Below are 111,930 nucleotides of genomic sequence, written 5' to 3'. Positions count from 1 at the left end.
GACGCCCTCGGCAGCCCGGCCCGGCGCGCCGCCGCCGGCCCCGGACTCCGGGGCCGGCGGCGGCGCGCCGCTCGGGCGCTTCCTCGCCAAGGCCGCCGCCGTCACCGCCGGGCTCACCGCCGCCGGAGCCGTCTTCGGGCTGTTCCGGGACCAGACCATCGCGCACCTCTTCGGCGCCGGGCACGACAGCGACGCCTTCCTGATCGCCTGGACCGTGCCCGAAATGGCCTCGACCCTGCTGATCGAGGACGCCATGGCGCTGCTGATGGTGCCCGCCTTCAGCCACGCGCTGGCCCGGCGCGCGGCCGGGCGCGACGGGCTGACCCGCAAGGAGGCGCGCGCCCAGGACCCCGTACGGCTGCTGGTCGGAGCGACCCTGCCGCGGCTCGCCGTGCTGCTGGCCGCCGTGGCCTGCGTCCTCGTCGTCGCCGCGCCGCTCGTCGTCGCCGTGCTCGCCCCGGGCCTGCCGGATCCCGGACTCGCGGTCCAGTGCACCCGGCTGACCGCGCTCACCGTGCTCGGCTTCGGCATCGCGGGCTACTTCAGCGCCGCCCTGCGCGCCCACCGCTCCTTCGTGCCCCCGGCCGCGATCTACGTCGCGTACAACATCGGGATCATCGGCGGGATGCTGGCCCTGCACGCCCTGTGGGGGGTGCGGGCGGCGGCCTTCGGCGTCGCCGTCGGCGGGCTGCTCATGGTCCTCGTGCAACTGCCCGCCTTCATCCGCCACGTCGGCTTCGGCCCGCCCCGCGCCCGGGGCGCGAGCCGCCGCCGGCAGCGCCGCGACCGGCCCACCCTCATCGCCTTCGGCGTGATCGCCCCCGTCGTCTTCTTCGCGGTCTTCCGCCAGTCCCAGGTGCTGGTCGAGCGGTTCCTCGCCGCCTCCCTGCCGCCCGGCGCGATCTCGCACCTGAACTACGCGCAGAAGGTCGCGCAGATGCCGATGGTGCTCTCCCTGATGATCTGCACGGTCACCTTCCCGGTGGTCGCGCAGGCCATGGCGGACGGTGAACGCGAAAAGGCCCGCCGCCGCGTCGAACAGGACCTCGCGCTCGCCTCGCTCGCCGTCCTCATGGGCACCGCGCTCGTCATCGGGTACGCGCCCCAGATCATCCAGGTCCTCTTCGAACGCGGCGCGTTCACCCACCGGGACACCCTCGCCACCGCCTCCGTGATGCGCGTCTACGGCATCGGACTGCTCGGCCACTGCCTCGTCGGGGCGCTGAGCCGGCCCTTCTTCTCGACCGCCCGGCCCACCTGGTTCCCGGCGCTCGCGATGGGCGCCGGACTGCTCGTCAACATCGTGGCGGGGGCCTTCGCGGTCGGCCCGTGGGGGATCTACGGGATCGCCGCCGCCAACGCCGCCGGCATCACCGCCACCGCGGCCCTGCTGCTCACCGGACTCGGCTCGCGGATCGTCCCGATCCAGCTCCGCCGGGTCGCCACCAGCATCGGACGGCTCTGCGTCGCCGCCGCCGCGGCCTGCGGGACCGGCTGGATCGCCGGGCCGATGATCCCCGACCCCCTGCTCAGCGCAGCGCTCGGCGCGCTGCTGGTCCCGGCCATGTTCGGAGCCTCCGGCATGGCCATACGGGCGGTGGAGATCACCGCCCTGCCCGCTCTGATCAACCAGAGGTTCCGTCATGTCCGCTGACACCGACACGGCGCCCGCCGCCGCGGCGGCTCCCGCCCGCAAGGCCGGCCCCGGCTCCCCGTGGGTCCTCATGTACCACTCGGTGACCGCCTTCACCGATCCCGCCGAGGACCCGTACGGCATCACCGTCACCCCCGACACCCTGGACGCCCAGCTGCGGTGGCTGCGCTCGCGCGGGCTGCGCGGGGTCTCGGTCGGCGAACTGCTGCGGGCCCGCGCGCGCGGCCGCGCCGCCGGACTGGTCGGCCTGACCTTCGACGACGGCTACACCGACTTCCTCACCCACGCGCTGCCGCTGCTGCGGCGGCACGGCTGCACGGCGACCCTCTTCGTGCTGCCCGGGCGCCTCGGCGTGGACAACGTGTGGGACCCGCTGGGCCCGCGCAAGCCGCTGCTGAGCGCCGAGGGGATCCGCGCGGTGGCCGGGGCCGGTCAGGAGATCGGCTCGCACGGGCTGCTCCACCAGCACCTGACCGACGTACCCGACGACGTCCTCCAGCAGGAACTGCGCGGCAGTCGCGAACTGCTGCGGGAGCTGACCGGGACCCTGCCCGAAGGGTTCTGCTACCCGTACGGATCCATCGACCGGCGGGTCGTCGAGGCGACCCGGGCCGCCGGGTACCGGTACGCGTGCGCCATCGCCCCCGGCGCGCTCACGGGCCCCTACGCGCTGCCCCGCACCCACGTCAGCCAGGCGGACGGCGCGGCCCGGCTGCGGATCAAGCGGCTGCGCCACCGGATCGCCGGACTGCGGCGGGCGGTGCGCCCGTGAAGACGCTCAAGGCACTGCACATCATCACCGGACTCGGGGTCGGCGGCGCCGAACAGCAGCTGCGGCTGCTGCTGCGCCACCTGCCGATGCGCTGCGACGTGCTGACCCTGACCAATCCCGGGCCGGTCGCCGAGGGGCTGCGGGCGGACGGGGTCCGCGTGGTCCACCTGGGCATGCGCGGCAACCGGGACCTGGGGGCGCTGCCGCGCCTGGTGAAGTTCATCCGGCGCGGCGAGTACGACCTGGTGCACACCCACCTCTACCGGGCGTGCGTGTACGGGCGGCTCGCGGCCCGCATCGCGGGCGTCGGCGCGACCGTGGCCACCGAACACTCCCTCGGCGCGGCCGAGATGGAGGGCCGTCCGCTGTCGGGCGGGGTACGGGCGCTGTACCTGGCGAGCGAGCGGCTCGGCGCGGCGACGGTCGCGGTGTCGGACACGGTCGCGGCGCGGCTGGAGAGCTGGGGGATCCCCGCGGCCCGCGTGCACGTCGTACCCAACGGGATCGAGGCGGTCCGCTTCCGCTTCGACGCGTCGGTGCGCCGGGCCACCCGCGGCCGCACCGGCCTGCCGGAACGCGCGTTCGTGGTCGGCGGGGTCGGGCGCCTCGTCCCCGGCAAGCGGTTCGACGTCCTGGTGCGCGCGGTCGCCGCGCTGCCCGGCGCCCACCTCCTGCTGGCCGGGGACGGGCCCGAGCGGCCCGCCCTGCGGCGGCTCGCCGCCGAACTGGGCGCGCAGCACCGGATCCACCTGCTGGGCGAACGCGACCCGCTCGGCGACAGCGCCGACGGCCGCACCCCCGGGATCCCGGCGCTGCTCGCCGCCATGGACGTCTTCGTCTCCCCCTCGCGGGAGGAGGCGTTCGGGCTGGCGGTGGTCGAGGCGCTGGCCGCCGGACTGCCGGTGCTGCACGTCACCTGCCCGGCGATCGACGACCTGCCCGCGAACCAGGCCCCCGGAGCCCGCCGGATCGGGCCCGGCCAGGAGGAACTGACCGCCGCCCTGCGCGGCCACATGGAGGCCGGCGCGCGCCGGCTGCCCCCGCCGCCGGTGGTCCGCCGCTACGACATCGCGCGCAGCGCGGAACAGCTCCTGCACGTCTACGCCCAGGCCCTCGGCCCCGCCCGACGCCCGCTCCCCGGCGCCGCCGGGACCGCGACGGCCGCGCCCGCGCGGGCCGCCGACCCCGTCTGACACCCACCACCGGCCCCGCAGACCGCGGGGACCGGGAACCGACCTCCCCTCCACGAGGAAGTGAGCACGCACATGGCCGAGACCCCCGACCACACGACGTCCGACCGCACGCCGGACAAGGACCCGGCGCCCCGCGGGCGCCGGGGGCACCGCGTGCGGGGGCGGCTGCGGCCGCTGCCCGCCTGCGCCCTGCTGGGCCTGGCCGCGGGCGGTGTGTACGGGGTGCTGAAGGCCCCCGAGTACGCCGCGACCAGCTATGTCGTCGCCGTCCCGGACGACACGACCGAACCGGCCACCGCCCTCGGCTTCGCCCAGGCCTACGCCCGCATCGCGACCAGCAACTCGACCCTCGCCTACGCGCAGCCCCGCGCGGGCCTCGGCGTCGAGCAGCTGCGCGCGCAGGTCCGCGCGGAGACCTCGCCCGAGTCCCCGATGATCGCCATCACCGGCACCTCCCGGTCCGCGAGCGGCGCCGCCGACATCGCCAACGCGGTCGCCGACGCGCTGTCCCTGACCAGCAACCAGGCCGCCAAGAACACCGGCGTGCAGCTGCTGCTGTTCAACCAGGCCGTCGCCCCCACCGACCCCGCCTCGCCGTCCGCCCCGCTCAGCGGCGCCGTCGGCCTGTGCGCGGGCGGGCTGATCGGCGGCCTGTGGATGCTGGCCCGGCCCGGTCGCGGGCGCCGTCAGGACGGGGCCGCCGCGGCCGGCGCCGCGCACCCGGAGCCGGGCTACGTGACCTCGCTGCCCGCCCAGGGCGAGGCCGCCGACGCCGCCGCCTCCGCGAAGGAGAAGGAGCCGGTGCGATGAGCGCGGGCTCCACCGGGGCCCTGACGGTGACGCTGTGCCGGGACCCCCGGCAGTTCGCCGCGCTGGAGGAGCCGTGGAACCGGCTCGTGCGCGGCTGCCCCACCGCCACCCCCTTCCAGACCCACGCCTGGCTGCACTCCTGGTGGCTGTCGTACGGCCGGGACGGCCGGCTGCGCGTCGTCCTGGTGCGGCGCGGGGACGAGCTGGTCGGCGCGGCCGCGCTGATGCTCGTCCACCGGCCGCTGCCGCTGCTCGTCCCGCTCGGCGGGGGCATCACCGACTACTTCGACGTGCTGCTCGACGCGCGGTACGCCGACCAGGTCGTCCCCGCGCTCGCGCACGGCCTGCACCGGGCCGCCCGCGGCGCGGTGGTCGACCTGCGCGAGGTACGCCCGGGGGCCGCCGCCGAGCGGCTGTACGAGCAGTGGCCCGGCGCGCGGGCCCGGCTGGCCGACTCCACCTGCATGGAACTGCCCGTGCTGCCCTTCGACGAGCTGGTCAAGCGGATGCCGAAGGCGGGCGCCCAGCGGGTGCGCGCCAAGCTCCGCAAGACCGACGCGGCGGGCATCGAGGAACGCGAGGTCACCGAGCAGGAAGTGCCGCGCGCGGTGCGGACCCTGCTGCGCCTGCACGAGAAGCAGTGGCGCGGCCGCGGGGTCACCCCCGAGCACCTCAAGCCGCGCTTCGCCGAGCACCTGACCCGGGCGACCCGGCGGATGGTGCGGTGCGGGGAGGGACGGCTGACGGAGTTCCGGCTGGAGGGCAAGGTGGTGGCCGCGAACGTCACGCTGCTGTCGGCGGGGCTGAGCGGCGGCTACCTGTACGGGGCCGACCCCGGGCTGCGGGACCGGAAGGTGGACGTGGCGACCCTGCTGCTGCGGCACGAGACGGGGCGGGCGCTCGCGGAGGGCCGCCCGGTGGTCAGCTTCCTGCGCGGGTCCGAACCGTACAAGAACCACTGGCGGCCGGAAGTCGTGGTCAACCAGCGGTTCCTGCTGGCCACCGGCCCGCTCACGCCCCTGCTGCGCCTGCACGAGTCGCAGGTCGCGGGGCGCGAGCGGGCGGTGGAGGTCCTGCGCGAGACCCTGCCCGCCGCCCGGGACTGGCGGGCCCGGCTGAACGACCTGCGCGTCCGGTGACGCCGGTCCCGCCGCCGAGCCCGCTCCCGCGGCCGCCGCTAGAACGGCCACCAGGTGGCGTCGTCACCCAGGTCGATCTTGAAGCAGACCGCCTGCTTGCCGACGAGCTTGGACAGCCACTCGCCGAAGTTGACCGGCAGGCACCACTCGCGCTGCGGCACGGCCGGCGGCTTCGGAGCCGGCGGCTTGACCGGCGTGGGCACCGGTGCGGGCACCGGCCGGGTCGGGGACGCCTCGGGGAGCGGGACGGCCGGGGACGGCGGGACGGGACTGGGTTGGACGGGACCGGGGGACGCGGGCTCCGGCAAGGGGGATTCGACCGGTGCCTCGGGGCTGGGGACCACGGGGCTCGGTGCCACGGGGCTGGGTGCCACGGGGCTCGGTGCCACGGGGCTGGGCACGACCGGCGACGGGACCAGCGGCGACGGCTCCGCGACGGGGCTCGGGACCACGGGCGACGGCACGACGGGGCTCGGGACCGCGGGGCTCGGGACCGCGGGGCTCGGGACCGCGGGGCTCGGGACCTGGGGCGTGGGGACCTGCGGGGTCGGGATCTGCGGGGTCGGGACGGAGGGTGTCGGGACCACCGGGGTCGGCACCACGGGCGTCGGGACGACCGGCGTCGGGACCACGGGCGTCGGCAGCGGGTCCGGCTTGGCGGACAGCGCGTCCCGGAACACCCGGGAGGAGCGCGGGTTCTGCTTGCACTGCCACACGCCGTGCGGGCAGTAGTCGGTGATGGTGTGGTAGACGGGCTTGTGCTGCTCGATCCACCGCAGCATCCGCCGCACGTACTCCGGGTTGTCCCCCTGACGGAACAGCCCCCACTCCGGGTACGAGATCTCCTTGCCGTGTGCTTTCGCGAAGTCGACGTGCTGCTGGAGCCCGTACGGCTGGCTCACCTGCTCGTCGAAGGTGCGGCCGGGAGCCTGGTCGTACGAGTCCATCCCGATGATGTCGACGACGTCGTCACCGGGGTAGCAGGAGGTCCAGCCGATCGCGTCCGCACCCCGGTTCGGCGCGAAGTCGAACCTGAACTTCTGGCCGGGCACCGAGCGCATCGCGGCCACGACGCGCTTCCAGTACGTCTTCCAGCCCTCCGGGTCGGGCCCGCAGCGGTGCGTGTAGGTGGTGCCGTTCATCTCCCAGCCGAGCACGACGACGGTGTCCGGCACCCCGAGGGAGACCAGCCGCTCGGCCAGTTTCCTGAAGTGCTCGTCGTGGTCACCGTTCGCGCCGGCGCGGATCAGCCGGGCCACCTGGTAGTCCGGGATCCGGCCCTCGTTGCGCTCCTGCATGGGCACGTTGAGGACGAACACCCGGTCCTTGTCCGCCCGGCGCCAGTCGGCCCAGTCCGCCAGGAAGTCGGTGCCCTCGATGTTCGACCACCGGTCGCCGGGCAGGTAGGTGTGCCCGACCCGGATCTCCCGGCCGCCGAGCCAGCGGGACAGCAGCGGGATCCGCGCCACGCCCGACGGGCCGTAGTCGAGGTAGGCGCCCATCGCGATGCCGGATCCGCCGGCCTTCTCGTCCTCGGGCGCCGCGAGCGCGGCGCCGGTGGCGAGCAGCCCGGCCGTGACCGTACCGATGCAGGTGCTCACCAATCTGCGGTGTGGTCTGGACATGGCGTCTCCCGAGCTTGCCCGAATCGGTGTTCCTACCAAAGACGTTAGGCATCACATCTGACGAATGGCCTGTCCGGTGGCCGCAGCGTAGGCCATTCGCAGGTGCGCACCCTCTCCGCTTGGTCCGACTAGGTGAAAGACACCGTTTCCATGCACGCGTTCGCCCACCATGTGCCCGCCGTTCTGCTCAGACTCGACCGGAATCCGTTCCACCACGGAACCCTCGGCGCCGTCAGATCCCTTGGGCGCAAGGGCGTGGAGGTCCATGCCGTCGTCGAGACCGGGGGAGGTCCCATGGGCCGGTCGCGCTATCTGCGCGCGGTGCACCCCGGCCCCTCCGGCGGGGTGGACCCGGAGCGCCCCGAGGCGCTGCTGGAGTGCCTGACCCGGGTCGCGGAGCGGATCGGCCGTCCCGCCGTGCTCGTCGCCATGGACGACCTGAGCGCCATCGCGGTCTCACGGCTCGCGCCGGCGCTCCGGGACCGGTTCCGGATCCCCCATCAGCCGGACGGCCTGCCCGCCCGGGTGGCCGACAAGGCCGAGCTGGCGCGGCTCTGCGCGCGCTGGGAGATCCCGCACCCGGAGACGGTGGTCCCGGCCGGCGCGGCCGAGGCTGCGGAGGCCGCCTGGCGGCTCGGCCTGCCGGTGGTCGCCAAGTGGAGCCGCCCCTGGCTGCTGCCCCCGGGCGCCGGGCTGCGCAGCACCACGCTCGTGCACACCGCCGCCGAGGCGCGACGGCTGTACGAGCGGACCGCGGAGGCCGGAAGTCCGCTGCTGCTCCAGCGGTTCCTGCCCGCCGGAGCGGACACGGACTGGTTCTTCCACGGCTGCTTCGCCAGGGGCGGGCACCCGCTGCTCGCCGGTTCCGGGCGCAAGGAACTGTCGTGGCCGGTGCGTACGGGGCTGACGGCGATGGGGCGTTGGCTGCCCGACCCGGCGGTCGAGGAGGCGGGGCTGCGGCTCGCGGAACGGCTCGGCTACCACGGGATCCTGGACCTGGACTTCCGGCGCGACGAGCGGGGCTGCTTCCGGCTGGTGGACTTCAACCCCCGGCCCGGCGCGCAGTTCCGGCTTTTCACCGACGAGGCCGGGCTGGACGTCGTACAGGCGCTCTACCTGGACCTGACGGGGCAACGGGTGCCGGAGCCGGTGGGTGGTCCGGGGCGGGTGTTCCTCGCGGAGAACTACGCGCTGCTGGCGGCCCTGCGGGGTCCGCTGGTGCGGGGGGACGGGGGTGCGGTGACCGGGGCGGCCGGTTCGGCCGGGTCGGACGCCCCGGGGACTTCGGCCGGTGCGCAGAACGCGGCCGGTTCGGCCGGGGCGGTCCCGCCCGGGGAAGCGACCGCGGGAGGCGGAGCCGGTGGTGCGCCCCGGGTCGCCGGGCAGCGGGTGCGGTCCGGCGGTCCGGCGCGGCCGGGGCCCTCGCGCTCGGTGCCGTCGGGCGGGCGGGGGCAGGTCGAGCTGGCCTGGTTCGCCGCCGACGACGTGCTGCCGTTCCTCGCGATGGTCGCCGCGTTCCTGGGGCGCGGCGCAGGCAAGGGGGCGCGCGGGGCGTGGCGCACGCTGAGCGGTGTCCCCGCGCGCGGTCGGCGCACGGCGCGCGCCGCGGCCCGCACTCCCCGCCAGCGCGGCGGACCCGCCCTGCCGTCCCCGCCCGGCGCCCCGGACCCGGCCGGGCCCACGGAACCGGCCGAACCGGACGGGCTGGTGACCCGGTGACGCGGTGACGCGGTGACCCGGTGGGCGGACCGGTGGCCGCAGGACCGGGCCGCCGGGATCCGGCGCACCAGCAGGGCCCCGGACCCCGGGTGCGGCCGTACGCCGCGACACGCAGGAGACCCGTAAGACCGCATGACCGGTACGCCGGTACGAGAGTGGAGCGACAGCCGTGAAGCGCATGGAGGATCTCGTGGTGGTCGGCGCGGGCCCGTACGGGCTGTCGGTCGCCGCGCACGCGGCGGCCGCCGGGCTCGACGTACGGGTGCTCGGGCGCCCGATGGCCTCCTGGCGGGACCACATGCCCGAGGGCATGTACCTGAAGTCGGAGCCGTGGTCCTCGAACCTGTCCGCGCCGGGCGGGCGGTACGCCCTGGCCGACTACTGCGCCACCCTCGGCACGGCGGCGGACCACGGAACTCCGCTGCCGATCGGGACGTTCAGCGCGTACGGGCTCTGGTTCGCCCGGCAGGCCGCACCTCCCGTGGAGGAGGTGACGGTCACCGAGGTCGCCCCGCACGGGAGCGGCTTCCGGATCAGCACGGCGCAGGGCGAGCCGCTGCTGGCCCGGACGGTCGCGCTCGCCGTCGGCGTGATGCCCTTCGTGAACCATCCCGCCGCGCTGCGCGAGCTGCCCCCTACGCACTACTCGCACAGCAGCGACCACCGCGACCTGACCTGGTTCGCGGGCCAGGAGGTCGCGGTGCTCGGCGCGGGCCAGGCCGCGCTGGAGACGGCCGCCCTGCTGGCCGAGGCGGGGGCCCGCCCCTGCCTGGTCGCCCGGCGTCCGCGGCTGAACTGGAACACCCTGCCCCAGCCGCTGGAGCGCCCCCTGTCGCACGCGCTGCGGGACCCGCACAGCGGCCTCGGCACCGGCTGGCGCAGCTGGGCCTGGTCGGAGCTGCCCTGGGCGGTGCGCCGGCTGCCCGCCCGGACCCGGGCGCGGATCGCGGCCACCGAACTGGGCCCGGCGGGGGCCTGGTGGCTGCGGGACCGCTTCGAGGGCCGGGTCCCCGCGCTGCTGGGCCACGCCCTGCACCGGGCGGTGCCGGCCGGTTCCCGGACCCGGCTGGGGCTGACCACCGCCGCCGGCGAGTCGGTGGTGCTGGACGTCGCCCACGTGATCGCGGCGACCGGGTTCCGGCCGGGGCTGGGGCGGCTGGGGCTGCTGGACGCCGGGCTGCGCTCGGCGGTCGCGACGCTCGCCCCCGCGGCGGCGCCGGACGGGGATCCGGCCGACGGGGCGGGTGCGCCCGGGCTGAGCGCGTGCTTCGAGTCCTCCTACCCGGGACTGTTCTTCGCGGGACTGCTCACGGCTCCCTCATTCGGCCCTTCCATGCGATTCGTGCACGGTGCGGGCTTCACGGCGGGGAGACTGGTGGGAGGAGTCCGCAAGCGCCTGCGCGCCCAGGGCCCGCTGCCGGGCTCCGCCGGTACCGGCGCCGCCCTGCGGGGTCCGGGCGCCGGGCGTCAGAAGACCTATCCGCTGTGAGAGGGGTCCGCGATGAGCCCGGAGAGCGCACAGGGCCGGGGCTGGGTACGCATCCCGGCGAGCCGGGCGGAGCAGTCCGCCGGGCCGGGTCACGCCCGTACGGCGAGGACGCCGCAGTCCGCGCACACCGATCAGCCGACGATCTACCTTTCCCTCGTCAAGCGCTGGCAGGAGGCCGGACGCACCCTTCCGGGGCATCCTGACGAGGAGTGGGAGAGGCTGATCTCCCAGCCGTGCTGGCCCGGCCGATAGGGGGTGTGACGCGTGGCAGCGGCGGAGCACGACGCCCCGGAACCGGACGTGATCAGCGCCTCGGACCGGCTGGCCCTGAACGGAATGGGCAGCTTCGAGTGGGACCTGGACACCGGCTCCCTCCTCCTGGACCCGGCCGGCATGGGGGTCTTCGACCTGGAACCGGCCGAGTTCGACGACACCCCCGAGGGCCTGGGGGTGCGGATCCCGGCCGATGACGGCGCCCGCCTGGCGGACGCCGTCCAGGCGGCCCTGGAGAGCGGCGAGGAGACGTACGGCTCCTACTTCACGGTGCAGCGGCGCGACGGCCGCGACCAGTGGACCCACACCCAGGGCCGGGTGCTGCGGCATTCGGACGGGCGCCCCCGGCGGATCGTGGGGATCGTCCGGGACGCGACCGCCGAGCTGGCCCACGCCACGCTGCTGCGCAGGCTGGAGGCGGCGCGCGCCAAGCAGACCACGATCGTCCAGCGCACCACGGAGGCGCTGTCGCGGGCGGTGACGGTGGACGACGTCACGGCCACCCTGACCGGCGCGGGCGCGCTGGAGCGGCTCGGCGCGGAGGGGCTGGCGCTGGGGCTGGTGGAGAACGGCGCCATGAAGATCATCGCGCTGAGCGGGGAGACGCTGGAGATCCTCAGCGAGCGCAAGTTCACCCGGTTGGACGGATCGCTGCCGCTGTCTCAGACGGTCCTGACGCGCAAGGCGCGCTTCGTCACCGACCTCGGCGAGCTGGCGGCCGAGTTCCCGCTCTTCGCGCCCTACCTCGGCCGGATCCGGTTCACCGCCGCGGCCTACCTGCCGCTGATCGCGCAGGCCAAGGCGATCGGCGGGCTCGTGCTCTTCTACCGGCGGCGCAGCGAGTTCAGCCCCGAGGAGCAGAACCTGTGCCTGGGCCTGGCGGGCATCGTCGCCCAGTCGCTCCAGCGGGCACTGCTCTTCGACCAGGAGCGCGAGTTCGCCACCGGCCTCCAGGCCGCCATGCTGCCCCGGCGGATCCCGGAGATCACGGGCGGCGAGATCGCCGTGCGCTACCACTCCGCGTGGAGCGGCCGCGAGGTCGGCGGGGACTGGTACGACGTGATCGCGCTGCCGCGGGACCGGGTCGGGATCGTCGTCGGCGACGTCCAGGGCCACGACACGCACGCGGCGGCGATCATGGGCCAGCTGCGGATCGCCCTGCGGGCGTACGCGGGGGAGGGTCACCCGCCCTCCACCGTCCTCGCGCGGGCCTCGCGCTTCCTGGCCGAGCTGGACACCGAACGCTTCGCCACCTGCACGTACGCCCAGGTCGACCTGGAGACGGGCGGTGTCCGGGCGGTGCGCGCCGGGCACCTGGGCCCGCTGATCCGGCACACCGACGGCCGGACCGGCTGGCCGAACCTGCGCGGCGGCCTCCCGCTGGGCCTGGCCTCGGTCTTCGAGCAGGAGGACTTCCCCGAGACCCGGCTCGACCTGGTCCCCGGCGAGACGCTGGTGCTGTGCACGGACGGCCTGGTGGAGGAGCCCGGCACGGCGATCACCGCCGGCATGGAGGCACTGGCGCACGCGGTGCGCACCGGCCCCCAGGAGTCGGGCGCGCTCGCCGACCACCTGCTGGACCGGCTGTGGGAGCGCTGGGGATCGGGGGACGACGTGGCCCTGCTGGTGCTGCGCCGGGCCCCCGACCCGGGGACGCGCCGCGCGCCGCGGATCCACCAGTACGTCCACCAGGCGGATCCCGAGGGGCTCTCGGAGGCCCGCTACGCGCTGCGTCAGGCGCTGCGCGACTGGGGGGTGCCGGAGCTGGCCGACGACGTGGAGCTGGCCGCGGGGGAGCTGCTGGTCAACGCGCTGCTGCACACCGACGGCGGCGCGGTGCTGACGATGGAGGTGCTGCCGGAACCGGTCCGCCGGATCCGGCTGTGGGTCAAGGACCGCTCCAGCGTGTGGCCGCGGCGGCGGACCCCGGGGGAGGCGGCGACGACGGGGCGCGGGCTGCTGCTCGTGGACGCGCTGGCCACGCACTGGGGCGTGGAGTCCCGGGGTGACGGCAAGGCGGTGTGGTGCGAGTTCGACGCCGCCGTCGACCCGCGGTGACCGGGGCGTCACGCCGAGTTGTGGGCGGGGCCGGTTCGGGTGATGATCCGGGCATGGAACGGATGCGGCGGTGGGGGCTCGTACTGCTGGCGGTGCTGGTGCTCGCCGTGATCGCGGCCGGTGCGCCGGCGGTCGCGGACTGGACGGCGGGCCGCGCGCACGCGGCGCCGGAGTGCCGGTCCGCGGCCTTCATGTCGATGACCGGCGCGGCGCCCGACTGCCGGTAGCGGCGGCTACCGGGCCGTCCGGGCCGTGGGCCGGCCGTGACCGGTCGCCCCGTCAGCGGGCCTGGATCGTGAGGGGCTGCGTGTGCTCGGCGAGGGTGGTCCGCGAGACCGCGGTCGGCAGCAGGTGCGCGCCGTGGACGCGGGCGACGGTCAGCTCGGCGGTGGCCTCGGCCGCCCCGGCGTGGAAGCCCTGGCCCGCGATCCCCATCGTGCCGGTGACGGACCACTCGTGGGCCGCGCCGTCGCAGGTGGCCTCGCCCGCGGTCATGCCGAGCCGGTTGCCGTCCTGGCGGACCCGGGTCTGGATCTGCACTCCCTCGGGTGACCCGGGCTCGCAGCGGTAGACCCCGGAAAGGGTGACCCGGCCGTCTTCGGACAACTGCGCCCGGTCTTTCACGACAATCGCATTGGCGCGGGAATCGGCACTCGCGGGCACGGCGCAGGCGGCGGTGGCGGCCAGCGCGGAGAGCGCCGCGACGGCGATGCGGGAAACGGGCAGGCCCATCGTTCCTCCAGGTGGATGCGGGCGGTGGATTCCGCCGGAACGCATTGTGCAGGTCACCCGGCGCCATCCGCTTCCACCGAATCGTGTCGGTGTGTGCAATTGCCCGTCATGGGGCGTGAGACTGGCCGCAATACATCCCCGGAGGGATCCCGCATGCGCCATTCCGCCCCCGTCCTCGCCCTTCTCCTCCCGTTCCTGCTGTTCGGGTCCACCGCCTGCCAGAGCGCCCCGGAGGGAGCCGCGCTCGCGCCCGCCGCCGCCCCGGCCGTCCCGGTCGACGACGGCGCCCCGGGCGGCGGCGAGGAGGACGCCCCCGCTCCGGGGGCGCCCGCGGGGGGTCCGGCCGTCAAGGACGCCCGGGTGGGTGACCCCGTACGGGTACGGGGCCGTCAGGTCGGCCGCCACCTGCAGGCCGTCCTCAACGCGTTCGTCGATCCGGCGGTCGGCGTCGACGCGGCGTTCGCCCCGGCCGCGGGCAAGCGCTGGGTGGGCGCCGGGATGTCCTTCGTCAACGTGGGGGGCGCGACGTACGGGGCGCTCGGGCGCGTGTGGGCGTACGACAGCGCGGGGCAGCGCTATCCGTCGGTCAGGGCGGGGGAACTGACCACCGGAAAGCCGCTCGTCTTCGATTCCCTTTCCGTCGGTGACCGGGCCGAAGGATGGGTGGTGTTCGAAATTCCGGAAAACGCGCGGATCGTGCGCCTCCAGTACCAGGACGCGAACACGCAGGCGAATTCCGGAGAGGGATTCTGGGCGGTCTGACCCGCCCGGGTGACGGGCCGCGAAAGGGCGCGGCGAAAGACCACTAAAGTGCGGCCCATGACTTCGACTCACACCGAACTCGACCGGTCCCACCTCGGCACCCTTTCGGTGCTCGCGTGGATCGGCGATCCCGAGGACGGGCACAACATCCCGTACCTCATCGCCTACACCCTGGGCGACTGCCCGCACGGCCACGAGGCCGCCGCGGAGTCGGCGCGCGGGCTGCTGGAGCACCTGGGGCTGCGGATCGGCGACGAGGTGCTGGACGGCACCACCCACCCGCACAAGTTCCCGGTGAAGATCCTCGTCGAGGGCGACCAGGTCGCGCTCACCGTGGAGGGCGAGGACCTCGGTCTCAACGCCCGCTGCACCGCGCCGCCGGAGTGGGTGGCCGCGGCCGCCGACAGCGACCAGGTCTACTTCCTGTTCGCCACCCGCCCCTGGCCCGAGGCCGCTCCCGGTGAGCCGGTCGACGCCGACACCCTGAAGGCGTTCGTGGGTGACGAGGCGGTCCTGACCAGCAGCGTGCACGCGGTGCTGCGGGTGCAGCGGCTCAAGAAGTAGCCACCGGGCGCGGCGCCTCGACCGCCGGCCGCCGGGCTCCCAGCCCGCCCGGTGGCCGGCCCGCGCGCGCGGGCGTACGGATTCCGCCCGCTCAGGTGTCGAACGCGAACCGCAGCGCCCGGACCCGGTTGTCGAAGTTCGACCCGGCCAGCTCCGGCAGCCCGACCGCGCGCAGCCCGACCGGGCGGGTCAGCAGCTCGCGGAACAGGGCCTTCATCTCGACCCGGGCCAGGTGCGCGCCCAGGCAGAAGTGCGGGCCGCCGCCCCCGAAGCCCAGGTGCGGATTGGGCGAGCGGGTGATGTCGAAGGCGTCCGGATCGGTGAAGACCGCCTCGTCGCGGTTGGCGGACGCGTAGTAGAGCACCACCTTGTCGCCGGGAACGAACAGGTGACCGCCCAGGCGGTGTTCGGCGACCACCGTGCGGCGGAACTGGATGATCGGCGTCGAGTGCCGGATCATCTCGTCCACCGCGCCGTCGGCGTACTTCTCGAAGTCGCCCAGCAGAAGCTCGCGTTGGTCCGGGTGGTCGGTGAGCAGCGCCAGCCCGTGGGTGATCGCGTTGCGCGTGGTCTCCACGCCCGCCACCATCAGCAGCGAGAAGAACGCGCCGAGTTGGCGCACGCCCAGCGCCTGGCCGTCCACGTTCGCGCGGACCAGCGCCGAGATCAGGTCGTCGGCGGGGTTCTCGCGCCGCTCCTCGGCGATGCCCGCGACCATCCGCTGCATCCGGGCCAGCGCGCGCAGCCCGCGCCCGGGCATCCGCAGCCGCGAGGCCAGGCCGCGCTCCACGCCGATGTTCTCCGACGCGTGGTTGACCCGGTCGGCGATCTCCGCCCGGAACTCCTGCGGGATCCCCATCATGTTGCAGATGACGTCCAGCGGCAGCCGCGAGGAGACCGCCGAGACGAACTCCCCGGGCCGCTCGGCCAGGACGTCGTCCACGATCCGCGCCGCCACCGCGTGGACGTCCGCCTCCGCGGCCGCCAGCAGCCGCGGGGTGAACGCCCGCTGCACGATCTTGCGCAGCTGGGCGTGGTCCGCGCCGTCGAGGTTGACCATCGAGTCCCCGAACAGCGCCCGCACCCAGCGCGCCGGCTCGGGCGTGGTCACCCCCGGCGCGCTCGCGAACACCTTCGGGAGCCTGCTCGCCTCTTGCACGTCCGCGTGCCGTACGAGCGCCCAGTGGGCGCGCTCGGGGCCGCGCCAGGAGGCCGGGCGCTCGGTGAACCGGCGCGGGCCGTCCAGCGCCCGCAGCCGCGCGAAGGCCGCGAGCCGGGCCTCCGGGGGGAGCTGCCAGAACGCCGGATCGGCGAGATCGGTGTCGCTCGGGTGCCGCTGTGCCGGGACCGTCATGGCCCACACCTTCTTCCGGGTGGTCAGGGTGTCCGGGGCGCCCCGGGCCTTGCGGCCCCCGCCGTTCCCGCGGCCCCGGTCCTCACGCATCTGAACGCGCCGGGTGCGCCGAGGACACGCGCGCCCCGCCGACGCGCCACCCAGCCGGGCGCGCGCCCGGTGACGGCACTCCGGGCGGGCGACCAACGCACTGCGCGGCGGGACCTTGTCCTGTCGGCCGGGAGACGTTCTCCTCTGACGCGGGGCGGGTCCGCGGGCGGAGCCTGAAGGAGCCGGGGCCGCCGCGACCGTGCGGCGCCGGCATCCCTTCGCGATTCCCGACCTCCAGGACGTGCCATGAGTTCCGCCACCCAGGAAGCGCCCCCGGCGACCGGCCGGGCGCTCCCGCCTGCTCCCGCGCCCGCTCCCGACCCGGGGCAGTACCGGCCCGGGCGCACCATCACCGACTGGTCTCCGGAGGATCCGTCCTTCTGGCGGTCCACGGGCAGGAAGGTCGCCACCCGCAATCTGTGGATCGCGGTTCCCGCGCTGCTGGTCGCCTTCGTGGTCTGGCAGGTCTGGAGCATCACGGCCACCAGCCTCAAGGACGTCGGCTTCGGCTTCAGCCAGTCGCAGCTGTTCTGGCTGACGGCCGTCCCCGGCGTCACGGGCGGCACCGCGCGGATCCTCTACACCTTCCTCGGCCCGATGATCGGCCAGCGCCGCTTCACGGCGCTCTCCACCCTCGTACTGGTCGCGCCGCTGATCTGGCTGGGCTTCGCGGTCCAGGACCCGGCGACCTCGTACGCCACGATGCTCGCGATCGCCGCCCTGTGCGGCATCGGCGGCGCCAACTTCTCCTCCTCGCTGGCCAACATCGGCTTCTTCTACCCGAAGGGCGAGAAGGGCCAGGCGACCGGCGTCAACGGCGGGCTGGGCAACCTCGGCGTCTCCGTGGTGCAGTTGCTTACCCCGATCCTGATCACCTCCTCGGTGCTGGCGATCGGCGCGGGGCAGCGGAAGGCGGACGGGTCGCAGATCTACCTCCAGAACGCGGCCTTCGTGTGGGTGCCGGTGCTCGTGGTGCTGGCGGTGGTGGCGTGGTGCGGCCAGAACGACCTGAAGGTCGCCGCCACCCCCTTCCGCCGGCAGCGGGTCATCTTCAAGCGCAAGCACACCTGGGTGATGACCTGGCTCTACGTCGGCACCTTCGGCTCCTTCATCGGCTTCGCGGCGGCCCTGCCGCTGCTGATCAAGACCACCTTCCCGGCGTACCCGGTCGCCACCTACGCCTGGATGGGGCCGGCGCTGGGCGCCCTGGCCCGCTGGGCGGGCGGCTGGATCGCCGACAAGCTGGGCGGGGCGCGGGTCACGATCCTCTCGTTCGCGGGCATGGCCGCGTCGATCATCGGCGTGATCACCTTCCTTCCCGCGGGTTCCGACGCCGGTTCCTTCCAGGGCTTCTTCCTCTGCTTCCTGTCGGCGTTCTTCTTCTCCGGCATCGGCAACGGCTCGACCTTCCGCCAGATCCCGGTCATCTTCCGGGGCCGGCACCTGAAGGGCCTGACCGAGGGCACCGCGCCGTACGCGAAGGCCCTGGAGCAGGCCGAGATCGAAGCGGGCGCGGTCACCGGTTTCACCGCTGCGATCGCCGCCTACGGCTTCTTCTTCATCCCGGCGATGTTCGCCAACTTCGCCGTGACGAGCGCGATGTGGGGCTTCGTGGCCTTCTACGCGAGCTGTGTGGTCGTGGCCTGGTACTTCTACGCCCGCAAGGGAGCGGAAGCACCGAGCTAGATCTTTTGCGGAGAATCTTGTGAATGCATTCACAAGCAGAGCCGGGACTTTTGGCCTGCGGGAATGCCAGGTCAGACGAGGTGGGCGGCGTCGAAAGCCGGGAGCGAAGGGACTTTCGGGCTCCGGATCGGGACCAACGCGGCGGCAAATGATCGATCAGAAGGCGTGCAATGGACACGAGCATCGAAGCGACTCGGAAGGTGCGGGCGATGACTGTCACCCCTGTGGACACCACGAAGAACGACGGAGCCTGGAGCGGCTTCAAGGGCGGCCTGTGGCGCGACGCCATCGACGTCCGCGACTTCATCCAGTCGAACTACACGCCGTACGAGGGCGACGCCTCCTTCCTCGCCGGCCCGACCGAGCGCACCACCGCCGTGTGGAAGACGATCACCGACAAGTTCCCCGAGGAGCGCGAGAGGGGCGTCTACGACATCGCCCACGACGTTCCCTCGACGATCACCGCGCACGGCCCCGGTTACATCGACCGCGACAAGGACCTGATCGTCGGCCTCCAGACGGACGCCCCGCTGCGGCGCGCGATCATGCCGTACGGCGGCTGGCGGATGGTCGCCGGTGCCCTGGAGACGTACGGCTACCCGGTCTCCGCCGACCTGGAGAAGGTCTTCACGCAGTACCGCAAGACCCACAACGCCGGTGTCTTCGACGCCTACACCCCCGAGATCCGCGCCGCCCGCAAGGCGGGCGTCATCACCGGCCTGCCCGACGCCTACGGCCGCGGCCGGATCATCGGCGACTACCGCCGCGTGGCCCTCTACGGCGTCGACCGGCTCATCGCGGTGAAGAAGGAGGAGAAGGAGGAGCTGAACTCCCTGCCCGCGGGCGGCCGCTCGCTGGAAGAGACGATCCGCCTGCGCGAGGAACTCGCCGAGCAGATCCGCTCGCTCGCCGAACTGAAGGCGATGGCCGCCTCCTACGGCCACGACATCTCCCGCCCGGCGGCCACCGGCCGCGAGGCCGTCCAGTGGCTGTACTTCGGCTACCTCGCCGCCGTGAAGGAGCAGAACGGCGCGGCCATGTCGCTGGGCCGCACCTCCACCTTCCTCGACGTCTACCTCCAGCGCGACATCGAGGCCGGCCGACTGACGGAGGAGCAGGCGCAGGAGCTGATCGACGATTTCATCATCAAGCTGCGCATCGTGCGGTTCCTGCGCACCCCCGACTACGACGAGCTGTTCTCCGGCGACCCCACCTGGGTCACCGAGTCGATCGCGGGCATGGGCGAGGACGGCCGTCCGCTGGTCACCCGGACCTCCTTCCGCTACCTCCAGACCCTGTACAACCTGGGCCCGGCGCCCGAGCCGAACATGACGGTGTTCTGGTCGCCGAGGCTGCCGCAGGGCTTCAAGGAGTTCTGCGCCCGCGTCTCGATCGACACCTCCTCCGTCCAGTACGAGTCGGACGAACTGATGCGCCCGCGCTTCGGCGACGACACCGCCATCGCGTGCTGCGTCTCGGCCATGCCGGTCGGCAAGCAGATGCAGTTCTTCGGCGCCCGCGTGAACCTGGCCAAGACGCTGCTCTACGCGGTCAACGGCGGCCGCGACGAGAAGTCCGGTGCCCAGGTCGGCCCCGCGACCGGCGCGATCACCTCCGAGGTCCTCGACTACGACGAGGTCATGGCCCGGTTCGACGAGCAGATGGAGTGGCTCGCGGGTACCTACGTCCACGCGCTGAACGTCATCCACTACATGCACGACCGGTACGCCTACGAGCGCCTGGAGATGGCGCTGCACGACCGGGACGTGCGCCGCACCATGGCCTGCGGCATCGCCGGCCTCTCGGTCGCCGCCGACTCGCTCGCCGCCATCAAGTACGCCCGGGTCACGCCGGTGCGCGACGGGACGGGACTGGTCACCGACTACCGCGTCGAGGGCGAGTACCCGGCGTACGGCAACAACGACGACCGCGCCGACGGCATCGCGGTGTGGCTGGTCGAGGAGTTCATGCGGAAGGTGCGCAGGCACCCGGCCTACCGCGACGCCGAGCACACCCAGTCGGTGCTGACCATCACCTCGAACGTCGTCTACGGCGAGAAGACCGGCAACACGCCGGACGGCCGCCGCGCGGGAGAGCCCTTCTCGCCGGGCGCCAACCCGATGAACGGCCGCGACACCCACGGGTACGTCGCCTCCGCGCTGTCGGTCGCGAAGCTGCCGTACGCGGACGCCGAGGACGGCATCTCGCTGACCAGCACCGTCACCCCGGACGGCCTCGGCCGCACCCCCGAGGAGCGGATCAGGAACCTGGCGGGCGTGCTCGACGGCTACACGGCCGTCGACGGCTTCCACATGAACGTGAACGTGCTGAGCCGCGACACGCTCCTGGACGCCATGGAGCACCCGGAGAACTACCCGCAGCTGACCATTCGGGTCAGCGGGTACGCGGTGAACTTCGTCCGGCTGACCCGCGCCCAGCAGACGGACGTGCTGAACCGCACGTTCCACGGTTCGCTCTAGTGCTGTGACCGTCCCTTCCGGGCCCTGCCCGGCCCGCCCACTCATTCCGGAGCACCCGCCATGACCGTCCTGCCCGGCACGACCCTCCCCGTTGGCGCCGCCGACGCCGCGCCCGTGAGCGCGGGCCGGACCCCCGCCGCCGCCGTGACGCGGCGGCCGAGCGAAGGGTCGGTGCACTCCTGGGACCTCTCGACGGGCGTGGACGGTCCCGGCACCCGCTTCGTCACCTTCCTCGCGGGCTGCCCGCTGGCCTGCCTGTACTGCCACAACCCCGACACCCTGCGGATGCGCGGCGGCAAGCGGACCTCGGCCGACGAGGTGGTCGGGGAGGCGCGCAAGTACACCCGCTTCATCGCCGCCGCGGGCGGCGGCGCCACCGTCTCCGGCGGCGAACCGCTGCTCCAGCCGGTCTTCGCCGGCGAGCTGCTGCACCGGATGAAGCACGACCTCGGGCTGCACACCGCCCTGGACACCTCCGGGTTCCTGGGCGCCCGCGCCACCGACGCGCTGCTGCGCGACGTGGACCTGGTCCTGCTGGACCTCAAGTCCTGGGACCGGGGCACGTACGAGAGGGTGACGGGCCGTCCGCTGGAGCCCACCCTCGCCTTCGCCCGGCGCCTGGCAGGCCTGGGCAAGGAGGTGCACCTGCGCTTCGTGCTGGTGCCGGGGCTGACCGACGCCCGCGAGAACGTCGAGGGGGTCGCGGACTTCGCCGCGGGGCTCGGCAACGTCTCGCGGGTCGACGTCCTGCCCTTCCACAAGCTGGGGATGAGCAAATGGGAGGCGCTGGACATGCCCTTCACCCTCCGCGACACGCCGTCTCCGACCGCCGCACAGGTCGCGGACGCCCGGGCGGTCTTCGCCGCGCGGGGGCTGTCGGCGGTGTGAGCCGACCGTTCCCTCCAATCCCTCCAATGGCTCAGCGCCATGCGGCACATAGCATGCTGAATCCGGACATACGGCCTAGCGTGGTCCTGTGCCCGAGCCCTCAGAAGTACTCGCCGCAGCGCCACCCCCCGACGAGGCGGCCCCGCCGCGGCCCCTGCCGGAGCCGCGGCCCGCGGGAGGGCGGTCCGTCACCGCGCGGGCCACCCTGGCGGGCACCGTGGTCTCCCTGCTCCTGATCGCCGCGATCGTCCTCGGCAGCAGGCTGCTGCGCGACTTCGACTCCGCGCTGCTCCCGTACGCCGTGGCCACCGTCTTCCTCGCCTTCGGCGTCGCCTACCGCTACACGGTCTGGATCTCCGCCCCCGGCGCGCGCCGGCTCTTCCGGAAGGGGTTCGGCAGCCTCTTCTCGGCCGCCAACTTCCGCAAGGCCCCCACCGCGCTGCCGAAGATGATCGCCACCTACCTCGGCTTCCAGAAGTTCCTGGGCGCACGCTCACACGCCCGCTGGGCCGCCCACCAGCTGATCTTCTGGGGCTGCATCCTCGCCGCGCTGATCACCTTCCCGCTGACCTGGGGCTGGTTCACCTTCACCTCCGGCAGCGCCACGGGACCCGGCTACGAGATGCGGATCTGGGGCTTCAAGGTGCTCGGCTACGACGCCCTGAGCGTGGCGGGCTGGCTGATGTTCCACGGCCTGGACATCGCCGCCGTCCTGGTCATCCCCGGCGCCTCGTACTTCCTGTGGCGGCGGATGAAGGACCGCGGCGCGATCACCGGGCAGCGCTTCGCCTACGACCTGCTGCCGCTGATCCTGCTGATCGTCATCTCGGTCACCGGGCTGCTGCTCACCTTCTCGTCGATCTTCCTGCACGGCGGGGGCTACGAGTTCCTGGCGCTCCTGCACATGGTCTCGGTGGTCTTCACCCTCATCTACATCCCCTTCGGGAAGTTCTTCCACATCGTGCAGCGGCCCGCGGCCGTCGGCATGCAGCTCTTCAAGTACACCGCCCGCCAGGACGAGCAGGTCTTCGCCTGCAAGCGGTGCGGGGAGCCGGTGGACACCGCCCCCTACGTCGAGAACCTGCGCGGCACGATGCGGGACCTGAAGCTCGACTTCGACGCCTGGGCCGAATACTGCCCCCGCTGCAAGCGGGTGCTGCGCGGCGGTGCCTACCTCGACCACGTGAAGAAGGGCTTCAAGTGAGCACGCAGCGCATCCCGCTCGACCCTTCCCTCGCGCCGCCCGGTACCCGCAACTTCCGGGACGCGGGCGGGATCCCGGCCGACCAGTGGCACGCCGACCAGAACGGCGAGACGCTCGTCCCCACCCACTGCTGCTTCTGCGGCGTGCAGTGCGGGATGTACCTGCGCGTCGACAAGGGCGGCAAGGTCTTCGGCGTGGAACCGCGCAACCACGACATCAACCGGATGCGCCTGTGCCCCAAGGGCATCAACGCCTACCAGCAGGTCAACCACCCCGACCGGCTGACCGCACCGCTGCTGCGCCGCTCCCGGGACGAGCCCTTCCGGGAGGTGTCCTGGGACGAGGCGCTGGACCACACCGTCGCCGAGATCCGGCGCATCCAGGGCGCCCACGGCCACGACGCCTTCGGCCTGCTCGGCGGCGCCAGCCTGTACTCGGAGAAGACCTACCTGGTCGGCAAGTTCGGCCGGGTCGCGCTGAAGACCCGGCACGTCGACTACAACGGACGGCTGTGCATGGTCAGCGCGGCCGGGGCCAACAAGCTCGCCTTCGGCATCGACCGGGCGGGCAACCCCTTCTCCGACATCCTCCTCACCGACTGCCTGCTGATCGCCGGGTCGAACGTGGGGGAGTGCTTCCCCGTGATGACCCAGTACGTGTGGGGCGCGCGCGACCGCGGGGCCACCCTGATCGTGGTCGACCCGCGCGAGACGGCGATCGCGCGCACCGCCGACGTCCACGTCGCCCTCAAGCCCGGCACCGACGCGGCGTTCTTCAACTCCGTCCTCGGCGTGGTGATCGAGGAGGGGCTGACCGACGAGGCATTCCTCGCCGAGCACACCACCGGGTGGGCCGAGGTCAAGGCGGGCGCGGCCCAGTACCCGCCCGCCCTCGCCGCCGAGATCTGCGGGATCCCGGCCTCCCAGATCGTCCAGGTCGCCCGCATGTTCGCGGGCGCCGGGAAGGCGATGGCCATGCACGCCCGCGGGGTGGAGCACCACTCCCAGGGCGTCGAGAACTGCCTGTCGATCATCAACCTCTGCACGGCCACCGGGAACCTCGGCAAGCCGGGCGCCGGATACGGCACGATCACCGGGCAGGGCAACGGTCAGGGCGGCCGCGAACACGGCCAGAAGTCCGACCTCCTCCCCGGCGGCCGTTCCATCACGAACCCGGAGCACCGCCGCCAGATCTGCGCGATCTGGGGCATCGAGGAAGCCGAACTCCCGCAGGCCGGCACTTCCATGATGGAGATGGTCTGGCAGATGCAGCGGCGCGAGATCCGCGGTCTGATCGGCATCTGCAACAACCCCTTCGTCTCGCTCCCGAACTACGGGACGGTCAAGGAGGGCTACGACGCCCTCGAATTCCACGCGCAGTTCGACTTCTTCCTGTCGGAGACCGCCGCCAACGCGCACGTGGTCCTCCCGGTCACGGTCTGGGCCGAGGACGAGGGCGTCATGGCCAACACCGAGGCCCGCGTCGTCAAGCACAACAAGGCACAGGAGCCGCCCGCCGGGGTCCGCACCGACACCTGGGTGATGTGCGAGCTGGCCCGCCGCCTCGGCGTCGGCGACAAGTTCGACTTTCCCGGCTCGCGCGAGGTGTTCGAGGAGCTGCGCGTCGCCTCCGCGGGCACGGTCAACGACTACTACGGGATCACCTACGAGCGGCTGGAGGAGACCGGGGGCATCGCCTGGCCCTGCCCCACCACCGACCACCCGGGCACGCCCCGGCTGTTCGAGGGCGGCGCGACCTACCACCCGGACCGGAAGGTCCACATGCAGGTCGTGGCGTGGCATCCGCCGATGGACGCCTACACCGAGGAGTACCCCCTCTCCCTCACCACCGGCCGCACCGTCGCGCACTTCCTCTCCGGCAACCAGACCCGGCGGCTCGGCGCCCTCGTCGAGCAGACCCCGCGCCCGTGGGTGGAGGTCCACCCCTCGCACGGCTTCCGCAACGGCGATCCGGTCCGGGTGGTCACCCGCCGGGGCAGCGAGGTCTTCCCCGCGCTGGTCACCGAGGCCATCCGGCCGGACACCGTCTTCATCCCCTACCACTGGCCCGTCCCGACGGCCGCGAACGCCCTGACCATCGACGCCCTCGACCCCCGCTCCAAGATCCCGGAGTACAAGGTCTGCGCGGCCAGGATCGAGGCCGCCGAGCGGGTCGACGAGGTCCCCGCCCCGCCCATGGCGCCGGGTCACCAGGCGTACCCGGAGACCCAGGTGTCCCGCACCGACCCCCTGCCCCCCACGTCCCCGCAGGGGCGCGGCACGGCGGAGAGGAGCTGATCGCGCCATGATGGGCAGAACGATCTTCATCGACCCGGGGCGCTGCATCGGGTGCCAGGCCTGCGTCTCCGCCTGCCGCGAATGCGACTCCCACCGCGGCAAATCGATGATCCACCTGGACTACACCGAACCCGGCGTGTCCGTCGCCTCCCTTCCCACGGTGTGCATGCACTGCGAGGACCCGGTCGCGCCCTGCGCCGAGGTCTGTCCCGCCGACGCGATCCTGGTGACCGCCGACGGCGTGGTGCAGCAGGCCGACACCACCCGCTGCATCGGCTGCGGCAACTGTGTGAGCGCCTGCCCCTTCGGCGTGCCGAAGATCGACCTCCAGGCGAAGCTCCAGATGAAGTGCAACCTCTGCTACGACCGCACCGCCTACGGGCTGGCTCCCATGTGCGCCACGGTCTGCCCCACCGGCGCCCTGTTCTACGGGACGCTCGAAGAACTCCAGGCCGAGCGCCCCGGCGTCCAGGTCGCCGACTCCTTCGTCTTCGGCGACGTCGTCGTCCAGACCGGCGTGGCGATGGTCGTCCCCGCCGACAAGGTGCAGTGGCCCGTCCCGGGCGGGCTCCCCGTCGTCGAGATCAACGGAGTGGATGTCCGATGAGCGTCACCGAACAGCCCGCTCCCGGCGGCGACCACGGCCCCGGCCCCGGGTCCCCCTCCGGGACGGCCACCGATCCCGGCTCCCCCGGCCCCGGCGCCGACACGGACGTGGACGCCGCCGCCGAGCGGCTGCGCGACCGGATCAGCGCCGACTCCCTGACCACCCGGCGCGACTACCTGCGGATCGTCGCCACCGTCTCCGGCGGCCTGGCCATCGGCGGAGTGGGCGTGGCCGCGGGCATCCTGCACCGGCACGGCGACAGCGAGAAGCTGCCCAAGGCCAAGAAGATCGCCGACCTGCTCCCGCCGGGGCAGTCCGTGGCCTTCCGGTTCCCCGGCGACGAGGACCGGGCCCTGGCGGTACGCCTCCAGGACGGCAGCCTCGTCGGCTACTCCGCCGTCTGCACCCACCTGGCCTGCGCGGTGCTCTGGCGGGAGGACCGCGGCCCCGACGGGGAGCTGTACTGCCCCTGCCACGAGGGCGTCTTCGACGCCCGCACCGGCGAGGTCACCGCGGGCCCGCCGCCCCGCCCGCTCCCGAAGGTCTTCCTGACCGAGGAGGTGGACGGAAGCGTCTGGGCCGTGGCCACCGCCCGGTCCGGAGAGCCCGGCAAGGACGCCCTGTGCCGGCAGTTCGGCGACGCCCGCCCGGAGATGGCCGCCCGGCTGGGCTGCCCGGCCGCGGCCCGCGCCACCGAGCGGGGCCGGACATGAGCGACCTCCACGGCGCCCCGCACGGCGGCCCCCTGAGCGACCCGCCCCCGCCGTCCCAGCCCCCGGCCTACCGGCCGGGCAGCGCCCAGCCCCGGCTGAACCGGCCGGTCCGGGAGCGCTACCCCCAGATCCGCGCCACCAGCGGTTACGGCGACCCCCGGATCCGGCACACGGGCCCCGGCCCGGGGGCCGGTACCGAGCAGGAACCCGAGCGCTCCTCGAAGCTCAACGCCCGTCTCGCCCTGGCCCTCACCGTCGTGATCGGCCAGCTCTGGGCACTGACGGTGACCGTCAACGAATGGATGAAGGGAAACACCCACACGGCCTGGTGGGGAGCGGGATTCCTGTTCCTGTCCTTCCTGGTCGTGCTGGGTCTGTGGATCCTCGACCCGAAGGACCGATGACCATGTCGATACCCACCCCCGTTACCCCGGCGCCGACCTCGCACCGGGCGGAGACCTACAAGCCGGGCTCCGTGATCGGGGACTGGCGCCCCGAGGACGACGCGTTCTGGCGGGCCACCGGCCGCCGGGTGGCGCAGCGCAACCTCTGGATCTCGATCCCCGCGCTGATGCTCGGCTTCGTGGTCTGGCAGGTCTGGTCGGTCACCGTCGTGAAGCTCAACGACGTCGGCTTCGGCTTCTCCAAGTCGCAGCTGTTCTGGCTGACCGCCATCCCCGGCCTCACCGGCGGCACCTTCCGGATCCTGTACACCTTCATCGGGCCGATCTTCGGCGAGCGGAAGTTCACCGCCCTGAGCACGCTGGTGCTGGTGGCCCCGATGCTCTGGCTCGGCTTCGCGCTCCAGGACACGGGCACGCCGTACTGGGAGCTGGCCCTGATCGCGGCCGTCTGCGGCATCGGCGGCGCCAACTTCGCGTCCTCGATGGCCAACATCGGCTTCTTCTTCCCCAAACGGGAGAAGGGCAGTGCCAACGGCCTCAACGGCGGTCTGGGCAACCTCGGCGTCAGCGTGGTCCAGCTGGTCGCCCCGCTGGTGGTCACCGCGGCCGTCCTCGGCGCGCCGGCGGGCGGGCCGCAGCACGACGCCAAGGAGAACGCCGACATCTGGCTCCAGAACGGCGCGTTCCTCTGGGTGCCGCTGCTGGTCGTCATGGCGCTGCTCGCGTGGTTCCTGATGAACGACCTGAAGGTGGCCGCGGCCCCCTTCAGCCAGCAGAAGATCATCTTCAAGCGCAAGCACAACTGGCTGATGACCTGGCTCTACGTCGGCACCTTCGGGTCCTTCATCGGCTTCGCCGCGGGTCTGCCGCTGCTGATCAAGAACAACTTCGAGACCCAGGGCTACCAGGCCACCACCTATGCCTGGATCGGCCCCTTCATCGGCGCGCTCATGCGGTGGGCCGGCGGCTGGCTCTCGGACAAGATCGGCGGGGCCAGGGTCACCATGCTCTCCTTCGTCGGCATGGCGGCCGCGCTCGTCGTGGTGATCTTCGCGCTGCCGTCCGGCGGCGACCAGGGAAGCTTCTGGACCTTCTTCGCCGGCTTCCTGGTGGCCTTCTTCTTCTCGGGGCTGGGCAACGGCTCGACCTTCCGGCAGATCCCGGTGATCTTCCGCGACCAGCACGCGAAGCGGGCCGAAGGGCAGGGTCCCGAGGCACGGGCCGCCGCCCTCAAGCAGTCCGAGATGGAGGCGGGCGCCGTCACCGGCTTCTCCTCCGCGATCGCCGCCTACGGCTTCTTCTTCATCCCGGCGATGTTCGCGAACCTTCAGGTGACGACCGCCCTGTGGATGTTCATCGGGTTCTACGCCACCTGCCTGGCCGTCTGCTGGTGGTTCTACGCCCGCAAGGGCGCCGAAGCCCCCAGCTGAGCCGGGGCGGGGGCCGGTGCGGGGGCCGGTGCGGGGGCGGCCGTACCCTGGAGGCATGAGCACCGCCCCCGCCTCCGGCCCGCAGTCACCCCAGCCCGCCGGGACCAGGCCGAAGCCGAAGCTGGACTTCGACGATCCGCTGGACCGGCAGTCCCCGGACGACACGGACCGGGGCTGGGGCGACCGGCCGCCCGCCGCGGACAGCGCGGCCGATCTGGCCCGCTTCCTCGACGAGAAGCCGCCGCACCACATCTGATCCCGGCGCGGAGCGGGGACGCGGATCAGGCCGAGGCGTGCCGCCCCGGGCCGCTCTGCCCACCCTGCCCGTCCAGGCCGCCGTGCCCGACCGGGCCGCCGTGCCCGACCGGGCCGCCGTGGCCGGCCGAGCTGCCGTTGCGCTGGGAGACGAGGGCGTCGCGGATCTCCTTGAGCACCACCAGCTCGGTGATCTCCATGGTCTCCTGGACGCCTTCCTTGGCCTTGCGCCGCTGCTCCTGCTTGGCGAGGTACTTCGACATCGGCAGCACCATCAGGAAGTAGACGACCGCTGCGGTGATCACGAAGCTGAGCGTCGCGTTCAGCACCGTGCCCCACATGATCGGGATGCCGGAGACGACGTCGCCGGACGCGTTCGTCGCGCAGGGGCTCTTCAGGCAGGACGAGTACCTGTCCAGGTCCTTCGTGCCGATCGCGCCCACCAGCGGGCTGATGATCCCCTTGACCACCGAGTTCACGATGTTCGTGAACGCCGCGCCGATGACCACGGCCACCGCGAGGTCGACCACGTTGCCGCGCATCAGGAAGGCCTTGAAGCCCGCCAGCACACCGGTCTTCTTCTCGCTCACCACTGCATCTCATTTCGCTCGTAACAAACTCGGAGTCAACGGTTCCGAAAACTACGGCAGTCCGGGCCCGGCGTGTCCAATCGGCGGACACCTCCAGGTGACTTGACCGCGCGTGCGTGCGAGCACGAGTCAGCACAACGTCACCGCCAGCCGCGCCACGGTGCCCGCTCCCACGAGAGCCCGTGCGGTGTCCCGGGGAACGGACAGGACCACCAGTGCCCCGCCGTCCCCGACACCCTTGTCCGGAGTCGGCACTTCGGCAACCCGGGCCGCCTCCGCCAGCACCCGCGGCGGGCCGTCCCGCTCCGCCGCCACCACGTCCACCCGGTCCCCGGGCCGCAGCAGCCGGACGGTCGCGCCGTCCGCGATCCGCACCGGCGCCGACACCAGCGCGACGGGCGGCGCCTTCCGGACGGCCGCCGTCACCGGTGGCGGCTGCGGTGGCGGCGCGCCCCGCGAAGCCTGCGCCTCGCTGCCCGCGGTGGCCGCCAGCGCGGCCGCCGCGACCGCCAGCCCCGCGCCCACCACCCGGCGCCTGCGCCGCACGGCCCGGCGGAGCCGGTCCCCGCTCCGGCCCACGCGCAGCGGCGCGAAGTCCGGCACCGCGTGCACGGGCCCGCAGGGGACGGGGGAGGGGCGAGCGGAGGCGGAGCGCTCGCAAGCGGCCTGCGACGCGGCGGCCGAGGCGGAGCGCTCGCAAGCGGCCTGCGACGCGGCGGCCGAGGCGGCGCGCACCGGGTCCCACGTGGCGCGCACCGGGTCGGAAGAGGCGCGCACGGAAGTGGCGCGCGCGGAGGAAGCGGAGGAAGCGGAGGAAGCGGAGGAAGAGGGACGGGACATGTCGACCACGGCCTTCGGTCAGTGAACCCCGGGCGCCCTGCCCGGACTTCCCTCACGATGCCGCGCCCCGCCGGATCCCGCTCCGGCCTGTGGGCGGTCCCCAGGTTGTGGACAACCCCGTCACCCACACGAGCGAGACGGCGCCGGACCCCGGCCTCGGAACCCCGATCGCCCCCGCCCGACCGATGAGTTCCGCGGCCGCCCGCGGTCCTACCAGTGACCGCTCGCCCCGCCCCGCCCGCAGCCGCGCCTCGCGGCCGCCGACCCCAGCGAAGGACCCCGCCATGACCAGCACCCGCACCGACCACGGCCCCCGGTCCCACACCCTCCGGGTGGCGGACGCCCGCCTGCACTACGAAGTGCGCGGCGCCGGGCCGCTGCTCCTGCTCCTGGGGGCTCCCATGGACGCCGCGGCCTTCGCCGCGCCCGCCGACGTACTCGCCGCCGACCACACCGTCGTCACCCTCGACCCCCGCGGCATCTCCGACAGCGTCCTCGACGACCCCCGCCAGGACTCCACCCCGGAGCTGCGGGCCGACGACGTGGCCGCCGTCCTGGACGCGCTGGGCGCCGACAGCGCCGACGTGTTCGGCAGCAGCGGCGGCGCCGTCACCGGCCTCGCGCTCCTCGCCCGCCACCCCGGGCGGGTACGGACCCTGGTCGCGCACGAGCCGCCCCTGCTGGAGCTGCTCCCGGACGCCGCCGAACGCCGTGCCGAGGCCGAGGAGGTCATCGAGGTCTTCCACCGCGAGGGCGTGGGCGCGGCCTTCGGCCGGTTCCTCGCCATGGCGGGCATCGCCACCCCGGCGGCCCCCGGCGCCGGGCAGCCGCCGCAGAGCCCCGCGGCCCCGGACGCGGACCAGTTGCCGCGGACCGCGGCCCCGGACGCGGAGGAGCCGCCCCGGACCGCGGCCCCCGACGACCAGCCGCCCCGGGCGCACGCCCCCGCCGACCCCTCGGCGCCGTCCTTCGCGCCCTCGGCCCGGGACCTGGCCAACAGCGCCCGCTTCTTCGACCACGAGCTGCGTGCCACCATCGCCCACCGGCCCGACGTCGCCGCCCTGGCCGCGGGCCCCGGCCGCCTCGTCGTCGGCGTCGGCGCGGACTCGCGGGGCCAGCTGGCGCACCGTACGGCCGTCGCCCTGGCCGACCGCCTCGGCGCGGCCCCGGTCGAGTTCCCGGGGGACCACGGCGGGTTCCTCTCCCACCCGCAGGAGTTCGCGGTCCGGCTGCGCGAGGCGCTCCGGCAGGGATGACCGCCGACCCCGCGCCCGCACCAACGACCGGGGCCGGCGGGCGGCAGCGCTACGGGAGCTCGATCCCCAGGTCCCAGCCGTCGTGGGCGTGGGTGCACAGGCAGTCGCGGGACGAAGTCCCGGGGAGGGCGGCGACCGCGTCGAAGAGGACCTCGCGCAGGCGGCCGACGTTCTCCCCGAACACCCGCAGGACCTCCGTGTGGGAGACCCCCTCGCCCGTCTCGGCCCCCGCGTCCAGGTCCGTGACCAGGGCGATCGAGGCGTAGCAGAGGCCCAGCTCGCGGGCGAGGACGGCCTCGGGGTGGCCCGTCATGCCGACCACGGACCAGCCCGCCGCCGCGTGCCAGCGGGATTCGGCGCGGGTCGAGAAGCGGGGGCCCTCTATGACGACCATGGTGCCGCCGTCCACCGGCTCCCAGTCGCGGCCGCGCGCCGCGGCCAGGGCGGCGGCGCGGCCCACCGGGCAGTAGGGGTCGGCGAAGGTGGTGTGCACGACGTTCGGGACAGCCCCTCCTGGCAGAGGCTCGCCGTCGAAGTAGGTCTGGGCGCGGGACTTCGTACGGTCGACCAGCTGGTCCGGGACGAGCAGGGTGCCCGGGCCGTACTCGGGGCGCAGGCCGCCCACCGCGCAGGGGCCGAGGATCTGGCGGACGCCGACCGAGCGCAGGGCCCACAGGTTGGCCCGGTAATTGATCTTGTGCGGCGGGACCTTGTGGCCGCGGCCGTGCCGGGGCAAGAACGCGACCTGGCGGCCGGCCAGCTCACCGAGGAAGAGGGAGTCGCTGGGCTTGCCGTACGGGGTGTCCACCTCGACCTCGGACACGTCCTCCAGGAAGGAGTAGAAGCCCGAGCCGCCGATGACACCGATCTCTGCGTTCGCCATGCGGACCACCCTAATGGGGGCCCGCCGGGAGCCCGCCGAGCGGGCGCGCGAAAGACCCCGCTGCCGGTGGGGACCGGTGCGGGGTCTGCGCGAGGAACGCGGAGCGTCAGGCGGCCGAGGTGGCGCCGCTGCTCGAGGAACCGCTCGACGACGAGGACGACGACGAAGTGGACGACGAGGACGACGTCGACGCGGCGGCCGCCGGGGCGGACGCGGTCGTCGTCGACGCGGGCTTGGTGGCCGGCGTGCTGCTCGACGAGGAGCCGCGGCTGTCGTTCCGGTAGAAACCGGAGCCCTTGAAGACGATGCCGACCGCGGAGAACACCTTCTTCAGGCGTCCGTCACAGCTCGGGCACACGGTCAGTGCGTCATCGGTGAACTTCTGCACGGCCTCAAGGCCCTCACCGCACTCGGTGCACTGGTACTGGTAGGTCGGCACGAATTTCCTCCTGGCACTCTCACTCAATGAGTGCTAACGACGTTCCATGGTGACGTATTCCGGCGGATCAGTCCACCGTCACCGGCACGCGGTGACCCACGACACGCTCATTCACCCGCACGGTAGTCGTCGGCGCGGATCCGTTCGACCGGGTCCCGGACCCGTTCGACGAGCGCTGGGCGGGCCGGGGGGACGTCTCGGCGGCCACGTCGGCCGGCTCCTCGGAGGAACCGTTCGACGAGCCGACGACCCGGCTCGCGGCCTTCGGCGCGAGCTTGGAGCGCAGCGCCAGCAGGGTGAGCAGCGCCAGCGCGGTGGCCGCCGCCGGGACCAGGAAGCCGTACGAGGACCCGTGGGCGTCGGTCAGCCGGCCCGCGATGGTGACCGCGGCGGCCTGCCCGAAGGCGACCGCGCCGGTCAGGGCGGTGAAGGCCTCGGTCCGCGAGGCGGCCGGGACCAGCTGTTCGATCATCGTGTAGCCGGTGATCAGGGCCGGGGCGATGCACAGGCCGACGACCAGGCCGAGCGCGCCGAGCAGGAACACGGAGTTCACGGTCCACAGCACCGACGCGGCGGCGGTGAGGCCGACGTAGCCGAGGATCAGGCGGCGGCGCGGGCCGATCTTCCAGGCGATGGTGCCGCAGGCGATGCCCGCGATCATGTTGCCGCCCGCGAAGATGCCGTAGAGCAGGCCGTTCGCACCCGGGTTGCCGATCTCCTCGGAGAAGGCGGCCAGCGAGATCAGCATGCCGCCGAAGACGGCGCCGATGCCGACGAACGCGACGATCAGGACCCGCAGGCCGGGGAAGGACAGGGCCGAGACGTGCTTGGCGTCGCCCGCGAGGCGGGGGACGGGCCGCGGCTGGGTGCCGCGCTGCGCGGCGAACAGCAGGCCGCCGATGAGGGTGAGGCCCGCCTCGGTGAGCAGACCGGCCGAGGGGTGGACGGTGGTGCACAGGAACGTCGCGAGCACCGGGCCGACGACGAAGGTCAGCTCGTCGGTGACGGATTCCCACGCGGCGGCCGTCGACAGCAGCGGCGAGCCTTCGAGCTTGGCGGCCCAGCGGGCCCGGACCATCGGGCCGACCTGCGGCACCGAGGCGCCGGCCGGGACCGCCGCGAGCGCGAGGGCCCACAGCGGGGCGCCCGCCAGCGCGAGCAGGGTGAGGCCGACGACGGACGCGGCGTGCACGATGACGGTGGGGATCAGGACGGCGCTCTGGCCGCGGCGGTCGGCGAGCTTGCCGATCTGCGGGGCGAACAGGGCCATCGAGATGCCGGTGACGGTGGCGACGACGCCCGCGTCACCGAAGGATCCGGTGGTGTGCTGGACGAGCAGGACGATGCCGATGGTCAGCATCGCGAAGGGCTGCCGGGCGGCGAAGCCGGGGATCAGGAAGCTGAGGGCACCGGGGGTGCGCAGGAGCTGACCGTAGCCGGGGCGGGACTTCTTCTCGGTCGTGACCGCGGATGTCACGGCCTTGCCTTTCCGCTGCCTGGTAGAACTCCCCGACTGCGGACGGTGCACCGCCTTGTGAGCGAGTCGCACCCGTACATGTGGGAGCCCCGAGAGCTGTCCTCTTGCGCCGAACCGAGTGATACCTGGGCGCCCACTGCGGAGGGGTGCCACGGCCGCCGAGCGGTCGCGCCAGCTCTGCGTCAGACAGAGTTGGTTCGATATGGTGTGCCTTCATGGTACAGGCTGCACGCCAGCCCCGCCCTGTGATTGCGGCGACATGGCATGTCTTCACCTGCGATTAACGGGAATGTCCCGTTCCGGTACTCCGGTCGCGGCCCGGCAGGCCCGCCCCGGGCCGCCCCGCTACTTCTGCCGCGGCCCCCGCCGCGTGACGGCGGTCGACCCGCCGCCCGTCCCGAGCCAGCCCGCCAGCTTGCCGCCCCGGGCCACCGCCCGCAGCCGGGCCTCGGTGGCGTCCCGCACCGGGTCCGTCGCCACCACCAGCAGCTCGTCCGCGCGCCGCAGCACGGTCGCCGGGAGCGGTACGAAGCTCTTCCCGTCCCGCACCACGAGCGTGACCGCGGCCCCGGCCGGCAGCCGCAGCTCGCTGACCTCGACCCCGGCCATCCGCGAGCCCTCGGGGATCCCGAACGACAGCAGGTGGCCGCGCAGCCGCTCCAGCGGCGCCGATTCGATCCCGAGGTCCGCCGCCCCCGGCGACTGGTCGCCGATCTTGAGGGTGCGCGCCAGCCACGGCAGCGTCGGCCCCTGGACCAGGGTGTAGACGACGACCAGCACGAAGACGATGTTGAAGACCCGGTCGCTGCCCTCGATCCCGGACACCATCGGGATGGTCGCCAGGATGATGGGGACGGCGCCGCGCAGGCCCGCCCAGGACATCAGCGCCTGCTCCTGCCACGGCAGCCGGAAGGGCAGCAGGCTCAGGAAGACCTCCAGGGGCCGCGCCACCATCGTCAGCACCAGGCCGATGATCACGGCGGGCCAGAAGTCGTGCACCAGCTCGTGCGGGGTGACCAGCAGGCCGAGCAGGACGAACATGCCGATCTGGGCGATCCAGCCGAGTCCGTCCGCGAACCCCCGGGTCGCGGGCCAGTGCGGGAGCTTCGCGTTCCCGAGCACCATCGCCGCGAGGTAGACGGCCAGGAAGCCGGACCCGTGGGCCATCGCGCCGGCCGCGTACGCCGTCACGGCGATCGCCATCACGGCGATCGGGTACAGGCCCGAGGCGGGCAGGGCCACGTGCCGCAGGCCGTACGCTCCCAGGAACCCCACGGTCAGGCCGATCGCGACGCCGATGGCGAGTTCCAGCGCGATCTTCCCGAGCAGGACGTACCAGTCGTCCACCGGACCGACCGTCGCGAAGGCCACCACGAGGATCACGACGGGGGCGTCGTTGAAGCCGGACTCCGCTTCCAGTACGCCGGTGATCCGCGCGGGCAGCGGCACCTTGCGCAGGACCGAGAAGACGGCGGCGGCGTCCGTCGAGGAGACGACGGCTCCGATCAGCAGCGCCTGGCGCCACTCCAGCCCCACCAGGTAGTGCGCTCCGGCGGCGGTGACGCCCACGCTGACCGCGACGCCCAGCAGCGACAGCACGATCGCGGCGGGCAGGGCGGGCCGGATCTCTTTCCACTTCGTGCCCAGACCACCCTCGGCAAGGATGACCACGAGGGCCGCGTAGCCGATGACCTGGGTCAGTTCGGCGTTGTCGAAGACGACGTTGCCTATGCCGTCCTGGCCTATCGCTATGCCTATGCCGAGGTAGATGAGCAGACTGGGGAGGCCGCTGCGCGAGGAGAGGCGCACCGCCGCGACGGCGACGAGCAGCACGAGCGAGCAGACCAGCAGGAGCTCATTGAGCTGGTGGACAGTCAGCGGGCGATCCTTCCCTCGGAGCGCCTGCCGGATCGTTGCTCCGGCGGCAAGTACTTCGTTACCTTACCTAATATTTGACGATTTCTTGACGGTCTCCTCCCATTGTGAAGGGGTGATCGTCCCTGCTGCCAGCCGCCGGGACCCCTCGCGGATCACTCCCGGGCGCCCTGCGCCTATGGTTGCTCCAGCACTCCAGGACCACCCTGCCCCGCGAAGGACAGCGATGCCCGCCAACGAACCCGCCCCTTCCGTCAAGAAGAAGGGACGACGCGCCCGTCTGATCGTGCTCGTGCTGGTGCTGGCGCTCGTCGCGGGCCTCGGCTACGGGGCGTACTGGAGCGCGGACACCCTGCGCGGCTCCTACCCGCAGACGACCGGGACCCTCAAGCTCGCCGGCCTCACCGCGCCCGTCGAGGTCAAGCGCGACGCCAAGGGCATCCCCCAGCTGTACGCCGACACCGACCAGGACCTCTTCCGGGCGCAGGGCTTCGTGCACGCGCAGGACCGGTTCTGGGAGATGGACGTGCGCCGCCACATGACCTCCGGCCGCCTCTCCGAGATGTTCGGATCCGGTCAGGTCGAGACCGACGCCTTCCTGCGCACCCTGGGCTGGCGCCAGGTCGCCCAGACCGAGTACGACACCAAGCTCTCACCCGAGACGAAGAAGTACCTCCAGGCCTACGCCGACGGGGTCAACGAGTACCTCAAGGGCAAGTCGGGCAAGGACCTGTCGGTCGAGCACGCGGCTCTGAAGCTCAGCGCCGACTACAAGCCCGAGCAGTGGAGCCCGGTCGACTCCGTGGCCTGGCTCAAGGCGATGGCCTGGGACCTGCGCGGCAACATGCAGGACGAGATCGACCGTTCGCTGATGACCGGCAAGCTCACGCAGGCCCAGATCGACGAGCTGTACCCGCCGTACCCCTTCGACCGGAACAAGCCGGTGATCGAGGGCGGCAAGATCGAGGGCGGCAAGTACGTCGCCCAGGGCGCCGCGGGCTCCCCCTCCGGCAAGGGCGCCGACTCCGGCTCCGCAGCCACCGGATCGAACGCCATCGGATCGAACGCCTCCACCAACACCAGCGCCGTGGACAACACCACCGTCCAGGGCGCCAGCGCGGGCCTGCGCACCCAGCTCACCTCGCTGGCCTCGACCCTGGACCGGATCCCCGCCCTGCTCGGTCCCAACGGCAGCGGCATCGGGTCCAACTCCTGGGTGGTGGCGGGCAAGTACACGACCACCGGCAAGCCGCTGCTCGCCAACGACCCGCACCTTGCCCCGCAGCTGCCCTCGGTCTGGTACCAGATCGGCCTGCACTGCCGGACCGCCTCGGCGTCCTGCCAGTACGACGTCGCCGGGTTCTCCTTCTCCGGCATGCCGGGCGTGGTCATCGGCCACAACGCCGACATCGCCTGGGGCATGACCAACCTCGGCGCCGACGTGAGCGACCTCTACCTGGAGCAGATCAAGCCCGAGGGGTACGTCTACGACGGCAAGGTGCTCCCCTTCACCACCCGTGAAGAGGTCATCAAGGTCGCGGGCGGCACCGCGAAGAAGATCACCGTGCGGACCACGAACAACGGTCCGCTGATCTCCGACCGCAGCGACGAGCTGGGTACGGTCGGCGCCCGCGCCCCGGTCGGCGGCACCGCCCCCGACCGCGGCAACGGCTACGCCGTCGCCCTGCGCTGGACCGCCCTGGACCCGGGCAAGTCGATGGACGCCGTCTTCAAGATGAACCGCGCGAAGGACTGGACGTCCTTCCGCGCCGCGGCCGCCGAGTTCGAGGTCCCCTCGCAGAACCTGATCTACGCCGACAACAAGGGCGCGGCCGGCAACATCGGCTACCAGGCCCCGGGCCGGATCCCGCTGCGCACCACGGGCGACGGCCGGATGCCCGCGCCCGGCTGGGACTCGAAGTACGCCTGGAAGGGCTTCATCGCCCAGGCCGAGCTGCCCTCGGAGTTCAACCCGCAGCGCGGCTACGTCGTCACCGCCAACCAGGCGGTCGTGGAGAGCGGCACCGGCAAGTACCCCTACACGCTGACCACCGACTGGGGCTACGGCGCCCGCAGCCAGCGGATCAACGACCTCATCGAGGCGAAGATCAAGGACAGCGGCAAGATCTCCACCGACGACATGCGCACCCTGCAGATGGACAACAGCAGCGAGATCGCCGCGCTGCTGGCGCCGATGCTCACCAAGATCCGCGTCTCCGACCCGGACGTGCGCTCCGCGCAGAAGCTGCTGGAGGGCTGGAACTACACGCAGGAGCCCGACTCGGCGGCGGCCGCCTACTTCAACGCGGTCTGGCGCAACATCCTGAAGCTGTCCTTCGGCGACAAGATGCCGAAGGAGCTGCGGGTCAAGGACAGCTGCATGAACGTCAAGGGCAACGGCATCGGCCCGGCCGACGACCTCGCCGAGGTGGTCCGCGAATGCGGCGAGCGCGGCCCGGACTCGGCGCAGCCCGACGGCGGGGACCGCTGGTTCGAGGTGGTCCGCAAGCTGGTCAAGGACGAGAAGTCGGCCTGGTGGCAGTCGCCCGCCCTGTACTCGGACAAGGCGACCACCACCCGCGACGAGCTGTTCGCCCGGGCCATGAAGGACGCCCGCTGGGAGCTGACCGCCAAGCTCGGCAAGGACCAGTCCAGCTGGAGCTGGGGCCGGCTGCACCAGCTGACGCTGAAGAACCAGACGATCGGCACCGAGGGCCCCGGCATCATGAAGTGGATCCTCAACCGCGGCCCCTGGAACCTGGGCGGCGGCGAGGCCACGGTCAACGCCACCGGCTGGAACGCCTCCAGCGGCTACGACGTCACCTGGGTCCCCTCGATGCGCATGGTCGTGAACCTCAACGACCTCGACAAGTCCCGGTGGGTCAACCTGACCGGCGCCTCGGGCCACGCCTACGCCGACCACTACACCGACCAGACGGACCTGTGGGCCAAGGGCGAACTGCTGGACTGGGCGTTCGGCAAGGAGGCGGTCGCCAAGGCGACCGTCGAGACCCTGACCCTCAAGCCTTAGCGGTCCTCAAGCCTTAGCGGTCCTCAAGCCCTAGCGGCCCTCACGCCGGGGGCCCGAAGCGGCGCACCCCCGACGGGGTGACGACGGCGTGCACGGGATGGTCGTGCGGTTCCTCCGGGACCCGCGCGACCACCTCTTCGTCGTAGAGGAGGACCACCAGCGCCGGATGGGCGTCCGCGCGCTCCAGCCGGGCGAGCACCCGGTCGTACGAGCCCCCGCCGCGCCCGAGCCGCATCCCGCGCCCGTCCACCGCGAGCCCGGGCAGCAGCACCGCGTCCGCGCCGGTGACCGCCTCCGGGCCCAGCCGCGGACCGGCCGGTTCCAGCAGGGTCAGCTTCCCGGCGCGCTCGCTCCCGGCCAGGCTCCCGGGGCCCTCGTAGGCCGCCCAGTCGAGGTCGTTGTCCGGGAGCAGGACCGGAAGCAGCACGCGGACGCCGCGCTCGCGCAGCGCGTCGAGCAGGTCCCGGGTGCCGGGTTCGGTGCCGACGGAGACGTACGCGGCGACCGTGCCCGCGTCGGCCAGTTCGGGCAGGGCGAGGGCCCGGCGGGCGAGCGCGCGGGCCGACGTACCGACGGAAGCGGCCGGAAGAGCGCGGCGGGCGGCGAGAAGTGAGCGCCGCAACTCCGCTTTGTTGGAACGGTTCTGTACCACAGCTGGCTCGAAAACCCTTCTATTCAGTCATAAAACAGCACAATTTAACCCGGGTTCTCGCAAGGCGGTCCGGGCCAGCGACTATCGTTCTGCCCATGACTCAGTTGCACCCGGTGATCACGAAGGCCGTCATTCCGGCCGCGGGCCTCGGTACTCGCTTCCTCCCGGCGACGAAGGCCACCCCGAAGGAAATGCTCCCGGTAGTGGACAAGCCGGCCATCCAATACGTCGTCGAGGAGGCCGTCGCGGCCGGACTCGACGACGTCCTCATGATCACTGGGCGTAACAAGCGGCCTCTTGAGGACCACTTCGACCGCAACTACGAGCTGGAGTCGGCCCTCATCGCCAAGGGCGACGACGACCGGCTGAAGAAGGTCCAGGAGTCCAGCGACCTGGCCACCATGCACTACGTCCGCCAGGGCGACCCGCGCGGCCTCGGCCACGCCGTGCTCTGCGCCGCCCCGCACGTGGGCGACGAGCCCTTCGCCGTCCTCCTCGGCGACGACCTGATCGACCCGCGCGACCCGCTCCTGCAGACGATGGTCGAACTCCAGCAGCGCACCGGCGGCACCGTCATCGCGCTGATGGAGGTCGACCCCCGGTCCATCCACCTCTACGGCTGCGCCGCCGTGGAGAAGACCGGCGACGACGACGTCGTCCGCATCACCGGCCTGGTCGAGAAGCCGGACGCGGACGAGGCGCCCAGCAACTACGCGATCATCGGACGCTACGTCCTCAGTCCGGCGATCTTCGACATACTGCGGGAGACCGAGCCGGGCCGCGGTGGGGAGATCCAGCTCACCGACGCCCTGCAGAAGCTGGCCGCTGACGAGACCATCGGCGGCCCGGTGCACGGCGTGGTCTTCCGGGGCCGCCGCTACGACACCGGGGACCGCGGGGACTACCTGCGGGCCATCGTCCGCCTCGCCTGCGAGCGCGAGGACCTCGGCCCCGAGTTCCGCACCTGGCTTCACCGTTACGTCACGGAGGAGATGTAGCACCTTGACCAGTCCCGCACCGCAGCATCCTCGGCCCGCGGACGCCCACCAGCGTCTGTGGTCGGTCGACGAGCACCTCGCGGACGTCCTCGCCGCGATCCGGCCGCTGGAGCCGATCGAACTCCAGCTGATGGACGCCCAGGGTTGTGTCCTGGTCGAAGACGTCACGGTGCCCGTCGCCCTCCCGCCCTTCGACAACAGCTCCATGGACGGGTACGCCGTCCGGGTCGCCGACGTCCAGGGCGCGAGCGAGGAGTTCCCCGCGGTGCTGACGGTCATCGGGGACGTCGCGGCGGGCAGCGTGGAGCTGCCCGCCGTCGGCCCCGGCGAGGCCGCCCGGATCATGACCGGCGCCCCGCTGCCTCCGGGCGCGGAGGCCGTCGTACCGGTCGAATGGACCGACGGCGGTACGGGCGGCGGCGCGGCCGCGGGCATGAGCCCGGCCAGCGAGGCCCCCGAGGGCGCCCGCGGCGAGGTCCGGGTGCACCGGGCCGCCGAGGCGCGCGCCCACGTCCGCGCCCGCGGCAGCGACGTCCGGGCGGGCGACCTCGCGCTGCGCGCGGGGACGGTGCTCGGCCCGCCGCAGATCGCCCTGCTCGCCGCCATCGGGCGCGGCACCGTCCGGGTGCGCCCGCGCGCCCGCGTGGTCGTCATGTCCACCGGAAGCGAGCTGGTCCAGCCCGGCGAACCGCTGACCGAGGGCCGGATCTACGACTCCAACAGCTTCTCGCTGGCCGCCGCCGCCCGCGACGCCGGAGCCATCGCCTACCGGGTCGGCGCGGTCGCCGACGACGCCGACACGCTGCGCTCCACCATCGAGGACCAGCTCATCCGGGCCGACCTCCTCGTCACCACGGGCGGCGTCAGCGTCGGCGCGTACGACGTGGTCAAGGAAGCCCTGACGTCCGTGTCGACGGGCTCCGCCGGCGAGGACGGCATCGAGGGCTCCGGCGTCGACGGCTCCGGGGTCGACTTCCGCAAGCTGGCCATGCAGCCCGGCAAGCCGCAGGGCTTCGGCACGATCGGCCCCGACGCGACCCCGCTGCTCGCCCTGCCCGGCAATCCGGTGTCCTCGTACGTCTCCTTCGAACTCTTCGTCCGCCCCGCGATCCGGGCCCTGATGGGCCTGCCCGCGGCGGACCCGCACCGCCCGGTGGTCCGCGCGGTGCTGGAGGCCGGCGAAGCGCTGCGCTCGCCCGCCGGGCGCCGCCAGTTCCTGCGCGGCAAGTACGATCCGGCGAACGGGACGGTCAGCCCGGTCGGCGGATCCGGCTCGCACCTGATCGCGGCGCTCGCGCACGCGGACTCGCTGATGGTGGTGCCGGAGGACGTCACTTCGGTCGAGCCCGGCACCGAGCTGGAAGTGGTCCTGCTCGGCTGAACCCCGCCCGGTGCGGGTAGCGTGTTGCACCACACAGGCCCTTGCGGGGCCCGGACGGGAGCGGCACGCACTTATGAGCACGCAGAGCAGGCTGACGCACATCGACGAGGCCGGCGCGGCCCGCATGGTCGACGTGTCCGAGAAGGACGTCACGACGCGGACGGCGCGCGCGAGCGGCCGGGTGCTCGTCTCGCCCCGGGTGATCGAACTGCTGCGGGGCGAGGGCGTGCCCAAGGGCGACGCCCTCGCCACCGCGCGCATCGCCGGGATCATGGGCGCCAAGCGGACGCCCGACCTGATCCCGCTGTGCCACCCGCTCGCCGTCTCCGGCGTCGAGGTCGACCTGTCGGTGACGGACGACGCCGTGGAGATCCTCGCCACCGTCAGGACGACCGACCGCACGGGCGTCGAGATGGAGGCGCTGACCGCCGTCGCGGTCGCCGGGCTCACCGTGATCGACATGGTCAAGGCCGTCGACAAGGGCGCGGTCATCACCGACGTCCGGGTGGAGGAGAAGACCGGCGGCAAGTCCGGCGACTGGAACCGCGCGTGAACGCCCCGCGCGGCGGCGAGGTCCACAGCCACAGTCACGGGTCCGGGTCGGGTGCCGAGGCCGGTGCCGTTCCCGGCAGCGACGTCCCCGCCGCCGCGGAGGCCTCCGCTCCGCTGCGGGCCCTGGTCGTCACCGCCTCCAACCGCGCCTCCCGGGGCGTGTACGCCGACAAGGGCGGCCCACTGCTCGCCCGGGCCCTCGCCGGTCTCGGCTTCACGGTGGACGGTCCGCGCGTGGTGCCCGACGGCGACCCCGTCGAAGCGGCCCTGCGCGAGGGGGTCGCCGCCGGGTACGACGTCGTCCTCACCACCGGCGGGACCGGGATCTCGCCCACCGACCGGACCCCGGACGCCACCGCGCGGGTCCTGGACTACGAGATCCCCGGCATCCCGCAGGCGATCCGCGCCGAGGGCCTCGCGAAGGTGCCGACCGCGGCGCTGTCCCGCGGGCTGGCGGGGGTCGCCGGGCACACGCTGATCGTCAACCTGCCGGGTTCGACCGGCGGCGTACGGGACGGCCTGGCCGTCCTGGACCGCATCCTGCTCCACGCCGTCGACCAGATCCGGGGCGGCGACCATCCCAGACCCGGGAGCCCGAGCTGAACGGACCCACGTGGCCGGTGGTCCTGTCGGACGGCGACGTCACGCTCCGGCCGATAAGAGTCCGTGACCAGCGTGCCTGGCGCGAGGTCAACCGGCGCAACCGCGACTGGCTGCGGCCGTGGGAGGCGACCATTCCGCCGGCCGCGCCCTGGGGCCCGGTCGTGCACCGGCCGACCTACCGCCAGATGGTCCGCCACCTGCGGGCCGAGGCGAACGCCGGCCGGATGCTGCCCTTCGTCATCGAGTACCAGGGCCGGCTCGTCGGCCAGCTGACGGTCGCCGGGATCACCTGGGGCTCCATGTGCGCCGGTCACGTCGGCTACTGGGTGGACCGGGACGTGGCCGGGCGGGGCGTGATGCCGACGGCGGTCGCGCTGGCGGTGGACCACTGCTTCCGGCAGGTCGGGCTGCACCGCGTCGAGGTCTGCATCCGGCCGGAGAACGGGCCGAGCCGGCGCGTCGTGGAGAAGCTGGGCTTCCGCGAGGAGGGCATGCGGCCGCGCTACCTGCACATCGACGGCGCCTGGCGGGACCACCTCGTCTACGCGCTGACGGCCGAGGAAGTGCGCGAGGGGCTGCTGAGCCGCTGGCGGCGCGAACGGCACGGGCACGCCCCGCCGCAGAAATAAGAGGGACGGGCCGACCGTGCTTTTCGAATAAAAGTTCGAATATCGGCTCCGGGCGAGCCCGCTATCCATAATCTGATCCGGAGAATCACAAAAAAAGTCCGTGATATCAGCCGGATCGTGCGACACACCGGCTCAATTGGCGGATGCCTCCGCCCGTACCCCTCTACGGTGTGGGGTGTGAGCAGCAGCGGCCTCATCTACGCAGTCATCGTCGGGGCCTGGGCCGCCTACTTGGTGCCCATGTGGCTCCGGAGGCAGGACGAGCTGAACGAAGCCCGTCCGACGGAACGCTTCTCCACCGCCATCCGGCTGCTTTCCGGCCGGGCGGGAATGGAGCGCCGTTACGCCAGGGAACTGCGTGAGCGCGGTGACGAGGAGGCGGAACCCAAGCCCCACGCGGACCCGGACGCCGCGACGGAGAAAGTGAATTCCGTCGACGCCGACGCCCGGGTCAATGCCGTGCCCAGAACCAGGGCGGAACCGCGGGGCGCGAGCGCCGAGCGGGCGGACCGCGCCGAGCGCGCCCGGCGCGAACAGCGCCTCCAGGTCCTCGCCCGGCGCCGTCGCACCACCGCGATGCTCTTCCTCGTCTTCACCCTCGGCGCGGTCGTCGCCGCCGTCGGCGGGCTGCGCTACCTCTGGGCCCCGGCCGTCCCCGCCCTCCTGCTGAGCGCGTACATCGTGCACCTGCGCGTGCAGGAGCGGCGGCGGTTCATCTTCACCATGGACCGGCGGCGCGCCGAGATCGCCGCCCGGCGGCTGCGCGAGAACCGCCCGCGGCGCCGCGAGTCCGAGCCCGCCGAGGGCGCCGAGCCCGACCCCGCGCCGCCGGTCTCCCCGCAGGAGGCCGGCCGGCGCGCGCTGGTCGAGCAGACCGACCACGCGGAGTGGGTGGACCAGCAGCGCGAGCGCGAGCGGGGTCCGGCGCGCGGTGACAGCTGGGAGCCGGTGCCGGTCCCGCTGCCGACGTACGTGACGGCTCCCGTCGCCCCCCGGGCCACCGGCCCGGCGGCCCCCGACGCCTGGAGCTCGTCCCGCTCCAGCGCGGCGGAACCGACGGAACCCCGGCTGCGCGCCCAGCAGCCGCACCCGCACTCCGCCGCCGCGCAGGGCCACCACACGGCCGCCCACGCGTCGGTCCCCGACCCGCGCGCGGATCAGAAGCCGTCGCCCCCGACCCCCCGCCGCAGTCGCGACCGCGGCCGCACCCCGCTCTTCGACCAGTACGAGGGCGACGACCGCCCCCGCGCCGCGAACGAGTGACGTGACCTGCGGGACAACGGATTTCCGTGCACCCCGGATGGGATGCTAATGTTTCACACGTCGCAAGGGCCTGTGGCGCAGTCTGGTAGCGCACCTCGTTCGCATCGAGGGGGTCTGGGGTTCAAATCCCCACAGGTCCACAGACGACAGTTCGCGGGTTGCTCCCGGGAACGTCACGAGATCCCGTTCAGCCGGAAGGCTGGGCGGGATCTCGGCGTTTGAGGGGGCGTCAGCCGGGCTGCGGGAGGAACGGCCCCGCGGGGCCCGGGGCTTCGGCCGCCCCGGACCCGGCGCGGGGTCAGGCGTTCAGGGGCTTTGCCATGCAGCGGCTGGATTCGTGGGTGCGGTACAGGCCGAACTTGGTGGGGGCCGGGGTGTAGGACTCCGAGAGGTACAGGGCGATCGCCTCCGGCTGCTGGTCGCCGGTTTCCAGGACCATGCGGGTGCGGCCCGCGGTGCGGGCGTCCGCTTCGAGTTCGGCCAGGATGCGGCGGGCCAGGCCGAGGCCGCGGGCCTCGGGTATGACGTACATCCGCTTCAGCTCGGCGTCGCCGTCCGCGTAGCCCTCGTCGTTCGCGTCCTGGGCGCGCCAGCCGCCGCTCGCGACGGGGGCGCCGTGGGCGTCGTAGGCGAGGAGGTAGCGGCCGTTCGGCGGGGCGAACATGGCCGGGTCGAGGGGCGTGGCGTCGCCGTCGCCCTCGTAGCGCGCCTGGTACTCGAGCTGGACCTGGTCGTTGAGCTTGACCGCGTCCGGGTGGTCGTACGGCACGTCGCGGAGCTGGATCCCGTAAGGCATTCGAACATCGTACGGGCGGCGGCGGGGCCGGTACGCTGGTGGCCGTTTTGTGTGTCGTGGGGGCGCGATGTTTGGAGTCAGGCCTTGATCACTGTGACGTCCGTGAACGTGAACGGCATCCGCGCCGCCGCCAAGAAGGGTTTCGGTGCCTGGCTCGCCGGGTCCGACGCCGACGTGGTCTGCCTCCAGGAGGTCCGGGCCGAGGAGGGGCAGATCCCGGAGGAGGTCCGCCGGCCCGAGGGCTGGCACACGGTCTTCGCGCCGGCCGCGGCCAAGGGGCGGGCCGGGGTCGCGGTGTACACGCGGCGCGCGCCCGAGCGCGTACAGGTCGGTTTCGGGAGCGCGGAGTTCGACGCGGCCGGGCGGTACCTGGAGGTCGACCTGCCCGGGGTGACCGTGGCCAGCCTCTACCTGCCCTCCGGTGAGGCCGGGACCGGGAAGCAGGACGAGAAGTACCGCTTCATGGCGGAGTTCCACACCTACCTCGGCGCGCTCAAGGCGCGCGCCGCCGCCGACGGGCGCGAGGTGCTGGTCTGCGGGGACTGGAACATCTGCCACCGCGAGGAAGACCTGAAGAACTGGAAGACGAACCGGAAGAACGCGGGCTTCCTCCCCGAGGAGCGCGAGTGGCTCGGCACGGTCTACGACGGCGCCGGGTACGTCGACGTGGTGCGCGCGCTCCAGCCCGAGGGCGAGGGGCCGTACTCCTGGTGGTCCTACCGCGGGCGCGCCTTCGACAACGACGCGGGCTGGCGGATCGACCTGCACGTGGCCACGCCCGGACTGGCCGAGCGGGCCGTGAAGGCCTTCGTCGAGCGCGCCGAGACCCACCCCGAGCGGTGGTCCGACCACGCGCCGGTGACCGTCGTCTACGGGGCCGGAGGGCTCTGAGGACTCCGGGGGCCCTGAGGGTCCTGTGAGTCCTGCGGCTGCGCGGCGGGCCGGCCCGGCCGGTCCCGCGCGGCCAGGAGGCGGTCCATGGCCATCGTCAGTTCCGCCTCCACCACGCTCTTGGCCAGCGGGCGCAGCCGCGGCGCCGCCCCCTCGGGCAGGTGGGCCTCCATCAGCTCGGTGAACAGCGCGGCCAGCGCGTCCGCGTGGGCGCGCACCCGGCGGCCCGTCTCCAGGACGGCGGCCAGCGGGATCCCCTCGCGGACCAGGGCCGAGGAGACGTCGAGGAGGTTGCGGCTGACGTGGACGATCTCGTCCCCGTCGGTGGCGAGGTAGCCGAGGTCCAGGGAGGCCGCCAGGTTCTCCGGGGTGACCTCGCCCTCGAAGTAGTCGGCCAGTGCCTGCGGGGTGAGCCGGACCGGGGTCTCCTGCGACCAGCCGATCCCGAGCAGTTCGCCGAGCTGGCCGACGTCGCGGCCGTTCTCGAAGGCGGCCGTCAGCTCCGCGATGCCGCCCAGGGTGTGGCCGCGCTCCAGCAGTGCGGCGATGGTGCGCAGCCGGGCCAGGTGGTGGTCGTCGTACCAGGCGATGCGGCCCTCGCGGCGCGGGGGCGGGAGCAGTTTGCGCTCGCGGTAGAAGCGCAGGGTGCGCACGGTGATGCCGGCCGCCTCGGCCAGCTCCTCCGTGCGGTACTCGCGCACCGGCTCGCTGCGGTCCGCCGGCTCGGCCGGACCTGCCGGGTGTGCCTCTCGCGCCTCTTCGTCCACCACAGCCGCACCCTATGGCGTACCGCCGGTAACTTTCCCTTCGCGCCCCCTACCCATGAGTACGGAGCTGCTCTACGCTCCAACCGTGCCAGTGATTGCTGGCGCGATTGCGGGGTGCAGGCTGTGAGTGAAGCGGAAGCGGAAGCGGAGGCGGCGGGCATGGGCGACGGACACGCGGATGAGCGTGAGCGCGAGCACGTACGGGTGGCGGTGATCGGGTCCGGATTCGGCGGGCTCGGGGCGGCCGTCCGGCTGCGGCGCGAGGGGGTCACGGACTTCGTGGTCCTGGAGCGCGCGGACTCGGTGGGCGGGACCTGGCGCGACAACGACTACCCGGGGTGCGCGTGCGACGTGCCGTCGCACCTCTACTCCTTCTCCTTCGCCCCCAACCCCGACTGGCCGCGCACCTTCTCCGGACAGCGGCACATCCGCGCCTACCTGGAGCACGTCGCCGACACCTTCGGCCTGCGCCCCCACCTGCGGCTGAACACCGAGGTCGAGATGGCGCGCTGGGACGCCGACGAGCTGCGGTGGGACATCGAGACCTCCCGGGGCTCCTTCACCGCCGACGTGGTGGTCTCCGCGACCGGGCCGCTCTCCGACCCCAAGATGCCGGAGATCCCGGGGCTCTCCTCCTTCCCCGGCAAGGTCTTCCACTCCGCGCGCTGGGACCACGAATACGACCTGCGCGGCAAGCGCGTCGCGATGATCGGGACCGGCGCCTCCGCCATCCAGATCGTGCCCGCCATCGCGCCCGACGTGGAGCGGCTCACCCTCTTCCAGCGCACCCCGCCGTGGGTGATGCCGCGCACCGACCGCGCCATCAGCGCCGGGGAGCGCTGGCTGCACCGCCAACTGCCCTTCACCCGGGCCGCGCGCCGCGGACTGCTCTGGGGCATCCGCGAACTGCAGGTCGGCGCCTTCACCAAGCACCCGAACCGCCTCGGCCTGGTCGAGTCCCTGGCCAAGGCGAACATGGCCCGCTCCATCAAGGACCCGGCGCTGCGGGCCAAGCTGACGCCGTCGTACCGCATCGGCTGCAAGCGGATCCTGCTCTCCAGCACGTACTACCCGGCGCTCGCCCGGCCCAACGTGGACCTCGTGGCCTCCGGGCTGAAGGAGGTCCGCGGCTCGGTGCTGGTCGCCGCGGACGGCACCGAGACCGCGGCCGACGCGATCGTCTTCGGTACGGGCTTCCACGTCACGGACATGCCGATCGCCGACCGGGTGGTGGGCGCCGAGGGCCGGACCCTCGCCGAGGAGTGGAAGGACGGGATGCAGTCGCTGCGCGGGGCGACCGCGGCGGGCTTCCCGAACTGGATGACGATCATCGGGCCGAACACCGGGCTCGGGAACAGCTCGATGATCCTGATGATCGAGTCCCAGCTGAACTACATGGCGGACTACGTCCGTCAGCTCGGCCTCCTCACGCCGGGCGGCCGCGGCGGGAGTGCGGGCCGCGAGGGGCGCACCGCGCTCGCCGCGCGCCCCTCGGCCGTGCACGCCTGGAACCGGCGCGTGCAGGACCGGATGAAGCGGACCGTGTGGAACACCGGCGGCTGCACCAGCTGGTACCTCGACGCGAACGGGCGCAACACCACCGTGTGGCCGGGGACGACGGCGGAGTTCCGGCGCGAGACCCGGGGCGTGGACCTCGCCGAGTACGAGGTGCTGCGCGGCCGGGCGGAGGCGCGGGAGCGCACCTCGGCGACCACGGCGACCACGGCGACCACGGCGACGGCGGCGACTGCGGAGACCGCGGCGGCCACGGTGTCGGGGGGCGCCGCGTGAGCGCCCGGCGTCCGCACCACGTCACCACCGGGCCCTACGCGCCCCCGCCCGCGCGCCGCACCCTGGAGGCGGTCTCCGCCGACGGCTCCTTGCTGCACGTCGAGGTGCACGGCGAGGAGGGCGCCCCGGCGGTGGTCCTGGCCCACGGCTGGACCTGCTCCACCGCGTTCTGGGCCGCGCAGATCCGCGCCCTGGCCGCCACCCACCGGGTGATCGCCTACGACCAGCGGGGCCACGGCCGCAGCCCGGCCGCCTCCGCCTACGCCGTCGACTCCCTCGCCGACGACCTGATCGCGGTCCTGGAGGCCACCTTGGCCCCCGGGGAGCGGGCGGTGGTCGCCGGGCACTCCATGGGCGGGATGACCGTCATGTCCGCCGCCGGGCGGCCCGGGTTCGACGAGCGGGCCGCCGCCGTCCTGCTGTGCAGCACGGGCAGTTCCCGGCTGGTCGCGGAGGCGCTCGTGCTGCCGCTGCGCGCCGGGCGCATCCGGACCCGGATGACCAGCGCGGTTCTCGGCTCGCGCGCCCCCCTGGGGCCGGTCACGCCGGTGGCCCGGAAGGTGCTGAAGTACGCCACGATGGGCCCGGGTTCGGCTCCCGACCGGGTCGAGGCCTGTGCCCGTATCGTGCACGGCTGCCCCACCGGGGCCCGGCACGGGTGGTCCCGGGTGCTGGCCGGGCTGGACCTGGACGACCGGCTCGCCCGCCTCACCGCGCCCACCGCCGTCATCGCGGGCACGGCCGACCGGCTCACCCCCGTGGTGCACGCCCGGGCGCTCGCCGCCTCGCTCCCGCACTGCGTCGGGCTCACGGAGCTGGCCGGCATGGGCCACATGACCCCGATCGAGGCCCCCGAGGCCGTCACCCGGGTCATCCGGGAACTGGCCGGGCAGCACCTCCCGCCGGTCGGCGCGACCGGCACCGGCACCGGGGCCGCGACCACCGCCCCTCCCACCCCCACCACGAAGGAGACGACCCCGTGAGCGAGCGCAGGAGTCTGGAAGGCCAGGTCGCCGTCGTCACCGGCGCCGCCCGCGGCGTCGGCGAGCTGCTCGCCCGCAAGCTGTCCGCGCGCGGGGCGCGCGTCGCGCTGGTGGGCCTGGAGCCGGAGGCCCTCAAGGAGGTCTCCGAGCGGCTGCACACCGACAGCGACCACTGGTACGCAGACGTCACCGACCACGAGGCGATGGCCCGGGTGGCCCAGGAGGTCAAGCAGCGCTTCGGCAAGGTCGACATCGTCGTCGCCAACGCCGGGGTCGCGGCGGGCGGACCGTTCGCCGACTCCGACCCGGACGCCTGGCGCCGGGTGATCGAGGTCAACCTGATCGGCGGGGCCGTCACGGCCCGCGCCTTCCTGCCGGTGCTGACGGAGAGCCGGGGGTACTTCCTCCAGATCGCCTCGCTCGCCGCGATCACCCCGGCGCCGATGATGACGGCGTACTGCGCGTCCAAGTCCGGCGTCGAGGCCTTCGCGCACTGCCTGCGCGCCGAGGTCGGCTACAAGGGCGTCAAGGTGGGCGTCGGCTACCTCTCCTGGACCGACACCGACATGGTGCGGGGCGCCGACCGGGACGAGGTCATGCGGGAACTGCGCCAGCGGCTGCCGTGGCCGTCGAACCGCACGTACCCGCTGGGGCCCGCGGTCGACCGGATCGTCGCCGGGATCGAGCGGCGCTCGGCGCACGTGTACGCGCAGTGGTGGCTGCGCGGGATGCAGGGCGTGCGCGGCTACCTGCCGGGGGTGATCGCCGCCGTCGGGCAGCGCGAGATGAAGCGGTTCGAGCCGCGGCTGGCCGGTGTCTCCAGGGGGCTCGTGGGCGCGGGCGGAGCCGCGGACGAGCGCGAACGCGACGCCAAGCGCGCGTAGCCGTAGTCGCAGGGCGACAGGAGGGGCGCGACCCGCGGACGGACGGGTCGCGCCTGCCTCAGCCGGTGGGGGCCGCGGTCATCTCCCGGAGGGCTCGTCGTAGGGCTGGTCGAACGAGGTGCGCGCCCGCTCCCTCGCCCGTTCCCGTGCCTGGTCCGAGGCCTCGCGCGCCCGCTCCGAGGCCTCGTCGCGCTGCCCCTGGGCGGCCGCCGCGGCCTTCTCGGCCAGCTCCTTCGCCTTGTCCTGGAACTGCTCTCTGATTCCCATGCGCACAGACTTCCACGTGCGGATATTCCTCGCATTTCGATCAGTTGCGGTCAGTCGTCGGACCTCGGCGGCAGCTTCGGGCGGCGCCGGTCGGGGACGTCCGCGTAGCCGGGCGGCACGGCCGCCGGGTCCTGTTCCAGCAGCTCCAGCGCCAGGTGCACCGCGTCGTCGAGCTGCACGTGCCGCCCCTCCGCCCAGTCGAGCGGGGTGCGCAGCATCGCCAGGTCCGGCTCCACGCCGTGGTTCTCGACCGACCAGCCGTACTCGGGGAACCAGGCGGCGTTCATCGGCACCGTGATCACCGTGCCGTCGCCCAGGGTGTGACGGCCGGTCATGCCGACGACCCCGCCCCAGGTGCGCTGGCCCACCACCGGTCCCAGGCCCAGGAGTTTGAAGGCCGCGGTGATCATGTCGCCGTCCGAGGAGGTGGCCTCGTCGGCCAGGGCGACGATCGGGCCGCGCGGCGCGTTCGAGGCGTACGAGACGGGCTGGGCGTTGCGGGTCAGGTCCCAGCCCAGGATCGAGCGGGTGAGCTTCTCCACGACCAGTTCGCTGATGTGCCCGCCCGCGTTGCCGCGCACGTCGACGAGCAGGGCGGGCCGCGAGACCTCCAGGCGCAGGTCCCGGTTGAACTGGGCCCAGCCGGAGCCGCCCATGTCCGGGATGTGCAGGTAGCCGCACTGGCCGCCGCTCATTTCGCGGACCACCTCCCGGCGCTTGGCCACCCAGTCCTGGTAGCGCAGCGGCCGTTCGTCGACGAGGGGGACGATCGCCACGCGGCGCGCGCCGCCCTCGCCCTCGGCGGGCCGGAAGGTCAGCTCGACCGTGGTCCCGCCCGCCGCCGACAGCAGCGGGTAGGGGCCGGCCACCGGGTCCACCGGCCGCCCGTCCACATGGGTGAGCACCGCGCCCTCGCGGATCCCGGTGCCCGCCAGGGGGGAGCGGGCCTTGGAGTCGGAGGAGTCGCCGGGCAGGATCCGGGCGACCACCCAGGCGCCGTCGCGGGGCACCAGGTTGGCGCCCAGCAGCCCGATGGCGCGCTGGTAGTGCGGGGGGCCCTCGTTGCGGCGCGCGGGGGAGACGTAGGCGTGCGAGGTGCCCAGCTCGCCGAGGACCTCGCGCAGCAGGTCGGCGAACTCGTCGGGGGAGGCGACCCGTTCGACCAGCGGGCGGTACTGGCGCAGGACGCCGTCCCAGTCGATCCCGCACATCCCCGGTTCCCAGAAGTAGGCGCGGATGATCCGCCCGGCCTCCTCGAAGGCCTGGCGCCACTCGGCGGCCGGGTCCACCTCGTGCAGGATCCGCCGCAGGTCGAGGTAGACCGTCGAGTCGCTGTCCCCGGACTCGGTCGCCGGTACGGCGCGCAGGTCCCCGTCGTCGTTGACGACGAGCCGGGACCCGTCGCCGCTGACCGCGAACCAGTCGAGCCCGGCGGCCAGTTCGGTCTTGCGGGCCTTGGTGATGTCGAAGTGCTCCAGCGTCGGTTTGCCGCTGGTGTCGGCGGGGTTGGCGAAGGTTTCGCCGAGCGCGCCGGAGATGGGCCAGCGCAGCCACACCAGGCCGCCCCCGCTCACCGGGTACAGCGCGGAGTACTTGGAGGCGGTCACCGGGAAGGGTGTCACCCGGCTCTCCAGGCCCTCCACCTCGACCGTCACCGCACCGTCCCCCGTGTCGGCGTCCCCCTCCACCGGATCCAGGCCGCCCGCCGCCGGGCGCCCGTCCGCGGACAGGGCGAAGGGCGAGGGGGTCGCCGAGGACAGCGGCACCAGGTAGGGGCGGCAGCCCAGCGGGAAGGACAGGTCCCCGGTGTGCACGTCGTAGACCGGGTCGAAACCGCGCCACGACAGGAACGCCAGATAGCGGCCGTCCCGGGTGAAGACCGGGTTCTCGTCCTCGAAGCGGCCGTTGGTGACGTCGACGACCGTCGGCCCGCCGGGCCCGGAGATCCGCGCCATCTTGATCTGCCGCAGCGAACGCCCGATCCCCGGGTGCGACCAGGTCAGCCAGCATCCGTCGGGGGAGAAGGCCAGGTCGGTCACCGGCCCGTTGGTGGAGCGGATCAGCTCGGTGACCTCCCCGTCGGACTCGTCCGTCGCGTCGATCAGCAGGAGCCGGCCGTCGTGGGAGGCGATCGCGAGCCGCTCCCCGTCCGGGTCCGCGACCAGCTCCAGTACGCGCCCCAGCGCGCCCGAGGCCAGCCGCCGCGGCTCGCGCTCCCCGCTGGCCCGGGGCAGGTAGGCGATCTCGACCGCGTCCTCGCCCTCCGCGTCCGTGACGTAGGCGACCTGCCCGCCGCTGCCCAGCATCTCCGGCATCCGCACCCGCACGCCCGGGGTGTCGGCGATGGTCCGCGCGGGCCCGTCGCGGTGGGTCAGCCAGTACAGGCTGCCGCGCACCACGACGGCGCTGGCCCGCCCGGTGGAGTCCACCGACAGGGAGTCCACGTGACTGGCCGCCGCGACCTGGTACGTACGCCGCCCCGCACGCGGTCCGCCCAGGCGCACCTCCAGCTTGCGCGGTACGGCGCCGGGCGCGAGGGAGTCGACGAGCCACAGGTCGCCCGCGCACTGGTAGACGACGCGGGTGCCGTCGCTGGAGGCGTGCCGTGCGTAGAACTCGGCGTGGTCGGTGTGCCGGCGCAGGCCGCTGCCGTCGGGCAGGCAGGAGTACAGGTTGCCGACGCCCTCGTGGTCGGAGAGGAAGGCGATCCGGCCGCCCACGAACATCGGGGCGTCGAGGTGGCCCTCGATGCCCTCCAGCAGCCGCTCGCCGTGCAGCCACAGCCGCCCGGTGGCGCCGCCGCGGTAGCGCTTCCAGGCGGCGGGCTCGTGCGGGGGCTTGCCGGTCAGCAGCAGGGTCCGGCGCTCGCCGTCCTCCGCTTCCTGGACGGCGATGTCGGAGACCGGGCCCCAGGGCAGCCGGCCGCCGGGGCTGCCGTCGGTGGGCAGGCGGTAGGCCCATGAGAAGTAGGAGAAGGGCTGGCCGTGAGAGGAGACCGCCAGGATGTCGCTGCGGCCGTCCTTGTCGGGCGGGGTCCAGCCGCACACCCGGGTGTCGGTGGAGCCCCAGTGGCTCAGCCGGCGGGCGGGGCCGCCGTCGACCGGCGCGAGGTGGATCTCCGGGTCGAGGCTGCGCCAGGTGGTGAAGGCGATGTGGCGGCCGTCGGGGGAGAAGCGGGGGTGCCCGACCCGGGTCCGGTCGACGGTGAGCCGCCAGGCGCGGCCGACCGGTTCTCCAGGAGGAACCAAGGGCGCCACCCAAAGATCGTCCTCAGTGGCGAAACACAGCATGTCGTCGTGCAGGTGCGGGAACCGGAGGTACGCGACGTCGTGACTCACCCCCCAATGCTTTCCGCGCCGGGGGGTGCGGGCAACTCGGACCGCGCATCTCGTACAGGTGAACCGGCGTGACACATGACACGCCCCGAACGAAACGGAACGGTTTCGTTTCGTTAGCCGCGCCGGTATCGTCGGGGGAGTACGCACCGCATCCGTTCGGGAAGCGACCGGTGGAAGGGACGTGGAAATGACCGAAGAGGTCTTGTCACGGCGCAGCCGGATCACCCCCGAGCGGGAGGCCGAGCTGCACGGGGCGGTCCTGGACCTGCTCCGCGAGGTCGGCTACGAAGCACTGACGATGGACGCGGTCGCGGCCCGCACCAAGTCCAGCAAGGCCACCCTCTACCGCCAGTGGGGGAGCAAGCCGGAGCTGGTCGCCAAGGCCCTGCGATGTACCCAGCCGGTCTCGCTGCGGGACATCGACACGGGCAGCCTGCGCGGCGATTTCGCCCTGATGGTCGAGCACTCCGACGACGACCAGATGGCGAAGGACACCGCGCTGATGCGCGGCCTCGCGCACGCCGTCCACGAAAGCCCCGAACTCCACAAGGCACTGCGCGACCTGCTGGTCGACCCGGAGCTCAACGGGCTCCAGGTGATGCTGCGGCGCTCGGTGGACCGGGGCGAGATCGCCGCCGACTGTCCCGCGCTCGACTTCGTACCCCACATGCTCATCGGGGCGTTCATCGCGCTCCCGCTGATCGAGGACCGGTCGGTGGACCGGGCCTTCCTCGGCCAGTTCATCGATGCCGTGGTCTTCCCCGCCCTCGGCGTCTGAGTTCCGCTTCTCGGCCCTTTCGACCCTTTTTTGCTGCTCCTGACACGCCGCTCTCGTCGTCGGGCCGGCTCCTCACGCCCTGATCCATCCCGGATCCATCCCACGACCCGAACGGGAGAACCGCCGACGTGGCCACCTTCCTCTACCGGCTCGGCCGGGGCGCCTTCCGGCGCCGCCGCTTCGTCGCCCTCGCCTGGGTGGCGCTGCTCTTCGTCGCCATATTCGGCGCGGCGTCCGCCTCCGCGCCCACCTCCGGATCGTTCTCGATACCCGGAACGGAGGCCCAGAAGGCCTTCGACCTGCTCGATCAGCGCTTCCCGGGCATGGCCGCCGACGGCGCCACCGCCCGCGTCGTGATCAAGGCCCCGGCGGGCCGGAAGGTCACCGACCCCGGCGTCAAGACCGAGGTCGAGAAGATCGTCTCCGGTCTGAAGTCCGGCGCCGGCGCCGACCAGATCGCCTCGGTCGCGGACCCGTACCAGACCCAGGCCACCAGCCAGGACGGCTCCACCGCCTACATCAGCGCGAAGTACAAGGTCAGCGGCATGGAGCTGACCGACAAGACCCGCGACGCGCTGAAGGAGTCCGGCAAGGACGCCCAGGCGCACGGGCTGACCGTCGAGATCGGCGGCGACGCGCTCATGGCGGCGCCCGAGACCGGCTCCGGCGAGATCATCGGCATCGTCATCGCCGCGATCGTCCTGGTCATCACCTTCGGCTCGCTGATCGCGGCCGGACTGCCGCTGCTGACCGCGCTGATCGGCGTCGGGATCGGCGTCTCCTCCATCACCGCGCTCGCCAACGTGCTCGACCTCGGCTCCACCACCTCCACGCTCGCGATGATGATCGGCCTCGCGGTCGGCATCGACTACGCGCTCTTCATCGTCTCCCGCTACCGCGCGGAGCTGGCCGAGGGCCACGCCCGGGACGAGGCCGCCGGACGGGCCGCCGGAACCGCTGGTTCCGCTGTCGTCTTCGCCGGTCTGACCGTGGTCATCGCCCTCGTGGGGCTGGCCGTCGTCAACATCCCGATGCTGAGCAAGATGGGCTTCGCGGCCGCCGGCACCGTCGTCATCGCGGTCCTCGTGGCGCTGACCCTGGTCCCCGCCATCCTCGGCTTCGCGGGCCGCAAGGTGCTGCCCGCCGGTACGAAGAGCAAGCTCTTCGGCAAGGGCCGCGCGCCCCGCACGGGCAAGGACGGCAACCCCGAGGAGCGGCCGAACGGCGGCACCCGCTGGGCCCGCTTCGTCCTGCGCCGCCCGGTCATGGTGCTGCTGGTCGGCGTGATCGGCCTCGGCACGATCGCGATCCCGGCGAGCAGCCTGGAGATGGGCCTCCCGGACGACGGCGCCCAGCCCGTCTCCACCACCCAGCGCAAGGCGTACGACCTGCTCTCCGACGGCTTCGGGCCGGGCTTCAACGGCCCGCTGATGGTCGTGGTCAACGGCGGGCAGAGCCTCGCCGACAGCACCGCCGACCGGATCAAGAAGCTCGACGGCGTCGTCGCGGTCACCAAGCCCGCACTCAACGAGGCCGCCGACGCCGCGGTGATCACGGTGATCCCGGAGGACCGCCCGTCCTCCAAGAAGACCGAGGACCTCGTCCACGAGATCCGCGGGGGCAACGGCGAGAACGTCTACGTCACCGGCGCGACCGCGATGAACATCGACTTCTCGCAGAAGATGAACGACGCGCTGCTGCCGTACCTGGCGCTCGTCGTCGGCCTCGCGTTCCTGCTGCTGATGCTGGTCTTCCGCTCGGTGCTGGTCCCGCTCAAGGCGGCCCTCGGCTTCCTGCTGTCGGTCGTCGCGGCCCTCGGCGCGGTCGTCGCGGTCTTCCAGTGGGGCTGGCTCGGCTCGCTCTTCGGCGTGGAGCAGACCGGTCCGATCATGTCGATGATGCCGATCTTCATGGTGGGCGTCGTCTTCGGTCTGGCCATGGACTACGAGGTCTTCCTGGTCACCCGGATGCGCGAGGCGTACGTCCACGGCGAGCGCCCGGGCCAGGCCGTCGTGACCGGCTTCCAGTACAGCGCGCGGGTCGTCGTGGCCGCCGCCGTCATCATGATCGCGGTGTTCTCCGGCTTCATCGGGGCCAGCGAGCAGATGGTCAAGATGATCGGCTTCGGCCTCGCGGTCGCGGTGTTCTTCGACGCCTTCGTGGTCCGCATGGCCATCGTCCCGGCGGTCCTGGCCCTGCTCGGCCACAAGGCCTGGTGGCTGCCCCGCTGGCTGGACCGGATCCTGCCCGACGTGGACGTGGAGGGCGAGAGCCTGCGCAAGCACCTCGCCGCCAGGAGCGCCGCCGAGGGCCCGGACGCCGACCGCGAGCTGGTCAAGGTCTGAGCTGCGCGCTGCTGCTGTACGGGCCCGGCCCCGCACCCCCCGTCCAGGGGGTGCGGGGCCGGGCCCGTTTCCGTGCGGCCGTTCGGGGCCCGATTCCGTGGGGGGCCGGTACGGCTACCGGGTGAGGGTCCCGTACGTACGGCGCAGGAAGCGGCGCAGCCCCGCGATGTCGAACTGGATCACCGCGACCCCCTCGGGAGAGTGGAACTCGACGATCGCCTGCACCCGGCCGCACGGCCAGACGCGGATGTCGCCGGTGCCGGTCGGGGCCTGGAGGCCGGCCTCCAGCAGGGCCCGGGGGAAGACCCACTCGTTCTCCGTGCCCTCGGGAGAGAGGTCCGGGGGGAAGACGATCCGCACGGCCAGGGGCTCGTCGGGGCTGAAGCGCAGGGCGACCGGAATCTTCCGGTAGAGGGGATCGTCGCTGATGACACGGGCGGTGGCGCGCACCTCGACGGCGCGGGCGACGGTGGCCGTGGGGGGATTGTCGGCGGTGGCAGACATCGACCGGTCTCCTCTAAAGCTGGACAAATGCGTCCTTATTCACCCCAGAGTCGCATATTCCGACGAACGCGCGAGGCGCTTTTTGTGACGGGAGCGCTCTTGCCAACGATTTGCAAGTGGGCACTATTCTTGAACGGTTAAAGACCTCGACCCTTCACCGCAGGAAGCGGAGCAGCCCCCATGCATGTGCCCGACGGCTTCATCAACGCCCCCGTCTCGATAGCAGCCGGAGTCGTCGCCGCGGGCGCCGTCGCCGTGAGCCTGCGGGGCGCCCGCAAGGAACTGGACGAGCGCACCGCGCCGCTCGCCGGTCTCGTTGCCGCCTTCATCTTCTCCGTCCAGATGCTCAACTTCCCGGTCGCGGCCGGCACCAGCGGCCACCTCCTGGGCGGGGCGCTCGCCGCGGTCCTCGTCGGGCCCTACACGGGGGTGCTCTGCGTCTCGGTGGTCCTGCTCATGCAGGGCCTCCTCTTCGCCGACGGCGGCCTGACCGCCCTCGGCGTCAACGTCGTGAACATGGCCGTGGTGACCGTGATCGTCGCCTACGCCGTCTTCCGCGCCCTGCTCAAGGTCCTCCCGGACACCCGGCGCTCCGTGACCGCCGCCGCCTTCACCGGCGCGCTCCTCTCGGTGCCCGCCGCCGCCGGCATGTTCACGCTCCTCTACGCCCTCGGCGGCACCACCGACGTGTCCACCGGCAAGGTCTTCACCGCCATGGTCGGCGTCCACGTCCTCATCGGCATCGGCGAGGCCGCCATCACCGCCCTCACCGTGGGCGCCGTACTCGCCGTCCGCCCCGACCTCGTCCACGGCGCGCACGGCCTGGCCACCCCGCTCAAGCTCCGCGTGGACGGCCGCCTGGTCGACGCGCCCGCCGCCCCGGCCCGGGTCCCGGCCGCCGCGCGCGCCACCCGCCCGGCCCGCGCGGTGTGGGCGACCGGCCTGGTCACCGCCCTGCTGCTGGCCGGGTTCGCCTCCTACTACGCCTCCGCCAGCCCCGACGGCCTGGAGAAGGTCGCCGCCGACCAGGGCATCGACCGGAAGGTCACCGAGCACGCCGCCGCCGACTCCCCGCTCGCCGACTACGGCGTCAAGGACGTCGACGACGCCCGCCTCTCCGGCGGCCTGGCCGGGGTCATCGGCGTCGGCGCGACCATCGCGGTCGGCTCCGGCGTCTTCTGGGCCGTCCGCCGCCGCCGCGCGGACGACCGTACGGACGCACCCGCCGTCGCGGCGCACTGACATGGGCGCCGGCCACGCCCACACGCTCTACCGGCAGGGGCGCACCGCGGTCCACGCGCTGCCGCCGCACTGCAAGCTCGCCGCCGCCTTCTGCTTCGTCCTGGTCGTCGTGTCCACCCCCCGCGAGGCGGTGTGGGCCTTCGCCATGTACGCCCTCCTGCTCGCCGGGGTCGCCGCGGCGGCCCGGATCCCCGCCGGGTTCCTCCTCAAGCGGATGCTGATCGAGGTGCCGTTCGTCGCCTTCGCCGTCCTGATGCCCTTCGTGGCCGAAGGCGAGCGGGTCGACGTCCTCGGCATGTCGCTCAGCGTCTCGGGCCTGTGGGGCGCCTGGAACGTCCTGGCCAAGGGCACCCTCGGCGTCGCCGCGTCCGTCCTGCTCGCCTCCACCACCGAACTGCGCGCCCTGCTGCTCGGCCTCCAGCAGCTCAGGCTGCCGCCCCTGCTCGTCCAGATCGCCTCGTTCATGATCCGCTACGGCGACGTGATCAGCGACGAGCTGCGCCGGATGTCGATCGCCCGCCGCTCCCGCGGCTTCGAGGCGCGCGGCGTGCGCCACTGGGGCGTCCTCGCCAAGACCGCGGGAGCCCTCTTCATCCGCTCCTACGAACGCGGCGAGCGCGTCTACCTGGCGATGGTCAGCCGCGGCTACGCCGGCTCCATGCCGGTGATCGACGAGGTCACCGCCACCCGCGCCCAATGGGCCCGCGCCGCCGCACTGCCGGTGGCGGCCCTGGCCGTCTGCCTGCTGGGATGGACCCTGTGACCTCTCCGATGGGATGGACCCCGTGACCACACCCCCGACCGCCCCGTCCCTGGACGTGTCCGGGCTCGCCTACGCCTACCCCGACGGGCACCAGGCCCTCTTCGGCGTCGACCTGACCGTCGCGCGGGGAGAGCGCGTCGCGCTGCTCGGACCCAACGGCGCGGGCAAGACCACCCTCGTCCTGCACCTCAACGGGATCCTGACCGGCGGCGTCGGCACCGTCACCGTCGCCGGGCTGCCCGTGGAGAAGCGGAACTTCGCCGAGATCCGGCGCCGGGTCGGGATCGTCTTCCAGGACCCCGACGACCAGCTCTTCATGCCGACCGTCCGCGAGGACGTCGCCTTCGGGCCGGCCGCCGCAGGCCTGCGCGGGGACGTGCTGGAGGCCCGGGTGCGCGGCGCCCTGGAACGGGTCGGCATGGCCGACTTCGCCGACCGTCCCCCGCACCACCTCTCCTTCGGGCAGCGCCGCCGGGTCGCCGTCGCGACCGTCCTCGCCATGGAACCGGAGATCCTGGTCCTCGACGAGCCGTCCTCGAACCTCGACCCGGCCTCGCGGCGCGAACTGGCCGACATCCTGCGCTCCCTGGACGTCACCGTCCTGATGGTCACCCACGACCTGCCCTACGCCCTCGAACTGTGCTCCCGCGCCGTGATCCTCAGCGAAGGGGTCATCGCCGCCGACGGACGCACCCAGGACCTGCTGTGCGACGAGACGCTGATGCGGGCGCACCGGCTGGAGCTGCCGTTCGGCTTCGACCCCCGGTCCGTGTCCGTGGCATAAGCACCGATCCCCGGGTGTTGCACCGCTCGTGAACATTCAGGGTGAGGTGGCGGACGGCTACGAGCCGGTCCGGGAGGCCTTCGTACGCAACTTCGAGGCGCTCGGGGACCGGGGCGCGGCCGTCGCCGTCTACCGCGACGGCCGCAAGGTCGTCGACCTGTGGGGCGGGGTGCGGGACGCGGACGCGAAGGGCCCGGACGCGGCGCCCTGGGAACGGGACACCGCGCAGATCGTCCGCTCCGCCACCAAGGGCTTCGCCGCCGCCGTCCCGCTGCTGCTGCACCAGCGGGGGCTGCTCGACCTCGACGCGCCCGTCGCGGCGTACTGGCCCGAGTTCAAGACGGGCGGCAAGGAGCGGGCCCTGGTCCGCGACGTGCTCGCGCACCGCGCCGGGATACCGGCCCTGGACCGGCCGCTGAGCCCCGCGCAGGCCGCCGACGGGATCTCCGGGCCGCGCGCGGTCGCCGCACAGCCGGCCTCCTGGGAGCCCGGCACCGCGCACGGCTACCACCCGCACACCTTCGGCTGGCTGCTGGGCGAGCTGGTCCTGCGGGTCACCGGGGCCTCGCTGGGCAACTGGCTGGCCGAGGAGGTCACCGGGCCGCTCGGCCTCGACTTCCGGATCGGGGTGCCGGCGGATGCGGCGGGGCGGGTGGGGCGCGTGGCCGCCGTCGAGGCCCCGCCGGCCACCGGCGCCCTGAAGACCCGGCCCAAGCGGGAGGTCGCCGAGGCCTACGCCGACCCCGGGTCGCTGACCCGGCGCGCGTTCGGCGCGATCGGCCCGGCGCCGGACGAGAACGACCCCGGCTACCGGGCCGCGGAGCTCCCCGGCTCCAACGGGATCGGCACCGCCCGGGCGCTGGCCGGGTTCTACGCCGCCACGCTCGGCGACGTCGAGGGGGCGGGGCGGCGGCTGTTCACGCCGCGGACGCTGGCGCTGGCGGGGCGGGAGCTGTCCGGCGGGGCCGACCGGGTGCTGGTGGTCGGCACGCGCTTCGGGCCCGGGTACATGCTGCACGGGCCGGCGTCGCCGCTGCTGTCCCCGGCCTCCTTCGGCCACCCCGGCCGCGGCGGATCCCTCGGCTTCGCGGACCCCGAGTCCGGCCTCGCCCTCGGCTACGTCACCAACACCCTGACCCCCTCGGTCACCGCCGACCCCCGAGCCCAATCCCTCCTCCGCGCCCTCCGCACCACCCTGTAGGGACCGCGGCCCGCGCCTCAAACGCCGGCGGGGCTGGGCCAGTGACCCCCGGGGCCGGGTCATTCACCGCCTGCCCGCGGGGCTGAGTGGCGTCCCCCGAGGTGGGGCATTCCCAGCCCGCCCGGCGTTTGAGGGCCCGCCGGAGGCGACCGGGGCGCTGCCCGGGCCCGCGCCTCAATCGCCGGCGGGGCTGGGATGGTCCATCGGGGCCGCGTCTGCCCGCCGGGCCGGGTTCGGGGGCGGCCCGCGCCGCGCCTCAAGCGCCGGCGGGGCTGGGTATGGCCGACGTGGGGTGGGGCATTTCCAGCCTGCCCGGCGTTTGAGGGCCCGCCGGAGGCGACCGGGGCGCTGCCCGGGCCCGCGCCTCAATCGCCGACGGGGCTGGGATGGTCCATCGGGGCCGCGTCTGCCCGCCGGGCCGGGGTCGGGGGCGGCCCGCGCCGCGCCTCAAACGCCGGCGGGGCTGGATGTGGTCCGGCGGGACTGATGGGTGTCCCGCCGGGGCTGCGGGCGCCGGCCGAGCCGAGGCCGGCCGGGGTTACGGGACCAGGGAAGGTCCCGCCCCCGGGGTCAGCCCGCCTTCAGGACGCGGGCTACCAAAGGGCCCGCCGCGTCGGAGCCGTGGCCGCCGGACTGGACCATGGCGGCGGCGGCCACGTCATCGCTGAAGCCGGTGAACCAGCTGTCCGGGCTCCCCGCACCGTCGACCTCCGCCGACCCCGTCTTCGCCCCCTTGTCGCCGCCGACCGACGCCATCACCCCGGCCGCCGTGCCCGCCGTCGCGGTCTGGCGCATCATCTGCGTCAGCTGCCGCGAGGTGCCCGGCTTCATCTGCCGCTCGGCCCGCGCCAGCACCCGCTCTCCCACGCCCTCCGCGATGATCACCGGCTGCCGGAAGACCCCCGTCCGCGCCGTCGCCGTGACGGAGGCGACGTTCAGCGGACTCATCCGGATCCGGCCCTGGCCGATGTACTCGGCCGCCGCCTCGGGACCCACCGCATCCGGCACGTCGCCGTCGAAGACCGTGAAGCCCGCCTTCCACTCCAGCCCCAGCCCGAAGACCTGTCGCGCCTCGTCCGCCAGCGCCGACTCGTCGCCCACGGCCTTCATCTGGCCGATGAAGGCCGTGTTGCAGGACTTGGCGAAGCTGGTCGCGAAGCTCGCACCCTTCAGCTCCATGTTCTCCAGGTTGTGGAAGGAACGGCCGCCCCCCGACACCGTCTTCGGACACTCCACCGTCTTGTCCGCGCTCACCACCCCCCGGTTGATCAGCATCGAGGCCGTCACGATCTTCATCGTGGAGCCCGGCGCCCGGGTGCCCTGGACGGCAGCGTCGAAGCCGTCCGCCCGGTGGTTGGCGACCGCCAGGATGTGCCCCGTGCTCGGCTGGAGCGCGACCACCGAGGACTCCGGGTACGCGGCGACCGCCTTCTCGGCGGCCTCCTGCACGCCCGCGTCGAGCACCGTCTTCAGCAGGCCCGGCTTCCCTTCCGCCAGCGTCAGCAGAACCCGCTTCGGGGCGTCCGGCGCGGCCGGCTCGATCCACGTCTCGACGCCCGGGGTGCCGCCCGCCGTCGGACCGTACGTCTTGCGCAGCTGCTCCAGGACCGGCTTCAGCGACGGGTACTTCTGCGCCGTCAGCTCCACGCCGTCGCGGTCGACCGCCTTGACCGGCGGGGCCACGGGCGCGCCCGTCCGCAGCTTCTCGTCCTTCCGCAGCTGCGGGTGCAGGATGCCGGGCTGCCAGTCGACCAGCGCCTTGCCGGTGGTCAGCCCGCGGACCACCGTCAGCCGGGACTCGTAGGCCAGCGGCTTGGTGACCCCGTCGTAGGTCACCTCGGCCGCCACCGTGAACGGCACCGTGGTCCCCGTCGCCGTACCGGGCGTGATGACGGCCTTCGAGACGAACGCCTTCGTCCTGAACTCGCCCACCGCACCCTGCGCGACGGCCGGATTGTTCGTCAGGTCCGCCGCGGCCCGCTCGTCCCCCGCGGCCCAGGCCGCCAGGAACGCCCGGGCCGCCTCGGCCGTCTCCTTGCCGTCGGGCGGCCCCGTCCGCCGCTCCGCCCGGCTCTGCGTCCCGCCCCCGGAACCACCCCCGGACCCCTCGCCGACCAGCGCGTACGCCCCGTACCCCGCCGCGCCGACCATCGTCAGGAACACCCCGCCGACGATGGCACCCTTCGCCGCCCCGTTCATACAGCCCCCTCCCCAGGAGTCACCTCTGTCTGAACATGTTCAGCGCGCTACACCCAGGTGTCCAGCCACATCCGGCCCCGCCAGGAGTCCATGGGGATCGACTGGCCGGTATAGAGGGGCCAGAAGTAGATGAAGTTCCACACGATCAGCAGGACCAGGACGCCCGCCCCGATCGCCCCGAGCGCCCGCCGCCGCTCCGACGATCCGGCCGGGCCCAGCAGCGCGCCGATCATCATGGCCACCGCCAGGCACAGGTACGGCACGAAGACGACCGCGTAGAAGTAGAAGATCGTCCGCTCCTGGTAGTTGAACCAGGGCAGCAGACCCGCGGCCAGCGCGCACACGATCGCGCCCGCCCGCCAGTCGCGGCGCAGCAGCCAGCGCCACAGCACGTACAGCAGCGCGAAGCAGCCCGCCCACCACAGCAGCGGGGTGCCCATCGCCAGCACCTCGCGCGCGCACTTGCCCGCCGCGGTCGCCGGGCAGCCGTCGGTGCCGGGCGCGGGGGACTCGTAGTAGAAGGAGACCGGACGGCCGAGGACCAGCCAGCTCCAGGGGTTGGACTGGTAGGTGTGGCCCGAGGTCAGGCCCACGTGGAAGTTGTAGACCTCCGTCTCGTAGTGCCACAGGCTGCGCAGCCACTCCGGCAGGAACGACAGCGAACTGCCCTGGTCCTGCGTCCGCGCCCAGTCGCGGAAGTAGCCGCCCTTGCCGTTGTCCGGGCTCAGGATCCAGCCCGTCCACGAGGCGACGTACACCGCCACCGCCACCGGCACGGTGGAGAGGAACCCGGGCAGCGCGTCGCGGCGCAGCATCGCCGCGTACGGGGCGCCCGCACCGGCGACGCGGCGCGCGGCGGCGTCCCACAGCACCGTCAGCACCCCGAAGAAGGCCAGCACGATCAGGCCGTTCCACTTGGTGCCGAAGGCCAGGCCGAGACAGACGCCCGCGAGGAGCCGGTACGGGCGCCACCCCAGCCGCAGCGTCTCGGCGATCAGCGGATCCGGCCGGGTGCGTCCCTCGTCGTCCGTCGGCAGCGCCGCCGCGAGTCTGGCCCGGGTCTTGTCCCGGTCGATCAGCAGTGCCCCGAACGCGGCCAGCACGAAGAACATCAGCACCAGGTCGAGGAGCGCGTTGCGGCTCATCACCAGGTGCAGCCCGTCCACCGCCATCAGCGCGCCCGCGAGGCACCCGAGGAAGGTGGAGCGCAGCAGCCGCCGCCCGATCCGGCACAGCATCAGCACGGACAGGGTGCCGAGCAGCGCGGTCATGAACCGCCAGCCGAAGGGGTCGAAGCCGAACATCCACTCGCCGAGCCCGATCACCCACTTGCCGACCGGCGGGTGCACGACGTAACCCGGGTCGGTCGGCAGCACCACCCCGTCGGGGTTCGCCAGGATCGACTTGTCGATTTCCTTGGGCCAGTTCGCCTCGTAGCCCTGCCGGATCGTCGCCCAGGCGTCCTTCGCGTAGTACGTCTCGTCGAATATCACCGCCCTCGGGCTGCCCAGGTGCACGAACCGCAGCACCCCGGCCACCAGCGCCACCAGCAGCGGACCCGCCCACGCCAGCACCCGCAGCACCGTCGCCGTCGCCGAGGCGGGCACCCCGAGCGCCGTCCACAGCGCCACCGACGGCTGCGCGTACGGCGGCACCAGCCGGCTGCGGACATCGGCGCGCGGCCCCGCGCTCCGCGGACTCCACGCGCCCGCCGTCCCCGCGCCGGGCGGCACGTAGCCGAAGCCGCGCAGGCGGCGCAGCCAGGTCGGCGGCTCGTTCTCGCCGTCGCCGGGCGGCGCGGGCGGGGCCCCCGCGGGGCTGGGTTGCGGCGTCGCGGTACTGGTCACCGGGTCATCGTAGGGAACAGCCCTGTGGGAACCCCAGCGCCGGGGCCGTCGGGGCCGGCCGGGGCACCGGGCTGAGAGGATGTGCGGGTGACCACTGCGCAGCCCCGAGGTACCGAAGCCGCCCACCCGACCACCGACCCGGCGGGTGTGCTCGTCCTCGCCGGCACCCCGATCGGGGATCTCGCGGACGCCCCGCCCCGGCTCGCCACCGAACTGGAACGCGCCGACGTGATCGCCGCCGAGGACACCCGGCGGCTGCGCCGGCTGACCCAGGGCCTCGGCGTGCACACCACCGGGCGCGTCCTGTCGTACTTCGAGGGCAACGAATCCGCGCGCACCCCCGAACTGGTCGAGGCCCTGCTCGCCGGGTCCCGGGTGCTGCTCGTCACCGACGCGGGCATGCCCTCGGTGTCCGACCCCGGCTACCGGCTGGTCGCCGCCGCGGTGGAGAAGGACATCAAGGTCACGGCCGTCCCCGGGCCGTCCGCCGTGCTCACCGCCCTGGCCATGTCCGGTCTGCCCGTGGACCGGTTCTGCTTCGAGGGCTTCCTGCCGCGCAAGGCGGGCGAACGCCTGGGCCGCCTGCGCGAGGTCGAGGGGGAGCGCCGCACCCTCGTCTACTTCGAGGCCCCGCACCGCCTCGACGACACCCTCGCCGCGATGGCCGAGGTCTTCGGCCCCGACCGCCGGGCCGCCGTCTGCCGCGAACTGACCAAGACCTACGAAGAGGTCAAGCGCGGCGGCCTCGGTGCGCTCGCCGAATGGGCCGCCGAGGGCGTACGTGGCGAAATCACGGTGGTCGTCGAAGGCGCGCCCGCCGCGGTGCCCGGCGACGTGGACGCCGAGGAGCTGGTGCGCAGGGTGCGGGTGCGCGAGGAGGCGGGGGAGAGGCGCAAGGAGGCCATCGCCGCGGTCGCCGCCGAGGCCGGGCTACCCAAGCGCGAGGTGTTCGACGCGGTCGTCGCGGCAAAGAATGCGGCACAAAAGGTGCCGTAAGTCGGTAAAGAGCTAGGCTGAAAAGCAAAGCTCAGACCGCGCAAAGGGCGCTTTGGGCATGCTTGGCCCAAAGGCCGTCCAACACTGGACAGGGCCTGATGCGCTCCCGCCGGAACAGGCGTCCACTGGTCAAGGAACCACCAGCGGACCAGAGGAGCTGGCATGAGTGAGATCGCAGACACCCCGCTCGCCGCGGCCGCGCCGGTCGCGCCCGCACCGATCGTCGCCGCCGCCGCCAGAACCGCCATCCCCGAACGGACCGCCCACGAGGCCTACTCCTTCGCGTGCATGAAGTGCGGGTACGGCTGGGAGCAGGCGTACGAGATCGAACACCACGTGGACGGCCGCGGCCAGCCGTTCATCGTCTACACGGTCGAGGGCGGCGAACGGGTCCCCTCCCCGCTGTCCAACCCCACCTGCATGAACTGCGGTGGGCACGTGGTGCGGATCATGCGGGAGGGGCAGGTCTCCTCCGTCCTCGGCATGCTCGACCAGCTCTACCACCACCGGGTCGCGCCCGGGATCGCCGGTCCCGTCCCGGCCGGAGCCGACGGCCCGCGCCGCCAGAAGGCACCGCGGATGCCGAAACCGCGCAAGACGTCCCGGCTGCACGACGCGCCCGGGCCGGTGGCGATCGACCCGGACGCGCGGGACGAGAGCGACGGCGGCGGCCTGCTGGGGCGCATGTGGCGGCGGATGCGCGGGGTCTGAGGGAGCGGGGCCGCGCGGGTGCGGGGCCCTGGCGGCTTGGGGCCGTGGGGGCTGCTGGATCGTGCGGCCGTCCGAGGCCCGAGCCGGTCATAAGATCGGTCCCATGAGCGCCAGCCCCGCCAGCCCGTCCAGCCCCCGCCGCAAAGACGACGACCGGGACACCCCGCCGCCGCTCCCGGAACCCCTCCGGGTCGCGGTGGCGGACTCCCACACCCACCTCGACATGCAGAGCGGCACGGTCGAGGAGGCCCTGCGCAAGGCCGCCTCGGTGGGCGTCACCACCGTCGTCCAGGTCGGCTGCGACGTGAAGGGTTCCCGCTGGGCCGCCGAGACCGCCGCCGCGTACGAGAACGTCCACGCAGCCGTCGCCCTTCACCCGAACGAAGCCCCCCGCATCGTCCACGGCGACCCGGACGGCTGGTCCCGCCAGGGGGCCCGGCCCGGCGGCGGCGACTCCGCCCTCGACGACGCCCTCGCCGAGATCGAGGCGCTGGCCGCCCTCCCGCACGTCAAGGCGGTCGGCGAGACCGGCCTCGACCACTTCCGCACGGGCCCCGAGGGCATGGCCGCGCAGGAGCGTTCCTTCCGGGCCCACATCGAGATCGCCAAGCGCCTCGGCAAGGCCCTGGTCATCCACGACCGCGAGGCCCACGCCGACGTGCTGCGCGTGCTCCGCGAGGAGGGCGCCCCCGAGCGCACCGTCTTCCACTGCTACTCCGGCGACGCCGAGATGGCCCGCGAGTGCGCGGCCGCCGGGTACTACATGTCCTTCGCCGGGACCGTCACCTTCAAGAACGCGGCGGCGCTGCGCGAAGCCGTCGCGGTGGCCCCGGCCGAACTGCTGCTCGTCGAGACGGACGCGCCGTACCTGACCCCCGCGCCCTACCGCGGCCGGCCGAACGCGCCGTACCTGATCCCGCTCACCGTCCGGGCGATGGCCGCGGCCCGCGGCACCGACGAGGACTCCATGGCGACGGCGCTGGCGGCGAACACGGCGCGGGCCTTCGCCTACTGACGCCCCCGCCCCGCGTGCGACGGACGCCCTCCGGCGACACGCTGCGTAGTCCTGCGGCTTTGTTGCGTGACGGACGCTCCGCTAGGGTGCCGTGCCCGAACCAACGGGAGCGGTACCGGACCAGTGGAGCGAGCGTCGTGAGCGATACCCAGGGCAGCCACCGCCGTGGCGGCCGGGACCAGCCGGCCGCCCCCGCCGCCGCACCGGAGGCGGGCTCCGCCCCCGACGACCGGGACCCCGCCGTCCCGGGCCCCCGCGCCGGGGACCGCCGCGCCGCGCGCCGCCGCAAGACGGAGGCCGCCACGGGCCGCCGCGCCCGCGGCCGCACCCCGGCCCCGCCCCCCGCGCCCGTCGGCGCCCCCGCCCGCCCCCCGGCACAAGCCGCCGACCCGGCCTGGGGGGAGCCGTACGGGGAGGGCGCGGGGGGTGCGGACACCTACGCGGGACCGGACCCGGCCCCGGGCGCGTACGCCGACCCGGGGGCCTCCTACGCGCCGCCGGCCCCCTTCCCGGGCGCGGACCACGCCTTCGCGTCATCGGACCACGGCTTCGCGTCAGCGGACCATGCCTACGCGCCAGCGGACCACGCCTACCCCGACCCCGGCCCGTACGCCCCGGAGGACCACGGGGCCGGATCCCCGCTCCCCTGGCCCCGCCCGGAGTCCCTGAGCGGCCTGGGCGCCCCCGACCTCGCCGACGCATTGGGTGCCCCTTGGCCGGACGCCGCCCCGGACGCCGCCCCGGACACCGCCCCCGGCGGCGGCCGGGTGGTCCCCTGGCCCGCGTCGTGGCCCGGACCGGACGCGCCGGACCACCCCGCCCCCGGCCCGCCCGAGACGCTCCTGCTCCCGGCCCCCGCCCTCCCGGGTGACGGGGGTCCGGCGCCCGCGCCCCGGCCCGGGCCGGGCGGCGACGGCGGGTCCCGGCGCGGCGGACGCGGCGGGGCCGCCACGGCGACCCGCACGCGCCGGGGCACCAAGGCCGGCCGAGGCGCCGCCGGCTGGCGCCGGATCGTCCCGCAGGCCCTGGTCGTCGCCTTTCTCGCGGGCGGCACCTCCGCCTTCGTCGCCGCCGACAAGGCGGTCCGCCTCACCGTGGACGGCGTACCCCGCACCCTGCACACCTTCGCCGACGACGTCGACGAACTGCTGCGGGCCGAGGGCCTGGGCGTCGGCGCCCACGACCTCGTCGCCCCCGCCCCGGCCACCGCCCTCGACGACGGCGACGAGATCATCGTCCGCTACGGCCGCCCCCTGCGGCTCACCCTCGACGGCCGGTCCCGCCAGGTGTGGACCACCGCCGCCACCGTGGACGGCGCACTGCGCCAGCTCGGCATCCGCGCGGAGGGCGCGTACCTCTCGGCCCCCCGCACCACCCCCGTCCCGCGCGGCGGACTGACCCTGAACGTACGGACCGAACGCAGCGTCACCTTCATGGCCGACGGCCGCGAACGCACCATCCGCACCAACGCCGCCACCGTCCAGGAGGCCCTGGAACAGGCCGGCATCACCCTCCACGCGCAGGACACCACCTCCGTGCCGCCCGCCTCCTTCCCCCGCGACGGCCAGACCGTCACCGTCCTGCGCATCACCGGGACCCGCGAGGTCCGCGAGGAGCGCATCCCGTACGAGGTGGAGCGGGTCAAGGACCCGGACCAGTTCGCCGGCACCGAAGTGGTCGAGCGGGCCGGCCGCCCCGGCGCCCGCCGGGTCACCTACAGCCTGCGCACCGTCAACGGCGTCCGCCAGAAACCCCGCCGGATCGCCGAGGAGGTCCTGCGCGAGCCCGTCTCGCAGGTGGTCAAGGTAGGCACCCGCCCGCTGCCCAGCTCGGTCGCCGGCGCGGACGGCCTGGACTGGGCGGCCCTGGCCCGGTGCGAGTCCGGCGGCCGCCCCGCCGCCACCGACGCCTCCGGCACCTACGGCGGCCTCTACCAGTTCGACGTCCAGACCTGGCAGAGCCTCGGCGGCACCGGCCGCCCGCAGGAAGCGCCGGGCACGGAGCAGACGTACCGGGCCAAGAAGCTCTACGTGCAGCGGGGGGCGAGTCCGTGGCCCCACTGCGGCCGTAGGCTTTACCGGTGAGCACCGCAGAGCACGACACCGCAGAGCACGGCAACGAGCACCAGGACGGCACGACCGGGGACCAGGACGGCAGGGCCGGGGAGCCGGCGGGCGCCCAGGGGCGTGGGGCCGGGCCGCTGCAGGGGGCCGACGCGTTGTTCGGCGCGGCCGACATCCGGGAGCTGGCGGCCGTCCTCGGCGTGCGGCCGACGAAGCAGAAGGGCCAGAACTTCGTCATCGACGCCAACACGGTGCGCCGGATCGTGCGCACCGCCGAGGTGCGGCCCGACGACGTCGTCGTCGAGGTCGGTCCGGGTCTGGGCTCGCTGACGCTCGCCCTGCTGGAGGCCGCCGACCGGGTCACCGCCGTCGAGATCGACGACGTGCTGGCCGCCGCGCTGCCCGCGACGATCGAGGCCCGGATGCCCGCGCGCGCCGACCGGTTCGCGCTGGTGCACTCCGACGCGATGCTCGTGACGGAGCTGCCCGGCCCGGCGCCGACCGCGCTGGTCGCCAACCTGCCGTACAACGTGGCCGTGCCGGTGCTGCTGACCATGCTCGACCGGTTCCCCAGCATCGAGCGGACGCTGGTCATGGTGCAGGCGGAGGTCGCCGACCGGCTCGCCGCCAAGCCCGGCAACAAGGTCTACGGCGTGCCCTCGGTCAAGGCCGCCTGGTACGCCGACGTCAAGCGCGCCGGATCCATCGGCCGCAACGTCTTCTGGCCCGCGCCGAACGTCGACTCCGGGCTGGTGTCCCTGGTCCGGCGCGCCGAGCCGGTCAAGACCACCGCCACCAAGCGGGAGGTCTTCGCCGTTGTCGACGCCGCCTTCGCGCAGCGCCGCAAGACGCTGCGGGCCGCGCTGGCCGGCTGGGCCGGATCCGCCGCGGGCGCCGAGAGCGCGCTGGTCGCGGCCGGGATCTCGCCGCAGGCCCGCGGTGAGGGGCTCACCGTCGAGGAGTTCGCGCGGATCGCGGAGAACAAGCCGGTGGCCGAGCGGGCGGCCCTGTGAGCACCACCGACGGCGCGACGGCCGGCGTCACCGTCCGCGTCCCGGCCAAGGTCAACGTGCAGCTCGCGGTGGGCGCCGCCCGCCCCGACGGCTTCCACGACCTCGCCAACGTCTTCCTGGCCGTCTCCCTCTACGACGAGGTGACGGTCACCCCCGCCGACACCCTCACGGTCACCTGCGCCGGCCCCGACGCCGACCAGGTGCCCCTCGACCGGACGAACCTGGCCGCGCGGGCGGCCGAGCTGCTCGCCGCCCGGCACGGCCTGGACCCGGCCGTCCACATCCACATCGCGAAGAACATCCCCGTCGCGGGCGGCATGGCGGGCGGCAGCGCCGACGGCGCGGGCGCCCTGCTCGCCTGCGACCTGCTGTGGGGCCTGGACAGCCCGCCCGCCGAGCTGCTGGAGATCTGCGCCGAGCTGGGCAGCGACGTGCCGTTCAGCCTGGTCGGCGGGGCCGCGCTCGGCACCGGGCGCGGGGAGCAGCTCGCGCCCCTGGAGTCCGGGATCTTCCACTGGGTGTTCGCCGTCGCCGACGGCGGACTGTCCACCCCGGCGGTCTTCCGCGAGTTCGACCGCCTCGCCGCGCAGGCCGGTACGGGCATCCCGGTGCCGGAGGCCTCGAAGGAGCTGCTGGCCGCGCTGGCCGCAGGGGACCCGGACGCGCTCGCCGCGACCCTGGCCAACGACCTCCAGCCGGCCGCGCTCTCGCTGCGCCCGCAGCTGCGCCGGACCCTGGACGCGGGGCTCCAGGCCGGGGCGCTGGCCGCCCTCGTCTCGGGCTCCGGGCCGACGACCGCCTTCCTGGTCCGGGACCCCGGGTCCGCCGCCGCGGTCGCCGGGGCGCTGGCCGCCTCGGGCACCTGCCGGACCACCCGCGTGGCCACCTCCCCGGCCCCGGGCGCCACCCGCCACTGAGTACGGGACCCCGGCGCGGGGGTCCGTACCGGCCGCCCGGGGGCTCGCGCAGCGTTCGGGCCGGGTGGGGAAGGTTAGGGTAAGGGGCTGATCCACCCCTTTCCCTGGAGCGCGTCTGATGGCCGTCAATCTGGTCAATGTCGAGGCAGTCAGCAAGGTGTACGGCACCCGTACCCTGCTCGACGGCATCTCCCTCGGCGTGTCCGAGGGGGACCGGATCGGCGTCGTCGGGCGCAACGGCGACGGCAAGACCACCCTCATCCGGATGCTGGCGAAACTGGAGGAACCGGACACCGGCCGGGTCACCCAGAACGGCGGGCTGCGGATGGGCGTGCTCACCCAGCACGACTCCCTGGACCCCGCCGCCACCGTCCGCCACGAGATCATCGGCGACATGGCCGACCACGAGTGGGCGGGCAACGCGAAGATCCGCGACGTGCTGACCGGCCTCTTCGGCGGCCTGCACCTGCCCGGCTTCGAACACGGCCTCGACACCGTCATCGGCCCGCTCTCCGGCGGCGAGCGCCGCCGCATCGCGCTCGCGCAGCTGCTGATCGCCGACCAGGACCTGCTCGTCCTCGACGAGCCCACCAACCACCTCGACGTCGAGGGCATCTCCTGGCTGGCCAAGCACCTCCAGGAGCGCCGCTCCGCGCTCGTCTGCGTCACCCACGACCGGTGGTTCCTCGACCAGGTCTGCACCCGCATGTGGGACGTGCAGCGCGGCGACGTCCACGAGTACGAGGGCGGCTACAGCGACTACGTCTTCGCCCGCGCCGAACGCGACCGGATCGCCGCCACGGAGGAGTCCAAGCGGCAGAACCTGATGCGCAAGGAGCTGGCCTGGCTGCGCCGCGGCGCCCCCGCGCGCACCTCCAAGCCGCGCTACCGCATCGAGGCGGCCAACGAGCTGATCGCCGACGTGCCGCCGCCGCGCGACACCAGCGAGCTGATGAAGTTCGCCAACGCGCGCCTGGGCAAGACGGTCTTCGACCTGGAGGACGTCACCGTCCAGGCCGGGCCCAAGACCCTGCTCCAGCACCTGACCTGGCACCTCGGCCCCGGCGACCGCGTCGGTCTGGTCGGCGTCAACGGCGCGGGCAAGACCTCGCTGCTGCGCGCGCTGGCCACGGCCGCGCGCACCCAGGGCGACGTGCAGCCCGCGGCGGGCAAGGTGACCGTCGGCAGGACCGTCCGGCTTGCCTACCTCTCGCAGGAGGTCGGCGAACTCGACCCGTCCCTGCGCGTCCTGGAGGCCGTCCAGCGCGTGCGCGACCGGGTCGACCTCGGCAACGGCCGCGAGATGACGGCGGGCCAGCTGTGCGAGCAGTTCGGCTTCACCAAGGACAAGCAGTGGACGCCGGTCGGCGACCTCTCCGGCGGTGAGCGCCGCCGCCTGCAGATCCTGCGCCTGCTGATGGACGAGCCGAACGTCCTCTTCCTCGACGAGCCGACCAACGACCTCGACATCGAGACCCTGACCCAGCTGGAGGACCTCCTCGACGGCTGGCCCGGGTCGATGATCGTGATCTCCCACGACCGGTTCTTCATCGAGCGCACCACCGACACCGTGATGGCGCTGCTCGGCGACCAGAGCCTGCGGATGCTGCCGCGCGGCCTGGACGAGTACCTGGAGCGCAGGCAGCGGATGATCGCCGAAGCCTCGCCCGCGCCCGCCGCCCCCTCGGGCGGCGCGGCCAAGTCGACCTCCTCCGGTGACGCGCGCGCCGCGAAGAAGGAGCTCCAGAAGATCGAGCGCCAGCTCAACAAGATGTCGGACCGCGAGACGAACCTGCACGCGCGGATCGCCGAGAACGCCACCGACTTCGACAAGGTCGCCAAGCTCGACGCGGAGCTGCGCGAACTCATCTCGGAACGGGACGAGTTGGAGATGCGCTGGCTGGAGCTGGCCGAGGACGCGTAGCGTCCGGCGGCGCCGGTCACCGACTGGCCGGATAACGACGGAGTCACGGGCCGGTCCTCCCTTGGGCACAGGGGCTGGACCGGCCCGTCCGGCGTGCGGCTGCAGTGATACAAAGGTTCATCCCCCGCGCCCGACCGACCCCGAAGGTACAGCTGATGACCGAGCCGCCGACTCCGCCGACGCCGCCGAACCAGCCACCTGTACCCCCCGGTTACGGACACCTGCCCGGGCCCCCGCAGCCCTCCGCGTACGGATTCCCGCCGCAGGGGGCCAATCCGTACGCCCAGCCGCAGCCCGGTCAGGCCCCCCAGGCCCCCCAGGCCCCCCAGGCCCCCCAGGCCCCCCAGGGCCACCAGCCCGGCCAGGCCCCGCAGGGTCCGTACGGACAGCAGCCGCAGCCCGGTTACGGCTACCCGCCGCTCCCGCCCACCGCGCCCGGGATGGCGCCCGTCGCCCCCGGCGCGCCCAAGGCGCCGCGCGGCCGGACCCAGTTGCTCGTCACGGCCTCCCTCGTCGTCGCGCTGGTGCTCGGCACCGGCGCGTACTTCGCCTTCAGGGGCGGCGACGGGGACGGCAAGGAGCCGGCCGCCGCGGGCAGCTCCGCGCCGGTGGCCCAGCCCTCCGGATCGCCGTCGGTCGACAAGGGCGACGGCAAGGGCAACGGCATGGCCGACACCACCGACCTCAACGCCGGCCGCAAGCCCGGCGAGGGCAAGGTCCTGTGGCTGAAGACCAACTCCACCGAACTCCCCGGCGGCGGCGGGGACGCCACGGGCCAGTGGGTCGTGGGCGACACCGTCGTCAAATCCTTCTACAAGTCGCTCATCGGCTTCGGCGTGAGCGACGGCAAAGAGAAGTGGAAGGTCTCCTTCCCCACCGAGGTGTGCAGCACCCCCTACCAGACCAGCACCGACGGCAAGATCGTGGTGGGCTTCAAGAACGGGTCCGACTCCTCGTCCTGCAACCAGATGAAGATGGTCGACCTCAAGACGGGCAAGGAGGGCTGGACGAAGGAGATCCCCAAGGAGGGCATGTTCGACATCCAGGTCACCCCCAGCTTCTCCATCACCGGTGACACCGTCACCGCCAGCCGCCTCGGCGCCGCCAGCGCCTTCAAGGTCAGCACCGGCGACCGGCTCTTCGGCAGCAACGTCCCCGAAGGCTGCCGGCCCGGCTCCTACGCGGCCGGCAGCGGCAAGGTCGTCGCCATCGCCACCTGCGCCGACGGCATCGAGGAACTCCAGGGAACCGACCCGGTCAGCGGCCGCAAGAGCTGGACCTACCGCTTCCCCCAGGGCTGGAAGGTCAGCAAGGTCTACTCCGTGGACCCGCTCGTCGTCGACGTCAAGCAGCGCGACAAGAACCAGCGCTCCATCATGGTCCTCGGCCCCGACGGCAAGCAGCGCTCCCAGCTCAGCGGCGAGGGCCAGTTCACGCCCCGCTGCGACGACCCCGTCTTCGACCGGCCCCTCCAGGACTGCTGGGGCGTCGTCGTCGACGCCGGCTCCGACACCCTCGTCCTGCCGACCGCCGGGCTCGGCAACGAACTCGTCGCCTTCGACCTCGCCACCGGCAAGCCCAAGTGGCGCACCCCCGCGGGCGACAAGCGCGCGCTGGTCCCGCTGAAGGCCGAGGGCGGGCAGCTGTACGCCTACAACCAGGCCGCCGACCGCGCGACCGGCGGCGAGGTCGTCTCCCTCCCGATGGGCGGCGGCAAGCCCACCACGGTGCTGCACAACCCCTCCGGGCCCGCCGCGCCGCTGGAGAACTCCTTCTACAACCCGCAGATCGCCTACGTGGACGGCCGGCTCTTCCTGTCCTCCACGCACATCACCGGCGAGGGCAAGGACGAGAAGTTCGTGATGGTCTTCGGCAAGTGACCGTGTCCGCCGCCCCCACGTCCCCCAGGCCGCCCATGAGAGGCAGAAGCACCCGATGAGTACCCCGCCGCCGCCGAACCAGCCCCCGTCGGGCGGCTTCGGCGCGCCCCAGGACCCGCCGCCGGGCGGTTACGCGCCCCCGCCGGCCGCACCTCCGATGCCCCCGCAGCAGCCGCCCGGCCCCCCGCAGCAGCCGGGCGCGGCCTACGGCTACCCCCAGCAGCAGCCCTCGTACGGCTACCCGCAGGCCGCACCGGCCGCGCCCGCGTACGTACCGCCCGCCAGCGGCGGCAGCGGCGGCGGGAGCAACGCCCTGCGCGACCAGATCCTCATCGTCGCCGCAGCGCTCGTGGCCATCGCCCTGATCGTGGGCGGCGGCTTCTGGTACGTCTCCGGCGACGACGGCGGCAAGCAGGACGTCAGCAAGGGCCCCACCGACGGCAAGAGCCCCGGCGCGACCGGCGGCGGCGACAAGCCCGGCGGCGGCGGCCCCGCCGGCGAGAAGCCCCCGGCGAGCACCAAGGCCAAGACCCTGCTCAACATGGCGCAGCCGCAGGTCGCCGACCTCGCCGACGTCCAGGGCTCCTGGATCACCGACACCGTCTACGCCAAGTCCGACGTGGGCAAGATCGTCGGCTACGACCTGAACACCGCCGCCGTGAAGTGGTCCATCCCGGTCCCGGCCGAGATCTGCGGCGCGAGCAGGCACATCAGCGAGGGCAAGGCCGCCATCCTCTTCGAGGAAGCCCTGCCCAGCGACGCCAACAAGTACCCCCGCTGCAACCAGATCGGCGTCATCGACCTGAACGCGGGCAAGCTGGTGTGGTCGACCACCATCAAGGCCGCCACCAGCGGTGACAGGCCTGTCGAGTTCAAGGAGATCACCCTCAGCGGCCAGACCGTCGCCGCGGGCGGCCTCCAGGGCGGCGCGGGCTGGAACCTCGCCGACGGCAAGAACCTGTGGCCCGCCAAGGTCGACGGCGAAGGCTGCTACGACCTCGGCTACGCGGGCGGCGAAGCCCTCGCCGTCATCCGCAAGTGCGGCCCGTACGGCAGCCAGTACCTGCTCGCGCAGAACCTGGACCCGGCGACCGGCGCGCCCAAGTCCTCGTACAAGCTCTCGCAGGGCATCGACTACGCCCACATCGTCTCCACCAAGCCCCTCATCGTCGGCGCCGACGTCGGCGACGTCGCCAAGGGCGGCAGCGGGGTCAGCGACCTCTTCGTCCTCGACGACGCGGGCGCGCTGAAGGCCCGCATCCCGGTCTCCTCCGGCAACTACGACGTCCGGTGCGGATCCACCGAGGTCGAGAAGTGCCAGAAGATGGTCGTCGGCAACGGCAAGATCTACGTCCCGGCCGCGCAGCACCAGGGCAAGGACGCCTACGGCCGGACCAACGAGCTGCTGTCCTTCGACCTCAGCACCGGCAAGCAGACCACCGACCGCGCCGACGCGGGCGAGCAGTACACGCTGATGCCGCTGCGCATGGACGGGCCGAACGTCATCGCCTACAAGCTGCCCCCCTACAACAAGGGCGGCCAGGTCGTCAGCATCGACGGCACGACGATGAAGGAGACCCTCCTCATGGAGATGCCGGCGGACAAGAACATCCGGCGCCCCGAGACCAGCTTCTCCTCCAACGGAGCCGAGTACCGCTACCACAACGGGCGGTTCTTCATCTCCCAGACGCTGATCAGCAAGCCCTACTCGGCGACGACGGATCCGTCGTACCTGTTCGTCTCCTTCACGACGGGCTGACGACCGGCCGCCCGCAGTGAGCCCGCCCCCCGGAGGACCTCTCCGGGGGGCTTCGGTGTGAACGGGCTCCGGCGCGCCGGACCGCGGGGGGCCCAGGGGCGGCGCTACCGTGGCGCGGGTGACGGGAAGCGACGCCGACCGGCTGTGGTCCGAGTCCATGCCGCAGGCCTACGAGCGGTACCTCGTGCCGGTGCTCTTCCGGCCCTTCGCCGAGGACCTGGCGGCCCGGGCCGCGGCGCTCGGCCCGCGGCGGATCCTCGAACTGGCCGCCGGAACGGGAGCCGTGACCTCGGGCCTGCTCGCCGCTCTCCCCTTGGCCGAGGTGACGGCCACCGACCTGAACGGGGCCATGGTCGCCTTCGGGTCGACCCGCGTCCCCGGCGCGGTGTGGCGCCAGGCCGACGCGCAGCGGCTGCCGTTCCCGGACGGCTGCTTCGACCTGGTGGTCTGCCAGTTCGGCGTGATGTTCTTCCCCGACCGGGTCGCCGCCTTCACCGAGGTCCGCCGGGTGCTCGCGCCGGGCGGCCGGTTCCTCTTCAACACCTGGGGCCCGATCGCCGCGCACGCCTTCGACGCCGCGGTCCAGGCCGGGCTGGAGCGGGCGTTCCCGGCCGACCCGCCCCGCTTCCTGCCCACCGTCCCGCACGGCTACGCCGACCCCGCCGCCGTCGGCGCCGACCTGACGGCCGCCGGATTCACCGTCGAGGAGCAGCGGGAACTGACGCTGGAGGGCCGCGCCGCGTCGGCCGCCGACGTCGCCACCGGCTTCCTCACCGGCACGCCCGTGCGCGCGGCCGTCGAGGAGCGCGGCGGCGGCCCGGCCGCCCGGGCCGTCATCCTCGCCGAGATGACCGAGCGCCTGGGCCCGGGACCGGTCGCCGCCCCCATGACGGCGTACGTCTTCACCGGCGCGGCTTGAGCCGCTGTCAAGGCGCGCCGCACCCGGCACCCCCTGACGGGGGCTTCTGTGCCGTATCCCCCTCGCGGCGTCGAACAAGCGTGTAGCTTGCCGGGGCAGAAGGGTGGGGGGTGAGTGCCGCAATGGGCGTACGGGTCATGGTCGTTGACGATCACCGGCTGCTGGCCGAGGCGCTCGCCTCGGCGTTGAAGCTGCGCGGGCACCGGGTACTGGCCGCGGCGGCGCCGGCCGCCGGGGCGGCCGAGCTGGTGATCAGCCGCGCCCCCGAGGTGTGCCTGCTCGGCACCGCCACCCCCGCCGAGCCGGGGATCTTCGAACCCATCGTGCGGATCCGCCGCGAGCGCCCGCAGATCGCGGTCGTGGTGCTGGGGCCCGTGCCCAGCCCCCGCGGGATCGCCGCCGCCTTCGCCGCGGGCGCCTGCGGGTACGTACGCCAGGACGAGCGGATCGAGGGCGTCGAGCGGGCCCTGGCCAAGGCGCGGGCCGGAGAGGCCGCGGTGTCGCCGCAGCTGCTCCAGGGTGCCTTCGCGGAACTCCTGAACCCCACCGCCCAGCCCGACGACGAGGGCAGCCGACTGCTGCGGCTGCTCACCCCGCGCGAGGTGGAGGTCCTGGTCCGGGTCGCCGAGGGCGAGGACACCCGGCTGATCGCGGCGGGCATGGCCATCGCGCCGAGCACCGCGCGCACCCACGTGCAGCGGGTGCTGATGAAGCTCGGCGTGGGCTCCCGGCTGGAGGCGGCCGCGCTGGCCGCCCGTACCGGCCTGCTGGACCGCGCGGCCCGTCCGTGACCCCTCCGGGGGAAGGGCCGCAGAGGGGTGCGATTTCCCCGTGGGCGCGGAATCGGGTAAGCCAGGGGGGAACGGGCCGCCGAGGCGAGCGGCCGCGGTACGTCGAGAGGTAGTAGGCGAGTGAGCAAGTACCTGGTCACCGGTGGCGCCGGATACGTGGGCAGCGTCGTCGCGGCCCATCTTCTGGAGGCCGGACACGAGGTCACCATCCTCGACGACCTCTCCACCGGCTTCGAGGCGGGCGTCCCGCAGGGCGCCACCCTCGTCCACGGCCGGATCCAGGACGCCGCGCGCCACCTGGACCCCTCCTTCGACGCGGTGCTGCACTTCGCGGCCTTCTCGCAGGTCGGCGAGTCCGTGGTGAACCCGGGCAAGTACTGGGACAACAACGTCGGCGGCACCCTCGCGCTGCTCACCGCGATGCGCGGGGCCGGGGTGAAGAAGCTCGTCTTCTCCTCCACCGCCGCGACCTACGGGGAGCCCACCGAGGGGCTGCTGACGGAGGAGTCGGTGACGAAGCCGACCAACCCCTACGGCGCCTCGAAGCTGGCCGTCGACCACATGATCAGCGGCGAGTGCGCGGCGCACGGGCTGACGGCGGTCTCGCTGCGCTACTTCAACGTGGCGGGCGCGTACAAGGAGTTCGGCGAGCGGCACGACCCCGAGACCCACCTGATCCCGCTGGTGCTCCAGGTCGCGCTCGGGCAGCGCGAGTCGATCTCGGTGTTCGGGGAGGACTACCCGACGCCGGACGGCACCTGCGTGCGCGACTACATCCACGTCGCGGACCTGGCGGAGGCGCACCTGGCCGCCGTGGGCGTCCCGGCCTCCGGCGAGCACCTGATCTGCAACCTGGGCAACGGCAGCGGCTTCTCCGTGCGCGAGGTCATCGAGACCGTCCGCAAGGTCACCGGGCACCCGATCCCGGAGGTCGTGGCCCCGCGCCGGGCCGGCGACCCGGCGGTCCTGGTCGCCTCGGCGGCCACCGCGAAGGAGCGCCTCGGCTGGACGCCCTCCCGCCCGGACCTCGCGGGCATCGTCGCGGACGCCTGGGCCTTCGCCCGGCGCTGACGCCTGACGTACGGGTCCGCGCACGCGAACGCGAGAGCCGCCACCGCACTGCCGGTGGCGGCTCTCGCGCGTGCGCGGGCGCGGGGCGCGGGGGAGGAGCCGCGCGCCGGGGCGGAGCGCTGTGCGCGGGCGCCCGGCGCGCGCACGCTGCGCGTCATGCCCCCCGTGCACCTGCCCCTGGCACAGGCACAAGCGGAAACGGGATTCCGGCCCGGGCGGCCGGTGAGTTCAAGCCACGCACAGACGTTCCACAGCGCGACGCACCGGAAAATGGCTCGGAAAACTTCTGCTATTCGGCCAACCCCGCACCGCCCCCGGGCCTACGCTGATGCGTGACACCGGTGGGGGCCGGTGTTGATTCAGGGGTCGAGACGCGTCGGGTACGACGTCCGCTCCGGGGTAGTGCAGAGGTGTCACGGCGGCGGCCGCGGCGACTGCGGATCACCCGGTCCGGGCGCCGTACCCGCGGTTGTCCGTTCCCCGACCCTTGGGGGTTCTGTGGTTCGCATCCGGGTTCTCGTGGTGGACGATCACCGCATCTTCGCCGAGTCGCTCGCCGCCGCGCTCGCGGCCGAGCCGGACGTGGACGTGTCCGCGGCCGGCAGCGCTCCCGCCGCGCTGCGCTGCCTCGAACGGGGCGTCACCGAAGGCCGCCGCTACGACGTGCTGCTCGTCGACGCCGATCTCAGCGGCGTCACCGGCAGCCCGGGCGGCCCCGCGGCTCCGGGCGTCCAGGGTGGCCAGGGCGGCCGTGTCTCGCATGGCGGCGGGTTCCCCGCGCAGCGCGAGCCGGGCCCCGGCGCGCCGCAGGGCGACGGGATCGCGCTGGTCGCGGCCGTGCGCACCGCCCACCCCGGAGTCCGTACGGTCGTCCTCGCCGAGCGCGACGAACCGCGCCGGGCCGCCCTCGCCCTCCAGGCCGGAGCCTCCGGCTGGGTGGCCAAGGACTGCTCGCTGTCCCGGCTGCTCGCCGTGGTCCGGGGCGTCCTGCGCGAGGAGACCCACCTGCCGCCCGCCCTGCTCACCGGGGTGCTGCGCGAGCTGACCCAGGCCCGCAAGCACCGCACGGACAGCGAACGCCTGGTGGAGTCCCTGACCCCGCGCGAGCACGAGGTCCTGCGCTGCATGGTGGCGGGGCTGGGCCGCAAGGACGTCGCGGCGCGGCTGTTCCTGTCCCCGCACACGGTGCGCACCCACATGCAGAACGTGCTGGGCAAGCTGGGGGTGCACTCCACCCTGGCGGCGGTCGCGCTGGCCCGGCGGGCCGGTGTGCGCCCGGCGGACCTAGCCGGGGATGTTGTCGAACGGAGCGGTCAGCTGGCGTAGCAGCGAGGCCAGGTCGCCGCGCTCGGACCGGGAGAGCTGGGCGAGGATCGCCCGTTCCTGGGCGAGCAGTCCGGCGAGCGCCTGGTCGGCGCGGTCGCGCCCCTCGGGGGTCAGCCGGACCAGCACGCCGCGCCGGTCGTTGGGGTCGGGCAGCCGCTCGACCAGGCCCTTCTTGGCGAGCCGGTCGATCCGGTTGGTCATGGTGCCCGAGGTGACCAGCGTCTGCGTCAGCAGCTGTCCGGGGGAGAGCTGGTAGGGCGCCCCGGCCCGGCGCAGCGACGTCAGGACGTCGAACTCCCAGGGTTCCAGGCTGTGCTCGGCGAAGGCGAGCCGGCGGGCCCGGTCCAGGTGGCGTGCGAGCCGGCTGACGCGGCTGAGCACCTCGAGCGGTTCCACGTCGAGGTCAGGGCGCTCGCGCCGCCATGCCGCGACCAATCGGTCGACCTCGTCCTCCATGCGGATCAGTGTAAGGGGTCTGTCGACATGAAGTCTCTTGACGTCGAGCCTCTCGATAGCGACTCTCTCGCTATCAAGCTTCTTGACGTCAAGATATATTTTCGGCGACCATGGGCAGGCAGGGCCCGGAACCTTCTACCGCTTCGCACGCACCACCCGCAGGGAGGCTCGAACATGCATTCCGACACCACCCCCGCCGTCCGGCCGCCGCACGAGACGGACCGGGGCGAGACGGCGGCCAAGACCGCCGGGGCCCCGCCGACCTGGGACCCGCAGCAGTACCTGCGGCACGCGGACCACCGCGCCCGGCCCTTCCTGGACCTGCTGGCCCGCGTCCCGGCCCTGCCCGCCGAACCCGGCCGCCCCGCCCGGATAGCCGACCTCGGCTGCGGTCCGGGCAACGTCACCGCCCTCCTCACCGACCGCTGGCCCGAGGCCCGCGTCACCGGCTTCGACCTCTCCCCGGAGATGCTCCAGCGCGCCACCGAGGAGTACGCCGGCCCCACCCCCGGCGGCGGCACCCTCGACTTCGCCCGCGCCGACCTCGCCTCGTGGGTCCCCGAGGAGACGTACGACCTGATCGTCTCCAACGCCGCCCTGCAATGGGTCCCCAACCACCCCGGGTCCTTCGCCTCCTGGATCAACGGCCTGCGCCCGGGCGGCACCTTCGCCTTCCAGATCCCGGGCAACTTCACCGCCCCCAGCCACGCCCTGCTGCACCAGCTGTGCGACGCCCCGCGCTGGCGCTCGCGCCTCGCCGGGCACGGCGCCCGCTACATCCACCTCCTCGAACCCGCCGAGTACATGGACCGGTTCACCGGGCTGGGCTGCGCCGTCGACGTCTGGGAGACCACCTACTACCAGCTCCTGACCGGACCCGACCCCGTCCTCGACTGGGTCAAGGGCACCGCCCTGCGCCCCGTCCTCACCGCCCTCGGCGACGACCAGGTGGCGGTCGACGCGTTCCTCGCCGAATACCGCGACCTGCTGCGCGGCGCCTACCCACCCGGCCCGCGCGGCACCGTCTTCCCCTTCCGCCGGATCTTCGCCGTCGCCCGCAAGGAGGCCTGAGCCCGTGCTCACCGCCGTCGACCACGTCCAGCTCGCCGCCCCACCCGGCTCCGAAGACGCGCTGCGCGCCTACTACGGCCGGGTGCTGGGCATGACGGAGATCCCCAAGCCGCCCGCCCTGGCGGCGCGCGGCGGCTGCTGGTTCGCGGCCGGGCCCGTCCAGCTCCACCTGGGCATCGAGGAGGGCTTCCGCCCGGCCCGCAAGGCCCACCCGGGGCTGCGCGTCACCGGCATCGAGGCCTACGCCGAGCGGCTCGCCGCCCGCGGCGCCCCGGTCGTCTGGGACGACGGCCTCCCCGGCCACCGGCGCTTCTTCTCCGAGGACCCCGTCGGAAACCGGCTGGAGTTCCTGGAACCGGCCACCCCGGCCCCGGCCCCCTGACACCCGCCGGCGCCCCGCACGACGGCGCCCCGCCACCGGAGGTCCGGTGGCGGGGCGCCGCGGGGTTCCGCTCGCCGCGCGGGGCGGCGGTGCGGGGATCAGCTGACGTTGCGGTACGTCCAGTTGCTGAACAGCGTGCGCGAGCCGCCGAAGATCGAGCTGCCGTAGCTGTTGCCCGCGTACTTCGCGTACACGCCGCCGTCGGTCTGGACGAAGACCAGGTCCGCCTTGCCGTCCGCGTTCAGGTCGCCCGGCGAGGTCAGCTGCGCGGTCCCGCCGGCGACGGTGACCAGCCAGCGCGTCCCGAACGGCGCGGACGCCTTGCCGGTGCCCGGGTGGTAGTACAGGTTCGCGGCCGCGTCCTTGGTGATGCCGGCCACGTCGGCGTAGCCGTCACCGTTGAAGTCGCCCACGGCGATGGAGCCGTACTGGTCCCAGCCGCCGCCGATGTTGACCGGAGCCGCGAACTTGTTGCCGGTGCCGTCGCCCTGGTGGACGTACAGGTTGCCCCACACGTCGCGGGTCAGCAGGTCGCCCTTGCCGTCACCGGAGACGTCGCCGCCGCCGACGACCAGGTTCGTGACGCCCCACCAGTCACCGGCGATGGTCTGGCCGGTGGTCCGGTTGGTCAGGCCCCACTGGTTGAACTGGAACCCGTGGGCCCAGCTCAGCCTGTCCAGGCCGGAGACCATGACCAACTTCGAACCGTCGTCCGGCCACACGAAGGGGCTGCCGGCCTTGCGCGGCTCGTAGAAACCGCCGTTGGACCGGTTGTCGTACGACCAGACCTGCCCGGCGGTGTCCAGCGCGCCGAGGGCGTGCTTGCCGTAGACCGGCGTGATGCTCGCGCCGAAGAACATCTCCAGGTCGGTCCAGTTCGACCCGCAGTCCGTCTGCCAGGCGAACTTGCCGTTGCCCTGGGAGAAGTGGCAGAACAGGTCGCCGCTCTCGGTGACGCCCATCAGGTCGGCCTTGCCGTCGCCGTTGATGTCGTCGCCGGCGACCAGCTGGGTGTAGAAGGTCCAGCCGGAGGCGATCTGGGTGCGCGCCGCGAAGGGGGCGGCCCCGTTGCCGGTGCCCTTGTGGAAGTACAGGTCGCCGGTGCCCGTGCGGCCGATGACGTCCGCCGCTCCGTCACCGTCGACGTCGTTGACGCCGAGGATCTGGTCGTACTGCTCCCAGCCGCCGCCGACCCTGACGCGGTCGGTGAAGGGCTTGGAGAGGTCGCCGGTGCCCTTGTAGAGGTACAGGTCACCGGCGGGGGTGCGCGCCAGCAGGTCGGGACGGCCGTCCCGGTTCAGGTCGGCCGCCGCGATCACGCGGTTGTAGATCTGCCAGCCGGTGCCGGTCCAGACCGGGGCGCCCACCGAGCTGCCGGAGGTCTCGCGCAGCTGGAGCTTGCCGTCGAAGGTCCAGGTGAGGACCTCCGGGTTCCAGCCGCCGCCCGCGTTGCCGAGGGCGATGATGTCCCTGACCGTCTCGTCGTTCTCGCCCTCGATGTTGACGCGGACGGCCGAGGTGGTGCTGCCGTTGCTCTCGAACGCCCCGGTGTAACCGCGGGTCGTACGGAAGGCCAGCTCGCTGAAGCCGTCACCGTTCAGGTCGAGACGCGGCTGCGGGACGCTGGAGGCGCCGAGCGTCTGCGGCGCAGCGGCGCGCAGGCCCTTGGCGGTGGTCTTCGGGGCGGTCACCACGCCCGCCGCCGGAGCGGCGGGGTGCGGGACGCGGGCCTTCGGCGCGGTGGTGGGCGCCGTGGACGAGCCCGCGGGGCGGGCCGTCGCCTTGTCGGCGGCGGATGCCTGGCCGACCATGAGCAGAGAACTCGCGGAGAGCGCGAGTGCGGTGCAGGCCGCGAGGCGGCCGAGGCGCTGAGTGCGCGACGAGAACAAGAGGGTTCCCCCTGGATGGCAGGTGAAACCGGGCGGACTCCACGACGAACGAGGCGCGCGCGACAGCGGCGCGACGCCTCGACCGTATGTTCCCCCCCCGGGAAGTGCCATCAGGCTACTGGTGGGTTTCCCGAGGTAGAAGTGGTTTTTCGTACAACCTTTCGGCCCGGAGTCCGTCTCCCGTCAGCTCCTGCGGTGGCCCACCAGGCGCGGCTTCGACTCCAGCTTGTCCAGGCCGTGCCAGGCCAGGTTCACCAGGTGCGCGGCGACCTCCGCCTTCTTCGGTTTGCGCACGTCCAGCCACCACTGGCCGGTCAGCGCGACCATCCCGACCAGCGCCTGCGCGTACAGCGGGGCCAGCTTCGGATCGAAGCCGCGCGCCTTGAACTCCAGACCGAGGATGTCCTCCACCTGCGTCGCGATGTCACTGATCAGCGAGGCGAAGGTGCCCGTCGACTGGGCCACCGGCGAATCGCGGACCAGGATCCGGAAGCCGTCGGTGTACGACTCGATGTAGTCGAGCAGGGCGAAGGCGGCCTGCTCCAGCAGCTCGCGCGGGTGCCCGGCGGTCAGCGCGCCCGTCACCCCGTCCAGCAGCTGGCGCATCTCGCGGTCCACGACGACCGCGTACAGGCCCTCCTTGCCGCCGAAGTGCTCGTAGACCACCGGCTTGGACACCCCGGCCTTGGCCGCGATCTCCTCGACCGACGTGCCCTCGAAGCCCTTCTCCGCGAACAGGGCGCGACCGATGTCCAGCAGCTGCTGGCGCCGCTCGGCGCCCGTCATCCGGACCCGGCGGCTGCGCCGGGGCTTCTCGCTGCTGCTGGGGGTACTGCCGTCGGTCGCCACGTCACCCATCATGCCGCGCTCGCGGCCTTCTCCTTGCGCCGGGCATCGATCCGGGAGGCCGAGGGCCAGCGGACGTCGCTCGCCCAGCCCGCCTGCTCGAACCAGCGGATCAGCCGGGCGCTGGAGTCGATCTGGCCGCGCAGCACGCCGTGGCGCGCCGAGGTCGGGTCCGCGTGGTGCAGGTTGTGCCAGGACTCGCCGCAGGAGAGGACCGCCAGCCACCACACGTTGCCCGAGCGGTCGCGCGACTTGAAGGGGCGCTTGCCCACCGCGTGGCAGATCGAGTTGATGGACCACGTCACGTGGTGCAGCAGCGCCACCCGGACCAGCGAGCCCCAGAAGAACGCCGTGAACGCGCCCCACCAGGACATCGTCACCAGGCCGCCCACCAGCGGCGGGATCGCCAGCGACAGCATCGTCCAGTAGATGAAGTCGCGCGAGATCCGCCGGATCGCCGGGTCCTTGATCAGGTCCGGGGCGTACTTCTCCTGGTTGGTCTGCTCCTCGTCGAACAGCCATCCGATGTGGGCCCACCACAGGCCCTTCATCAGCGCCGGGAGCGACTCGCCGAACCGCCACGGCGAATGCGGGTCGCCGTCGTGGTCGGAGTACTTGTGGTGCTTGCGGTGGTCGGCCACCCAGCGCACCAGCGGACCCTCCACCGCCATCGAGCCCATCACGGCCAGCACGATCCGCAGCGGCCGCTTCGCCTTGAAGGAGCCGTGCGTGAAGTAGCGGTGGAAGCCGATGGTGATCCCGTGGCAGGCCAGGAAGTACATGAACACCATCAGGCCCAGATCGAGCCAGCTCACCCCGCCCCAGGCGAAGGCCAGCGGAATCGCGGCCAGCACCGCCAGGAACGGCACGGCGATGAACAGCAGCAGCGCGATCTGCTCGACGGACCTCTTGCTCTCGCCGCCCAATGTCGCGGACGGCTGGGAGGCTGCGGAGGCCGCCGAAGCGTCCTCGCTCAGATCGGGGCTTACGGTCATGGGGTCCCCTGGGGGGTGAGGGAAGTCGGCAGGAGCCCGGCTACGGACCCGTAACCTACGGCAACGTAAGTATGGCAAAGGTGAGGCTCCGGGCAAGGGCGGCACCACAGCCGTCACCCCCGACCGGCCCGCACCGTCACCCCCGACCGGCCCGCATCGCGAGACGGACCCGAGCGCCGCACCGGACACCTGGCCCGGACACCTATCCTGGTGTCGTCGGACAGCGCGGTCCGCACGGGCAGCCGAGCTGCGCGACAGGCAGGGCCGCCCCCGCGGACGACAGTCCCCGGGAGCACCCCGCGCGCACCCCGGAGGCCCCGCCCCAGTAGCGCTCGAAACACTGCAAGGAGCCGCACCTGTGAGCAGTGCTGACCAGGCCCCCGTCACCCCGGCCACGGTTACAACAGCAGACATGGCCAACGCGGAGCTGCGCGCGGACATCCGCCGCCTCGGCGAACTCCTCGGCGAGACCCTCGTACGCCAGGAAGGCCAGGACCTCCTCGACCTGGTCGAACGCGTGCGCGCCCTCACGCGCACCGACGGCGAAGCCGCCGCCGCCCTCCTCGGCGACACCGACCTGGAGACCGCCGCCAAGCTCGTACGCGCCTTCTCCACCTACTTCCACCTCGCCAACGTCACCGAACAGGTGCACCGCGGCAAGGAACTGCGCGCCCACCGCGCCACCGAGGGCAGCCTCCTCGCCCGCACCGCGGACATGCTCAAGGACGCCGACCCCGAACACCTGCGCGAGACGGTCAAGAACCTCAACGTCCGCCCCGTCTTCACGGCCCACCCCACCGAAGCCGCACGCCGCAGCGTCCTCAACAAGCTGCGCCGCATCGCCGCCCTCCTCGAAGAGCCCGTCACCGGCGCCGGCGAACGCCGCCGCCACGACCTGCGCCTCGCCGAGAACATCGACCTCGTCTGGCAGACCGACGAACTGCGCGTCGTGCGCCCCGAACCCGCCGACGAAGCCCGCAACGCCATCTACTACCTCGACGAACTCCACGCCGGAGCCGTCGGCGACGTCCTCGAAGACCTCGCCGCAGAACTCCAGCGCGTCGGCGTCGAGATCCCCCCCGGCACCCGCCCCCTCACCTTCGGCACCTGGATCGGAGGCGACCGCGACGGCAACCCCAACGTCACCCCCGACGTCACCCGCGACGTCCTGATCCTCCAGCACGAACACGGCATCACCGACGCCCTCGAACTCGTCGACTACCTGCGCGGACTCCTCTCCAACTCCATCCGCTACACCGGAGCCACCGAGGAACTCCTGACCTCCCTCCAGGCCGACATCGAACGCCTGCCCGAGATCAGCCCCCGCTACAAGCGCCTCAACGCCGAAGAGCCCTACCGCCTCAAGGCCACCTGCATCCGGCAGAAGCTCGTCAACACCCGCGAACGCCTCGCCAAGGGCACCCCCCACGAGGACGGCCGCGACTACCTCGGCACCGCCGAACTGCTCACCGACCTCACCCTCATCCAGACCTCCCTGCGCGAACACCGCGGCGCCCTCTTCGCCGACGGCCGCATGGACCGCACCATCCGCACCATCGCCGCCTTCGGCCTCCAGCTCGCCACCATGGACGTACGCGAACACGCCGACGCCCACCACCACGCCCTCGGCCAGCTCTTCGACCGCCTCGGTGAAGAATCCTGGCGCTACGCCGACATGCCCCGCGAATACCGCCAGAAGCTCCTCGCCAAGGAACTCCGCTCCCGGCGCCCCCTCGCCCCCACCCCCGCACCGCTCGACGCCGCCGGACGCAAGACCCTCGGCGTCTTCGGCGCCATCAAGGACGCCTTCGAGAAGTTCGGCCCCGAAGTCATCGAGTCCTACATCATCTCGATGTGCCAGGGCGCCGACGACGTCTTCGCCGCCGCCGTCCTCGCCCGCGAAGCCGGACTCGTCGACCTCCACGCCGGCTGGGCCAAGATCGGCATCGTCCCGCTCCTGGAAACCACCGACGAACTGCGCGCCGCCGACGTCATCCTCGACGAGATGCTCGCCGACCCCTCCTACCGCCGCCTCGTCTCCCTGCGCGGCGAGGTCCAGGAGGTCATGCTCGGCTACTCCGACTCCTCCAAGTTCGGCGGCATCACCACCAGCCAGTGGGAGATCCACCGCGCCCAGCGCCGCCTGCGCGACGTCGCCCACCGCTACGGCGTCCGCCTGCGCCTCTTCCACGGCCGCGGCGGCACCGTCGGCCGCGGCGGCGGCCCCTCCCACGACGCGATCCTCGCCCAGCCCTGGGGCACCCTCGAAGGCGAGATCAAGGTCACCGAACAGGGCGAGGTCATCTCCGACAAGTACCTCATCCCCTCCCTCGCCCGCGAGAACCTCGAACTGACCGTCGCCGCGACCCTCCAGGCCTCCGCCCTGCACACCGCGCCCCGCCAGTCCGACGAAGCCCTCGCCCGCTGGGACGCGGCCATGGACACCGTCTCCGACGCCGCCCACGGCGCCTACCGGCGACTCGTCGAAGACCCCGACCTCCCCGCCTACTTCTTCGCCGCCACCCCCGTCGACCAGCTCGCCGACCTCCACCTCGGCTCCCGGCCCTCCCGCCGCCCCGACTCCGGAGCCGGCCTCGACGGCCTGCGCGCCATCCCCTGGGTCTTCGGCTGGACCCAGTCCCGCCAGATCGTCCCCGGCTGGTTCGGCGTCGGCTCCGGCCTCAAGGCCCTGCGCGAAGCCGGCCAGGAAGAGGTCCTCGCGGAAATGGGCCGCGAGTGGCACTTCTTCCGCAACTTCCTCTCCAACGTCGAGATGACGCTGGCCAAGACCGACCTGCGGATCGCCCGCCACTACGTCGACACCCTCGTCCCCGACCACCTCAAGCACGTCTTCGACCAGATCGAAGCCGAACACGAGCTGACCGTCCGCGAGGTCCTGCGCGTCACCGGCGGCGACACCCTCCTCGCCTCCCACCCCGTCCTCCAGCAGACCTTCGCCGTCCGCGACGCCTACCTGGACCCCATCTCCTACCTCCAGGTCTCCCTGCTGGCCCGCCAGCGCGCCGCCGCCGAACGCGGCGAGAGCGCCGACCCCCTGCTCGCCCGCGCCCTGCTGCTCACCGTCAACGGCGTCGCCGCCGGCCTGCGCAACACCGGCTGAGCAACCCCGTACGGCCCCGTACACACGAAAGGGCCCCTGCCGCGTCCGGCAGGGGCCCTTTCACGTGTACGAGCCCGCTAGGAGTTGTACGCCGACTGCGCGCGCTCCAGACCCTCCTGGAGCAGGCACTCCACCGCATCCGCCGACCGGTCCACGAACCAGTCCAGCTCCTTGCGCTCCGTCGAGGAGAAGTCCTTCAGCACGAAGTCCGCCACCTGCATCCGCCCCGGCGGACGGCCGATGCCGCACCGCACCCGGTGGTAGTCCGCACCCATCGACTTCGTCATCGACTTCAGACCGTTGTGCCCGTTGTCCCCGCCGCCCAGCTTCACGCGCAACGTCGGAAAATCGATGTCCAGCTCGTCGTGGACCGCCACGATCCGCTCCAGCGGCACCTTGTAGAAATCGCGCAGCGCCGTCACCGGCCCGCCCGACAGGTTCATGAACGACATCGGCTTCGCCAGCACCACCCGCCGGTTCAACGGCCCCGGCGGCCCGATCCGGCCCTCCACGACCTGCGCCCGCGCCTTGTGCGCCTTGAACTTCCCGCGCATCCGCTCCGCGAGCAGGTCGAGCACCATGAACCCGATGTTGTGCCGGTTGCCCGCGTACTCAGCGCCCGGATTGCCCAGACCCACGATCAGCCAGGGCGCCGTGTCGTCCGACATCAAAAGCTCCTTCAACGAAACGACCGCCGTCCCGCTCCAGTGGAGCCGGACGGCGGTCGGTCAGCAACTGACGAGCGGGGAGGCTCAGGCCTCGGTGCTCTCGGCGGCCGGCTCCTCGGCCTGCGCGCCGATGACCTGCAGGACGGCGATGTCGCCGTCGACGGCCAGGGTGGTGCCCGACGGCAGGACCAGGTCCTTGGCGTGGATGGTCGCACCGGCCTCCAGGCCCGCGATCGAGACGGTGACCTCGGTCGGGATGTGGGTGGCCTCGGCCTCGACGGAGATCGTGTTCTGCAGGGTCTCCAGCATGTTGCCGCCCGGGGCCAGCTCGCCCTCGGTGACGATCGCGACGTCGACGGTGACCTTCTCGCCCTTCTGGACGATCAGGAAGTCGACGTGCGAGATCGAGCGCTTCAGCGGGTGCTTCTGCACGGCCTTCGGGATGACCAGCTCGGTGCCGCCGCCCGCGATGTCCAGGGACAGCAGGACGTTCGGGGTGCGCAGCGCCAGCTGAAGGGCGTGGGCGTCCACGTTCACGTGCTTCGGCTCGGTGCCGTGGCCGTAGATGACCGCGGGGGTCAGCGCGTCACGACGGGCCTGGCGGGCGGAACCCTTGCCGAAGTTTTCGCGGACCTGCGCGGCAAGCTTGATCTCGGACATGCTCACTCCTCGTGGGGTGACGGAAATGGACGGCAGTCACCCGGCCGGAACACGGCCTGCTACGAAGAGCGCGTCGATAACGGAGCACCGGCACCCGCGCGAACACGTCGCGAACAGGTACGGCCTCCCTCGCCGAGCAACTCGCAGAGTCTACCCGGCGGGGAGGCCGTACCTCAAAACGATCTTCTGTGGTCCTCGTTACTGCGTCACTGCTGCTCTTCGAACAGGCTGGTGACCGAGCCGTCCTCGAAGACCTCGCGCACCGCGCGGGCGATCATCGGAGCGATCGACAGCACCGTGATCTTGTCCAGCTCCAGGTCCGACGGGTCCGGCAGCGTGTTCGTGAACACGAACTCGCTCACCTTCGAGTTCTTCAGACGGTCCGCGGCCGGCCCCGACAGGATGCCGTGCGTCGCCGTCACTATGACGTCCTCCGCCCCGTGCGCGAACAGCGCGTCGGCCGCGGCGCAGATGGTGCCACCCGTGTCGATCATGTCGTCCACCAGGACGCAGACGCGGCCCTTGACCTCACCGACGACCTCGTGGACCGTCACCTGGTTGGCGACGTCCTTGTCACGGCGCTTGTGCACGATCGCCAGCGGCGCGTCCAGCCGGTCGCACCAGCGGTCCGCCACGCGCACGCGGCCGGCGTCCGGGGACACGATCGTCAGCTTGGAACGGTCCACCTTCGCGCCGACGTAGTCCGCCAGGACCGACAGTGCCGACAGGTGGTCCACCGGGCCGTCGAAGAAGCCCTGGATCTGGTCCGTGTGCAGGTCGACCGTCAGGATCCGGTCCGCGCCCGCCGTCTTCAGCAGGTCCGCCACCAGACGTGCGGAGATCGGCTCGCGGCCCTTGTGCTTCTTGTCCTGACGGGCATAGCCGTAGGACGGCACGATCACGGTGATGGAGCGCGCCGACGCGCGCTTGAGCGCGTCGATCATGATCAGCTGCTCCATGATCCACTTGTTGATCGGAGCCGTGTGGCTCTGGATCAGGAAGCAGTCCGCGCCACGAGCCGACTCCTGGAAGCGGACGTAGATCTCACCGTTCGCGAAGTCGAAAGCCTTGGTCGGCACGAGGCCGACACCGAGCTGGTGCGCGACCTCCTCGGCCAGCTCGGGGTGGGCGCGGCCGGAGAAGAGCATCAGCTTCTTCTCGCCGGTCGTCTTGATCCCGGTCACAGCACAGTCTCCTCAGACGTGTTGAAAGCTGCTCGCCCCCGTGTGCGTCCGTCCCGCACACGGTCAGCCAGCCGAATTGCGTGCACCTATCACGGTACGCCGTCACGGACGCACCTGTTTCCGGTCAGTTCACCCTCAGGCCTTGTCGAGGCCCTCCGCGGACCCCGACTGAGCCGCCTGAGCCGCGGCGCTTCCCGGACGCTTGCGGGCCACCCAGCCCTCGATATTCCGCTGCTGGCCACGGGCCACGGCCAGCGCACCGGGCGGCACGTCCTTGGTGATCACCGATCCGGCCGCCGTGTAGGCGCCGTCCCCGATGGTGACGGGCGCCACAAACATGTTGTCCGAGCCCGTCTTGCAGTGTGAACCGACCACCGTGTGGTGCTTGTGCTCGCCGTCGTAGTTCACGAAGACGCTCGCCGCACCGATGTTCGTGTACTCGCCGATCGTCGCGTCACCCACGTACGACAGGTGCGGCACCTTGGTGCCCTCGCCGATCGTGGCGTTCTTCATCTCCACGTACGTACCGGCCTTCGACTTCGCCCCCAGGTCCGTCCCCGGACGCAGGTACGCGAACGGACCCACGCTCGCGGAGGGACCGATCACGGCGGTGTCGGCCACGGTGTTGTCCACCCGCGCGCCCGCACCCACCCGGGTGTCCTTCAGCCGGGTGTTCGGACCGACCTCCGCGCGCTCCGCGACGTGCGTGGCGCCGAGGAGCTGCGTCCCCGGGTGCACGACCGCGTCCTGGCCGAAGGTCACGCCCACGTCGACGAAGGTGGACGCCGGGTCGACCACCGTCACGCCCGCCAGCATCGCCCGCTCCAGCAGCCGCGCGTTCAGCAGCGCGCGCGCCTGGGCCAGCTGCACCCGGTTGTTGATCCCCAGGATCTCGCGGTGGTCCCCGCCGACCGCCGCGCCGACGCGGTGCCCGCTCTCGCGCAGGATCTCCAGCACGTCGGTGAGGTACTCCTCGCCCTGGCTGTTGTCGGTACGGACCTTGCCGAGCGCGTCGCTCAGCAGCACGCCGTCGAAGGCGAACACCCCGGAGTTGATCTCCAGGATCGCCCGCTGGGCGTCGGTGGCGTCCTTGTGCTCGACGATCGCGGTCACCGAGCCGGTGGCCGCGTCGCGGATGATCCGCCCGTAGCCGGTGGAGTCGGGCACCTCGGCCGTCAGCACGGTGACGGCGTTGCCGTCGGCCTCGTGCGTCGCGGTGAGCTGGGCCAGCGTGTCGCCGGTCAGCAGGGGGGTGTCGCCGCAGACGACGACCACCGTGCCGGTGATCTCCCCGCCCAGCTCCTCCAGGCCCATCCGGACGGCGTGCCCGGTGCCGTTCTGCTCGGCCTGCACGGCGGTACGGACGCCCGCGTCGATGTCGGCGAGGTGCGCGACGACCTGCTCACGGGCGTGGCCGACGACCACGACGAGGTGCGCGGGGTCCAGCTCGCGCGCGGCGGCGACGACGTGGCCGACGAGCGTGCGCCCGCAGATCTCGTGGAGAACCTTGGGGGTCGCGGACTTCATGCGGGTGCCTTCCCCCGCTGCGAGTACGACGACGGCTGCCGGGCGATTGGCGCTCACGGGTGGGCCCTTCGGCTTCGGGTGCTGGACGCACGAAGGATACCGGGGGGTGGGGGGCCGTAAACGAAGCCGGGTCCCGACCACGGAGGTCGGGACCCGAACGCGAAGAGCTCCCCCGCCAGGACTCGAACCCGGACATAAGGCACCAAAAGCCTCAGTGCTGCCAATTACACCACAGGGGACTAAATCAGCTAAAACCGGACATTACTGTCAGGCCGTTGAATTGACGGCACCCACTATGCCGCACCAGGCGCCTTCGACGCGACGGTATAGATCAGAGCCTCTCAGGACGCGTACGGCGAGGCAGCCCCGGTAGGTGTCGCCGACGTTCTTGCGGTTCGTGCGCGGGTTGTGCCGCTTGAGCGTGGTCTTGCCGAAGTGGGAGGCGTCGAGTCCCACGACCTCGATCCAGTACCGCTCCGCGCCCGCCACGTCGGCGGATTCGTGGATCTGCAGGGTGAACCGGAGGTGGTCCTCCGTGACGCCCACGAGGCGCAGCCACGCGAGGAACGTTCTGACCATGTCCGGGTCGCTGTTCGTGAACGTGAACTGCGGTTGGGGCCGATGCGGTTTGGTCTTGCCGCCCTCGGCCCAGTAGAGGCCGACGCCGAGGATGAACAGCTCGCGGTCGGAGACGGCTCCGATCTGCTCCCGCGCCGCCCGGCGTGTCGCCGCGTACTCGGCCTTGCGGCGTTCGTGGGCCTCTCGCCGCCCTTGCTGCGCCCGCACCATGTCCGTGCCGACCGGCTTCTTGCGCCGCTCCGGTTTCGGGAGGTCGCGGACCCAGAGGGATATGGAGCTCTTCGAGCAGCCCAGTTCCCGCTGGATCCGCTCGTAGGTCATGCCCTCCAGGCGCAGTGCGCGGGCCTTGACGCGGAGGTCGTCCTTGGCGTTGGGGTGGCGCTTGCGCTCCGGTGCGGTGCGCAGGGATTCGAAGTCGGCGTATGTGCTCATGCGGACATGGTTGTCCGGAATGCGGGATTCAGGTCTCGGTCGGCGGACGGTTCAGTCGTACGTGCGATTACCGGGGGTTTGCGGGAATCATCGGCGGGTCTGTGCTGCGGGCCGTGCGTACGCTGGCCGTATGACCTTGACGGGGGAAGAGCGGGGCGGGGCCGGGCGGGACGGGCCGTGGTGGTGGGAGCGGCGGCGGGAGGCCGCCTTCGACGTGGGGCTCGGCGTGGTGTCGGCCGTCGAGTGCGGGTTCGAGGGCGTGCCCTTCGCGCGGGAGGCCGGGGTGCCCCCGGTGCTCGGGGTGCTGCTGGGGGTGGTCGTCGGGGGTGCGCTCGTGGTGCGCCGGCGGTGGCCCGTGCCCGTGGTGCTGCTGGGGATCGCGATCACGCCCGCGGTGATGGGGTTCCTGCTGGGCGTGGTGGGGCTGTACACGCTGGCGGCGTCCGAGGCGCCGAAGCGGGTCACGGCCGTGCTGGGGTCGATGGCGCTCGTGGGGACCTTCGTCGTCACGTACGTGCGCACGCGCGGGGACGTGGAGGGGGAGCCGTTCCTGGTCGTCGTGCTGTCGGTGTTCATGGCGGTGGCGCTGACGGTGCCGCCGGTGCTGTTCGGGCTGTACATCGGGGCGCGGCGGCGGTTGATGGAGAGCCTGCAGGAGCGTGCGGATTCGCTGGAGCGGGAGCTGTCGCTGCTGGCGGACCGGGCGGAGGAGCGGGCGGAGTGGGCCCGTACGGAGGAGCGGACCCGGATCGCGCGGGAGATGCACGACGTGGTGGCGCACCGGGTGTCGTTGATGGTGGTGCACGCGGCGGCGCTGGAGGCGGTGGCGGTGAAGGATCCGGCGAAGGCGGTGCGCAATGCGGCGCTGGTGGGTGACATGGGGCGCCAGGCGCTGACGGAGTTGCGGGAGATGCTCGGGGTGCTGCGGGCGTCGTCGGCCGCGCCGGCTCCGGCTCGGGCGCCGGTGGCTCTGGCCGCGGTGGTGGAGGAGGGGCCGTCGCTGGCGGAGCTGGAGGTGCTGGTCGGGCAGTCGCGGGCGGCGGGGATGGCCGTGGTGTTCGAGGTGCACGGGGGTCCGGCGGGGTACGCGGCGGAGGTGGAGCAGACGGCGTTCCGGGTGGTGCAGGAGGCGTTGACGAACTGCCACAAGCACGCGCCGGGTGCGCGGGTGACCGTGCGGCTCGCGCATCGGGAGGGGGAGGTGGCGATGCAGGTGGAGAACGGTCCGTGTGACGGCGAGGCGGCGGAGCCGGGGCTGCCGAGCGGGGGGAACGGGCTGGTCGGCATGCGGGAGCGGGTGCTCGGACTGGGCGGGGTGTTCGTGTCGGGTCCGACGGACGGCGGGGGGTTCCGGGTGTCGGCGGTGCTGCCGGGGTGCGGGGCCGGGGCCGGTTCCGGGTCCGGTTCCGGGGCGGCTCCGGGGGTGGGCCGGCCGGGGGTCAGGTCTGGGGGGCCGCGGTCCTGAGGCGGGTGGGCTGGAGGCCGGTGAGGAGGGCGGTGAGGGCTTCGTCGATGCTCGCGCCGAGGTACCAGTCGCCGCTGTGGTCGATGGCGTAGACGCGGCCTTCGGCGTCGAGGGCGAGGTGGGAGGTTCCGTCGCCTTCGGTGCCGAGGGGGCAGAGCCGGGTGGAGAGGGCGCGGCCGAGGTCGGCGAAGGTGCGGGCGAGGTGCAGGCCGGTGAGGGGGTCGATGCGGACGGGGGCGGGGGCTATCTGGCGTCCGGGGCCGGGGGCGGTGAGGGTGAGGCCGCCGAATTCGGCCCAGGCCTCGACGGCGGCGGGGAAGACGGTGTGGCGGTGGCCGGCGGGGGTGGTGTGGTCGCGCAGGGAGTCGGCCCAGTACTCGGCCTGTTTGATGTCCCAGCGGCCGGGCTGCCAGCCGGCGGTGCGCAGGGCGGTGTCGACGGCCTGGGGGAAGCGGGTGGCCGAGGAGCGGTCGTAGGAGGCTGAGGCGGTCATCTGGTCAGGCCTTCTCGGGGGCGGTGGCGGGTGCGGTGAGGTCGACGGCGCGGACGCCGAAGTGGGCGAGGAGGGCGTCGCAGGAGCGGCAGGGGGGTGCGTAGCTGCCGTGGAGGGGGTCGCCGGCTTCGCGGATGCGGCTGGCGGTGATCTTGGAGTGTTTGAGGGAGCGGCGTGCTTCGTTGGGGGTGAGGGGTTTGCGGGAGGCGCGTCGGCTGCGGCCTTCCTCGACGGCGGTGAGGTGGCGGGAGAGCAGGATCGCTTCGGGGCAGCGGCCGGTGAAGCGTTCGCGCTGGCCGCTGGTGAGGGTGTCGAGGAAGTCCTGGACGAGGGGGTGCAGGACGGGTGGCTGGTCGGCTTTGCCGGCGGTGCCGGTGAGGGTGCCGCCGCGGACGGAGAGGGCGGCGGCGATGGTGGGGAGGATGCCGTCGCGGCGGAAGCGCAGGACGGGGACGGCGGGACCGTCGGTGCTGCTCCAGCGGAGTCTGGGGTCGCCGGCGGTGCCGGTGGCGTGGGCGGTGGCGCCGTCGGGTGCGCCTCCGCCCGGGCCGATGGGGCCCCTGGGTCCCAGGGGGCCGGTGGGGCTGGTGGGGCTCGTCCGGTCCGTGGGCCCGGTGGGTCCCGTGGGCTGGTCCGGGCGGGCCGGTGTGCTGGCAATCGTGTTCCGCATGTGGCGCTTTCCCTCCCGTGGCCGCGGCGCCGACCGCTGTCGGGCCGCTGTCGCGCACGCCCCCGTGCTGCGGGGACAGCCTGTCAAATGTCCCCTGTGGTGGGGAAGCGGGGTCGAATATTCGTATCAATTCGGATGTTCCCGGCCGGGGGCCGCGGGCGTCCGTCAGGGGCCCGGCCTGGGGAGGGTGCCGGTCTTGCCGCACCGCATAGGCTGTGCGGAACCAGCCAGATCCAGCAGGGGGCTACCGCCATGACGACAGGTCGGCTCGGGCAGCAGGCCGCGCCACCCAACGCCGCGTACTCGGGGCAGGTCGTGCATTTCCCGGACCCCGTCCGGGCCGCGCGCCATCCCCAGGGGGTGCGGATGAGCGGGGACGGGCATCCCGATTTCTCGCGGTACGCGCGGGCGGCGGTGGAGATCGCCGAACCGCCGGAGGGTTTCGGTGTCGACGAGCTGCGGCTGACGGACATCGTGTCCGCGAACGCCGCCATGCGCGCGGCGGGGCACGAGCTGTGGGACACGGTGGGTCCGGTGGCGACCCCGCACGGCTGGACCTGGCACCACGTGGCGGGTTCGCGGCGCCTGGAGCTGGTTCCGGTCGAGGTGAAGGCGCTGCTGAGGCATCACGCGGGGCTGGCGACGGCGCCGGTGGACCACGAGAAGCGCGGGACGCGGGCGTTGCAGGAGGTGCGTCCGGTGCACCTGAGGCTGCCGAAGTCGGTGGTGTCGGTGTCCGAGGCGCAGGTGCTGGGGGTCGAGGAGGATCTCGGCTACCGGCTGCCGGAGGCGTACCGCTCGTTCCTGAAGGCGGCGGGCGGCTGCGCGCCGGCCGGTGCGGGGCTGGACGTGGAGCTGGGTCTGCTGGTGGACCAGCCGTTCTTCACGGTGCGTGAGGAGGCGGCGGTCAACGACCTCGTCTACATCAACAAGTGTCTGCGGGACCACCTGACGAAGGACTACCTGTGCGTGGCCTTCGCGCAGGGCGGGCTGCTCGCGGTGAAGGTCAGGGGCGAGGCGCCCGGTTCGGTGTGGTTCTCTCCGTACGACGACGCGCGCGATCGGGACGGCTGGTCGGTGCGGGAGCGGGTGGAGCGTCTGCTGCTGCCGTGCGGTGCCGATTTCGACGCCTTTCTCGAACGGTTGGCGGGTAATCCGCCGGAGCTGGAGACGGTGGCCGGTCTGATGGTGGACGGCGGATTCGCGCGTTCGGTTCCGGTAGCGGTGGAGGGGTGACGGCGCGGTGGTGACGTTTGCGCAGGCGCAGGAGCGCGCCGAGGAGTGGATCAACGGGGACGTTCCCGGTTATCAGCACCGTGAGGTGCGGGTACGGGAGTTCGGTCTCGGTTTCGTGGTGTGGGCGGAGGACCGCCCGGCCGGTCCGGTGTCGGCGGGCGGCCGTCAGCGGCTGGTGATCGCGCGCGACAGCGGTGAGGCGACGCTGTGGCCGGGGCTGCCGGTGGGCGAGGTCATCCGGCGGTACGAGGAGGAGTACGGGGCGTCGGCGACGGCGCCCGAGCCTTCGGTGCCGTCGCCGCGGATCGACGCGGAGCAGACGTCGTTCATCCTGAGCCCGCCGGAGTGGCTCCAGGAGGCGGCGGACCGGGCGGGCATCGCGCCGAGGGCGGCCGGGCCGGGGGCGGCGCAGCCGTCGTCGGGCGGGGCCCCGGGTGCGCACGCCGGTGCGGATGGGCCCGCGTACGAGCGGACCGCTCCGGAGAGCGCCCCGGCTACCCCGGCCACGCCCGCCGCCGCTGCTCCCGCCGCGTCGGCCGCGCCGGCCGCGCCCGCCGCGGAGCCCGTCGGGGCGACGCCGTGGGCCGGTACGGACGTGAACGCGGGGCCGGACGACGTGTCCGTGCCGCTGCCCGCGACGGTGTTCGCGCCGCCGCTGTCCGGGAGCGACCTGGAGGGTCCGGGGGCGCCCGCGGTCTCGGCGGAGGCCAAGACGCAGCTCATTTCGGGGGGCAGCCAGCTGCCCGCGACCGCGATCGCTCCGGCGCTCGGTGCGGGCCCGCTGCCGCTGCCGGGCGCGGGGGCGGCCGAGCCCGGTGCGCCCGCGGCTCCCGGTGGGCCCGCCGCCGCGCCGCCGGTGCGGGGGAGTGACATTGCCGACGCGCCGACGAGCAAGGCCCGGGTGAACCGGCCGTCGCCGTCGGTGCCGCCGGGTCCGCCCGGTGCGCCCGGTGCGCCCGGTGCGGGGCGTGCGCCCGGCGCGGGTCAGCCGCCCGCGCCTCCCGGTCCGCCGGGTGCGCCGGGTGGGGGCGCGCAGTACGCCGCGACGATGCTGGCCTCGCCCGCCGTGGGCCAGGCGCCCGCGCCTCCCGGTCCGCCGGGTGCGCCGGGTGGCACCGGGGGCGGCGGGGTGCAGCATGCCGCGACGATGCTCGCCGGTCCGGCGGTGGGTCAGCCGCCGGCGCCTCCGGGTCCGCCGGGTGCTCCGGGTGGGCAGGGGCCGGGTCAGCCGCCCGCGCCTCCTGGTCCGCCGGGTGCGCCGGGTGGTGCGGTGCAGCATGCCGCGACGATGCTGGCCGGTCCCGCGGTGGGTCAGCCGCCGGCGCCTCCGGGTCCGCCCGGTGCGCCCGGTGCGGGCGCTCCGCACGCCGCGACGATGCTGGCGGGTCCGGCCGCCGCGGGGCGGCCCCCGGCGCCGCCCGGGCCCGTACCGCCTGCGCCGCAGCAGCCGCACGCCCCCCAGGCGCCGCAGCAGCCCGGAGTGCCGACGGTCGGTCCCGGCTACCAGGCCGTGCTGCGCTACCGCGGCCAGGACGGTTCCGAGCAGCAGCTGATCCGCCGCTCGGCGCCCGGTACCCCGCACCCGGAGTGGCAGATCCTGCACGAGCTGCGCGCGATGGGCGTGCCGCCGCAGCAGGTGCTGGAGCTGCACACGGAGCTGGCGTCCTGCGAGCTGCCCGGCGGTTACTGCGCGCGGATGATCCGGGAGACCTGGCCGCAGGTGCGGATCACGAGCGTGGCGCCGTACGGAACGGATCACGCGGGCCGTCAGCAGGGCATGCGGCACCTCCTCACGCACCAGGGCGAGCTGCACCAGGTGGCGGACGGTCCGGCGCGCCCGGCGCCGGTGCGCGCGCCGCTGCCGCAGGTGCCGCTGGAGCCGGCGATCCCGTTGGAGGCGATCGCGGCGGAGCTGAACCAGGCCTTCGGCCCGCAGGGCGTCTTCCGGTTCGAGCAGCGTGCCGTGTCGCGCCAGGGCGTGCCGGAGATCGTGGCGCAGACGCTGGTGTGGTCGGGTCTGCCGGTGGACTTCGGTCCGTTCTTCTGGGCGCAGGCGGTGCCGGGCCAGCCGGTGCCGACGCTGGCGGAGATGGCGGCGCAGCGGCAGGTGCAGCCCGCGTCGGACGCGGGTTCGTACCTGGTGGTGGGCAGCGACTTCGGCCGGGCGATCTGCGTGCAGTACGGCACGGCGCACATCGTGGCGGTGCCGGTGGAGGCGGGTCCGGGCGGTGCTCCGGTGCCGCCGCAGTTCGTGAATTCGAGCCTGCCCCAGTTCGCGCGCTGCATGGCGATGCTGGGGTACATGTGGCGGTTGCGCCTGCACCTGACGCCCGAACAGGCGGGGCGCTGGACGGCCGACTTCCAGCTGAAGCTGGCGGCGCTGGACAGTGCGGCGCTGGCGTCGCCGGAGAACTGGTGGTCGGTGCTGCTGGAGCAGATGTGGGACGGGCTCCTCTGACCCGAACCCTGCTCCGGCCGCCGCGGGCGGTCTGTCCGGTCCCCGGTTGATCCGGTGACCGTCCGGGCATCTCTGATGAGTGGCCGGGCCGGGACCCCCGAACGGGGTCACGGCCCGGCCATTGCCGCTTCTGTACGTAAATGACGCATCCTTGACAGGAACCACCCCGCATCGGCCACACGCCGCACGCCACGCGAGAGAGGCGTTTTCCAGGATGAGTGCACCCATGTCACCGCGTCACCGGGGTTTCGAGACCGTGCGCGGCCGCGGCTACCGGACCGATCAGGTGGACCGGTACCTCGCCCGGCTCGCCGGCGGCCGGGACGAGGCCTGGGAGCGGGTGGCCCGGCTGACCGTGCTGGAGCGGCAGTTGGAGGCGGAGGCGCAGCGCCTGGCCGCGGTGGTGGCCACGCTCGCGCCCCAGACGTACGACGACCTGAGCGAGCGGGCGCGGCGGATCCTGGCGCTGGTGGAGGAAGAGGCGGAGAGCGTACGGGCGGACGCGCGCGCCGACGTGTCGGCGATCCTGGGCGCCGCCGAGGCGCACGCGGAGCGGGTGGCGGAGCTGGCCCGCCAGGACGCCGGGGCGGTGCGGGACCAGACGGAGGTCCGGGCCCGGCAGGGGCTGGAGCGGGCCCGGCGGGAGGCGGAGGAGATGCGGGCGGCGGCCCGCGAGGAGGCGGCGGACTGGCGGACGCAGGCGCAGGAGGCCCTGGCCGAGACGAGCCGCCGGGCCGAGGCGCTGCTCGCCGAGCGCGACCGGGAGCACGCGGAGCGGTGGGAGGCGGCGGAGCGGGAGCTGGCGGCGCGCGAGGCCGCGGTGGAGGCGCGGCTCGCGGAGCTGGAGCGGCACGGCCAGGGGGAGCTGGAGGCGGCCCGGCGGGCCTTCGCGGAGCAGGAGGAGGCGGCCCGGCACGGCCAGGAGGACGCGGAGGCGCGGGCGGCGGAGCTGCTGGCGCTGGCGCGGGCGCGGGAGGAGCGCACGGTGCGCGAGACGGAGCGGATCCTGCGGGAGCACGAGGCGGCCCAGGAGGAGATGCGGGCGCACATGAACCACGTCCGCTCCAGCCTGGCGGCCCTGACGGGCCGCGCTCCGGCGGAGGGCTGAGGCGCTGCCTCCGGCCGGCCGGTCCCACCGGCCTGGTCCGCCCGGCCGGGGTCCCGGCCGGGGTCAGGCCGTTCGCAGGCCGGTCAGGAAGCGGTCGGCGAGGGCCGCGATGTGCGGCAGGTGGGTCTCCAGGGCGAAGTGGCCCGCGCCCTCGAAGAGGTGGACGTCCGCGTCGGGCAGGTCGCGCGCGTACGCCGTCGCGCCCGCCGGGAGGAAGAAGGGGTCGCCGGTGCCCCACAGGACGAGCGCGGGCGGCCGGTGCGTGCGCAGCCACTCCTGCCAGAGCGGGTACAGCGTGATGTTGCCGCCGTAGTCGAAGGCGAGGTCGGCCTGGGCGTCGGCGCGGCCCGGCAGGTCGAGGAAGTGCTGGTCCAGGGTCCAGCTGTCGGGGGAGAGCAGGGTGGGGTCGGCGACGCCGGTCTCGTACTGGAAGCAGGTGCCGCCGGGGGTGAACAGGCCCCGGACCCGCTCCTCGCTGCCGGGCACCTCGCGGCGCAGTCCCGCGAACTCCCGGGCGGTGTCGGAGAGTCCGTCCTCGTAGGCGTTGCCGTTCTGGACGATGAGGCCGGTGATCCGCTCGGGGGCGCGGGTGGCGAGCCGCAGGCCGACGGGCGCCCCGAAGTCGAAGACGTAGAGGGCGTAGCGGTCGAGGCCGAGGGCTTCGGTGAACCCCTCGACGATGTCGGCGAGCCGGTCGAAGGTGTACGTGAATCCGGCCGGCGCCTCGGTGTGGCCGAAGCCGGGGTAGTCGGGGGCGATGAGGCGGTGCGTGGCGCCGAGGGCGTCCATCAGCCGCCGGAACTGGTGCGAGGCGGTCGGGAAGCCGTGCAGCAGCAGGAGGACGGGGGCGTCGGCGGGGCCGGTCTCGCGGTAGAAGACGCGGACGCCGTCGACGTCGGCGTACCGGTGGTGGACCTGCGGAACCGAAACGGTGAGCGGAGTGCTCATCACATGCCTCCCCTTGGCTTGGAGGCATTAGTCTTGCCCGGTGCGGCCTAATGGGTCAAGGGGTTTCGTTGTCATTAGTCGCGCGCTAGGGTGGAGCCGTGACCGTGACCTTCCCGCTCCTCGGTGAGCCGCTCGCGCTGGACCTCCTCAACACCCGGTCCCCGGCGTTCGGGGACCTGATCGCGACCCCGGAGGGCCTCACCGCCTGGCTGGCGGCGCAGCCGGGACGGCTGACCCCGGCGGCCCGGGTGAGCGGCGCGGACCTGACCCGCGTCCACGCGGTACGGGAGGCGGCGCGGGTCGCGCTCGAAGTGGCGCGGCAGGGCGAGCGCCCGCCCGCCGGGGCGCTGCGGGCCCTGAACGAGGCCATGGCGGCGGCCCCCGCGCACCGCGAACTCGTCTGGACGCAGTCCGGCGGGCTCACGGCGGCCGTGCACCGGCGGGCCGAGGACCCCGGGCGGCGGCTCGCGGCCGAACTGGCCGGGGCGGCGGCGGACCTGCTGACCGACCCCCGCGTGCGGGAGGTCCGCGGCTGCGAGGGCGCGGAGTGCGAGCTGCTCTTCCTGCCCGCGAACGCGCGGCGGCGCTGGTGCGTGGCCGGGATCTGCGGCAACCGGGCCCGGGTGGCGCGGTACTACGCCCGGCACAAGGGCGAGGGGTGAGGCGGCTCGCCTGCCCGGCCCGCCCGCCCTACGGCCGCGCGGGCGGCTCGTCGCAGGGCGCGGGCGCGAGGGCGGGCGCGGCTTCCCGCTCCGGCGCGGGCGCGGCGGGCCGCTGCGGGACGACGGGCACCGCCACCGCGTCCGCCGTGGCGACGAGTTCGGCCTCGACCACCGGTACCGCCACCGGAGCTGGGTCGGCCACCGGCGCCGGGGGCCGGTAGACGTACGGGTCGCTGCGCAGGCCGCGCGAGGTCACGTGCACCGTGAACGGCTGCTCGGGGCCGTCCGCGGGGGGCGGGCGCAGGAGGGTCAGGGTGCCGTCGCTGACGAGGTCCGCCTCCCGCTGCGGCTCGTCGCCGACGGTGACCCGGACCTTGCCGTGCAGGGGGTCGTCGCAGAAGCCGCCGCCCTCGACGTGCAGGAGGTCACCCGTGCGCGTGACGCGGGTGATGACCGGGTTGGGGCGGGTGGCCACCTTGTTGAGCAGGTAGGCCGCGGCGGGGGCGCCGGTGAGCGCCCACATCTCCGTGGGCAGCTTCGGCAGGCCCGCGCCCACGTCGGCCACGAAGAACGCGGCGACGTAGAGCATCGTGACGATGCTGAAGGCGACGTACTGGAGGTCCATCAGGTCGGTCTGGCCGGAGTCGTTGGAGATGAGTTCGCCCATCGGCAGCCGCTCGGCGGGGGCGGTGGGTCCGGTGGGCGCGGCGCCCGGCGCGGACTTCTTCTCCGGCTTGAAGAGGTGGCCGTGCTGCACGCGCAGGCCGACCACGCCCTTGGCGCCGATGAGGGCCAGGTACGGGCCGCCGAGCAGCGGCAGGTAGACGCTCGTCAGGGAGGAGAACGGGTTCTGCGGGCCCTGGAACCAGCCGATGCCCCGGGTCAGTCCGTATGCCAGCAGCACGAGCAGCATCCACACGAGCAGCCCGGTCCAGGCGGCGGCGAGCGTCCTGGACGTGGAGAGCCGGCCGTCGCGGCCGGTCACCAGGCCGGGGTGGGCGCGCAGGGTCCGGTACCCCAGGAGCAGTCCGGCGACGAGCGTGAGCAGTGCGGGCAGCCAGGCCATGTGTCGTTTCCCCCCGTTCGGTCCCCGTCCGTGGTCTACCGCGTGACCGGGTCCATGACAAGTCCGCCACGCCGGTGGGCCGTTCGGGCGTACGGGAGGACCGCGCGCCCGGCGCCCCCGCCCGGCCCCTTGCGCTCAGCCTTCCCGGTCCTCCCGGTCCTCGCGGCCCTCGCGGTCCTCCCGGTCCTGGGCCTCCGTCAGCACCGGGAAGCGGCGGGGCGCCAGCAGGAGCAGCGCCAGTACGGCGGCCACCGCGGCCGCGGTCGCCCCCAGGTAGATGTGGTCCACGGCGGTGGCCACCGAGGCCCGCAGGTAGTCGGCGGCCGCGGCGGGCAGCGCGCCCGGCTCCGCGAGGGCCTGGGAGACGTCGTCCAGGCGGGCCGGCAGCCCGCCCATCGGGGCGTCGGCGAGCCGGGCGGCGATGGTGGCGTTGGCGACGGCCCCCAGCAGCGCGGCGCCGACGCTCTGGCCGACCTGCCGGGAGAAGAGGACGGACGCGGTGGTGGTGCCGCGCTCCGCCCAGCCCACCGTGGCCTGGACGCCGATCATCAGCGGCAGCTGGAACAGGCCGAGGGCGCAGCCGAGCAGGAGCATGACGAGCGCGGGCTGCCAGGGCCGCGCGTGCGCGGGGAGCAGGGTGAAGGAGTAGAGGACGGCGGCGGCCAGGGACATGCCGATCACGGCGCTGTCGCGGAAGCCGATCCGCCGGTAGACGTGCTGGCTGAAGGCGGCGGATATCGGCCAGCTCAGGGTCATGGCGGACATGACGAACCCGGCGCCGATGGGGCCGAGTCCGAGGACGGCCTGGGCGTAGGTCGGCATGAACACCATGGGCGCCACCATCAGCAGGCCCAGCGCGGCCATCGCGAGGTTGACGGCGGCGATGGTGCGCCGGCGCCAGACCCACCCCGGCAGTATCGGTTCCTCGGCCCGGCGTTCCACCCGGACCACCACCGCCGCCAGCACCGCGCTCCCGGCCAGCAGGCCCAGGGACGGCGCGGACAGCCAGGGCCAGGCGACCCCGCCCTGGACCAGCGCGAAGAGCAGCAGCCCGCCGCAGGCGAAGACGGCGAGCGCGCCCGCCCAGTCGATGGGCCCCCGGGTGCCCCGGGCCCGTACCGGCTCGGCCAGGTGCCGGACGATCAGCCACAGCGCCAGCCCGCCCAGCGGCAGGTTGATCAGGAAGATCCAGCGCCAGTCGGCGTAGGCGGCGAGCAGCCCGCCGACCGCGGGACCGGCGACGGAGGAGGTGGCCCACACGGTGGACATCCGGGACTGGATCCGCGGCCGTTCCTTCAGCGGGTACAGGTCGGCGGCCAGCGTCTGCACGGTGCCCTGGAGGGCGCCGCCGCCCAGCCCCTGGACGATGCGGAAGGCGATCAGCGCGGCCATGTTCCAGGCGGCCGCGCACAGCAGCGAGCCGAGGAGGAAGAGGGCGACCCCGAAGAGGAGCACGGGTTTGCGGCCGAAGGTGTCGGAGAGCTTCCCGTACACGGGCAGGGAGACGGTGACGGCGAGCAGGTAGCCGGAGAAGAGCCAGGAGAAGACGGAGAAGCCACCGAGATCGCCGACGATCTGGGGGACGGCGGTGGCCACGATGGTGCTGTCGAGGGCGACCAGGCCCATGGTGAGCATCAGTGCGGCGACCACGGCGGTACGCGGACGGGCGCGCGCCCCGTCGGCTCCGGCGGCCCCCGGCTTCGTCGTACCCGCGTCCGCGTCCGCGTCCGCGTCCGTGTCCGTGTTCGCGTCCGTGTCCGCGGCCGCGCCCGTGTCGGCGTCGGCCCCCGTTCCCGTCTCCCCCGTACCCACCTGGATCCCTTCACTGTGCACGCATGGGCGGAGAACACCATCTCACCGCGGCCGTACCGGCGGTATCCCCCAGGTCTCCTCGCCCGCAGGGGTGACATCCCCTAGGGGTTGCTCCGCAGTAAGGAGCAGGGGCCTTTCGTCCCGACGGAGGAGGCCGAAAGTCCTCACGGCTTCTTAACTGGTTCCTACGGGCCGCTGGGGGGCGGCTCCCACGGGGGTGGGGCCGGCCCCCGGACGGGCCCCGCCCGTCGTACCCGCGACAGTCGCACGCACCAACCGAGGAGAACACCGTGACAACCGCACTGACCGATACCCGGCACGGGGGCGCTGGAGGGCATGTGGCCGTCGCGGCGCGAGCGCGGGAGGTCGTCAAGGCCTACGGCACCGGCGAGACCCGCGTGGTGGCCCTCGACGGCGTCGACGTGGACATCCACCGCGGCCGGTTCACCGCGATCATGGGACCGTCGGGTTCCGGCAAGTCCACACTGATGCACTGCCTCGCGGGCCTCGACACGGTGAGCAGCGGCCGGATCCACCTGGCCGACACCGAGATCACCGGTCTGAAGGACAAGAAGCTCACGCAGCTGCGCCGGGACCGGATCGGCTTCATCTTCCAGGCGTTCAACCTGCTCCCGACGCTGAACGCGCTGGAGAACATCACGCTCCCGATGGACATCGCGGGCCGCAGGCCCGACCAGCAGTGGCTGGACCAGGTCGTGGAGACGGTCGGTCTCGCGGGGCGCCTGAAGCACCGCCCGACCCAGCTGTCCGGCGGCCAGCAGCAGCGCGTGGCGGTGGCCCGGGCCCTGGCGGCCCGCCCCGAGATCATCTTCGGGGACGAGCCGACCGGGAACCTGGACTCGCGGGCCGGGGCAGAGGTGCTGGGCTTCCTGCGCCGCTCGGTCGACGAGCTGGGCCAGACCATCGTCATGGTCACCCACGACCCGGTCGCCGCGTCCTACGCGGACCGGGTGCTCTACCTCGCGGACGGCCGGATCGTAGACGAGATGTTCGACCCGACCGCCGAGCTGGTCCTGGACCGCATGAAGGACTTCGACGCGCGCGGGCGGACGTCATGACCGTCCTGAAGACCTCGCTGCGCAACTTCGCGGCGCACAAGGGGCGGATGGCGCTCTCGGCGATAGCCGTGCTGCTCTCCGTCGCCTTCGTCTGCGGCACCCTCGTGTTCACGGACACGATGAACACGACCTTCGACAAGCTCTTCGGGGTCACCAGCGCCGACGTCACCGTCAGCCCCAAGGAGGCCGGGGACGACGGCGAGAACCAGCAGCGCGGGCGCCCCGAGGCGCTGGCGGGCACGGTCGTCGACCAGATCAGGAAGGTCGAGGGCGTCAAGTCCGCCGAGGGCGGCGTCATCTCGGCCGCCGTGACGGTGGTCGACGCCAAGAACGAGAACATGGGCTCGACGACCGGCGCCCCGACGCTGGCGGGCAACTGGAACGACAACGAGCTCAAGTCCATGAAGATCACCTCCGGGCACGCGCCGCGCGGCCCCACCGAGGTGATGGTCGACGCCGACACGGCGAAGAAGCACCACCTGGCCCTCGGCGACGAGCTGCGCACGATCGCCATCACCGGCGACCTCCGCGCGCGGATCAGCGGCATCGCCGCCTTCACCGTGACCAACCCCGGTGCGGCCGTCGTCTACTTCGACACCGCCACCGCCCAGCAGGGCCTGCTCGGCGCCCGCGGCACCTTCACCCACGTCAACGTCGTCGCCAAGGACGGCGTGAGCGACGACCAGCTGAAGAAGAACATCGCCACCGCCGTCGGCCCGGGCACCTACAAGCTCCAGACCGCCAAGGAGTCCGCGGACGCGGGCCGCAAGAGCGTCGGTTCGTTCCTGAACGTCATGAAGTACGCGATGCTCGCCTTCGCCGGGATCGCGTTCCTCGTCGGCATCTTCCTGATCTTCAACACCTTCTCGATGCTGGTCGCCCAGCGCACCCGCGAGATCGGCCTGATGCGCGCCATCGGCGCCGACCGCAAGCAGGTCAACCGCTCCGTCCTGGTCGAGGCGTTCCTGCTCGGGGTGGTCGGCTCGGTGCTCGGCGTGGCTGCGGGCGTCGGCCTGGCCGTCGGCCTGATGAAGCTCATGGGCCTGGTGGGCATGCACCTGTCCACCGACGACCTGACCGTGCGGTGGAGCACCCCGGTCCTCGGCATCGTGCTCGGGGTCGTCGTCACCGTCGTCTCCGCCTACCTCCCGGCCCGCCGCGCGGGCAAGGTCTCCCCGATGGCCGCCCTGCGCGACGCCGGTACCCCCGGCGACCGCACGGCGGGCGTGGTCCGCGCCGTCCTCGGCCTGGTCCTCACCGCGATCGGCGGCGCCGCCCTGGTCGCCGCCGCGGGCGCCGACAAGGCGGCCACCGGGTCGCTGTGGCTCGGGCTGGGCGTGGTCCTGTCCCTGATCGGCTTCATCGTGATCGGCCCGCTGCTGGCGGGCGTCGTGGTCCGGGTGCTCGCCGGGGCGGTGCTGCGGCCCTTCGGTTCCGTCGGCCGGCTCGCCGAGCGCAACGCGCTGCGCAACCCGCGGCGTACGGGCGCCACGGCCGCCGCGCTGATGATCGGCCTGGCCCTGGTGGCCTGCCTGTCCGTGGTCGGCTCCTCGATGGTGGCCTCCGCCACCGACGAACTCGACCGCTCGGTCGGCGCGGACTTCATCATCCAGTCGCAGAACGGGCAGCCGGTGCTCCCGCAGGCCGAGAAGACGCTGCGCGCGGTCCCCGGCATCGACCACGTCACCGCGTACAAGATCCTCGACGCCAAGCTGACCACTCCGGACGGCAAGAGCGAGGACAAGACGCTCTCCGCCGCGGACCCGACCTACGCCGACGACCTGCGCAAGAAGACCGTCTCCGGCGAGCTGAAGGCCGCGTACGGCAAAAACGCCATGTCGGTCGGCCAGACCTATGCGAGCGCGCACGGCCTGAAACTCGGTGACGAGCTGACGGTCGCCTTCAAGGAGGGGGCGGCGGCCAGGCTGAAGCTCGCGGCGATCACCTCGGACGAGGGCAGCATCGACAAGGGCGCGATGTACACGAGCATCGCGACGGCCGCGCAGTACGTGCCGGCCGACCGGATGCCGCAGAACCTGATCATGTTCGCCAAGGCCGAGGACGGCAAGCAGCAGACCGCCTACGACGCCATGAAGAAGGCGATGGCCGCGTACCCGCAGTACGACGTGCGCAACCAGACCGACTTCAAGAAGACCATCAAGGACCAGGTCGGGCAGCTGCTCAACATGGTCTACGGCCTGCTCGCCCTCGCGATCATCGTGGCGGTGCTGGGCGTCGTGAACACCCTCGCCCTCTCGGTGGTCGAGCGGACCCGCGAGATCGGTCTGATGCGCGCCATCGGCCTCTCCCGCCGCCAGCTGCGCCGCATGATCCGCCTGGAGTCGGTGGTCATCGCCCTCTTCGGCGCCCTGCTCGGGCTCGGGCTGGGCATGGGCTGGGGCGTCGCCGGGCAGCAGCTGCTGGCGCTCCAGGGCCTCAAGGTGCTGGAGATCCCGTGGCCCACCATCCTGGGCGTCTTCGCCGGATCGGCCTTCGTGGGCCTGTTCGCCGCCCTGGTCCCGGCCTTCCGGGCGGGCCGGATGAACATCCTGAACGCGATCGGCACCGAGTGAGCGACTGAGGGCCACTGAGGCTCAGCGCTCCCGTACGACGGCGGGCGGCCCCGGATCCGGGGCTGGTGCGCGCGGCCCGCGTGCACGCCTCCGGCCGGCACATCCCGGAGTTCTTCTC

At 73.2% G+C, this 111,930-nt stretch carries 94 protein-coding genes and 2 tRNA genes; 64 read left to right on the top strand and 32 right to left on the bottom strand.

Features of this window, described 5'->3' with window-relative positions; genetic code table 11:
- The 5 genes from ABZY31_RS14865 to ABZY31_RS14845 form a co-directional block, all read left to right on the top strand.
- A partial coding sequence (locus ABZY31_RS14865; protein ID WP_356409511.1) for a lipid II flippase MurJ occupies positions 1 to 1,654 on the top strand: 1,654 nt, incomplete at its 5' end.
- On the top strand, positions 1,644 to 2,426 hold the full coding sequence (locus tag ABZY31_RS14860) for a polysaccharide deacetylase family protein (protein ID WP_356409508.1): 783 nt from the start codon (positions 1,644 to 1,646) through the stop codon (positions 2,424 to 2,426). The genes ABZY31_RS14865 and ABZY31_RS14860, both read left to right, overlap by 11 nt.
- Entirely contained in the window at positions 2,423 to 3,619 is a 1,197-nt protein-coding gene (locus ABZY31_RS14855) for a glycosyltransferase (protein WP_356409505.1), read from the top strand. The genes ABZY31_RS14860 and ABZY31_RS14855 overlap by 4 nt, the downstream gene beginning before the upstream one ends.
- Positions 3,620 to 3,679: 60 nt before the next feature.
- Positions 3,680 to 4,429 (top strand): lipopolysaccharide biosynthesis protein, encoded by a 750-nt coding sequence (locus ABZY31_RS14850; RefSeq protein WP_356409503.1) that lies wholly within the window; start codon positions 3,680 to 3,682, stop codon positions 4,427 to 4,429.
- Complete coding sequence (locus ABZY31_RS14845) at positions 4,426 to 5,568, top strand: GNAT family N-acetyltransferase (RefSeq protein WP_356409500.1); 1,143 nt, start codon at positions 4,426 to 4,428, stop codon at positions 5,566 to 5,568. The genes ABZY31_RS14850 and ABZY31_RS14845 overlap by 4 nt, the downstream gene beginning before the upstream one ends.
- A gap of 38 nt (positions 5,569 to 5,606) precedes the next feature.
- Here ABZY31_RS14845 and ABZY31_RS14840 read toward each other — a convergent pair whose 3' ends face one another.
- Entirely contained in the window at positions 5,607 to 7,193 is a 1,587-nt protein-coding gene (locus tag ABZY31_RS14840; protein WP_356409497.1) for a glycosyl hydrolase, read from the bottom strand.
- Between the two features lie 150 nt (positions 7,194 to 7,343).
- On the opposite strand from ABZY31_RS14840, the gene ABZY31_RS14835 reads away from it, so the two are divergent.
- The 5 genes from ABZY31_RS14835 to ABZY31_RS14815 all read left to right on the top strand — a co-directional run bounded on the left by ABZY31_RS14835 (position 7,344) and on the right by ABZY31_RS14815 (position 12,959).
- A complete protein-coding gene (locus ABZY31_RS14835; RefSeq protein WP_356409494.1) occupies positions 7,344 to 8,912 on the top strand; it encodes an ATP-grasp domain-containing protein in 1,569 nt (522 codons plus the stop codon).
- 178 nt (positions 8,913 to 9,090) lie between these two features.
- A complete protein-coding gene (locus ABZY31_RS14830) occupies positions 9,091 to 10,401 on the top strand; it encodes an NAD(P)-binding domain-containing protein (RefSeq protein WP_356409549.1) in 1,311 nt (436 codons plus the stop codon).
- A gap of 12 nt (positions 10,402 to 10,413) precedes the next feature.
- Complete coding sequence (locus ABZY31_RS14825; RefSeq protein ID WP_356409491.1) at positions 10,414 to 10,653, top strand: hypothetical protein; 240 nt, start codon at positions 10,414 to 10,416, stop codon at positions 10,651 to 10,653.
- 12 nt (positions 10,654 to 10,665) lie between these two features.
- Entirely contained in the window at positions 10,666 to 12,732 is a 2,067-nt protein-coding gene (locus tag ABZY31_RS14820; protein ID WP_356409488.1) for a SpoIIE family protein phosphatase, read from the top strand.
- Between the two features lie 53 nt (positions 12,733 to 12,785).
- Complete coding sequence (locus tag ABZY31_RS14815) at positions 12,786 to 12,959, top strand: hypothetical protein (protein ID WP_356409485.1); 174 nt, start codon at positions 12,786 to 12,788, stop codon at positions 12,957 to 12,959.
- A gap of 52 nt (positions 12,960 to 13,011) precedes the next feature.
- Here the strand turns inward: ABZY31_RS14815 and ABZY31_RS14810 are convergent, their stop codons facing one another.
- Positions 13,012 to 13,464: a DUF6299 family protein gene (locus ABZY31_RS14810; protein ID WP_356409482.1), complete on the bottom strand. Its 453-nt coding sequence runs from the start codon at positions 13,462 to 13,464 to the stop codon at positions 13,012 to 13,014.
- 153 nt (positions 13,465 to 13,617) lie between these two features.
- On the opposite strand from ABZY31_RS14810, the gene ABZY31_RS14805 reads away from it, so the two are divergent.
- The gene (locus ABZY31_RS14805; RefSeq protein WP_356409480.1) at positions 13,618 to 14,226 is read left to right on the top strand and encodes a hypothetical protein; all 609 of its coding nucleotides are present in this window, start codon (positions 13,618 to 13,620) and stop codon (positions 14,224 to 14,226) included.
- Between the two features lie 57 nt (positions 14,227 to 14,283).
- Positions 14,284 to 14,790, top strand: coding sequence for a DUF5949 family protein (locus ABZY31_RS14800; RefSeq protein WP_356409477.1), 507 nt, complete (start codon positions 14,284 to 14,286; stop codon positions 14,788 to 14,790).
- 91 nt (positions 14,791 to 14,881) lie between these two features.
- Here the strand turns inward: ABZY31_RS14800 and ABZY31_RS14795 are convergent, their stop codons facing one another.
- On the bottom strand, positions 14,882 to 16,144 hold the full coding sequence (locus ABZY31_RS14795; protein WP_356409474.1) for a cytochrome P450: 1,263 nt from the start codon (positions 16,142 to 16,144) through the stop codon (positions 14,882 to 14,884).
- 336 nt (positions 16,145 to 16,480) lie between these two features.
- Here ABZY31_RS14795 and ABZY31_RS14790 point away from each other — a divergent pair, with 336 nt between their 5' ends.
- From ABZY31_RS14790 to ABZY31_RS14745, 10 genes are all read left to right on the top strand, one after another.
- On the top strand, positions 16,481 to 17,920 hold the full coding sequence (locus ABZY31_RS14790) for an MFS transporter (protein ID WP_356409471.1): 1,440 nt from the start codon (positions 16,481 to 16,483) through the stop codon (positions 17,918 to 17,920).
- A 209-nt stretch (positions 17,921 to 18,129) separates the two neighbouring features.
- Entirely contained in the window at positions 18,130 to 20,400 is a 2,271-nt protein-coding gene (gene pflB / locus ABZY31_RS14785) for a formate C-acetyltransferase (protein ID WP_356409468.1), read from the top strand.
- 60 nt (positions 20,401 to 20,460) lie between these two features.
- Positions 20,461 to 21,288, top strand: coding sequence for a pyruvate formate-lyase-activating protein (gene pflA / locus ABZY31_RS14780; RefSeq protein WP_356409465.1), 828 nt, complete (start codon positions 20,461 to 20,463; stop codon positions 21,286 to 21,288).
- Positions 21,289 to 21,376: 88 nt separating this feature from the next.
- A complete protein-coding gene (locus ABZY31_RS14775) occupies positions 21,377 to 22,492 on the top strand; it encodes an MFS transporter (RefSeq protein WP_356409462.1) in 1,116 nt (371 codons plus the stop codon).
- Positions 22,489 to 24,789, top strand: coding sequence for a molybdopterin oxidoreductase family protein (locus ABZY31_RS14770; protein WP_356409460.1), 2,301 nt, complete (start codon positions 22,489 to 22,491; stop codon positions 24,787 to 24,789). The genes ABZY31_RS14775 and ABZY31_RS14770 overlap by 4 nt, the downstream gene beginning before the upstream one ends.
- A 7-nt stretch (positions 24,790 to 24,796) precedes the next feature.
- Positions 24,797 to 25,396: a 4Fe-4S dicluster domain-containing protein gene (locus ABZY31_RS14765; protein ID WP_356409457.1), complete on the top strand. Its 600-nt coding sequence runs from the start codon at positions 24,797 to 24,799 to the stop codon at positions 25,394 to 25,396.
- Complete coding sequence (locus ABZY31_RS14760) at positions 25,393 to 26,109, top strand: Rieske (2Fe-2S) protein (RefSeq protein ID WP_356409455.1); 717 nt, start codon at positions 25,393 to 25,395, stop codon at positions 26,107 to 26,109. The genes ABZY31_RS14765 and ABZY31_RS14760 overlap by 4 nt, the downstream gene beginning before the upstream one ends.
- Entirely contained in the window at positions 26,106 to 26,513 is a 408-nt protein-coding gene (locus ABZY31_RS14755) for a DUF6755 family protein (RefSeq protein WP_356409452.1), read from the top strand. Before ABZY31_RS14760 ends, ABZY31_RS14755 begins: the two co-directional genes overlap by 4 nt.
- 2 nt (positions 26,514 to 26,515) lie before the next feature.
- On the top strand, positions 26,516 to 27,943 hold the full coding sequence (locus ABZY31_RS14750) for a NarK family nitrate/nitrite MFS transporter (RefSeq protein ID WP_356409449.1): 1,428 nt from the start codon (positions 26,516 to 26,518) through the stop codon (positions 27,941 to 27,943).
- A gap of 55 nt (positions 27,944 to 27,998) precedes the next feature.
- Complete coding sequence (locus tag ABZY31_RS14745) at positions 27,999 to 28,199, top strand: hypothetical protein (RefSeq protein ID WP_356409446.1); 201 nt, start codon at positions 27,999 to 28,001, stop codon at positions 28,197 to 28,199.
- 25 nt (positions 28,200 to 28,224) lie between these two features.
- Here ABZY31_RS14745 and mscL read toward each other — a convergent pair whose 3' ends face one another.
- A complete protein-coding gene (mscL, locus tag ABZY31_RS14740; protein WP_356409443.1) occupies positions 28,225 to 28,788 on the bottom strand; it encodes a large conductance mechanosensitive channel protein MscL in 564 nt (187 codons plus the stop codon).
- A 129-nt stretch (positions 28,789 to 28,917) separates the two neighbouring features.
- Entirely contained in the window at positions 28,918 to 29,628 is a 711-nt protein-coding gene (locus ABZY31_RS14735) for a hypothetical protein (protein ID WP_356409441.1), read from the bottom strand.
- A gap of 284 nt (positions 29,629 to 29,912) precedes the next feature.
- Here ABZY31_RS14735 and ABZY31_RS14730 point away from each other — a divergent pair, with 284 nt between their 5' ends.
- A complete protein-coding gene (locus ABZY31_RS14730) occupies positions 29,913 to 30,884 on the top strand; it encodes an alpha/beta fold hydrolase (protein WP_356409438.1) in 972 nt (323 codons plus the stop codon).
- 49 nt (positions 30,885 to 30,933) lie between these two features.
- On the opposite strand, the gene ABZY31_RS14725 is transcribed toward ABZY31_RS14730, so the two are convergent.
- The 4 genes from ABZY31_RS14725 to ABZY31_RS14710 form a co-directional block, all read right to left on the bottom strand.
- Entirely contained in the window at positions 30,934 to 31,767 is an 834-nt protein-coding gene (locus ABZY31_RS14725; protein ID WP_356409436.1) for an S-methyl-5'-thioadenosine phosphorylase, read from the bottom strand.
- Between the two features lie 106 nt (positions 31,768 to 31,873).
- On the bottom strand, positions 31,874 to 32,206 hold the full coding sequence (locus ABZY31_RS14720) for an FmdB family zinc ribbon protein (protein WP_356409433.1): 333 nt from the start codon (positions 32,204 to 32,206) through the stop codon (positions 31,874 to 31,876).
- Between the two features lie 67 nt (positions 32,207 to 32,273).
- Positions 32,274 to 33,683, bottom strand: coding sequence for an MFS transporter (locus ABZY31_RS14715; protein WP_356409430.1), 1,410 nt, complete (start codon positions 33,681 to 33,683; stop codon positions 32,274 to 32,276).
- A gap of 345 nt (positions 33,684 to 34,028) precedes the next feature.
- Entirely contained in the window at positions 34,029 to 35,594 is a 1,566-nt protein-coding gene (locus ABZY31_RS14710; RefSeq protein WP_356409546.1) for a potassium/proton antiporter, read from the bottom strand.
- Between the two features lie 190 nt (positions 35,595 to 35,784).
- Between ABZY31_RS14710 and ABZY31_RS14705 the strand changes: the two genes are divergently transcribed.
- Positions 35,785 to 38,589, top strand: coding sequence for a penicillin acylase family protein (locus ABZY31_RS14705; RefSeq protein ID WP_356409427.1), 2,805 nt, complete (start codon positions 35,785 to 35,787; stop codon positions 38,587 to 38,589).
- A 40-nt stretch (positions 38,590 to 38,629) separates the two neighbouring features.
- Here the strand turns inward: ABZY31_RS14705 and ABZY31_RS14700 are convergent, their stop codons facing one another.
- The gene (locus ABZY31_RS14700; protein WP_356409424.1) at positions 38,630 to 39,211 is read right to left on the bottom strand and encodes a 5-formyltetrahydrofolate cyclo-ligase; all 582 of its coding nucleotides are present in this window, start codon (positions 39,209 to 39,211) and stop codon (positions 38,630 to 38,632) included.
- A gap of 125 nt (positions 39,212 to 39,336) precedes the next feature.
- On the opposite strand from ABZY31_RS14700, the gene galU reads away from it, so the two are divergent.
- The 7 genes from galU to ABZY31_RS14665 all read left to right on the top strand — a co-directional run bounded on the left by galU (position 39,337) and on the right by ABZY31_RS14665 (position 44,807).
- On the top strand, positions 39,337 to 40,239 hold the full coding sequence (gene galU / locus ABZY31_RS14695) for a UTP--glucose-1-phosphate uridylyltransferase GalU (protein WP_356409421.1): 903 nt from the start codon (positions 39,337 to 39,339) through the stop codon (positions 40,237 to 40,239).
- Between the two features lie 4 nt (positions 40,240 to 40,243).
- A complete protein-coding gene (gene glp, locus ABZY31_RS14690) occupies positions 40,244 to 41,620 on the top strand; it encodes a gephyrin-like molybdotransferase Glp (RefSeq protein WP_356409418.1) in 1,377 nt (458 codons plus the stop codon).
- Positions 41,621 to 41,693: 73 nt separating this feature from the next.
- Entirely contained in the window at positions 41,694 to 42,173 is a 480-nt protein-coding gene (gene moaC, locus ABZY31_RS14685; RefSeq protein ID WP_356409416.1) for a cyclic pyranopterin monophosphate synthase MoaC, read from the top strand.
- A gap of 113 nt (positions 42,174 to 42,286) precedes the next feature.
- Positions 42,287 to 42,775: a MogA/MoaB family molybdenum cofactor biosynthesis protein gene (locus ABZY31_RS14680; protein ID WP_356409543.1), complete on the top strand. Its 489-nt coding sequence runs from the start codon at positions 42,287 to 42,289 to the stop codon at positions 42,773 to 42,775.
- Positions 42,776 to 42,792: 17 nt separating this feature from the next.
- Positions 42,793 to 43,404, top strand: a complete 612-nt coding sequence (locus ABZY31_RS14675; protein ID WP_356409414.1) for a GNAT family protein — start codon at positions 42,793 to 42,795, stop codon at positions 43,402 to 43,404.
- Between the two features lie 177 nt (positions 43,405 to 43,581).
- Entirely contained in the window at positions 43,582 to 44,667 is a 1,086-nt protein-coding gene (locus ABZY31_RS14670; RefSeq protein WP_356409411.1) for a hypothetical protein, read from the top strand.
- 66 nt (positions 44,668 to 44,733) lie between these two features.
- Positions 44,734 to 44,807 (top strand) — tRNA-Ala (locus ABZY31_RS14665).
- 158 nt (positions 44,808 to 44,965) lie between these two features.
- Here the strand turns inward: ABZY31_RS14665 and ABZY31_RS14660 are convergent.
- On the bottom strand, positions 44,966 to 45,463 hold the full coding sequence (locus ABZY31_RS14660; RefSeq protein ID WP_356409409.1) for a GNAT family N-acetyltransferase: 498 nt from the start codon (positions 45,461 to 45,463) through the stop codon (positions 44,966 to 44,968).
- An 84-nt stretch (positions 45,464 to 45,547) separates the two neighbouring features.
- Here ABZY31_RS14660 and ABZY31_RS14655 point away from each other — a divergent pair, with 84 nt between their 5' ends.
- Complete coding sequence (locus tag ABZY31_RS14655; protein ID WP_356409406.1) at positions 45,548 to 46,354, top strand: exodeoxyribonuclease III; 807 nt, start codon at positions 45,548 to 45,550, stop codon at positions 46,352 to 46,354.
- Here ABZY31_RS14655 and ABZY31_RS14650 read toward each other — a convergent pair.
- Positions 46,333 to 47,055, bottom strand: coding sequence for a MerR family transcriptional regulator (locus ABZY31_RS14650; protein ID WP_356409540.1), 723 nt, complete (start codon positions 47,053 to 47,055; stop codon positions 46,333 to 46,335). The two genes, ABZY31_RS14655 and ABZY31_RS14650, sit on opposite strands and share 22 nt — an antisense overlap.
- 225 nt (positions 47,056 to 47,280) lie before the next feature.
- Between ABZY31_RS14650 and ABZY31_RS14645 the strand changes: the two genes are divergently transcribed.
- The 3 genes from ABZY31_RS14645 (at position 47,281) to ABZY31_RS14635 (ending at position 50,779) form a co-directional block, all read left to right on the top strand.
- Entirely contained in the window at positions 47,281 to 48,912 is a 1,632-nt protein-coding gene (locus tag ABZY31_RS14645) for an NAD(P)/FAD-dependent oxidoreductase (RefSeq protein WP_356409538.1), read from the top strand.
- A 62-nt stretch (positions 48,913 to 48,974) separates the two neighbouring features.
- Positions 48,975 to 49,895 carry an alpha/beta hydrolase gene (locus ABZY31_RS14640; RefSeq protein ID WP_356409535.1) on the top strand — a complete coding sequence of 307 codons (921 nt, stop codon included), beginning with the start codon at positions 48,975 to 48,977 and terminating at the stop codon, positions 49,893 to 49,895.
- A complete protein-coding gene (locus ABZY31_RS14635; protein WP_356409403.1) occupies positions 49,892 to 50,779 on the top strand; it encodes an SDR family oxidoreductase in 888 nt (295 codons plus the stop codon). The genes ABZY31_RS14640 and ABZY31_RS14635 overlap by 4 nt, the downstream gene beginning before the upstream one ends.
- 78 nt (positions 50,780 to 50,857) lie before the next feature.
- Here the strand turns inward: ABZY31_RS14635 and ABZY31_RS14630 are convergent, their stop codons facing one another.
- Together ABZY31_RS14630 and ABZY31_RS14625 are read right to left on the bottom strand one after the other, a co-directional pair.
- Positions 50,858 to 51,046 (bottom strand): hypothetical protein, encoded by a 189-nt coding sequence (locus tag ABZY31_RS14630; protein ID WP_356409400.1) that lies wholly within the window; start codon positions 51,044 to 51,046, stop codon positions 50,858 to 50,860.
- Between the two features lie 50 nt (positions 51,047 to 51,096).
- Positions 51,097 to 54,384: a S41 family peptidase gene (locus tag ABZY31_RS14625; RefSeq protein ID WP_356409397.1), complete on the bottom strand. Its 3,288-nt coding sequence runs from the start codon at positions 54,382 to 54,384 to the stop codon at positions 51,097 to 51,099.
- A 187-nt stretch (positions 54,385 to 54,571) separates the two neighbouring features.
- Here ABZY31_RS14625 and ABZY31_RS14620 point away from each other — a divergent pair, with 187 nt between their 5' ends.
- Complete coding sequence (locus ABZY31_RS14620) at positions 54,572 to 55,162, top strand: TetR/AcrR family transcriptional regulator (RefSeq protein ID WP_356409394.1); 591 nt, start codon at positions 54,572 to 54,574, stop codon at positions 55,160 to 55,162.
- Positions 55,163 to 55,290: 128 nt separating this feature from the next.
- A complete protein-coding gene (locus ABZY31_RS14615) occupies positions 55,291 to 57,507 on the top strand; it encodes an MMPL family transporter (RefSeq protein WP_356409391.1) in 2,217 nt (738 codons plus the stop codon).
- 114 nt (positions 57,508 to 57,621) lie between these two features.
- Here ABZY31_RS14615 and ABZY31_RS14610 read toward each other — a convergent pair whose 3' ends face one another.
- Positions 57,622 to 58,011, bottom strand: coding sequence for an SsgA family sporulation/cell division regulator (locus tag ABZY31_RS14610; protein WP_356409389.1), 390 nt, complete (start codon positions 58,009 to 58,011; stop codon positions 57,622 to 57,624).
- A 180-nt stretch (positions 58,012 to 58,191) separates the two neighbouring features.
- Between ABZY31_RS14610 and ABZY31_RS14605 the strand changes: the two genes are divergently transcribed.
- The 4 genes from ABZY31_RS14605 to ABZY31_RS14590 are packed head-to-tail and all read left to right on the top strand — an operon-like array spanning position 58,192 to position 62,001.
- The gene (locus ABZY31_RS14605; RefSeq protein WP_356409386.1) at positions 58,192 to 59,253 is read left to right on the top strand and encodes an energy-coupling factor ABC transporter permease; all 1,062 of its coding nucleotides are present in this window, start codon (positions 58,192 to 58,194) and stop codon (positions 59,251 to 59,253) included.
- 1 nt (position 59,254) lies between these two features.
- The gene (cbiQ, locus tag ABZY31_RS14600) at positions 59,255 to 60,016 is read left to right on the top strand and encodes a cobalt ECF transporter T component CbiQ (protein ID WP_356409383.1); all 762 of its coding nucleotides are present in this window, start codon (positions 59,255 to 59,257) and stop codon (positions 60,014 to 60,016) included.
- Between the two features lie 13 nt (positions 60,017 to 60,029).
- Entirely contained in the window at positions 60,030 to 60,800 is a 771-nt protein-coding gene (locus tag ABZY31_RS14595) for an ABC transporter ATP-binding protein (RefSeq protein WP_356409380.1), read from the top strand.
- Positions 60,801 to 60,828: 28 nt separating this feature from the next.
- A complete protein-coding gene (locus ABZY31_RS14590; protein WP_356409378.1) occupies positions 60,829 to 62,001 on the top strand; it encodes a serine hydrolase domain-containing protein in 1,173 nt (390 codons plus the stop codon).
- Positions 62,002 to 62,571: 570 nt separating this feature from the next.
- On the opposite strand, the gene ABZY31_RS14585 is transcribed toward ABZY31_RS14590, so the two are convergent.
- Both ABZY31_RS14585 and ABZY31_RS14580 read right to left on the bottom strand, forming a co-directional pair.
- Positions 62,572 to 64,200 carry a penicillin-binding transpeptidase domain-containing protein gene (locus tag ABZY31_RS14585; protein ID WP_356409375.1) on the bottom strand — a complete coding sequence of 543 codons (1,629 nt, stop codon included), beginning with the start codon at positions 64,198 to 64,200 and terminating at the stop codon, positions 62,572 to 62,574.
- Positions 64,201 to 64,247: 47 nt separating this feature from the next.
- Positions 64,248 to 66,047 carry a phospholipid carrier-dependent glycosyltransferase gene (locus ABZY31_RS14580; RefSeq protein ID WP_356409372.1) on the bottom strand — a complete coding sequence of 600 codons (1,800 nt, stop codon included), beginning with the start codon at positions 66,045 to 66,047 and terminating at the stop codon, positions 64,248 to 64,250.
- A gap of 147 nt (positions 66,048 to 66,194) precedes the next feature.
- On the opposite strand from ABZY31_RS14580, the gene rsmI reads away from it, so the two are divergent.
- From rsmI to ABZY31_RS14515, 13 genes are all read left to right on the top strand, one after another.
- A complete protein-coding gene (gene rsmI / locus ABZY31_RS14575; RefSeq protein ID WP_356409532.1) occupies positions 66,195 to 67,043 on the top strand; it encodes a 16S rRNA (cytidine(1402)-2'-O)-methyltransferase in 849 nt (282 codons plus the stop codon).
- A 288-nt stretch (positions 67,044 to 67,331) separates the two neighbouring features.
- Positions 67,332 to 67,754: a hypothetical protein gene (locus tag ABZY31_RS14570; RefSeq protein WP_356409530.1), complete on the top strand. Its 423-nt coding sequence runs from the start codon at positions 67,332 to 67,334 to the stop codon at positions 67,752 to 67,754.
- A gap of 103 nt (positions 67,755 to 67,857) precedes the next feature.
- Positions 67,858 to 68,769 carry a TatD family hydrolase gene (locus ABZY31_RS14565; protein WP_356409370.1) on the top strand — a complete coding sequence of 304 codons (912 nt, stop codon included), beginning with the start codon at positions 67,858 to 67,860 and terminating at the stop codon, positions 68,767 to 68,769.
- Between the two features lie 842 nt (positions 68,770 to 69,611).
- Positions 69,612 to 70,853: a ubiquitin-like domain-containing protein gene (locus tag ABZY31_RS14560; RefSeq protein WP_356409527.1), complete on the top strand. Its 1,242-nt coding sequence runs from the start codon at positions 69,612 to 69,614 to the stop codon at positions 70,851 to 70,853.
- 116 nt (positions 70,854 to 70,969) lie between these two features.
- A complete protein-coding gene (rsmA, locus tag ABZY31_RS14555; protein WP_356409524.1) occupies positions 70,970 to 71,845 on the top strand; it encodes a 16S rRNA (adenine(1518)-N(6)/adenine(1519)-N(6))-dimethyltransferase RsmA in 876 nt (291 codons plus the stop codon).
- The gene (locus tag ABZY31_RS14550; RefSeq protein ID WP_356409367.1) at positions 71,842 to 72,762 is read left to right on the top strand and encodes a 4-(cytidine 5'-diphospho)-2-C-methyl-D-erythritol kinase; all 921 of its coding nucleotides are present in this window, start codon (positions 71,842 to 71,844) and stop codon (positions 72,760 to 72,762) included. The genes rsmA and ABZY31_RS14550 overlap by 4 nt, the downstream gene beginning before the upstream one ends.
- Positions 72,763 to 72,880: 118 nt before the next feature.
- Positions 72,881 to 74,686 carry an ABC-F family ATP-binding cassette domain-containing protein gene (locus tag ABZY31_RS14545; protein ID WP_356409364.1) on the top strand — a complete coding sequence of 602 codons (1,806 nt, stop codon included), beginning with the start codon at positions 72,881 to 72,883 and terminating at the stop codon, positions 74,684 to 74,686.
- A gap of 155 nt (positions 74,687 to 74,841) precedes the next feature.
- Positions 74,842 to 76,566 carry a PQQ-binding-like beta-propeller repeat protein gene (locus ABZY31_RS14540; RefSeq protein ID WP_356409361.1) on the top strand — a complete coding sequence of 575 codons (1,725 nt, stop codon included), beginning with the start codon at positions 74,842 to 74,844 and terminating at the stop codon, positions 76,564 to 76,566.
- A gap of 55 nt (positions 76,567 to 76,621) precedes the next feature.
- A complete protein-coding gene (locus ABZY31_RS14535; protein WP_356409358.1) occupies positions 76,622 to 78,325 on the top strand; it encodes a PQQ-binding-like beta-propeller repeat protein in 1,704 nt (567 codons plus the stop codon).
- Between the two features lie 157 nt (positions 78,326 to 78,482).
- The gene (locus ABZY31_RS14530) at positions 78,483 to 79,244 is read left to right on the top strand and encodes a class I SAM-dependent methyltransferase (RefSeq protein WP_356409522.1); all 762 of its coding nucleotides are present in this window, start codon (positions 78,483 to 78,485) and stop codon (positions 79,242 to 79,244) included.
- A gap of 122 nt (positions 79,245 to 79,366) precedes the next feature.
- Positions 79,367 to 80,035: a LuxR C-terminal-related transcriptional regulator gene (locus ABZY31_RS14525; protein ID WP_356409520.1), complete on the top strand. Its 669-nt coding sequence runs from the start codon at positions 79,367 to 79,369 to the stop codon at positions 80,033 to 80,035.
- A 120-nt stretch (positions 80,036 to 80,155) separates the two neighbouring features.
- Complete coding sequence (gene galE / locus ABZY31_RS14520) at positions 80,156 to 81,106, top strand: UDP-glucose 4-epimerase GalE (protein ID WP_356409356.1); 951 nt, start codon at positions 80,156 to 80,158, stop codon at positions 81,104 to 81,106.
- Between the two features lie 498 nt (positions 81,107 to 81,604).
- Positions 81,605 to 82,432: a response regulator transcription factor gene (locus ABZY31_RS14515; RefSeq protein WP_356409353.1), complete on the top strand. Its 828-nt coding sequence runs from the start codon at positions 81,605 to 81,607 to the stop codon at positions 82,430 to 82,432.
- Here ABZY31_RS14515 and ABZY31_RS14510 read toward each other — a convergent pair.
- Entirely contained in the window at positions 82,391 to 82,888 is a 498-nt protein-coding gene (locus tag ABZY31_RS14510; RefSeq protein ID WP_330330854.1) for a MarR family transcriptional regulator, read from the bottom strand. The two genes, ABZY31_RS14515 and ABZY31_RS14510, sit on opposite strands and share 42 nt — an antisense overlap.
- 174 nt (positions 82,889 to 83,062) lie before the next feature.
- Between ABZY31_RS14510 and ABZY31_RS14505 the strand changes: the two genes are divergently transcribed.
- Both ABZY31_RS14505 and ABZY31_RS14500 read left to right on the top strand, forming a co-directional pair.
- Positions 83,063 to 83,959, top strand: a complete 897-nt coding sequence (locus tag ABZY31_RS14505; RefSeq protein WP_356409350.1) for a trans-aconitate 2-methyltransferase — start codon at positions 83,063 to 83,065, stop codon at positions 83,957 to 83,959.
- A 4-nt stretch (positions 83,960 to 83,963) separates the two neighbouring features.
- Positions 83,964 to 84,341 (top strand): VOC family protein, encoded by a 378-nt coding sequence (locus tag ABZY31_RS14500; protein ID WP_356409347.1) that lies wholly within the window; start codon positions 83,964 to 83,966, stop codon positions 84,339 to 84,341.
- Positions 84,342 to 84,439: 98 nt separating this feature from the next.
- Here the strand turns inward: ABZY31_RS14500 and ABZY31_RS14495 are convergent, their stop codons facing one another.
- From ABZY31_RS14495 to ABZY31_RS14485, 3 genes are all read right to left on the bottom strand, one after another.
- A complete protein-coding gene (locus ABZY31_RS14495) occupies positions 84,440 to 86,230 on the bottom strand; it encodes an FG-GAP-like repeat-containing protein (RefSeq protein ID WP_356409344.1) in 1,791 nt (596 codons plus the stop codon).
- A gap of 183 nt (positions 86,231 to 86,413) precedes the next feature.
- Complete coding sequence (locus ABZY31_RS14490; RefSeq protein ID WP_356409342.1) at positions 86,414 to 87,091, bottom strand: TetR/AcrR family transcriptional regulator; 678 nt, start codon at positions 87,089 to 87,091, stop codon at positions 86,414 to 86,416.
- Positions 87,088 to 88,071 carry an acyl-CoA desaturase gene (locus tag ABZY31_RS14485; protein WP_356409339.1) on the bottom strand — a complete coding sequence of 328 codons (984 nt, stop codon included), beginning with the start codon at positions 88,069 to 88,071 and terminating at the stop codon, positions 87,088 to 87,090. The genes ABZY31_RS14490 and ABZY31_RS14485 overlap by 4 nt, the downstream gene beginning before the upstream one ends.
- Before the next feature lie 412 nt (positions 88,072 to 88,483).
- Here ABZY31_RS14485 and ppc point away from each other — a divergent pair, with 412 nt between their 5' ends.
- A complete protein-coding gene (gene ppc, locus ABZY31_RS14480) occupies positions 88,484 to 91,192 on the top strand; it encodes a phosphoenolpyruvate carboxylase (RefSeq protein ID WP_356409517.1) in 2,709 nt (902 codons plus the stop codon).
- A gap of 77 nt (positions 91,193 to 91,269) precedes the next feature.
- Here ppc and pth read toward each other — a convergent pair whose 3' ends face one another.
- From pth to ABZY31_RS14450, 6 genes are all read right to left on the bottom strand, one after another.
- A complete protein-coding gene (pth, locus tag ABZY31_RS14475; protein WP_356409336.1) occupies positions 91,270 to 91,860 on the bottom strand; it encodes an aminoacyl-tRNA hydrolase in 591 nt (196 codons plus the stop codon).
- Between the two features lie 84 nt (positions 91,861 to 91,944).
- On the bottom strand, positions 91,945 to 92,520 hold the full coding sequence (locus ABZY31_RS14470; RefSeq protein WP_356409334.1) for a 50S ribosomal protein L25/general stress protein Ctc: 576 nt from the start codon (positions 92,518 to 92,520) through the stop codon (positions 91,945 to 91,947).
- A 206-nt stretch (positions 92,521 to 92,726) separates the two neighbouring features.
- Positions 92,727 to 93,704: a ribose-phosphate diphosphokinase gene (locus tag ABZY31_RS14465; RefSeq protein ID WP_112451977.1), complete on the bottom strand. Its 978-nt coding sequence runs from the start codon at positions 93,702 to 93,704 to the stop codon at positions 92,727 to 92,729.
- Between the two features lie 135 nt (positions 93,705 to 93,839).
- A complete protein-coding gene (gene glmU / locus ABZY31_RS14460) occupies positions 93,840 to 95,288 on the bottom strand; it encodes a bifunctional UDP-N-acetylglucosamine diphosphorylase/glucosamine-1-phosphate N-acetyltransferase GlmU (RefSeq protein WP_356409332.1) in 1,449 nt (482 codons plus the stop codon).
- Positions 95,289 to 95,398: 110 nt separating this feature from the next.
- Positions 95,399 to 95,470: transfer RNA gene (locus ABZY31_RS14455), tRNA-Gln, on the bottom strand.
- A gap of 28 nt (positions 95,471 to 95,498) precedes the next feature.
- Positions 95,499 to 96,242, bottom strand: a complete 744-nt coding sequence (locus tag ABZY31_RS14450; protein WP_356409329.1) for a hypothetical protein — start codon at positions 96,240 to 96,242, stop codon at positions 95,499 to 95,501.
- A 130-nt stretch (positions 96,243 to 96,372) separates the two neighbouring features.
- Here ABZY31_RS14450 and ABZY31_RS14445 point away from each other — a divergent pair, with 130 nt between their 5' ends.
- The gene (locus ABZY31_RS14445; protein WP_356409326.1) at positions 96,373 to 97,707 is read left to right on the top strand and encodes a histidine kinase; all 1,335 of its coding nucleotides are present in this window, start codon (positions 96,373 to 96,375) and stop codon (positions 97,705 to 97,707) included.
- On the opposite strand, the gene ABZY31_RS14440 is transcribed toward ABZY31_RS14445, so the two are convergent.
- Both ABZY31_RS14440 and ABZY31_RS14435 read right to left on the bottom strand, forming a co-directional pair.
- Positions 97,682 to 98,200 carry an SUKH-3 domain-containing protein gene (locus tag ABZY31_RS14440; protein ID WP_356409323.1) on the bottom strand — a complete coding sequence of 173 codons (519 nt, stop codon included), beginning with the start codon at positions 98,198 to 98,200 and terminating at the stop codon, positions 97,682 to 97,684. The two genes, ABZY31_RS14445 and ABZY31_RS14440, sit on opposite strands and share 26 nt — an antisense overlap.
- A gap of 4 nt (positions 98,201 to 98,204) precedes the next feature.
- Complete coding sequence (locus ABZY31_RS14435) at positions 98,205 to 98,753, bottom strand: YwqJ-related putative deaminase (RefSeq protein WP_356409514.1); 549 nt, start codon at positions 98,751 to 98,753, stop codon at positions 98,205 to 98,207.
- 369 nt (positions 98,754 to 99,122) lie between these two features.
- Here ABZY31_RS14435 and ABZY31_RS14430 point away from each other — a divergent pair, with 369 nt between their 5' ends.
- From ABZY31_RS14430 to ABZY31_RS14420, 3 genes are all read left to right on the top strand, one after another.
- A complete protein-coding gene (locus ABZY31_RS14430) occupies positions 99,123 to 100,106 on the top strand; it encodes an SMI1/KNR4 family protein (protein WP_356409320.1) in 984 nt (327 codons plus the stop codon).
- A 7-nt stretch (positions 100,107 to 100,113) separates the two neighbouring features.
- The gene (locus ABZY31_RS14425; RefSeq protein ID WP_356409316.1) at positions 100,114 to 102,564 is read left to right on the top strand and encodes an SUKH-4 family immunity protein; all 2,451 of its coding nucleotides are present in this window, start codon (positions 100,114 to 100,116) and stop codon (positions 102,562 to 102,564) included.
- A gap of 226 nt (positions 102,565 to 102,790) precedes the next feature.
- Positions 102,791 to 103,672: a DivIVA domain-containing protein gene (locus ABZY31_RS14420; protein ID WP_356409313.1), complete on the top strand. Its 882-nt coding sequence runs from the start codon at positions 102,791 to 102,793 to the stop codon at positions 103,670 to 103,672.
- Positions 103,673 to 103,735: 63 nt separating this feature from the next.
- On the opposite strand, the gene ABZY31_RS14415 is transcribed toward ABZY31_RS14420, so the two are convergent.
- Positions 103,736 to 104,620, bottom strand: a complete 885-nt coding sequence (locus ABZY31_RS14415; protein ID WP_356409310.1) for an alpha/beta hydrolase — start codon at positions 104,618 to 104,620, stop codon at positions 103,736 to 103,738.
- Positions 104,621 to 104,718: 98 nt separating this feature from the next.
- Here ABZY31_RS14415 and ABZY31_RS14410 point away from each other — a divergent pair, with 98 nt between their 5' ends.
- Positions 104,719 to 105,282 carry an ABATE domain-containing protein gene (locus ABZY31_RS14410; RefSeq protein ID WP_356409307.1) on the top strand — a complete coding sequence of 188 codons (564 nt, stop codon included), beginning with the start codon at positions 104,719 to 104,721 and terminating at the stop codon, positions 105,280 to 105,282.
- Between the two features lie 28 nt (positions 105,283 to 105,310).
- Here ABZY31_RS14410 and ABZY31_RS14405 read toward each other — a convergent pair whose 3' ends face one another.
- Complete coding sequence (locus ABZY31_RS14405; RefSeq protein ID WP_356409304.1) at positions 105,311 to 106,348, bottom strand: hypothetical protein; 1,038 nt, start codon at positions 106,346 to 106,348, stop codon at positions 105,311 to 105,313.
- Between the two features lie 135 nt (positions 106,349 to 106,483).
- On the bottom strand, positions 106,484 to 108,181 hold the full coding sequence (locus ABZY31_RS14400; RefSeq protein ID WP_356409301.1) for an MDR family MFS transporter: 1,698 nt from the start codon (positions 108,179 to 108,181) through the stop codon (positions 106,484 to 106,486).
- Positions 108,182 to 108,450: 269 nt separating this feature from the next.
- Between ABZY31_RS14400 and ABZY31_RS14395 the strand changes: the two genes are divergently transcribed.
- On the top strand, positions 108,451 to 109,239 hold the full coding sequence (locus ABZY31_RS14395) for an ABC transporter ATP-binding protein (protein ID WP_356409299.1): 789 nt from the start codon (positions 108,451 to 108,453) through the stop codon (positions 109,237 to 109,239).
- On the top strand, positions 109,236 to 111,812 hold the full coding sequence (locus ABZY31_RS14390; RefSeq protein WP_356409296.1) for an FtsX-like permease family protein: 2,577 nt from the start codon (positions 109,236 to 109,238) through the stop codon (positions 111,810 to 111,812). The genes ABZY31_RS14395 and ABZY31_RS14390 overlap by 4 nt, the downstream gene beginning before the upstream one ends.
- The last annotated feature ends 118 nt before the right edge of the window (positions 111,813 to 111,930 follow it).

The sequence above is a fragment of the Streptomyces sp. NPDC006529 genome, assembly GCF_040611795.1.
Classification (GTDB): Bacteria; Actinomycetota; Actinomycetes; order Streptomycetales; family Streptomycetaceae; genus Streptomyces.
The sequence above is the reverse complement of the archived record's forward strand: the minus strand, read 5'-3'. Positions and strand labels throughout refer to the sequence as shown.

Coding starts and splice junctions, on each gene's coding strand:
- ABZY31_RS14860 (WP_356409508.1), top strand. CDS start 1,644: ATGTCCGCTGACACCGACACGGCGCCCGCCGCCGCGGCGGCTCCCGCC.
- ABZY31_RS14845 (WP_356409500.1), top strand. CDS start 4,426: ATGAGCGCGGGCTCCACCGGGGCCCTGACGGTGACGCTGTGCCGGGAC.
- ABZY31_RS14840 (WP_356409497.1), bottom strand. CDS start 7,193: ATGTCCAGACCACACCGCAGATTGGTGAGCACCTGCATCGGTACGGTC.
- ABZY31_RS14835 (WP_356409494.1), top strand. CDS start 7,344: ATGCACGCGTTCGCCCACCATGTGCCCGCCGTTCTGCTCAGACTCGAC.
- ABZY31_RS14830 (WP_356409549.1), top strand. CDS start 9,091: ATGGAGGATCTCGTGGTGGTCGGCGCGGGCCCGTACGGGCTGTCGGTC.
- ABZY31_RS14825 (WP_356409491.1), top strand. CDS start 10,414: ATGAGCCCGGAGAGCGCACAGGGCCGGGGCTGGGTACGCATCCCGGCG.
- ABZY31_RS14815 (WP_356409485.1), top strand. CDS start 12,786: ATGGAACGGATGCGGCGGTGGGGGCTCGTACTGCTGGCGGTGCTGGTG.
- ABZY31_RS14810 (WP_356409482.1), bottom strand. CDS start 13,464: ATGGGCCTGCCCGTTTCCCGCATCGCCGTCGCGGCGCTCTCCGCGCTG.
- ABZY31_RS14805 (WP_356409480.1), top strand. CDS start 13,618: ATGCGCCATTCCGCCCCCGTCCTCGCCCTTCTCCTCCCGTTCCTGCTG.
- ABZY31_RS14800 (WP_356409477.1), top strand. CDS start 14,284: ATGACTTCGACTCACACCGAACTCGACCGGTCCCACCTCGGCACCCTT.
- ABZY31_RS14795 (WP_356409474.1), bottom strand. CDS start 16,144: ATGACGGTCCCGGCACAGCGGCACCCGAGCGACACCGATCTCGCCGAT.
- ABZY31_RS14790 (WP_356409471.1), top strand. CDS start 16,481: ATGAGTTCCGCCACCCAGGAAGCGCCCCCGGCGACCGGCCGGGCGCTC.
- pflB (WP_356409468.1), top strand. CDS start 18,130: ATGACTGTCACCCCTGTGGACACCACGAAGAACGACGGAGCCTGGAGC.
- pflA (WP_356409465.1), top strand. CDS start 20,461: ATGACCGTCCTGCCCGGCACGACCCTCCCCGTTGGCGCCGCCGACGCC.
- ABZY31_RS14765 (WP_356409457.1), top strand. CDS start 24,797: ATGATGGGCAGAACGATCTTCATCGACCCGGGGCGCTGCATCGGGTGC.
- ABZY31_RS14760 (WP_356409455.1), top strand. CDS start 25,393: ATGAGCGTCACCGAACAGCCCGCTCCCGGCGGCGACCACGGCCCCGGC.
- ABZY31_RS14755 (WP_356409452.1), top strand. CDS start 26,106: ATGAGCGACCTCCACGGCGCCCCGCACGGCGGCCCCCTGAGCGACCCG.
- ABZY31_RS14750 (WP_356409449.1), top strand. CDS start 26,516: ATGTCGATACCCACCCCCGTTACCCCGGCGCCGACCTCGCACCGGGCG.
- ABZY31_RS14745 (WP_356409446.1), top strand. CDS start 27,999: ATGAGCACCGCCCCCGCCTCCGGCCCGCAGTCACCCCAGCCCGCCGGG.
- ABZY31_RS14735 (WP_356409441.1), bottom strand. CDS start 29,628: ATGTCCCGTCCCTCTTCCTCCGCTTCCTCCGCTTCCTCCGCTTCCTCC.
- ABZY31_RS14730 (WP_356409438.1), top strand. CDS start 29,913: ATGACCAGCACCCGCACCGACCACGGCCCCCGGTCCCACACCCTCCGG.
- ABZY31_RS14725 (WP_356409436.1), bottom strand. CDS start 31,767: ATGGCGAACGCAGAGATCGGTGTCATCGGCGGCTCGGGCTTCTACTCC.
- ABZY31_RS14705 (WP_356409427.1), top strand. CDS start 35,785: ATGCCCGCCAACGAACCCGCCCCTTCCGTCAAGAAGAAGGGACGACGC.
- galU (WP_356409421.1), top strand. CDS start 39,337: ATGACTCAGTTGCACCCGGTGATCACGAAGGCCGTCATTCCGGCCGCG.
- moaC (WP_356409416.1), top strand. CDS start 41,694: ATGAGCACGCAGAGCAGGCTGACGCACATCGACGAGGCCGGCGCGGCC.
- ABZY31_RS14660 (WP_356409409.1), bottom strand. CDS start 45,463: ATGCCTTACGGGATCCAGCTCCGCGACGTGCCGTACGACCACCCGGAC.
- ABZY31_RS14645 (WP_356409538.1), top strand. CDS start 47,281: ATGGGCGACGGACACGCGGATGAGCGTGAGCGCGAGCACGTACGGGTG.
- ABZY31_RS14630 (WP_356409400.1), bottom strand. CDS start 51,046: ATGGGAATCAGAGAGCAGTTCCAGGACAAGGCGAAGGAGCTGGCCGAG.
- ABZY31_RS14620 (WP_356409394.1), top strand. CDS start 54,572: ATGACCGAAGAGGTCTTGTCACGGCGCAGCCGGATCACCCCCGAGCGG.
- ABZY31_RS14610 (WP_356409389.1), bottom strand. CDS start 58,011: ATGTCTGCCACCGCCGACAATCCCCCCACGGCCACCGTCGCCCGCGCC.
- ABZY31_RS14605 (WP_356409386.1), top strand. CDS start 58,192: ATGCATGTGCCCGACGGCTTCATCAACGCCCCCGTCTCGATAGCAGCC.
- cbiQ (WP_356409383.1), top strand. CDS start 59,255: ATGGGCGCCGGCCACGCCCACACGCTCTACCGGCAGGGGCGCACCGCG.
- ABZY31_RS14595 (WP_356409380.1), top strand. CDS start 60,030: ATGGACCCCGTGACCACACCCCCGACCGCCCCGTCCCTGGACGTGTCC.
- ABZY31_RS14585 (WP_356409375.1), bottom strand. CDS start 64,200: ATGAACGGGGCGGCGAAGGGTGCCATCGTCGGCGGGGTGTTCCTGACG.
- ABZY31_RS14570 (WP_356409530.1), top strand. CDS start 67,332: ATGAAGTGCGGGTACGGCTGGGAGCAGGCGTACGAGATCGAACACCAC.
- ABZY31_RS14565 (WP_356409370.1), top strand. CDS start 67,858: ATGAGCGCCAGCCCCGCCAGCCCGTCCAGCCCCCGCCGCAAAGACGAC.
- ABZY31_RS14545 (WP_356409364.1), top strand. CDS start 72,881: ATGGCCGTCAATCTGGTCAATGTCGAGGCAGTCAGCAAGGTGTACGGC.
- ABZY31_RS14540 (WP_356409361.1), top strand. CDS start 74,842: ATGACCGAGCCGCCGACTCCGCCGACGCCGCCGAACCAGCCACCTGTA.
- ABZY31_RS14535 (WP_356409358.1), top strand. CDS start 76,622: ATGAGTACCCCGCCGCCGCCGAACCAGCCCCCGTCGGGCGGCTTCGGC.
- ABZY31_RS14530 (WP_356409522.1), top strand. CDS start 78,483: ATGCCGCAGGCCTACGAGCGGTACCTCGTGCCGGTGCTCTTCCGGCCC.
- ABZY31_RS14525 (WP_356409520.1), top strand. CDS start 79,367: ATGGGCGTACGGGTCATGGTCGTTGACGATCACCGGCTGCTGGCCGAG.
- ABZY31_RS14510 (WP_330330854.1), bottom strand. CDS start 82,888: ATGGAGGACGAGGTCGACCGATTGGTCGCGGCATGGCGGCGCGAGCGC.
- ABZY31_RS14505 (WP_356409350.1), top strand. CDS start 83,063: ATGCATTCCGACACCACCCCCGCCGTCCGGCCGCCGCACGAGACGGAC.
- ABZY31_RS14490 (WP_356409342.1), bottom strand. CDS start 87,091: ATGATGGGTGACGTGGCGACCGACGGCAGTACCCCCAGCAGCAGCGAG.
- ABZY31_RS14485 (WP_356409339.1), bottom strand. CDS start 88,071: ATGACCGTAAGCCCCGATCTGAGCGAGGACGCTTCGGCGGCCTCCGCA.
- ppc (WP_356409517.1), top strand. CDS start 88,484: ATGGCCAACGCGGAGCTGCGCGCGGACATCCGCCGCCTCGGCGAACTC.
- pth (WP_356409336.1), bottom strand. CDS start 91,860: ATGTCGGACGACACGGCGCCCTGGCTGATCGTGGGTCTGGGCAATCCG.
- ABZY31_RS14470 (WP_356409334.1), bottom strand. CDS start 92,520: ATGTCCGAGATCAAGCTTGCCGCGCAGGTCCGCGAAAACTTCGGCAAG.
- ABZY31_RS14450 (WP_356409329.1), bottom strand. CDS start 96,242: ATGAGCACATACGCCGACTTCGAATCCCTGCGCACCGCACCGGAGCGC.
- ABZY31_RS14445 (WP_356409326.1), top strand. CDS start 96,373: ATGACCTTGACGGGGGAAGAGCGGGGCGGGGCCGGGCGGGACGGGCCG.
- ABZY31_RS14440 (WP_356409323.1), bottom strand. CDS start 98,200: ATGACCGCCTCAGCCTCCTACGACCGCTCCTCGGCCACCCGCTTCCCC.
- ABZY31_RS14430 (WP_356409320.1), top strand. CDS start 99,123: ATGACGACAGGTCGGCTCGGGCAGCAGGCCGCGCCACCCAACGCCGCG.
- ABZY31_RS14420 (WP_356409313.1), top strand. CDS start 102,791: ATGTCACCGCGTCACCGGGGTTTCGAGACCGTGCGCGGCCGCGGCTAC.
- ABZY31_RS14415 (WP_356409310.1), bottom strand. CDS start 104,620: ATGAGCACTCCGCTCACCGTTTCGGTTCCGCAGGTCCACCACCGGTAC.
- ABZY31_RS14405 (WP_356409304.1), bottom strand. CDS start 106,348: ATGGCCTGGCTGCCCGCACTGCTCACGCTCGTCGCCGGACTGCTCCTG.
- ABZY31_RS14390 (WP_356409296.1), top strand. CDS start 109,236: ATGACCGTCCTGAAGACCTCGCTGCGCAACTTCGCGGCGCACAAGGGG.